This is a genomic window from Uliginosibacterium sp. sgz301328 (assembly GCF_041807905.1).
Classification (GTDB): domain Bacteria; phylum Pseudomonadota; class Gammaproteobacteria; order Burkholderiales; family Rhodocyclaceae; genus JBGVSA01.
The window spans coordinates 1-86368 of sequence record NZ_JBGVSA010000001.1; the positions used below are offsets into that span (position 1 = coordinate 1).

At 65.0% G+C, this 86368-nt stretch carries 70 protein-coding genes and 1 riboswitch; of the genes, 42 read left to right on the top strand and 28 right to left on the bottom strand.

All coding sequences use genetic code 11. From position 1 onward, the window contains the following. The 5 genes from ACDA63_RS00005 to ACDA63_RS00025 all read left to right on the top strand — a co-directional run. A partial coding sequence (locus ACDA63_RS00005) for an NAD(+) synthase (RefSeq protein ID WP_373661098.1) occupies positions 1-1174 on the top strand: 1174 nt, incomplete at its 5' end. Between the two features lie 223 nt (positions 1175-1397). Beyond that, positions 1398-1826 (top strand): organic hydroperoxide resistance protein, encoded by a 429-nt coding sequence (locus tag ACDA63_RS00010; RefSeq protein ID WP_373661099.1) that lies wholly within the window; start codon positions 1398-1400, stop codon positions 1824-1826. A 302-nt stretch (positions 1827-2128) separates the two neighbouring features. After that, positions 2129-2539: an HU family DNA-binding protein gene (locus ACDA63_RS00015; RefSeq protein WP_373661100.1), complete on the top strand. Its 411-nt coding sequence runs from the start codon at positions 2129-2131 to the stop codon at positions 2537-2539. 238 nt (positions 2540-2777) lie between these two features. Next, a complete protein-coding gene (glpD, locus tag ACDA63_RS00020; RefSeq protein WP_373661101.1) occupies positions 2778-4364 on the top strand; it encodes a glycerol-3-phosphate dehydrogenase in 1587 nt (528 codons plus the stop codon). Positions 4365-4575: 211 nt separating this feature from the next. Further along, positions 4576-5901, top strand: a complete 1326-nt coding sequence (locus ACDA63_RS00025) for a methyl-accepting chemotaxis protein (protein ID WP_373661102.1) — start codon at positions 4576-4578, stop codon at positions 5899-5901. A gap of 90 nt (positions 5902-5991) precedes the next feature. On the opposite strand, the gene ACDA63_RS00030 is transcribed toward ACDA63_RS00025, so the two are convergent. Next, positions 5992-6654: an OmpA family protein gene (locus ACDA63_RS00030; protein ID WP_373661103.1), complete on the bottom strand. Its 663-nt coding sequence runs from the start codon at positions 6652-6654 to the stop codon at positions 5992-5994. Between the two features lie 285 nt (positions 6655-6939). Between ACDA63_RS00030 and ACDA63_RS00035 the strand changes: the two genes are divergently transcribed. The 6 genes from ACDA63_RS00035 (at position 6940) to ACDA63_RS00060 (ending at position 13748) form a co-directional block, all read left to right on the top strand. Beyond that, entirely contained in the window at positions 6940-7143 is a 204-nt protein-coding gene (locus tag ACDA63_RS00035; protein WP_373661104.1) for a cold-shock protein, read from the top strand. Between the two features lie 497 nt (positions 7144-7640). Beyond that, positions 7641-10748, top strand: coding sequence for a response regulator (locus ACDA63_RS00040; RefSeq protein WP_373661105.1), 3108 nt, complete (start codon positions 7641-7643; stop codon positions 10746-10748). After that, the gene (locus ACDA63_RS00045; protein ID WP_373661106.1) at positions 10745-11599 is read left to right on the top strand and encodes a protein-glutamate O-methyltransferase CheR; all 855 of its coding nucleotides are present in this window, start codon (positions 10745-10747) and stop codon (positions 11597-11599) included. Before ACDA63_RS00040 ends, ACDA63_RS00045 begins: the two co-directional genes overlap by 4 nt. A gap of 4 nt (positions 11600-11603) precedes the next feature. Beyond that, positions 11604-12218 carry a chemotaxis protein CheB gene (locus ACDA63_RS00050; protein ID WP_373661107.1) on the top strand — a complete coding sequence of 205 codons (615 nt, stop codon included), beginning with the start codon at positions 11604-11606 and terminating at the stop codon, positions 12216-12218. After that, positions 12193-13338 carry a response regulator gene (locus ACDA63_RS00055; RefSeq protein WP_373661108.1) on the top strand — a complete coding sequence of 382 codons (1146 nt, stop codon included), beginning with the start codon at positions 12193-12195 and terminating at the stop codon, positions 13336-13338. The genes ACDA63_RS00050 and ACDA63_RS00055 overlap by 26 nt, the downstream gene beginning before the upstream one ends. Before the next feature lie 143 nt (positions 13339-13481). Beyond that, complete coding sequence (locus tag ACDA63_RS00060; protein ID WP_373661109.1) at positions 13482-13748, top strand: hypothetical protein; 267 nt, start codon at positions 13482-13484, stop codon at positions 13746-13748. A 39-nt stretch (positions 13749-13787) separates the two neighbouring features. Here ACDA63_RS00060 and ACDA63_RS00065 read toward each other — a convergent pair whose 3' ends face one another. The 4 genes from ACDA63_RS00065 to ACDA63_RS00080 form a co-directional block, all read right to left on the bottom strand. Beyond that, positions 13788-14333, bottom strand: coding sequence for a glycosyltransferase family 9 protein (locus ACDA63_RS00065; protein ID WP_373661110.1), 546 nt, complete (start codon positions 14331-14333; stop codon positions 13788-13790). Positions 14334-14419: 86 nt separating this feature from the next. Then, on the bottom strand, positions 14420-14788 hold the full coding sequence (locus tag ACDA63_RS00070) for a response regulator (RefSeq protein ID WP_373661111.1): 369 nt from the start codon (positions 14786-14788) through the stop codon (positions 14420-14422). 11 nt (positions 14789-14799) lie between these two features. Beyond that, positions 14800-17592: a response regulator gene (locus tag ACDA63_RS00075; RefSeq protein ID WP_373661112.1), complete on the bottom strand. Its 2793-nt coding sequence runs from the start codon at positions 17590-17592 to the stop codon at positions 14800-14802. Between the two features lie 205 nt (positions 17593-17797). Continuing rightward, positions 17798-19939: a methyl-accepting chemotaxis protein gene (locus ACDA63_RS00080; protein WP_373661113.1), complete on the bottom strand. Its 2142-nt coding sequence runs from the start codon at positions 19937-19939 to the stop codon at positions 17798-17800. A 249-nt stretch (positions 19940-20188) separates the two neighbouring features. Here ACDA63_RS00080 and ACDA63_RS00085 point away from each other — a divergent pair, with 249 nt between their 5' ends. After that, positions 20189-22675, top strand: coding sequence for a mechanosensitive ion channel domain-containing protein (locus ACDA63_RS00085; RefSeq protein WP_373661114.1), 2487 nt, complete (start codon positions 20189-20191; stop codon positions 22673-22675). Between the two features lie 78 nt (positions 22676-22753). On the opposite strand, the gene ACDA63_RS00090 is transcribed toward ACDA63_RS00085, so the two are convergent. The 5 genes from ACDA63_RS00090 to ppsA form a co-directional block, all read right to left on the bottom strand. Continuing rightward, positions 22754-23197 (bottom strand): NfeD family protein, encoded by a 444-nt coding sequence (locus ACDA63_RS00090; protein ID WP_373661115.1) that lies wholly within the window; start codon positions 23195-23197, stop codon positions 22754-22756. A gap of 88 nt (positions 23198-23285) precedes the next feature. Continuing rightward, the gene (locus ACDA63_RS00095) at positions 23286-23714 is read right to left on the bottom strand and encodes a polymer-forming cytoskeletal protein (RefSeq protein ID WP_373661116.1); all 429 of its coding nucleotides are present in this window, start codon (positions 23712-23714) and stop codon (positions 23286-23288) included. Positions 23715-23757: 43 nt separating this feature from the next. Further along, positions 23758-24120, bottom strand: coding sequence for a hypothetical protein (locus ACDA63_RS00100; RefSeq protein ID WP_373661117.1), 363 nt, complete (start codon positions 24118-24120; stop codon positions 23758-23760). A gap of 3 nt (positions 24121-24123) precedes the next feature. Continuing rightward, on the bottom strand, positions 24124-24981 hold the full coding sequence (locus tag ACDA63_RS00105) for a M23 family metallopeptidase (RefSeq protein ID WP_373661376.1): 858 nt from the start codon (positions 24979-24981) through the stop codon (positions 24124-24126). A gap of 290 nt (positions 24982-25271) precedes the next feature. Next, on the bottom strand, positions 25272-27641 hold the full coding sequence (gene ppsA, locus ACDA63_RS00110) for a phosphoenolpyruvate synthase (RefSeq protein WP_373661118.1): 2370 nt from the start codon (positions 27639-27641) through the stop codon (positions 25272-25274). Positions 27642-27771: 130 nt separating this feature from the next. Between ppsA and ACDA63_RS00115 the strand changes: the two genes are divergently transcribed. The 5 genes from ACDA63_RS00115 (at position 27772) to ACDA63_RS00135 (ending at position 33507) form a co-directional block, all read left to right on the top strand. Further along, complete coding sequence (locus tag ACDA63_RS00115; RefSeq protein WP_373661119.1) at positions 27772-28602, top strand: pyruvate, water dikinase regulatory protein; 831 nt, start codon at positions 27772-27774, stop codon at positions 28600-28602. Positions 28603-28703: 101 nt separating this feature from the next. Further along, positions 28704-31415: a GNAT family N-acetyltransferase gene (locus tag ACDA63_RS00120; RefSeq protein WP_373661120.1), complete on the top strand. Its 2712-nt coding sequence runs from the start codon at positions 28704-28706 to the stop codon at positions 31413-31415. A 21-nt stretch (positions 31416-31436) separates the two neighbouring features. Continuing rightward, positions 31437-32021 (top strand): DNA-3-methyladenine glycosylase I, encoded by a 585-nt coding sequence (locus ACDA63_RS00125; protein ID WP_373661121.1) that lies wholly within the window; start codon positions 31437-31439, stop codon positions 32019-32021. A 24-nt stretch (positions 32022-32045) separates the two neighbouring features. Further along, complete coding sequence (locus ACDA63_RS00130; RefSeq protein ID WP_373661122.1) at positions 32046-32897, top strand: D-hexose-6-phosphate mutarotase; 852 nt, start codon at positions 32046-32048, stop codon at positions 32895-32897. A 115-nt stretch (positions 32898-33012) separates the two neighbouring features. Further along, entirely contained in the window at positions 33013-33507 is a 495-nt protein-coding gene (locus ACDA63_RS00135; RefSeq protein WP_373661123.1) for a DUF421 domain-containing protein, read from the top strand. Positions 33508-33513: 6 nt separating this feature from the next. Here ACDA63_RS00135 and ligD read toward each other — a convergent pair whose 3' ends face one another. Together ligD and ACDA63_RS00145 are read right to left on the bottom strand one after the other, a co-directional pair. Further along, a complete protein-coding gene (ligD, locus tag ACDA63_RS00140; protein WP_373661124.1) occupies positions 33514-35991 on the bottom strand; it encodes a DNA ligase D in 2478 nt (825 codons plus the stop codon). A 15-nt stretch (positions 35992-36006) separates the two neighbouring features. Next, entirely contained in the window at positions 36007-36993 is a 987-nt protein-coding gene (locus ACDA63_RS00145) for a Ku protein (RefSeq protein WP_373661125.1), read from the bottom strand. Between the two features lie 110 nt (positions 36994-37103). On the opposite strand from ACDA63_RS00145, the gene ACDA63_RS00150 reads away from it, so the two are divergent. Then, complete coding sequence (locus ACDA63_RS00150; protein WP_373661126.1) at positions 37104-37562, top strand: hypothetical protein; 459 nt, start codon at positions 37104-37106, stop codon at positions 37560-37562. A 3-nt stretch (positions 37563-37565) separates the two neighbouring features. Next, on the top strand, positions 37566-38492 hold the full coding sequence (locus tag ACDA63_RS00155) for a DUF72 domain-containing protein (protein WP_373661127.1): 927 nt from the start codon (positions 37566-37568) through the stop codon (positions 38490-38492). Here the strand turns inward: ACDA63_RS00155 and ACDA63_RS00160 are convergent. Together ACDA63_RS00160 and ACDA63_RS00165 are read right to left on the bottom strand one after the other, a co-directional pair. Continuing rightward, positions 38483-38932, bottom strand: a complete 450-nt coding sequence (locus ACDA63_RS00160; protein WP_373661128.1) for a hypothetical protein — start codon at positions 38930-38932, stop codon at positions 38483-38485. The two genes, ACDA63_RS00155 and ACDA63_RS00160, sit on opposite strands and share 10 nt — an antisense overlap. 8 nt (positions 38933-38940) lie before the next feature. Beyond that, on the bottom strand, positions 38941-39387 hold the full coding sequence (locus tag ACDA63_RS00165) for a hypothetical protein (protein WP_373661129.1): 447 nt from the start codon (positions 39385-39387) through the stop codon (positions 38941-38943). 92 nt (positions 39388-39479) lie between these two features. Here ACDA63_RS00165 and ACDA63_RS00170 point away from each other — a divergent pair, with 92 nt between their 5' ends. The 3 genes from ACDA63_RS00170 (at position 39480) to ACDA63_RS00180 (ending at position 41512) form a co-directional block, all read left to right on the top strand. Then, positions 39480-40574, top strand: a complete 1095-nt coding sequence (locus ACDA63_RS00170) for a hypothetical protein (protein ID WP_373661130.1) — start codon at positions 39480-39482, stop codon at positions 40572-40574. Positions 40575-40590: 16 nt separating this feature from the next. Continuing rightward, positions 40591-40656: riboswitch (Fluoride riboswitch) on the top strand. A 110-nt stretch (positions 40657-40766) separates the two neighbouring features. After that, positions 40767-41153: a fluoride efflux transporter CrcB gene (gene crcB / locus ACDA63_RS00175; RefSeq protein WP_373661131.1), complete on the top strand. Its 387-nt coding sequence runs from the start codon at positions 40767-40769 to the stop codon at positions 41151-41153. 23 nt (positions 41154-41176) lie between these two features. After that, on the top strand, positions 41177-41512 hold the full coding sequence (locus ACDA63_RS00180) for a DUF190 domain-containing protein (protein ID WP_373661132.1): 336 nt from the start codon (positions 41177-41179) through the stop codon (positions 41510-41512). Here ACDA63_RS00180 and ACDA63_RS00185 read toward each other — a convergent pair. Both ACDA63_RS00185 and ACDA63_RS00190 read right to left on the bottom strand, forming a co-directional pair. Beyond that, positions 41502-41849, bottom strand: a complete 348-nt coding sequence (locus ACDA63_RS00185) for an energy transducer TonB (protein ID WP_373661133.1) — start codon at positions 41847-41849, stop codon at positions 41502-41504. The genes ACDA63_RS00180 and ACDA63_RS00185 overlap by 11 nt on opposite strands. Before the next feature lie 164 nt (positions 41850-42013). Then, complete coding sequence (locus tag ACDA63_RS00190) at positions 42014-42928, bottom strand: LysR family transcriptional regulator (RefSeq protein WP_373661134.1); 915 nt, start codon at positions 42926-42928, stop codon at positions 42014-42016. Positions 42929-43026: 98 nt separating this feature from the next. On the opposite strand from ACDA63_RS00190, the gene ACDA63_RS00195 reads away from it, so the two are divergent. The 4 genes from ACDA63_RS00195 to ACDA63_RS00210 all read left to right on the top strand — a co-directional run bounded on the left by ACDA63_RS00195 (position 43027) and on the right by ACDA63_RS00210 (position 47525). Next, complete coding sequence (locus ACDA63_RS00195; RefSeq protein ID WP_373661135.1) at positions 43027-44028, top strand: NAD-dependent epimerase/dehydratase family protein; 1002 nt, start codon at positions 43027-43029, stop codon at positions 44026-44028. A 76-nt stretch (positions 44029-44104) separates the two neighbouring features. Beyond that, a complete protein-coding gene (locus tag ACDA63_RS00200; RefSeq protein ID WP_373661136.1) occupies positions 44105-45628 on the top strand; it encodes an FAD-dependent oxidoreductase in 1524 nt (507 codons plus the stop codon). A 14-nt stretch (positions 45629-45642) separates the two neighbouring features. Further along, positions 45643-46053 carry a hypothetical protein gene (locus ACDA63_RS00205; RefSeq protein ID WP_373661137.1) on the top strand — a complete coding sequence of 137 codons (411 nt, stop codon included), beginning with the start codon at positions 45643-45645 and terminating at the stop codon, positions 46051-46053. A gap of 20 nt (positions 46054-46073) precedes the next feature. Continuing rightward, on the top strand, positions 46074-47525 hold the full coding sequence (locus ACDA63_RS00210) for an aldehyde dehydrogenase (protein WP_373661138.1): 1452 nt from the start codon (positions 46074-46076) through the stop codon (positions 47523-47525). A gap of 12 nt (positions 47526-47537) precedes the next feature. On the opposite strand, the gene ACDA63_RS00215 is transcribed toward ACDA63_RS00210, so the two are convergent. Both ACDA63_RS00215 and ACDA63_RS00220 read right to left on the bottom strand, forming a co-directional pair. Beyond that, entirely contained in the window at positions 47538-48341 is an 804-nt protein-coding gene (locus tag ACDA63_RS00215) for a class II glutamine amidotransferase (protein WP_373661139.1), read from the bottom strand. A gap of 215 nt (positions 48342-48556) precedes the next feature. Continuing rightward, positions 48557-50137, bottom strand: coding sequence for an ABC transporter substrate-binding protein (locus tag ACDA63_RS00220; protein WP_373661140.1), 1581 nt, complete (start codon positions 50135-50137; stop codon positions 48557-48559). A gap of 206 nt (positions 50138-50343) precedes the next feature. On the opposite strand from ACDA63_RS00220, the gene ACDA63_RS00225 reads away from it, so the two are divergent. Then, entirely contained in the window at positions 50344-51663 is a 1320-nt protein-coding gene (locus ACDA63_RS00225) for a hemolysin family protein (protein WP_373661141.1), read from the top strand. Between the two features lie 47 nt (positions 51664-51710). Here the strand turns inward: ACDA63_RS00225 and ACDA63_RS00230 are convergent, their stop codons facing one another. Further along, a complete protein-coding gene (locus ACDA63_RS00230; protein ID WP_373661142.1) occupies positions 51711-52508 on the bottom strand; it encodes a dienelactone hydrolase family protein in 798 nt (265 codons plus the stop codon). A gap of 105 nt (positions 52509-52613) precedes the next feature. Here ACDA63_RS00230 and ACDA63_RS00235 point away from each other — a divergent pair, with 105 nt between their 5' ends. Then, positions 52614-53345 (top strand): MgtC/SapB family protein, encoded by a 732-nt coding sequence (locus ACDA63_RS00235; protein WP_373661143.1) that lies wholly within the window; start codon positions 52614-52616, stop codon positions 53343-53345. A 67-nt stretch (positions 53346-53412) separates the two neighbouring features. On the opposite strand, the gene ACDA63_RS00240 is transcribed toward ACDA63_RS00235, so the two are convergent. Further along, positions 53413-54048 carry a TetR/AcrR family transcriptional regulator gene (locus tag ACDA63_RS00240; protein ID WP_373661144.1) on the bottom strand — a complete coding sequence of 212 codons (636 nt, stop codon included), beginning with the start codon at positions 54046-54048 and terminating at the stop codon, positions 53413-53415. A 292-nt stretch (positions 54049-54340) separates the two neighbouring features. Here ACDA63_RS00240 and ACDA63_RS00245 point away from each other — a divergent pair, with 292 nt between their 5' ends. The 8 genes from ACDA63_RS00245 to ACDA63_RS00280 all read left to right on the top strand — a co-directional run bounded on the left by ACDA63_RS00245 (position 54341) and on the right by ACDA63_RS00280 (position 63024). Beyond that, positions 54341-54790 (top strand): MaoC family dehydratase, encoded by a 450-nt coding sequence (locus ACDA63_RS00245; protein ID WP_373661145.1) that lies wholly within the window; start codon positions 54341-54343, stop codon positions 54788-54790. A gap of 77 nt (positions 54791-54867) precedes the next feature. Then, the gene (locus tag ACDA63_RS00250; RefSeq protein WP_373661146.1) at positions 54868-55659 is read left to right on the top strand and encodes a 3-ketoacyl-ACP reductase; all 792 of its coding nucleotides are present in this window, start codon (positions 54868-54870) and stop codon (positions 55657-55659) included. 10 nt (positions 55660-55669) lie between these two features. Continuing rightward, positions 55670-56518 (top strand): sugar phosphate isomerase/epimerase family protein, encoded by an 849-nt coding sequence (locus ACDA63_RS00255; protein WP_373661147.1) that lies wholly within the window; start codon positions 55670-55672, stop codon positions 56516-56518. 13 nt (positions 56519-56531) lie between these two features. Further along, on the top strand, positions 56532-57305 hold the full coding sequence (locus ACDA63_RS00260; protein WP_373661148.1) for an enoyl-CoA hydratase/isomerase family protein: 774 nt from the start codon (positions 56532-56534) through the stop codon (positions 57303-57305). Between the two features lie 60 nt (positions 57306-57365). Beyond that, entirely contained in the window at positions 57366-58895 is a 1530-nt protein-coding gene (locus ACDA63_RS00265) for an acyl CoA:acetate/3-ketoacid CoA transferase (RefSeq protein WP_373661149.1), read from the top strand. Positions 58896-58907: 12 nt separating this feature from the next. Further along, entirely contained in the window at positions 58908-60971 is a 2064-nt protein-coding gene (locus tag ACDA63_RS00270) for an FAD-binding protein (protein WP_373661150.1), read from the top strand. Between the two features lie 227 nt (positions 60972-61198). Further along, on the top strand, positions 61199-61690 hold the full coding sequence (locus tag ACDA63_RS00275) for a TRAP transporter small permease (protein WP_373661151.1): 492 nt from the start codon (positions 61199-61201) through the stop codon (positions 61688-61690). 35 nt (positions 61691-61725) lie between these two features. Further along, positions 61726-63024, top strand: coding sequence for a TRAP transporter large permease (locus ACDA63_RS00280; RefSeq protein ID WP_373661152.1), 1299 nt, complete (start codon positions 61726-61728; stop codon positions 63022-63024). Between the two features lie 115 nt (positions 63025-63139). Here the strand turns inward: ACDA63_RS00280 and ACDA63_RS00285 are convergent, their stop codons facing one another. From ACDA63_RS00285 to cysC, 3 genes are all read right to left on the bottom strand, one after another. Then, positions 63140-64111, bottom strand: a complete 972-nt coding sequence (locus tag ACDA63_RS00285; RefSeq protein WP_373661153.1) for a TRAP transporter substrate-binding protein — start codon at positions 64109-64111, stop codon at positions 63140-63142. Positions 64112-64425: 314 nt separating this feature from the next. Further along, the gene (locus tag ACDA63_RS00290) at positions 64426-65253 is read right to left on the bottom strand and encodes an ABC transporter ATP-binding protein (protein WP_373661154.1); all 828 of its coding nucleotides are present in this window, start codon (positions 65251-65253) and stop codon (positions 64426-64428) included. Between the two features lie 77 nt (positions 65254-65330). Continuing rightward, positions 65331-65891 (bottom strand): adenylyl-sulfate kinase, encoded by a 561-nt coding sequence (cysC, locus tag ACDA63_RS00295; RefSeq protein ID WP_373661155.1) that lies wholly within the window; start codon positions 65889-65891, stop codon positions 65331-65333. 273 nt (positions 65892-66164) lie between these two features. Between cysC and ACDA63_RS00300 the strand changes: the two genes are divergently transcribed. The 6 genes from ACDA63_RS00300 to ACDA63_RS00325 all read left to right on the top strand — a co-directional run bounded on the left by ACDA63_RS00300 (position 66165) and on the right by ACDA63_RS00325 (position 81211). Then, a complete protein-coding gene (locus ACDA63_RS00300; protein WP_373661156.1) occupies positions 66165-66998 on the top strand; it encodes a sulfotransferase in 834 nt (277 codons plus the stop codon). An 87-nt stretch (positions 66999-67085) separates the two neighbouring features. Next, the gene (locus ACDA63_RS00305; RefSeq protein ID WP_373661157.1) at positions 67086-75404 is read left to right on the top strand and encodes a DUF4347 domain-containing protein; all 8319 of its coding nucleotides are present in this window, start codon (positions 67086-67088) and stop codon (positions 75402-75404) included. A 39-nt stretch (positions 75405-75443) separates the two neighbouring features. Then, on the top strand, positions 75444-76997 hold the full coding sequence (locus ACDA63_RS00310) for a TolC family protein (RefSeq protein WP_373661158.1): 1554 nt from the start codon (positions 75444-75446) through the stop codon (positions 76995-76997). Beyond that, a complete protein-coding gene (locus ACDA63_RS00315; RefSeq protein WP_373661159.1) occupies positions 76997-77755 on the top strand; it encodes an efflux RND transporter periplasmic adaptor subunit in 759 nt (252 codons plus the stop codon). Before ACDA63_RS00310 ends, ACDA63_RS00315 begins: the two co-directional genes overlap by 1 nt. A 7-nt stretch (positions 77756-77762) precedes the next feature. After that, on the top strand, positions 77763-79109 hold the full coding sequence (locus ACDA63_RS00320; protein ID WP_373661160.1) for an efflux RND transporter periplasmic adaptor subunit: 1347 nt from the start codon (positions 77763-77765) through the stop codon (positions 79107-79109). 2 nt (positions 79110-79111) lie between these two features. Next, the gene (locus ACDA63_RS00325) at positions 79112-81211 is read left to right on the top strand and encodes an HlyD family efflux transporter periplasmic adaptor subunit (protein WP_373661161.1); all 2100 of its coding nucleotides are present in this window, start codon (positions 79112-79114) and stop codon (positions 81209-81211) included. Between the two features lie 52 nt (positions 81212-81263). Here ACDA63_RS00325 and ACDA63_RS00330 read toward each other — a convergent pair whose 3' ends face one another. From ACDA63_RS00330 to ACDA63_RS00350, 5 genes are all read right to left on the bottom strand, one after another. Further along, positions 81264-82436 (bottom strand): O-succinylhomoserine sulfhydrylase, encoded by a 1173-nt coding sequence (locus tag ACDA63_RS00330; RefSeq protein WP_373661162.1) that lies wholly within the window; start codon positions 82434-82436, stop codon positions 81264-81266. A gap of 234 nt (positions 82437-82670) precedes the next feature. Then, positions 82671-84191: an amidophosphoribosyltransferase gene (gene purF, locus ACDA63_RS00335; protein ID WP_373661163.1), complete on the bottom strand. Its 1521-nt coding sequence runs from the start codon at positions 84189-84191 to the stop codon at positions 82671-82673. Positions 84192-84203: 12 nt separating this feature from the next. Further along, positions 84204-84695, bottom strand: coding sequence for a CvpA family protein (locus ACDA63_RS00340; RefSeq protein WP_373661164.1), 492 nt, complete (start codon positions 84693-84695; stop codon positions 84204-84206). A gap of 6 nt (positions 84696-84701) precedes the next feature. Beyond that, positions 84702-85499, bottom strand: coding sequence for an SPOR domain-containing protein (locus ACDA63_RS00345; protein WP_373661165.1), 798 nt, complete (start codon positions 85497-85499; stop codon positions 84702-84704). Positions 85500-85532: 33 nt separating this feature from the next. Next, positions 85533-86368: folylpolyglutamate synthase/dihydrofolate synthase family protein (locus tag ACDA63_RS00350; RefSeq protein ID WP_373661166.1), on the bottom strand; the 836-nt coding region annotated here is incomplete at its 5' end.

Consider the following 86368-nt stretch of genomic DNA (forward strand, 5'->3'; position numbering starts at 1 on the left):
CGACAACCGTCGCGCGCTGGATGTCGACCCGGTCGATTACCGTGTCGTGGAATTCACGCTGGAGCCGCCGCGCGGCGACATCGGGCTGGAACGCGAGATCGACCGCTTCCCCTTCGTGCCGTCGCAGCCGGACCGCCTCGCGCAGGATTGCTACGAGGCATACAACATCCAGGTGTCCGGGCTGGTGCAGCGGCTACGCGCGATCAACGTCAAGCGCATGGTCATCGGCGTGTCGGGCGGGCTGGATTCGACCCACGCCCTGATCGTGGCGGTGCGCGCGGCCGACCGCCTGGGCTGGTCGCGCAAGGACGTGCTGGCGTATACGCTGCCCGGTTTTGCGACAGGCGAACGTTCGCGCGAGAGCGCGCACCGGCTCATGAACGCGCTTGGCGTGTCAGCCCACGAGATCGACATCCGCCCCGCCGCACGGCAGATGCTCGACGACATGGATCACCCGTACTCGCGCGGCGAACCTGTGTACGATCTGCCGTTCGAAAACGTGCAGGCCGGGCTACGCACGGATTACCTCTTCCGGCTGGCGGGCCAGCACGATGCGATCGTCATCGGCACGGGCGACCTGTCGGAGCTGGCGCTCGGCTGGTGCACGTACGGCGTGGGCGACCAGATGGCGCACTACAACGTGAACGCCGGCCTGCCCAAGACGCTGATCCAGCATGTCATCCGCTGGGTGGTGGCATCGGGGCAGTTCGACGACGAAGCCAGCCAGACGCTGCTGAACGTGCTCGACCACGAAATCTCGCCCGAACTCGTGCCGGTGGCCGAAGGCGAGAAACCGCAAAGCACGCAGGCCAGGATCGGGCCGTACGAGTTGCAGGACTTCACCCTCTTCCACGTGTTGCGCCATGGCATGCGCCCTTCCAAGATCGCGTTCCTTGCGATGCATGCATGGGGGGACGTCACGCACGGCGCGTGGCCGCCGGGATTCCCGGACGATGTACGCAACGCGTATTCCCTGGGCGATATCCGGCACTGGATGCAGGTGTTCCTGCGCCGCTTTTTCGGGTTCTCCCAGTACAAGCGTTCTGCCATGCCGAACGGACCGAAGGTGGTGGCCGGCGGTTCGCTGTCGCCGCGCGGCGATTGGCGCGCGCCCTCCGACGGCGATGCAACCGTCTGGCTCGAAGAGCTGGAACGCAACGTTCCGGAATCCTGACCCGAACCGACGAGCGATGCCGCCGATCTGCGTCGGTGGCATCGCATGCCGGGGCCACGCCAAAGGCCCTTCCCTCCCTCCTTCTTGTCGCTTTCCCCGCATACATCCCCGTCCGACGCAGCCCGCCTCATTGGTCGACGGCTTAAATCGCAGGTGTCGCCTACACTGGATTTCGGCCGTGCGAACGGGCCGTCTCAATGCCAATTCATACGAGGGAACGGACATGAAAATAGACAAGGTGCTCTATACCGCACACGCAACCGCCACCGGCGGCCGTGACGGCAGCGTGAAGTCCTCCGACGGGGTGCTCCAGGCGAAGCTCGCCGTGCCGAAAGAGATGGGTGGAGGCGGCGGCGCGGCGACCAATCCCGAACAGCTCTTCGCCGCAGGCTATTCGGCGTGCTTTCTCGGCGCAGTGAAGTTCGTGGCGCGTCAGCAGAAAGTGGCCGTACCCGATAGCGCGTCGATCGACGGCGCCGTAGGCATCGGAGAAATCCCAGGCGGTTTCGGCATCCAGGTCGAACTGACGGTCAACCTGCCGGGCATGGACAGTGGCCAGGCGCGCGCACTGGTGGATGCCGCGCACAAGGTGTGCCCCTATTCCAACGCCACGCGCAACAACGTTGATGTGACGCTCAACGTAAAAGTCTGAGCGCCGCATGCCACCGCTCGTCGCATCCAGATCGCGGCTGGCGGGGCGGATTTTCGTGTTGACCGAGCTCGCCCTATCGTTGCGCGGGGGACGTATCCCCCGTGCGCGAAGTCTGGTGTTGCGCAAACGCATCAGGATTAGTGGCACAAAGCGCCTCAAAGACGCATAAACCGCTTGTCACGCGCACGAGGATCACCGTTAGAATCGGCCCTGCGTGACCACGCTTGGCACGGATGCTCTCCGGCTGCTGATAATCATTCGGAGACAGCTGTTTTTTACTTTTCCTTTCGATCAGGACATTTATGGCAACGGCAAAGAAGGCAGTAAAGGCACCGGTGGCGAAGAAGGCCACCAAGGCGGCTCCGGCGGCGGCCAAGACGACCACCGTGGCGGCAATCAAGCCCGTCAAGGACGGTTTCACCAAGGCTGCGCTGGCAACCCACCTGGCGACCCAGGCCGGCGTCGAGCCGAAGGCTGTGAAGGCCGTGCTTGCCGCGCTGGAAGCCACCATTCTGGGCTCCGTCCACAAGAAGGGCGTTGGCGAATTCACCCTGCCCGGTCTGCTCAAGATCGGCGTGCAGCAGATCCCGGCCAAGAAGAAGCGCTTCGGCAAGGACCCCTTCACGGGTGAAGAGCGCTGGTTCGACGCCAAGCCCGCTTCGGTGCGCATCAAGGCTCGCGCCCTGAAGAAGCTCAAGGACGCTGCGGCGTAAGTCGCAAACGGTGCGCGGCGGCTCGGCTGGCGCGCACCGCTTCTCTTCGGTACATACCCCTCTCCTGCTTCATCCCTGCCCCCTCTGCGGGCGCACTGCGGTTCTCCCCTCTCCCCCCGGTTGGATCGGCTGATCTATCATCGTCGTGTCGCCGTCCGCTCGCGCCACCGGCTCGTTGCGTCGTCCCGGCGTCAATCCCGACTCGCTCCCTGCGCACGCATCGATGGAGGTCTCCGCCTTGAATGCGAAACCTGCGTTTTCTGCCGATGCGGCACCGTCCAGTCGTGCGATATTCGACGTCGCCATCGTCGGCGGCGGCATCAACGGCGCCGGCATCGCGCGCGATCTCTCCGGGCGCGGGCTGTCGGTACTCCTGTGCGAGAAGGACGATCTCGCTCAGCACACGTCGTCCAACTCGTCCAAGCTCATCCACGGCGGCCTGCGCTACCTCGAGTACGGTGAATTCGGACTCGTGCGCAAGGCCTTGCGCGAACGTGAGGTCCTGCTCCGGTGCGCGCCGCACATCATGCGGCCATTGCGCTTCGTGATGCCGCACAATCCGTCGATGCGCCCCGCGTGGCTCATCCGCACCGGGCTGTTTCTCTACGATCATCTCGCCCCCCGTACGGTGCTGGCCGATTCGGCTTCGATCGACCTGCGGCACGATCCCGCGGGCGAGCCCCTGTCGGCGGAGTGCGTGCGCGGTTTCAGCTACTACGACGTGCAGGTCGACGACGCGCGCCTGGTGGTCCTCAATGCGCGCGATGCGGCCGATCACGGTGCGCGCATCCTGGTGCGCACACCGTGCACGCGTGCCGATCGCGGCGCGCACGAATGGTCGCTCCAGTTGCTCATGCCCGACGGCACCCGGGCAACGGTGCAGGCGCGCATGCTGGTCAATGCCTGCGGCCCATGGGCCGACAGTTTCCTTCGCGATTGCGCGCCCGGCGTGGATGTGCGGCGCAAGCTGCGCTTGGTGCGCGGCAGCCATATCGTGGTGCGCCGCGAGTTCGCCTACGACGGCGCATTCATTTTCCAGAACAGCGACCGGCGCATTCTTTTCGTCCTGCCATGGGAAGATGACTTCACCCTCATCGGCACGACAGACATGGAACATCGGCAGTCACCCGATCACGTCGAGCCGACCGACGCCGAAGTGCATTACTTGTGCACGCAGGCCTCACGCTACCTGCGCCAACCAGTGACAGCGGCCGACGTCGTGTGGCGGTTTGCCGGCGTGCGCCCCCTGCTCGACGATCACGCAAGCGACCCCGCTTCGGTGACGCGCGACTACCTGCTCGAAGAAGACCACTCCGCAGCCCCCCTGCTATCGGTATGGGGAGGCAAGCTCACGACCTTCCGCAAGCTGGCCGAGGAGTCCTGCGAGCGCATCGTCCGGCGACTGGGCCGGGGCGGCCCCGCCTGGACCGCGGATGCGCCTTTGCCGGGCGGCGACCTGTCGCAATGGACGAAGCCCAGCGACAACCCGCGCCGTGCGTTCATTGATTTCGTCAGCGCGTTGCAGGCGCATTACCCGGCGCTCGATCCCGCCCTCGTGCGTCGCGCCGCGCGCTGCTACGGTAGCCGCGCCACGCGCTGGCTGGGCGAAGCCATGTCGCCGGGCGACCTCGGCGCGGAGATCGTCCCCGGCCTGCGCGAAGCCGAGTTGCGCTACCTCGTCACGCAGGAGTGGGCGCGTCGCGCCGACGACGTGCTGTGGCGCCGCACGCGGCTCGGGCTACGCCTGCCGCCTCATCAGCGCGCTGAGGCGCGGATGCGCATCGAAGCAGCGATGGACGCGCTGCTCTCCTCCCCGTCGCACTGAACCCACGCCCGTCGTTCCGACGGGCGGGCATGCTGCCCGTTGGTACAGCGCAGACCGCTCCATCCGCGCCGTTACAGCGTCCATGCGCGGCTACGAATGCGGCCATCAGCGCATGCAATATGCATGTCTATCCATGCACTTCAGCCAGACTGGATGGGCTGAACAGATTGCCGCCAACTAAGAAAACGACACAGCTCTCAGAGGGGACCACATGTTCAAGGTACTCAGGCGCGAAGAGGGACGTCGCGCGACTGCGCAGACAGCGCCGGACCAGGCCGCGATGCTCGGCGCGCTGCATCGCTCGACCGCCGTCATCGAATTCGATCCGCAGGGAAACATCCTCGACGCCAATGAAAATTTCCTGCGCGTGACGGGGTATTCGCGCGATGCGCTGCTGGGCAAGCATCACCGCATCCTCTGCGATGAATCCCACGTCGCCAGCGAAGAGTACCGAGCCTTCTGGCATCGCCTTGCCGGCGGCGAATTCATGTGCGGACAATTCCGCCGACTGGGGCTTGGCGGTCGCGTCGTGTGGATGCAGGCGAGCTACAACCCGGTGGTCGATGCGCAGGGCCGCGTGGTGCGCGTCATCAAGTTCGCCCACGACATCACGGCACGCGTCGAGGCCGAACTCGACATGCGGGCGCGACTGAGCGCGCTCGACAAATCGACCGCCGTCATCGAATTCAACCCGGATGGCACGGTGATTTCAGCCAACGAGAATTTCCTTCGCGCCACCGGCTATCGCATCGAAGAGATTCGCGGACAGCATCACCGCATGTTCTGCGAACCTGCCTACGCCGCCAGCGCCGAATACGTCGATTTCTGGCGCGCGCTCAATCGTGGCGACTTCATGACTGGTGAATATCGGCGTGTCGGCAAGGCTGGACGACTGCTCGGCATGGAGGCCAGCTACAACCCCGTCTTCGACGACAACGGCAGCCTGCGCCGCGTGGTGAAATTCGCCAACGACGTGACCGCCCGCATGCTCGAGCGTGAGACAGACGCGGCTAACGCGCAACGGGCCTACCGCATCTCGGAGCAGACCGACGCCGTGTCCGAGCGCGGCAAGGACGTGATCCAGCATGCCTGCGACGAGATGCGCCAGATCGCCGACAAGGTGCACACAGCGTCGGGCCTGATGGAAGAACTGGCGCAGCAGTCATCGCGCATCGGCAATATTGTCGGCACCATTCGCGAGATTGCCGACCAGACCAATCTGCTTGCGCTGAACGCCGCCATCGAAGCCGCACGTGCCGGCGACCAGGGGCGCGGTTTTGCCGTGGTGGCCGACGAGGTCCGCAAGCTCGCCGAGCGCACCGCCTCATCGACGACCGAAATCGCCGCCATGGCGGCGAGCGTGCAGAAGGAAACGCGCACGGTGATCGATGGCATGGAGGCTTGCGTGGACCAGGCGCGCCATGGCGTCGAACTGGCCATGCAGGCGGGCATCGCCATCGTCGACATCAGCCAGGGCGCCAAGGAAGTCGTGCGCGTCGTACGAGAGTTTTCCGCAGTCCGCGAATTGTCCGCCTGAAAGACATTGTCGGAATGCGCGAAAGCCGCCCAAGAAAAAACGGCAGCGCATTGCGCTGCCGTTTTTTTGCGTGCGAAGACTGGAGAGCGGTCAGCCCTGCTGTTCCGCGACGAAGATCTCGATGCGACGGTTCTTGGCGCGACCTGCGGCGGTGCTGTTGTCGGCGACGGGCTCGCGCGAACCACGACCGTCCACCGTGATGCGGCTGGCTGCCACGCCACGATCGGCCAGGTAGTCGCGCGCCGACGTCGCGCGATTGACCGACAACGGGTTGTTGATGGCGTCCGTACCGCTGCTGTCGGTGTGCCCGATGATGCGAACCCGCGTCACCGGGTTGTCGCGCAGCGTCTGCGCAAAGCGATCGAGGATCGGACGCATCTGCGGCTTGATGGCCGCGCTGTTCGAATCGAACGAGATGTCGCTGGGAATTTCCAGCTTGAGTTCATTGTTGGCCGTCTGGGTCACTTCGACGCCGGTGCCGCGCGTGGCCTGTTCCATCTGCTGGCGCTGCTCCTGCATCTTCTTCGACCACACGTTACCGGCAACCGCGCCCCCCGCGCCGCCGATGGCAGCGCCGATGGCCGCCCCCTTGGCCGGTTTGTCGTGATTGATGACGGCACCCAGGACGGCACCGGCGGTCGCGCCGATCGCGGCACCCTTGGCGGTGTCCTGCTGCGTTTCGCTCATGGATGCGCACGCTCCCAGAAAAAGCGAGCACGCCAGCAGGCCGGAAATGATCTTGATTGCTTGCATGTGTGGATTCCTTCAGTTGTCGCGGCAGCCACGGATAGTGCCACCGAGTCGCACGCGGCGATCCAGACAAGATCAAGGTCCCTGCCCGCAGGGGCATGTGTCACCCGGAACAGGTCTTGCATGTTCGGTCCCGCACGCGGGGCATATTGTCTGCGACAGTGGGGATCGAGCGTGTCGGCCAATGTCCGACAGATCACATTGCAACGACATGTTTCCATCGTCACCGTGCAAGGCCGGCGCTGCGACATGCCGGAGCACTCATTCAAGTCAGTCAGGAGAGATAACGTGGCAAAAGGTATTGTGAAGTGGTTCAACGAATCCAAGGGTTTCGGTTTCATTCAGCCTGAAGGCGGCGGCGAAGATCTGTTCGTCCACTACTCCTGCATCCAGGGCTCCGGTTTCCGCACACTCAAGGACGGCCAGGCCGTCGAATTCGAAACGACGCGCGGTCCCAAGGGCCTGCAAGCATCGTCCGTCATTCCCCAGTAGATCAGTCTTTCCCCCGGCGAAGTGCTTTTCCGGCTTCGCATCGCCACGGACCGCCGCTTCATGCGGCGGTCGTCGTTTGTGCCCTCCCATGCCGTCTGCATCGCCGCGCGCATGGAACACTATTTGCAGCAAATGCACGTCCGCAATGCACCGGGGCGTCCTCGCGGCGCATGACGCGCATGTGCGCGTGCCTTCGGACATGCTGATACGTAGAAAGTAGACAGACGGCGTGTAATTTTTACAACGCCACGCAAGGAGACCGTCATGCCAAAGGAATCACCGCCTCGCCCTGTCCAAGAAGACCATACCGCCAAAGGCGATCGCCGCGACGCTCCGCTGCCGCCGGGGCCACCCGATGCCGATGACATCGATTTCCGCCGGCCCGACGAGCATCGCTCGCCAGGCTATTCGGGTCCGCCGGGCGCTGGGCCGAACCCCACGTCGTCGGTCTGACGCGGCAGCACAACCACACCTCCAACGGACAACAACGAGACTGCATGCATTCGAACGCGCGTAACGAACCCGTGATCTATCTGAGCGTCATCCTGTCGGCGCTCTGCATTTTCACTCTTGATGTCATGACGCCGCCCGGTACCACCGAATGGCTCTTTTACATGTTGCCGGTGGCGCTTTGCGCGTTGCAGTCCCGCCCCTTTTTCGTCGTCGCGACGACGGGCGTGAGTTCGGTCCTCCTGTTCATCGGGCTGCTGGTGTATGCCAGGAGCGGCATTCCCGATACCTCGATCCTCAATCGCAGCTACGGCGTCATCAGCCTGTGGGCCATCGCTTTTCTCGTGCGGCAGGTGATCGTCTCGCGCAATCGCGTCGAGCGCATGGCGTGGATCAACGACGGCCAGATGCGGGTGTCGCAAAGCATGCTGGGCGAATTGAGCATTGCCGAAGTCGGCGGCAACGTGCTGCGGGAACTGACGCAGTATCTTGGCGCGGCAGTCGGCGCGGTCTACCACCTGGATAACAACATGCTCGTCCGCAGCGCCACCTACGGCCTGCGCAGCAACGAGGATGCGCCGCCGCGGATCGCGCCGGGCGAAGGCATTGCCGGACAGGCCGCGCGAGACCGCAAGGTGGTGCAGCTCGCAGACCTTCCGCCCGATCATCTGCGTATTGAATCGGCCACGGGCGCCAGCCGCGCCGCGCGCGTGACCGTCGCCCCGCTGACGGCCGATGGCGTGGTCTACGGCGTGGTCGAACTGGGTTTCACTGGCGCGGGAGCGTGCATGGCCGACGAGCGAGAACTGCTCGAACGCATTGCCGACAACGTCGGCGTCGGCCTGCGCTCGGCGGTCTATCGCGTGCGCCTGCTCGAACTGCTTGAAGAAACGCAGCAGCAGAGCGAGGAACTGCAGGCGCAGCAGGAAGAGTTGCGCGTGTCCAACGAAGAGCTCGAGGAGCAAAGCCGCATTCTGCGCGAGTCGCAGACACGACTCGAAGCCCAGCAGGCCGAACTCGAACAGAGCAACCTTCAGCTCGAAGAACAGACGAGCCGGCTGGAAGGACAAAAGCAGGATCTGCTCGCCGCCCAGCGTTCGCTGCGCGACAACGCCGCCGAACTGGAACGCGCCAACCGCTACAAGTCCGAGTTCCTCGCCAACATGTCGCACGAATTGCGCACGCCGCTGAACAGTTCGCTGATCCTCTCCAAACTGCTGGCCGACAACAAGAACGGCGGGCTCACCGAAGAACAGGTGCGACATGCGCGCACGATCCATGCGGCCAACAGCGACCTGCTCAATCTGATCAATGAGATCCTCGATCTGTCGAAGATCGAATCCGGCCATTTGAGCATTGAACCGGAAAGCCACTCGCTGTCGTCCATACTCGAAACGCTGCGCCAGACGTTCGAGCCCGTCGCCCACCAGCGCGGCCTGGCCTTTCACTTCGAAATCGAAACCGACGCGCCTGTGCGGCTCGTGACGGACGCGCAACGCCTGCAGCAGATCCTCAAAAATCTGCTGTCGAACGCATTCAAATTCACCGAGCGCGGCAGCGTGAGCCTCATCGTCGGGCCTGCCTCGCACGGCAAGGTGTCGTTCAGCGTGCGGGACACAGGCGTGGGCATCGCGCCGCATCAGCAGGAAGTCATCTTTGAAGCCTTCCGCCAGGCCGACGGGACCACCAGCCGCAAATATGGCGGCACCGGCCTGGGCCTGTCGATATCGCGAGAGCTGGCCCGCCTGCTGGGCGGCGCCATCACGGTGGAAAGCGCCCAGGGCCAGGGCAGCACTTTTACGCTCACCGTGCCGGTGAATGTGGAAGACGCGCAGGCCGTGGAACAGGCCTCCCAAGCAAGCGACACGGCCAGCGTGCGACCGACGCAGGCGCCGGTCGTGGAGCGCATCGCCGAACAGGCGGCCAGCGCCCCCGCGCCATCGCCCCATATCACCGACGACCGCGACCAGCCCCTGCATCACGAGCGGCTGATCCTGCTCGTCGAAGACGACATGCGTTTTGCCGCCGTGCTGTACGAGCTCGCACATGAACTCGGCTTCGACTGCGTGCACGCGTCGACCGCTGCCGACGCCATCCGGCTCGCGCGAGAGCTCACGCCCAGCGGCATTCTGCTCGACATCGAACTGCCGGATCTGTCGGGCCTGTCGGTCCTCGAACGGCTCAAGCGCGATTCGGCGACGCGCCATATCCCGGTGCACATGGTGTCGGTGTCCGATCACGTGCAGACGGCGCTGGAACTGGGCGCAGTAGGCTACGCGCTCAAGCCTGTGGCGCGCGACGAAATCGAACAGGCCATCCATCGGCTGGAGAATCAATTGCGCAGCCGCATGCGGCGCGTGCTGGTCGTCGAAGACGACGATTCGCTGCGCGCGAACATCGGCCTGCTGCTTGGCGCGGAAGATGTCGAAATCGTGGGCGTGGGCACTGCGGCGGGGGCACTGGAACTACTTTCGGCGTCCACCTTCGATTGCATGGTGATGGACCTGATGCTGCCCGACGCATCCGGCTACACGCTGCTCGAAGCGATGGCCAGCGGCGGCAAGTACGCCTTTCCTCCGGTCATCGTCTACACCGGCCGGGCCCTGACGCGGCAGGACGAAGAGCGCCTGCGCCGCTATTCGCGTTCGATCATCATCAAGGGCGCCAAGTCGCCGGAGCGCCTGCTCGATGAGGTCAGCCTCTTCCTGCACCGCGTGGAGTCGACCCTGCCGCCCGACAAGCAGCGGCTGTTGCGGCAAGCGCGCCAGCGCGACCAAGTGTTCGAGGAGCGCCGATTGCTATTGGTCGAGGATGACATCCGCAACATCTACGCCCTGTCGGCGGTGTTCGAGTCGCTCGGCGCCACGCTGGAAATCTGTCGCAACGGGCGCGAGGCGCTGGAGCGCATCGGAACCGAGGAGCCGGTGGATCTCGTGCTGATGGACATCATGATGCCGGAGATGGATGGCCTCACCGCAATCCGCCACATCCGCGCGATGCCCGACCGACAACGCCTGCCGATCATCGCGCTGACCGCCAAGGCCATGGCGGACGACCGCCAGCACTGCCTGGAGGCCGGCGCCAACGATTACGTCGCCAAGCCGGTCGATATCGACCGACTGGTGTCGCTGTGCCGCGTATGGATGCCCAAATGACCACCGACGCCTTTCTCGACGTGCAGGCCGACAATGGACGGCTCGATGTCGACATCGAGCTGCGCCTGCTGCTCGAAGGGGTGTTCCTCAAGTACCAGCACGATTTTCGCCATTACGCGGTGGCGTCGCTGCGCCGGCGCGTGACGCAGGCGATGGAAATGTTCGGCTGCGCCACGGTGTCGCAATTGCAAGACCGCGTGCTGCACGAGCCGGAAGTGTTCGCGCAGATGCTGCAGTACTTCACCGTGCAACTGTCCGACATGTTCCGCGACCCGGCGTACTTTCGCGCGCTGCGCGAACAGGTCTTGCCGGTGCTGCGCACGTATCCGTCGATCAAGGTGTGGGTGGCCGGCTGCAGCAGCGGTGAAGAGGTCTGGTCGCTGGCCATCATGCTGGCCGAAGAAGGCCTGCTCGATCGCACGCTGATCTACGCCACGGACATCAATCCCAAAGCGCTGCGCATCGCCGAGGGCGGCATCTATTCGGGCGAACGCGTGGCCGGCTTTTCGGCCAACTATCTTGCGGCCGGCGGGGTACGCTCGCTCTCCGACTACTACACCGCCGCCTACGAGAACGTGGTGTTCGACCGCAGCCTGCGCCAGCACATGGTGTTCGCCGACCACAGCCTAGCAACCGACAGTGTGTTCTCGGAGGTGCATCTGGTGTCCTGCCGCAACGTGCTGATCTACTTCAATCGAGCGCTGCAGGACCGTGCCTTGCAGTTGTTCCGCGATTCGCTGGTGCATCGCGGATTCCTAGGGCTGGGCACGCGCGAGACCCTGCGCTTTTCGTGCCTGGCCGACAGTTTTCACGAAATCGCGCCGCCCTTGCGCGTCTACCAACGGGGCTAGCGGCATGTCCAACCGACCCGCCATCGATGCCGTCGTTATCGGCGCCTCCGCAGGCGGCGTGGATGCCATCGGCCAGCTCTTGTCGGCGCTGCCGCAAGACTTCGGACTGCCGATCATGTTCGTGCTGCACCTGCCAGCCGGCCACTCCAGCCTTCTGCCGGAAGTCCTCGGCCACTACTGTCGCCTGCCGGTCTGCGAAGCGCTCGACAAGCAGCCTATTGCGGGCGGGACCGTCTATTGCGCACCAGCGGATTGCCATCTGCTGGTAGAGCCGGATTTCACGCTGTCGCTGTCGATCGACGATCCGGTGAATTTCTCGCGTCCGTCGATCGACCTGCTGTTCGAGTCCGCCGCCTATGCGTATCGTGCCCGTCTGCTGGCCATCGTGCTGACCGGCGCAAGCAGCGACGGCGCGAACGGCCTGGCCACCGTGCGGGCGTGCGGCGGCCGGGCGTGGGTGCAACAACCGGCCCAGGCCGCCCACGCCACCATGCCGAGCGCTGCCATTGCACGTGCCGGTGCCGATGCAATCCTGTCCCTGCCTGCGATGGCGGATGCCTTGCAGGCGATATCAACATACTCACCGAACGACAATGAACGCCAGGCTCACCATGACTGACGACGTGAATATCCTCATCGTCGATGACGTCGAACAGAACCTGCTTGCCATGGAGGCCGTGCTCGCGCGGCCCGGCATCCGGTTGCTGAAGGCTTCGTCCGGCCCCGAGGCGCTGGAGATCCTGCTCGATGCCGACGTCGCCCTGGCGCTGGTCGACGTGCAGATGCCGGGCATGGATGGCTTTGAGCTGGCCGAGCTGATCCGCGGCCGCGAACGCACCCGTGGCATTCCGCTGATGTTCCTGACCGCCGCCTCGCGCGATCCGGCGCGCGTCTTTCGCGGTTACGAGACCGGTGCGGTGGACTTCCTGTTCAAGCCCGTCGAACCGAACATCCTGCGCAACAAGGTCGAAGTCTTCGTCGAGCTGCACATGCAGCGCCGCTTGCTGTCGGAACAGTTGGCCGAACTACGGCACGCACTTCGCCTGAACGAGGTCTTTACCGCCGTGCTCGGGCACGATCTGCGCAATCCGCTGGCGGCCATCCGCTATTCGGCCGAAGCCATCCTGCGCAAGGCCGGAGACGAAAAACTCGTGGCCGCCGCCTCGCGCATCCAGACCTGCAGCGGCCGCATGGCGCGCATGATCGATCAGTTGCTCGACGTGGCGCGACTGCGCGCCAGCGGGCTGGAACTCAAGCGCCGCCGCACCGATCTGCTGGAGGTGGCGATGACGATACGTGACGAGTTCGAACGCGCTGCGCCCGAACGCATCTCGGTCGACGGCCGCGGCGACACGCACGTGGACGTCGATGTCGACCGCATGTCGCAGGTGTTATCGAACCTGATCGGCAACGCGCTCCAGCACGGCGACCCGCAGCAGCCCATCGAGGTCTATCTGGATGGTCGCGCGCCCGACTCGCTGACCATCACGGTGAGCAACGGAGGCGCGATTCCCACCCAGCAGATCGCCAATCTGTTCCAGCCATTCCAGGGACAACAGGGCGTGGATGCGCAGGCGCGTGAAGGCCTGGGGCTCGGCCTGTACATCGTGGACCGCTTCGTCCAGGCCCATGGCGGCGCGGTCACGGCGCTTTCCGAGCAGAACCGCACGCGCCTGACCGTCACCCTGCCCCGACACGCCACCAGCGCCATGCGCGCGAACGTCACGGCGCCGCTGTAGGCAGCGCCGCGCGCACGAACTTTGCGACAGCCATGTAACAGGACTGGAATCTCCCCCCGGCGGGTCTATGCTGCAGTGCGGCATACGATTTGCTGCCATGCATTACACCGTCCGCGGACGGGCATGAACAGGAGGAAAGCGTAATGAGTACTTCGATCAACCCGGACACCTTTGAAGAGATCATTCCCGCGCAGCCGCGCGATCCATATGGCCCGAGCGATAGCGTCGACTCGGCGAGCGACGTGGTGGGCACGCCATTGGAGGGCATCGAGACCGATGCTGAAGGCACGGGCGAGCGCCCGTCGGTGGATGACGATGACCTGGTGCCGAGCAATGTGGGACACGACCTGGAGCCCGATGTGATACTGGTGCCCGGCGCGCCGAAGGAACCGGACGAGGAGGAAAGCTGAACGCTTCGACGGGCGCCGCAGGCGCCCTCGTTGTCTCGACTACAAGCCTGCCTGTGCGGGCGAAGCGCGGCGCTCCGGCGCACGCGGGCCGCTACGGGCAATTTCGCCGGCGACGATGGTGCGCACCATGATGAGCTGGCGTTGTGCCTCGCTGGCGTCTTCGTCGATCGAAGTGTCGCGTACCCAATGCGTGAGCAGGCGCCCCGGCTGATCGGCTCCTCGGCCGAGCCGCAAAGGAATGTCCGCGAGCATGCACATCAGCGCCGCGGGCAAGGCGCTCTCGCCACGCCGTGTAAAGATGACAGCCCCATCGAAGTCGCCCGCATCGATGCGCGCGATCATGCGGCGGTCGGCAATCGCTTCGTTCTCGCTCGCGATCGACAGCCACGGTGCGTCGTACAGGATGACGTGATCGACCTCTTCGATCCGCTGCGCAGGCGTGGCACAGGGCGGAGAAGTCAGCAGCGTGATGCGGCGCGACGGCAGGTCGTGCTTGAGCAACTGCAACGCCGGCTGGCACATCGACAGATCGCCGCGCACATCGAAACGGACGCACAAGATATGTTGGGCATCGAACCAGCTCATGCTTCGCTCCTCCGCGTTTTCTGCGCCCCTTGGGGGCATGGATCGCATAGGGGCAGCAAGCGGCGTTCCCGCCGCCCGGGGCGCACTCAGGCGGGCTTGAGCAAGGAATCGATGGTGTCGATCAGTTCGCGGTAGCGGACCGGCTTGGTGAGATATGCGTCGCATCCGGCGGCGCGGATGCGGGCGGCGTCTTCGGGCATGGCGAAGGCCGTCAGCGCAACGATGCGCAGGTCGCGCGTACCGGGTGCGGCACGCAACTGTCGCGTTGCCGTGAGGCCATCCATGCCCGGCAATTGCACGTCCATCAGGACGAGGTCGGGCTGCTCGCGATTGATCACCTGCAGCCCGGTGACGGCGTCATCGGCCGTCAGCACCTGATGCCCGGCCTTGTCCAGCACGAGGCTTACCAGCTTCATGTTGGTCGGGTTGTCTTCGATGACGAGAATGCGTGCCATGCCTCGATGCCCTATTCGCCTTTTTGCCCGACGCGCAGCGCCCGGTGTACTTCGTTGAGAAAACGCCCGTGATTGAAGTCGGCCTTATACAGGATCGCCTGCACGTCGCCGTTGAGTCGGCGCTTATCTTCGGCGGTGAGCTGCCGGGCGGTCATGATCAGCACCGGAATGTGGCGGGTGCGTTGCTCGGCCTTGAGCGCTTCGACGACCTCGAAGCCATTGGTGCCCGGCATCATGAGATCAAGAATGATGAGATCTGGTTCCTCATGTCGCGCCGCGGCCAGTCCTTCTCGTCCGCCGTAGGCGCGTAGCACCTCGAAGCGGTCCTCTTCTTCCAGTTGCAGCGCCAGGACTTCGACCGCCCTGGGATCGTCGTCGACCACCAGCACGCGTCGTCCGCCGACGACGCCATCGTCCTTGATGCCCAGTCCAAGGGATTCGAGCGTGTCGAGCAGTTCCGTGCGCCCGATCGGCTTCTGGAGAATGCCTGCTGCGCCGAGCGACACACCGCGCTGGTGGTCTGCCGCCACCGACACAATGACCACCGGCACTCCGCCCAACTGCGGATCGGCCTTGAGCTGGCCGAGCAGTTCCCAACCGTCGATGCCCGGCAACAGGATGTCCAGCGTGATGAGCGCGGGCGGCGTGGCGCGCGCGAGGGCCAAGGCGTCTTCCGCCGTTACCGCCACGGTCACTTCAAAGCCCGCGCCTTCGAGCTGATGCCGGATCAGGTCGGCCGCCCGCGCGTTGTCCTCGATCACCAGCACGTTCTTGCCGCTCTGCGCCTTGCGCACGGCTGGTGGCGCAATGATGCGGCTGGCCTCGTCGGCGTCCATCACCGGCAGCCACACGATGAAACGGCTGCCACGGCCGACTTCGCTGCGCACCGCGACTGAGCCGCCATGCAGACGCGCCAGGCGTAATACGAGCGACAGCCCCAGACCCGTGCCGGCGTAGCGCCGCGACAGGTCCGAATCGAGCTGCACGAAAGGCTCGAACAGTTCGTTCAATGCGTCCTGCGCAATGCCAATGCCAGTGTCTTCCACGGCGATTTCGATGTAGCGCTCGCGCAGCGGTTCGGGCAATGGCAATGCGCGGTAGCCCGGTGCCGCGGCCGTGTCGATTTCGTGAGTGTCGCGCAGCCGCGCCTGCAAGGTCACGGAGCCGCCTTCACGGGTGAATTTCACTGCATTCGACAACAGGTTGTAGATCACCTGCTTGACGCGGCGCTCGTCGAGCACGGCATTGCCGACCGATGCGTCTACGTCGGCATTCAGCGTCACGCGGTTGTTGGCGGCGCGTTCGCGCACGATGGTGAGGCTGTTCGACAGCAGCGCACGCAGATCGACCACGGCTGGTTCGATGCTCATGTGACCTGCTTCGATCTTCGACAGATCGAGAATGTCGTCGATCAACGACAACAGATGCCAGCCGCTGTCGTGGATATCGCCGATCAGCCCATGCTGCTCCTCGCTCATCGGGCCCACCACGCCATCGCGCATGATCTCGGAAAAGCCCAGGATGGCGTTGAGCGGCGTACGCAGTTCGTGCGACATGTTGGCGAGGAATTCGCTTTTCATGCGGCTGGCATGTTCCAGCTCTTCGTTCTTGTGGGCGACCTCTTCGTTGCGCAGTTGCAGTTGCGCGGAGAGGATGCGCATCGCCTCGTACTGGCCCGTGTTATGCAGGGCCACGCCCAACTGTCCTGCCGCCCGCACGATGAATTCGACATCGGCCCGATCCAGCGGCGTGCTCGAGGCCAGCGCGATGACGCCTTGCGCACGCTCGCCGTGAACAACCGGCACCATCAGCACGGCGGCAGGGGCGAACTCACCCAGCCCGCTGCTGAACGTGAAGCCTGGCGCCGCCTGCAGCAGCAAGGGCTTGCGGTCGCGCAGCGCCTGCCCGGGAAGACTGTCATTGAGCCCGCAATGCATCGCCAGCGTGGGCGCCGCTCCACGGCTCGCCTCGCAGATCAGCGAACCTTCCCATTCCTCGTAGCGGTAGAACGCCACCGTCGGGTAGCCATGGTTTTCGGCCAGCAGGCGCAGCAGCCCGTCGAGCGTTTCCCTGCGATCCGTGGTGCTGTTGAACAGCGCCAGCGACTCGCTCTGCGTGCGGTCGAAATTCTGCTGTCGGACCAAGGCCTCTTCGATCAACTGGCGGCGACGCAGATCGCCGACGACGCGACCGCTGATCAGCGCCACCATCAACATCAGCCCGGCCACCAGCGCGATGGTCAGCCCATTGGTCATCCGATAGCGGCGTTGGGCTTCTTCGCGTCGCGACTGGAGGAGTTCTTCCTCGCTGGTGCGCATTTCGCGCAGCAGGCTGCTGACCTGCTCGTTGAAGACGACCGCCTTGTCGCCCTGGAAACGGTCGGGGCCGAGCACCGGTCCCGTGGGAGCCTCGACCGCGGTCATGCGCGACTGGTAGCGGTTGAGGAACTCCGCCAGGTGCTGAACACGCGCACCTTGTTCGGGGTTATCGGAGGTCAGCGCGCGCAGGACGATGAGCACCTCGCGGCCGCGGCTGAGTGCGGCATCGCGGCGCAGGCGGAACGTATCGTCGGCGCTGATGAGGTAACCGCGGTGCTCGGCGATGGCTTCTTCAAACGCCAGCGAAACGCTGCGCAGATTGGTCAGCACCTGCTGCGTATGGTCGGTCCACTGATCGCTGGTCCGATAGCGGACGCTGTTGAAGTAGATCGTGGCGCACATGGTCGCCAGCACCACGACAGCAGCGAAACCGCTGATCAGGAGTCGGCGGCGGATGGAGCGGGCAGAAGTACTCGATGTCGGCATGGGTGACGCAGCAAGCAATGCCAGGCAAGGGCGAACCGGCAGATGATAACGCGTGAAGTCTAATCATTCGTAGGAATATTGCCGACGAATACACTCTACAAACGTATTCGCCAGACAGAATATTCCATTAGAACTTCACGCCCAACGAGGCGCCCGTGCTGCGCCCCTTGCTCCGACATGGCGTGACCCTGGCCGTCACCCGTCTTCAGTGGCTGGAAACCTTGAATTGCCCGACCAGTCGATCCAACGTGCGTGCCGCATGACCAGTGAGTTGCGCGCCGCGCGCCGCCTCGTCGATGGCGCAACGCACAGCCTCCGCCGAGCCGGCCACCTCTTCGACGCGACGCCCGTTGTCATGGGCTGCGGCCGATATCTGATCGATGGTGGCAAACAGGCGTTGCAGGATGTGCTGAACGTCCGCGCGGTCGGTCGCCGCGGCGGTGGCGAGTTGCAGGCCCTCTTCCAGTTCTGCCATGCCGGTTTCCATGGTATTCACGGCATCTTCGGCACGACCTTGAACCGTGCCGACCATGGCTTCGATCTCTTTGGTCGACACCGCCGTGCGTTCGGCCAGCTTGCGGACCTCGTCGGCCACCACGGCGAATCCGCGCCCGTCCTCGCCGGCGCGGGCGGCTTCGATGGCGGCATTGAGCGCGAGCAGGTTGGTCTGGCCGGCGATGTCCTTGATGACAGTGACGATGCGGCCGATCTCCTGCGCCGAGACCTCCAGGTCGCGGATGCTGCGCGTGGCCAGGCCCACCGAATTGCGGATGCTGTCGCTGCGTTCGCGGATCAGTTCGAACTGCTGGCGAGCTTCGGCCGTGGCGGCATCGACGGCGCCGCGCATGGCTTCCGCCTCGCTGCCGGCCTGTTCGATCTCGTCGATCTGGCCATGGATGGAATCGAGCGCGCTGTGCATCTGTGCCGACATGTTGCGGGACGCCGTGGCCGACATCGCACTACTCTGCCCCAGCGTCGCGTTGGTGCGGTCGATGTCGTGCGAAGTGCGGATCACCTTGCTGATGATCTGTTCGATGTTGTCGATGAAGCTGTTCACCCACTGCGCCATGATTGTCGTTTCATCACGACGCCCCTCGGCGCGCGGCAAACGCTCGCTCAGGTTGCCGCCGCCCTCCGCGATGCCCTGCAGGACGGCATTGAGCGTCAGCATGCGCCTGGACACGGGGCGCGCACCGAGCTGGCGGAAGACCAGCATGCCGGCCACCAGGAACAACGCCTCGGTGATCGCCGACGACGCGGGATTGAACGAGAACGCCAGTTGCGCCGCCTGCGCAACGCTCCACGCCACGAGGCTGGTGACGATGTAGAGCCGCTGCAACTGGTACGAGATGCCCCGGAAACGATAGACCTCTTCCAGGTCCGCCTCGCACATCATGCCCCACGTGTCCGGCGAGCCCGGCATCTGAAAAGTGACGCCCTTGCCGACGACCGGAATGTGGCGGTAGTCGGAGTAGCCGGGATACGTCACGAACAGGTTCGAGCCACGCGCGATGGTCTCGCGCACGCCCGGGTGCAACTGACCGGTGGCGGGGTCGTTGAAGACCAGCTCGAACTCGGTATGACGCTGGACCTTGACGGTACCGTACGCCGTCCGCACGCCGTCCTTGAGGTTGTCGCCCAGCGAGAAGGTGTTGTCCTCGAAACGCGAGCGCGACAAGGCGGTACCACGCGCGATGGAAGGATCGAAGCGCGACTCGACCATGAACAGGTAGTTGTCGCCCGACTCGTGAAAGATGTGCCCCGCCTCGCGCTGGATGAGATCGCCGATCACGTCGTTGGGGACCCGCGCGCACAGCGTGCCGACTGCGTTGCCGTCGATGACGATGGGTTGATAGAACATCAAGGTCACCGCATCGTGAAAACGCGAAGACGAGCGCCCCAGCCGCGCTGTCACTTCGTCCAGGTATGGGCCATGCAGAAAGCGCGCGCGCAGCCCGGCACGGAACGCCTCGCCCCCGACGCTGGCAGCTCCTTTGCGCGAAGGGGTCGTCGACTCGATGACACGCCCCGCCTTGTCGACGACGAAAATCTCGGAAGCGTCACGCAGGCCCGTCAGCCGATCGGCGAGCGCTCCGGGTGCGACATCGGGCCACGCAGCGGCCACTTCTTCGGTGGTCTGTTCCAGCACTTGCCAGATGTGTTCGGCCCATCCCTGCAGCAGGCGAACACGGGTGTCGGCGAAACCGTCGAATGCGATTTCCAGCCGCGCATAGCGATCGCGGCTAAGGAAGCACGCCCAACGCATGGCGAGCTTGCCGGTCTTGCCAAAGAGCGGCAGCCACCGCAGTTCTTTCGGACTCAGTGCCATTTCTTTGCTACGCAGCATGATTTGCATCCCGTGTCAGATTGGTCTTCTCGGTACGCGTCGCCCATAAGCCACGCCGGGCGGCACGTTTCAGCCACATTACGGGTATACCCGCTGCATACTTTAGGTTTCGGAAGGCTGGCCGTTGCGCTGCATCAATCGCTGAAATTCATGCACCAAAAGGAGGCCGCGCATGCACGTGGACGAAGCATCGACATGAGGCCATCATGACGGCCGGATCGTGTCACGAGACAGGCCTTCCCCACTCCCATGAAGAACCCGTTGCACGCCCTCATCTGCACCCTCCTGGTATTGCTCCTGCATACCGTGGCCGGCCCCGCCAGCGGGGCATCTTCCAGTAGTTCGTCATCCAGCCTCGCAGTGTCGTCGGCGCCCGCCGAAACGACGCTGGCGGCAATCGTCTCGGCGCTGGACGCACCGGACCGCCTTGCCTCGCGGGCAGCGCGCGTGAGCGAGCAGATCGCACCGCTCAAGGAACTCGCCCCCAAGCTCGTGCAACAGGACGTAGAGCTGCGGGCCTTGCTGACCCGCATCGAACGCGCCGATGGATCGACCGCCGGCGCGGGTGAACTGATCGACATGCAGACCGCCATCCTCAACGACGATGTGACGCTGTCCGGCATGATCGAGCGGCTGCGATCAGGCGTCGGCGACATCGAGTCCTTGCTGGCGGACCTCCAGCAAGAACGCGACAAATGGGCGCAGCGATCGCAACTCGCAAAGCAGCTCGAGGCATCTCCGGCCTTGCAGGCACGCATCGATTCGGTGCATGGCACGATCGACGACGACATTCGCGCATTGCGCCCACGGCGCGATGCCTTGCTGGTGCTTCTGGGCAACGCGGTGGAGCTGCGCTCGCGCGTGGAGGAGGTGCGCGCGCGCATTTCGGCGCGTCGCCTGAGCGTGAGCCAGGCGCTGCGCGAGGCGGAAGCCGAACCGATCTGGCGCATCTACGACGCCGAGCGCAGCCACCTGCCGCAAGTGCGTGCCGAATGGAGCGCGCAGGGACGGCAGATCAAGGCATATTTCGAACTCCACGGAACGTTTCTCGCGCTGCTGGCATTGGCGATCTTCGGCCTCACCCTGTGGTTGATGAGGCGCGCCCGTGAGATTTCGCTGCACGACGTGACCACCCTGCCCATCGAAATGGAGCGCTGCCGGCGCGTCATGCATCGACCGTTCTGGGTCGCCCTGCTGGTGACGCTGCTGTATGTGGCGCTGAGTGCGCCGCGCGGACCGATCGCGTTCTACGACCTGCTGTGGCTGTTCGTGCCGCTGCCGGCTGCGGCGCTCACCGTATCGGCACTCGGGCCGGCGGTGCGCACATCCGTGTGGGCGCTGGCGATCGCGCTGCTGGCCTCGCCGTTCCGCTCGTTGCTGGAGTTCGCGCCCGGCATCGATCGTCTGGTCATGGCGGCGCAGGCCATCCTGGTTGGCGCAGCCCTCTGGCATGACTTGCGCAAATTGCCGGGCAACGTCGGCACGCCGCGCAAGCGTCGGGCCCTCAAGACGATTGCATGGCTGGCGCTCGGTGCGCTGGCCGTGTCGCTGTACACGAATATCGTGGGGTTCGTCGGCGTAGCGGCGACATTGCGCACCGGCGTGCTGGGCACCCTGGGATTTGCCGTCACCTATACGGCGGCGTTCTACGCCACGCTGGGGCTCGGGCTCGTCGCGCTGCGCACGCCGGCCGCGCGCGGCTTCCACATCGTGCAGCGACGGCGCGCAACGCTCGAACATGCGCTGTTCCGGATCCAGGCCACCTTGTGCGTGATCGGCGTGCTGGTGGGCACGATGTTCGCATTCGGCCTGTACGACACGGTGCCTGGCGCCGTCAGTGCCCTGATGGCGTTGCGACTGGACGTGGGCGAAGCCAGCATCTCGCTCGGAGCGCTCATTACAGTGGCGCTATGCCTGGTGGGCACATGGGTCCTGATGGGCGTGGTGCGGGTTCTGCTGGAAGACGAGATCATGCCGCGCCTGAACCTGTCGGATGGCGTGCCCTACGCGATCTCGGCACTCACGCGGTACGCGCTGGCCCTGCTCGGTTTCATGTTCGCGCTGGCCGCCGCGGGCATCGACATGACCAAGCTGACGATCGTGGCGGGCGCGGTCGGCGTCGGCGTGGGCTTCGGCCTGCAGGCCATCGTCAATAATTTCGTATCGGGGCTGATCCTGCTGCTGGAGCGGCCGATCCATGTCGGCGACACGGTCGAGACCGACAGCGCCAGCGGCGTGGTGCAGCACATTGGCATTCGCGCCACGACCATCCGGACCTTCCAGGGCGGCGATGTCATCGTGCCCAATGGCAATCTGCTTTCAAAGGACCTGCTCAATTGGACGCTGTCGAATCGTCGGCGCCGGATCGAGGTGGAGATCGGTGCTGGCTACGGCAGCAATCCCGAAGAGGTGAAGCGGCATCTGGTCGAAGCCGCGCGCGCGCACCCGGACATCCTGTCGATTCCGGCGCCGCTGGCCCTGTTCGTCGGATTCGGGGACAACTCGCTCGACTTCCGTCTGCTGGCGTGGGTGAACGACACCGATGTCGCGGGCGGCACCGCCAGCGCCATCCGCGAGAGCATCCTCAAGCGCTTTTCGGACGCCGGCATCGAAATCCCCTTTCCGCAGCGCGACGTGTGGATACGACAACCCCACGCCCCCGGCCCGTCGCTACCTTCAAAGCCGGACACGGGCGCTGAGCAAGGGCCATCGACCGAAGAACCGACGGGCCCGTGAGTCGATCGCGGCCCACCATGAAAAAAGCCCTGCAATCGCAGGGCTTCTGTCTGTCGTTTTCTGCTTGGACTCTCGCATTCAGTGCGCCGGATGCTCCGCACTCTCCACGCGCAGGGTGCTGCCTTCGACCGCTACGACGCGAACACGCGCGCCGGTTGAGATTTCGCGCTCTGCGGCGCAATCCCACACATCCGCGCCCAGAATGGGGCGCTGGAATCGCACCTTGCCCGGATGATAGGGGCGCACGTCATGCACCAGCAGACCCACCTCGCCGAGTGCCGCGTCCGACATGCCGGAAGACGACACCGTGCGTTGCTTGAAGACGCGGAACCACAACACCGTCAACAGTGCCGACAGCACCGCCCACACCGCGATCTGCACGCCGATCGCGGGCGCCAGCACGATGACCAGCAAGCCAACGACAATTGCCGCCACTCCGAACCAGATGATGAAAAACGACGGGACCACCAATTCGGCAGAGATCAGTCCGAAACCGAGCACCAGCCACATCCACCATTGCATTGCTTTCTCCCCTGACCACCATGCGCGCCGCGCACGCACTGGTACGTCAATGGTACCCCGTGCCGCAATATGGCGACCCCGGGATGGATCAGGCGCTGGCAGCGCCCGGCAGCTCGACCACATTGCCGGCCGGCGCTTCCTTGCGAGAACTGTCATTGGCCGAGCACAGGCAGCCGTCAACGACCGCGCCGCAGTCCATCCGCAACTGGCGATAGATAATGTCGCCCGTCACGCGCGCGTTGGGCTGGAGTTCCAGGAAGTGTTCGATTTCGAGGTCGCCCTTGACGGTGCCGTTGATCACCGCGTCATAAGCGGTGACATTGCCCGTGATGCTGCCCTGTTCGCTCAGCACAAGCAGGCTCTGTACGCCGGGCTTGCTGCTGACATTGCCGCGCACGTGACCATCCACGCGCAGGCCATCGACGAAGTTCACATCGCCGCATACCTCGACGGAGCCGGCAATCAGGCTCGACAACTTGGTCAATTCGACGGTGGTGTTCTTCTTGGAACCGAACATGGCGTTTCTCCTGCGTTGATACAAAGATTCTCTGCTGCGCCTGCTACTGGCGCGTTGGCGGCTTGCTCGAACGGGTGAAGCTGGCGTCGGCCTGCACGCGCCCGAGACGTTCATTGAGTTCGGCGATCTGACGAACCAGTTCGGCGTTGGTCGCGGCCTGGTGTTCGGCATCGAGCCGCACGCGTTCGAGTTGTTCCTGCAGCGCCTTATTGGCGGCCTGCAGACGTACGAGTTCGGCCTGCTGGATGGCGCTGGCCGATGGCGTACGCACCAGCGCCCAGGCGCTGGCCGCCAGCAGCAGGGCGAGCACGGCAAGGCCGGCACGCCACCAGTTGTTCATGCGGCCTTCCTGTACCCGAATGCGGTAAGGGGCCTGCGCGAGGCGCTTGGTACGGTGGCGTGCCATCGCTTACAGCGCCGACATGTCGCCGGCCAGCGTCAGGTATTGAGCCGGATCGACGTAGCGTCCCTGATGAAGGATTTCGAAATGCAGGTGGGCACCCGTCGAACGCCCTGTCGACCCCACCTGTGCAATGACCTGGCGCGGCGTTACCGCGTCACCCGTGCGAACGAGCAGCTTGGAGGCGTGGGCATAGCGCGTGGTCAGGCCGTTGCCGTGGTCGATTTCGACCATGTTGCCGAATTCGCTCATGAAGCCCGCAAAGCGCACCGTCCCGCCGCCAGCGGCGTGGATCGGCGTACCGGTCGGCGCGGGGAAATCCAGTCCGGAATGAAATGCGACACGGCCATTGATTGGATCAACGCGATTGCCAAATGGCGAACCCGTTTCGCGATCGTCGACCGGCAACTGGGCGGGCACCGCCAGCAGGGCCACCGTGCGTTCGCGGGCCGCGGCATCGACCAGGGCGAGCATGTCTTCGAGGCAACGCACATCGACCGCGGCCGAGTCGAGGGAAGCGTCGCGCCCTGCCCCGCATTTACGCGCTGGCAGCAGCCTGCCGCCGGCGGCGCCAGACTTCGGCGTCACGCCGACTTCGCCGGCACGCAGGCCGTTCAACTTCTTTTCGATGGAATCCAGCAGGCCGACCTTGCGCACCAGATTCTGCGCGTCGGACTCCAGTCGCAGCAGGCGGCCGGACAAGGTGCCCAATTGCTGCATGGAAAATCTGTCGCGCACCGGATCGGCCTGCGCCACGGCCGCCGGCGGCGTTTCGGCCGTCATGCGGCCGGCCAGCACGCCGGCACCAAAGCCCAGGGCAGCAACGCCAGTGGCGCACACCGCAACGACCGACAACGCCAGACGCATACTCACGGCACGCACGCCGCTGCGCGTCGCAGATCGATTCGATAGCAACAACAAAGCCATAGGACAACTCCGGCCAGGACTTGACCGCCCAACGAGCGGCGGCGGTTTACGAAAACGCTTCGAGTCACGCAGACACCACGGCGATCCGACAGTGCGGATCGCCGTGGCAGGAAAAACAGGACGGGATTTTAGCGCGGGAAGACTGCTGGATTCCCGCACAAAAACGCGCGAAGGTGATCAGGAGAGGATGAGCGGAATACACCTACACGATGATGCTAAATTTCTCAAAATCAGATTCTCCGATGCGCAGCCAATTTGAGCCACGTATCTACAACGGTGTCGGGATTCAGCGAAATCGTCTGGATACCCTCATCCATGAGCCACTCAGCGAAATCCGCGTGGTCTGACGGCCCCTGTCCGCAGATCCCGACATACTTGCCCAGTCGATTCGCAGTCTTGATCGCCATGGAAAGCAACTGCTTGACGGCCGGATCGCGTTCGTCGAAGGCATGTGCCACCAGGCCCGAATCGCGATCCAGACCCAGCGTCAGTTGAGTCAGATCGTTGGAGCCGATCGAGAAGCCATCGAAATGCTGCAGGAACTCTTCCGCCAGCAATGCGTTCGAGGGGATTTCGCACATCATGATGAGCTTGAGTTCGTTCTCGCCGCGCGCCAGACCATGCTCTGCGAGCAGGTCCACGACACCGCGCGCCTCTTCGAGGTTGCGCACGAACGGCACCATCAATTGAACGTTGGTCAGGCCCATGTCGTTACGCACGCGTTTCATGGCGATGCATTCAAGCTCAAAGCAGTCGCGGTAGCTCTGCGCGATGTAACGCGAAGCGCCGCGGAAGCCGATCATGGGGTTTTCTTCTTCGGGTTCGTAGATTTCGCCGCCGAGCAGCTTGCGGTATTCGTTCGACTTGAAGTCCGACAGGCGCACGATCACCGGCTGCGGCCAGAAAGCCGCTGCAATGGTCGCCACGCCTTCGGTCAAGCGGCTGATGAAGAATTCGCGCGGGCTGGCGTAGCCACGCGAACGACGCATGATTTCGGCATTGAGGCTTGCCGGCACCTGACGGTGTTCGAGGATCGCCTTGGGATGGATGCCGATCATGTTGTTGATGACGAACTCCACCCGCGCCAGCCCCACGCCGCCATTCGGAATCTGGGCGAACTCGAAGGCCAGTTCCGGGTTGCCGACGTTCATCATGATCTTGACCGGCAGTTCCGGCAGATTGCCCATGTCGGTGGTCTGGATCTCGAAGTCGAGGCGGCCACGATATACGTGCCCGGTGTCGCCCTCCGCGCACGACACCGTGACCGATTCGCCTTCGGTCAGCACTTCGGTCGCATCACCGCAACCCACCAATGCCGGGATGCCCAGTTCCCGCGCGATGATTGCCGCATGGCAGGTGCGCCCGCCGCGATTGGTCACGATGGCGGCCGCGCGCTTCATGACCGGCTCCCAGTTCGGGTCGGTCATGTCGGTGACGAGCACGTCGCCGTGCTGCACGCGATGCATTTCAGACGCGTGCTGGACGATCCGGACAGGCCCCGCGCCGATCTTCTGGCCGATGGCGCGGCCCGATGCCAGCACCTTGCCGTGTTGCTTGAGGCGGAACTTCTCCATCTGCAGGCTAGAAGCCTGCGACTTCACCGTCTCCGGACGTGCCTGCAGGATGTAGATTTTTCCGTCGTCGCCGTCCTTGCCCCATTCGATATCCATGGGACGGCCATAGTGACGTTCGATGATGTCGGCATAGCGGCCGAGTTCGAGCACTTCGTCATCGGTCAGCGAAAAGCGATGGCGTTCGGCTTCCGGCACGTCCTGCGTGCGCACCGATTTGCCGGCTTCGCGCGTTTCGCTGAACACCATGCGGCTCATCTTCGAGCCGAGGCTGCGGCGGACGATGGCCGGCCGGCCGGCGCGCAGCGTCGGTTTGTGCACGTAGAATTCATCGGGATTGACCGCGCCCTGTACCACCATCTCGCCCAGCCCGTACGAAGCGGTCACCAGGCACACGTCCTTGAAGCCGGATTCGGTATCGATGGTGAACATCACACCCGAGGCGCCCAGGTCCGAACGCACCATGCGCTGCACGCCCGCCGACAAGGCCACCTCGGCATGCGTAAAGCCCTTATGCACGCGATACGCGATGGCGCGGTCGTTGTAGAGCGAGGCGAACACCTCTTTCATGGCGTGCAGAATATTGTCGAAGCCATGGATGTTCAGGAAGGTTTCCTGCTGGCCTGCAAAGGAGGCATCCGGCAGGTCTTCAGCCGTGGCCGAGGAACGCACCGCAAAGGAACCCTCTCCGTCGCGGACGAGCGCTTCGTAGTGCGTGCGGATTTCGTCTTCGAGCGCAGCCGGCAGCGGCGTATCGATGATCCACTGGCGGATTTTCTCGCCGGTGCGGGCCAGCGTGGCGACGTCGTCGACGTCGAGCCGGGAGAGTTCGGCTTCGATGCGTTCGGCCAGGCCCTGATGAGCGAGGAATTGCCGGTACGCGTCGGCGGTGGTGGCAAACCCGCCGGGAACCCGGACGCCTGCATCGGCAAGCTGACTGATCATTTCACCCAGCGAGGCATTCTTGCCGCCGACCTTGTCGACGTCAGTCATGCGCAGCGATTCGAACGGAATGACATATCGGCTCATCGTTTCACCTGTATTGCGCAATCGCAAAAGTGGCCGCATTCTATCCAGCCAGGAATGGTGCACCGCATAAGAGCATTCCCCATCAGGTTACGTCCTATGCAGAAACCCGCCTGGAGGCGATAAACTCATCATGTTGCAAAGCACAAAGCGTACCGTCTTCTTTGTTTCGGACGGTACCGGCATCACTGCCGAAACCCTCGGGCATAGTCTGCTCGCCCAATTTCCCGACTGTCAGTTCCGGCACGTCCGGGCACCTTTTGTCGATTCGCCCGAACGCGCCGCCGATTGCGCGCGGCGCATCGACGAAGCCGCGCAGCGCGACGGGCGCCGTCCGATCGTGTTCAGCACGCTCGTGCAAAGCGATATCGTTGCCATCCTTCGAGCGACGCAAGCGCAGTTCCTGGACCTGTTCGAGAAATTCATCGACCCGCTCGAAACCGAACTCGGTGTGAAATCCACCCACACCGTGGGGCGCTTTCACGGCATCGCGGAGAGCGAGGACTACAAGACGCGCATCGAGGCGATCAACTTCACGCTGGCGCACGACGACGGGGTGACCGACAAGGACCTCGAAGATGCGGACGTCATCCTCGTCGGCGTGTCGCGCTCGGGCAAGACGCCGACCAGCCTCTACCTGGCCATGCAGTTCGGGGTGAAGTCGGCCAACTATCCGCTGATCCCCGAAGACTTTGAACGCAACCGACTGCCCGGCGACCTCCACCGCTATCGCAGCAAGCTGTACGGGCTGACCATCAGCGCCGACCGGCTGGCGCAGATCCGCCAGGAACGCCGCCCGAACAGCCGCTATGCCGACCTGGACAATTGCCGCTACGAAATCGAAGCGGCGCAAAAGCTCATGCGGCGCGAAGGCATTACCTTCATCGACTCCACATCGCGCTCGATCGAAGAGATTTCCGCGAAGATCATGCAAGAAGTGCGCATCGGCCAGAACGGCTTCTAGGCCACTGCCGCCCACCGACGCGCGCCACAATTCGCAACTGGCCGACAATTAAAGCGGCGGACGGCTGCGCCGCGCGGCCGACAAGTGCTTATGATTCGACCATGCAGAGCGAATCGCCCATCCTCCTCGACGAACGGCACTACCTGAGCCACATGTTCGAGCCGCAATCGGTCGCCATCATCGGCGCGACCGAACGCGCGGGCGCCCTGGGCGCGGTGCTGGTCCACAACATGCTGGAGAGCGGCTTTCGTGGCGCGCTCTTTGCCGTCAATCCCAAGTACCGGCGCGTACAGGGCCTGGTCTGCTACCGCCGCATCGGCGACGTGCCGGGGCGCGTGGACCTGGCCGTCATCGCCACCCCTGCCCATACCGTGCCGGACATCGTGGCCGAATGCGGCCGGGCGGGCGTACGGGCAGCGATCGTGCTGTCGGCGGGATTCGGCGAATCGGGCGCGGCCGGCGCACAGCTCGAACAGAAAGTCCTCAAGGCCGCGCGCCTGCATGGCCTGCGGCTGCTCGGTCCGAACAGCCTGGGCCTGGCCCGTCCGCAATCGGGACTCAATGCCACCTTCGCGCTGGTCCCTCCCATCTCAGGCTCCATCGGTTTCATCTCGCAGTCGGGCGCGCTGTGCGCGGCCATCCTCGACTACGCGCGCCCCGCCGAAGTGGGGTTCTCGAACGTGGTGTCGCTGGGCGTGGCGAGCGACCTCGATTTCGGCGAGATCCTTGACTACATGGTGTGGGACTACCGCAGCGAAAGCCTGCTGCTGTACGTCGAGAGCATCCGCGATGCGCGGCGCTTTCTGAGCGGCCTGCGCGCGGCGGCGCGCGCCAAGCCGGTCATGGTGTTCAAGGTTGGACGTCATCCCGTGGGCCTGCGCGCGGCACTCACCCATACCGGTGGCGTCGCGGGTGAAGATGCCGTGTTCGACGCGGCTCTGCGCCGCGCCGGCGTCATCCGGCTCAACAACCTGAGCCAGTTGTATGCGGCCACCAAGGCCTTGTTCCTGCACTTCCGGCCGCGCGGCAACCGGCTGGCGATCATCACCAACGGCGGCGGCCCCGGCGTGATGGCGGCGGACCGCGCCGGCGACCTTGGCATTCCGCTGGCGCAGTTGTCGCCGGATACGCTGGCGCGCCTCAACAAGGTGTTGCCACCGCATTGGTCGCTGTCGAATCCGGTCGACCTCATCGGCGACTCCGACCCGGCGCGCTACGCCGCCGCGCTCGAAGCGCTGCTGCAGGACGATGGCGTCGACGGCGTGCTGTGCCTGCTCACGCCGCAGGCCATGACGCGGCCGACCGAAGTGGCCGAGCGCGTGATCGCGCTGCGCGGCAAGAGCGACAAGCCAATCCTCACCTGCTGGCTCGGCGACGAGCACACGCGCGATGCGCGAGGCCTGTTCCAGTCGGCGGGCATTCCATCGCTGCGCACGCCGGAAACGGCCGTGGAGCTGTTCTCGCACATCACCAACTATTACCTGAACCAGCAACTGCTCACGCAGGCGCCGGCACCGCTGGAAGATGCACGCGAACCGGCCGTGGGCGACGCACGCGCGGTCATCGAACACGCCCTCGGAGAACGCCGCACCACGCTGCTGCGTTCCGAAGCGCTGGCCGTGCTGGAGGCCTTCCACGTGCCGGTCGTCGAAGCACGCGTGGCGCGTTCCGAGAACGACGCCACGTCGATCGCCGATGACCTGGGCTACCCGATCGCGCTGCGGCCGGACGCGACTGTGCCGGACGGCACCGGCGCGGCATCGCTGGTGCGCAGTGAGCTGCCCAACGAGCTTGCCGTGCGCCTGGCGTGGCGCGCCATCCAGGCGAGCCTCGCCCGCAAGGCTCCGGGCACGGCCATACATAGCCTGTCGGTCGAGCGCGTGCTCGACACGCGCAGCAGCCATGAACTGGCCATCCGCGTGTGGCGCGATCCGGTCTTCGGCCCGGTGATCGGTTTTGGCGAACGCAGCCTGAGCCCGCACCACTGGCCCGATCGCGCAGTCGCCCTGCCCCCGCTCAATGCTTTCCTGGCTCGCGATCTGATCCGGCAGACGCACGCCGAGCGCGCGCTCTCGGGGCTCGATCTGCTGCCGGCCGCGGACATCGATTGCATCGAGCAGATACTGCTGCGCGTATCCGAAATGGTGTGCGAGCTGCCATGGGTGCGCTCGCTCGATATCGTGCCGCTGTACGCGGACGAGCGCCGCGCCATCGCGGGCGATGTGCAGATCGAGGTCGGCCACGTCGCCGAGGGTATCGGCCGCTATGCGCATATGGCGATCCACCCCTACCCCAGTACGCTGGAACTGCAATGGACTCTGCGCGACGGGACGCCCGTGCTGATCCGCCCGCTCAAGCCCGAAGACGCCGAACTCGAGCAGACCTTCGTACGCGCGCTGTCGGCGGAGACCAAGTACTTCCGTTTCATGAGCGCGCTGCGCGAACTGCCGCCGTCGCTGCTGGCCAAGCTCACGCAGATCGACTACGACCGCGAGCTGGCGTTGATCGCCATCATCGAACGCGACGGCGAGCCGCTGGAGATCGGCGTATGCCGCTACTCTACCAATCCGGATGGCGAGAGCTGCGAATTTGCCATCGTGGTGGCCGATGCCTTCCAGCACAGCGGCGTCGGCCGCAAGCTCATGGAAACGCTCATCGGCTGCGCGCGCGAGCGCGGGCTCAAGACCATGAAGGGCGTTTTCCTCTCGGACAATGAGCGCATGTTGCGCTTCGTGCGCAACATCGGCTTTGTGATCGTTCCCGACCCTGAAACACCAACGCTGCGCCACGGCACGCTCGACCTGCGCGCCTGAGCCCTTACTACGGAAAACACCATGTCCGATACCCGATGCCGCTGCCAATGGGCCGGCAGCGAGCCGCTGTATGTCGAATACCACGATACCGAATGGGGAGTGCCCGTCACCGACGACGACAAACTCTTTGAGTTCTTGATCCTGGAAGGCGCGCAGGCCGGGCTTTCGTGGATCACCATCCTGCGCCGCCGCGAGAACTATCGCCGCGCGCTGCATGGCTTCGATGCGCGTCGCATCGCTCGCTACACTGACGCCGATCAGAATCGTCTTATGGCAGACGCGGGCATCATTCGGAATCGGCTCAAGGTCGCGTCGGTCGTCGACAACGCCCGCGCATTCCTCGAAGTGCAGGCCGAATTCGGCAGCTTTTCCGATTACATGTGGCGCTTCGTCGATGGCAAACCGATTCGCAACAAATGGAAGAGCATGTCGCAGGTGCCCGCCACCACGCCCGTATCGGACGCCATGTCGAAAGACCTCAAGCGCCGGGGTTTCCGTTTCGTGGGCAGCACCATTTGCTATGCTCACATGCAGGCCGTCGGCATGGTCAACGATCATGTCGTCGAGTGTTTCCGCCATGCCGAGGTCGCGCGGCTGGCTCCGTAACCCTTCCCGCCCACTAGAACAACCATGACCACAGCAATCACCGAGAACATCACCTACCAGGGCCTGCCGGCCGTCCACCTGCGCGCGCCCAATGGCGCCGAGGCCACCATCCTGCTGCATGGCGCGCACGTCGTGTCGTGGAAGACCGCCGATGGGCAGGAACGTCTCTACATGTCTGAGAAGTCGGAGTTCGCCGACGGCAAGCCCGTGCGTGGCGGCGTGCCGATCTGCTTTCCGCAATTCTCGACGCGTGGCCCGCTGCCGGGACACGGCTTTGCCCGCCTCTTCAGTTGGGAAGTCAGCGACGCCCGCACCGGCGACGACTACGCCATGGCCGTGCTGCGCCTGACCGATACGGCCGCCACGCGCGAGATGTGGCCACATGCCTTCATCGCTGAAATGACCGTCAGCGTGGCGGGCGATCGTCTCGACATGGAACTCGAGATCGAAAACCGTGGCGACCAGCCTTTCTCGTTTACCGCCGCATTGCACACCTACCTGCGCATGCGCGAAGTCGAAGAAGCCACGCTCGAAGGGCTGCGCGGCCAACACTACTTCGACAACGTCAGCAAGGAAGACAACAAGCTGGAGACCGGCATCACCGTCGCCATCTCCGAAGAAACCGACCGCGTCTATTACGACACCCGCAACCCGCTGCTGCTGCGCGAGCCGCACCGCTCTCTCGGCATCCACGCCGAGAACATGCCGGAGACCGTCGTGTGGAATCCGTGGGTCGAGCGCTGCGCCAAGATCGCCGACATGCCGGACAACGGTTTCCGCTACATGATCTGCGTCGAAGCGGGCGCCATCCAGAAACCGGTTCAGCTCGATCCGGACGGCACGTGGTGGGGTCGCCAAACGCTGGTGGCCATGTAAGACGGACCGTGCTCCAATAAAAAACCCGCCACCGTGCGGGTTTTTTCATGTGCTGCGGCACAGCGTTTGCTATGACGGCAGTATCGCCGCCGCGGCGGCTTGCCGGATGGCTCCGATGGGTTCGCTCGATCTTGGCAGCATCTTCGACTTCGACGTACCGGTACTCGAGATCATCGTGCGCGGCACGCTCATGTACTGGTTTCTCTTCATCCTTTTCCGCTTTGTCATCCGCCGCGACGTCGGCTCCATCGGCATCGCCGACGTCCTGTTCGTCGTGCTGGTGGCGGATGCGTCGCAGAACGCCATGGCGGGCGAATACACCACGTTGAGCGACGGCGTCGTGCTGGTCCTCACGCTGGCATTCTGGAACGTGATGCTCGACTGGCTGTCCTGGCGCATTCCGTGGTTGGAAAAGCTCATCGAACCGCGCCCGATCCTGCTCATCAAGGACGGCCGCGTCCTGTACCGCGAACTGCGGCGGCAGTTCATTTCGCTCGACGACCTCAAGAGCAAGCTGCGCATGCACGGCATCGAGAACTTCTCCGAGGTGCGACGCGCCTACATGGAAAGCGACGGCGATGTCAGCGTCATCGAGCGGAAAAAGAAATGACCTCGCTCACTTGAAGAGTTTCAACATCGCCACGGAGAGCGTTGCGCGTTGCGCGTCGTAGTCCGCCCAGGGGTCCTCGCGGTCGGCGAGGATCTGCGGGACGTTGACGATGTTGAAGTAGTCCTCGCGCACATCCTGCGCCGCGTCGAGTTCGTCCCACGCCATGGTCATCGACACCGGCGCGCCGGCTCGCGCACGGGCCGAGAACGCCGCGATGGCGGTGGCTTCGCGTCCGTTGCGCAGGTAATCGACAAAGACCTTGCCGCGGCGGCGCGCCTTGGCCATGTTGGCGACGAAGCGTTCCGGCATGACACTTTCCATGTGCTCGGCCACGCCTTTCGCGAATGCCTTGACCTCGTCCCAACTGCGCGCGCCCCGGATCGGCACGACCAGATGCAGGCCCTTGCCGCCGGTCGTCTTGACGAAGCACTTGAGGCCGATCTGTTCGACCAGCGCGCGCGTCAGCGTGGCCGATTCCAGTACCGTTTTCCACGGTAGATCGGGGTCCGGGTCGAGGTCGAAGGTGATGCGGTCCGGCTGTTCGATCTTCGGCTCGCGCGCGCCCCAGGTGTGGAATTCGATCGCACCGAGTTGCACGAGTCCGACCGCGCCGCCGATGCGGTCCACGACGACGAGCTTTTCCTCGGGCTCGCCCTTCTGCGCGATCGATACCTGATGCGTGTGTTCAGGCGCCTCCGGCACGTGCTTCTGGAAGAAGCAGGTTTTCTCGGCCCCCTGCGGGCAACGCACCAGGCTCAGCGGCCGGCCTTTCAGGTGCGGCATGATCCACGCATCGACCGCCGCGTAGTACCGCGCCAGATCGATCTTGCGCAGCGTGGTATCGGCAAAGATGATGCGCTCCGGGTGCGAGATGCGCACGCCCACGACGGGCGCATCCAGATCTTCGGCGTGCACAGCTTTCTCCTTGTGAATGTCGCGGGCTGGCTTGTCGGTGCGCAGCCCCATGAACGACGCCTGTCGCAGGATGCGTTCGTGCGTCCAGCCGGCGAATGCAATCTCCGCGACCAGTTTTGGCTCGACCCAATGCACCGCGGTCGCCCTGCCGATCTGCGAAGGCGGCGTGGCGAACGGACTGCGCTTGCGCGCCAGCGGTTTGAGTTGCTCGCTCAGCCGCTCGAGCGTGCGCACGTCGAACCCGGCGCCGACGCGGCCGGCATACTGGAATTGCCCCCGGTCGTCGTAGAGCCCGACCAGCAAGGCCCCCAGCCCGGTGCGCGAACCTGCCGGCTCCGAGTATCCGCCGATGACGAACTCCTGCCTCGGCCGACATTTGAGCTTGATCCATGCGGGACTTCGGCGTGGCACATAGGGCGCGTCCAGGCGCTTGCCGATGAGCCCCTCCAGGCCCAGTCGGCAGGCCTCGCGATAGGCTGCCACACCGTCGTCCGACACCACCTCGGTAGCGCGCACCGGGCCGTCGGCGGGAAGTTGCCCGAGCAGCGCATCGAGCACTTCACGTCGTGCGGACAGCGGCTCGCTGCGCAGGTCGCGGCCGTCCGCGAAGAGCACGTCGAACACACGGAAGACGACGTCCGACGAGTCGCCCGACAGTGCGTTCTGCAATGCCTGGAAATCCGACAGGCCGTTGTGCCCCGTCACGATGATCTCGCCGTCGAGCCAGCAATCCGGCAGCCCTGCCTGCGCCAACGTGTCGACAATGTGCGGCAGCTTGCCCAGCCAGTCTCGCCCGTTGCGACTGACCAGCCCGACCTTCGCGCGGCGCGCGCCACGCTCCACGCGGGCCAGCATGCGATAGCCGTCGTACTTGATTTCGTAGACCCAGCCATGGTCCACCGGAGGCTCGTCGACCAGCGTGGCGAGTTGCGGACTCATGGTGGCCGGCAGCGGTTGCTTCCTGCCTTTCGCCACAGTCGTTCCGGTCTTGGGCTGGGCGGCGCGATGCCTGCGCTGGGCCACGCGCGCGCGCAGCGGCGCGGCGTCATCCTCGGCGTCGTAGCCGGCACGCGCGTCCGCATCATCGAGCTTGCGCAGAATCCAGCTCTCCTTGCCCGCGTCGCCGCGCTGCGTGCGGATCAGAATCCATTCGCCCGACAGACGCTCGCCGTCGAGCCTGAACTTGAGATGGCCTCGCGACATGGCGCCGTTGACGTCGTCCTCGAGCGGCGTCCAGGTCCCCGCATCCCAGATCGCGACCTTGCCCGCGCCGTATTGGCCGGCGGGGATCGTGCCCTCGAAGCTGCCGTACTGGATCGGATGGTCTTCGACGTGCATGGCCAGCCGCTTGACCTCGGGATCGAGGCTCGGCCCCTTGGGCACGGCCCAGCTCACCAGCACGCCGTCCCATTCCAGGCGAAAGTCGTAATGCAGCCGGCGCGCTTCATGGCGCTGGACGACGAATGACAATCCGCGGGTCTGGCCCGTCGGACGCTGGCCGCGCGGCTCGCGCGTCACGCCGAAGTCGCGCTTCTGCTGGTAACGGGCAAGACGGTCGGTGGATGGCATCGGCACGTTCCCGCGTCAGGCGCTCTTGCGGCGAGTACCCGTCGTCCCGGCGCGGCCGCCGCTACGCGCTGTGGAAGCCTTGGCCGGCGCCTTGGCGGGGGTTTTGGCGGTACTGGCGCTCGCACGGCGCGCACGTGTTGGCGTGCGGGGCTCGGGCGGGGGTTCGGGCCTGGCGCGCGACGACGCGCCCTTTCGCTGCCCGCCCCGCTCATCGAGACTGCGCTTGAGCACTTCGACAAGATCGATGATGTCGGCGCTGGCCCGCTCGCCCTTGTCGGCCGATGGCTGGGCCATGACGTGCGTCTGTCCGCTGTGGATCTTGGCTTCGACCCGTTCGAGAAGATCTTCACGATAGGTGTCGGTGTACTTGCTGGCGTCCCAGGCTTCGGTCATTTCCTCGACCAGCCGCTCGGCCATGTCCAGTTCCCGCTTGCCGATGCCGAGCTTGGTAAGCGAATCCGACGGCAAGGCAAGATCGGCGGTGCTCAGCACCTCTTCGGCAAAGCGCATGGTGTTGAGCACCAGCACATCATCGACCACCAGCAGCGCAGCCAGATGCTGCTTGCTGTGGATCACCGCCTTGGCAAGCCCGGCGCGGCCGGTCCGCTGGAGCGTCTCGCGCAGCAGCGCATATCCCTTATCGCCGCGACGGTCGGGTTCGAGGTAATACGGAGTGTCGAAATACAGTGGTGGAATGGTGGCGGCATCGACGAACGAGAGAATGTCGACCGTCTGGGTGGCTGCGACGTTGGCCGCGCGAAAGTCCTCGTCCGAAAACAGCACGTATTCGCCCTTTTGGTATTCGTAGCCCTTGACGATGTTCTCGCTTTCGATGGGCTTGCCGGTCTTCTTGTTGATGCGCAGGTAACCGACAGGCGCCATGTCGCGGCGATCCAGCCAGTCGAAATCAAGCCGGCTCGCGCGCGAAGCGCCGCGCAATACGACCGGCACGTGCACCAGCCCGAACGAGATGGCGCCTTTCCACACGACACGCGATGCCATGATGGGCCTCCTTGCGGCGAGACCAAGACTTCCAGCAAGCGCCGTTCCCGATCCGTGCACGTTTCTTGCGGCGCAGGATCGAACATGTCGACTATGCTCAGGAGCACACCATGTCCAAGAACATTCGCAAGACGCTGATCAACGCGAAGGCAGCCACCATCGTCCATCGCAACGCGTCGTGGATCGCCGTGCTGGCTCTCTCCGCACCCGCCTGGTCGGCCGACCCGGTGCCGTCGTGGCACCCGGCGGGCGACAACGCCGGGTATGTCTGCGGTGGCATTTCGGCCGAGGGCATGGCGGCGCTGCAAAAGCAAAAGGGCGACTCCAACGCCGAATTTCTCTTCACCGAAGGCCCGGAACGGGCCTGGGTCAGTGGCGTCAGCGTCACCATTCGCGGCAATGGCCTGCAGCAGCCGCTGCAATTCACCAGCGATGGACCGAGCTGCCTGCTGCGCCTGCCCACCGGGGAGTACACCGTGCAGGCGTCCTACAAGGACATGCCGCGTTCGCAGCGCGTGAAGGTCGGGGGCGCAAGCAGCCAGACCGTTTTCAACTGGCCGGCGAAATAAGGCATGGCTGGCCTGGTTCGCGTCGGAATCTCTGGATGGCGCTACGCGCCGTGGCGCGGCGAGTTCTATCCCAAAGGTCTGCCCCAGCGACTGGAACTCGCCTACGCTTCGCGTGCGCTGTCCACGATCGAGCTGAACGGTTCGTTCTATTCGTTGCAGACGCCACAGCGCTACGCCGAATGGCGTGAGGCCACACCCGATGGATTCGTGTTCAGCGTGAAAGCGCCGCGCTTCATCACGCACGTGCGCCGGCTGCGCGACTTCGATGCGCCGCTCGCCAACTTCATGGCCTCCGGCATCTTCAGCCTGCAGGAAAAGCTCGGGCCGATCCTGTGGCAGTTCCCGCCTTCATTCACCTTCGATCCGGAACAACTGGAGCCCTTCCTCGCTGCTCTGCCGCACGACACCGATGCCGCCGGCCGCCTGGCCGAACGCCACGATGCGCACCTGCGCGGACGGGCCCAGACACACAGTCCGCGCAAGTGGGTCATGCGCCATGCCATGGAGATACGGAACTACAGCTTCGTGGACGAACGCTTCGTGAAGCTATTGCGCAAGTACCGGGTGGCGCTGGTCGTGGCCGACACGGCCGGACGCTGGCCTTCATGCCAGGACGTGACGGCCGACTTCATGTACATGCGCCTGCACGGCGACAAGGAACTCTATGCCAGCGGGTACACCGACAAGGCGCTGGATGATTGGGCGCAGCACATCGACGCATGGCGCCACGGCAGGCAACCGCGCAATTCACCGAGGATTTCGCAGGACGCCCCGCCCGCCCGCAATACGCGCGAGGTGTTCTGCTATTTCGACAACGACATCAAGGTAAAGGCACCGTACGACGCGGCGCGCCTGGCCCAACGGCTGGGCGCGGCACAACGCTTGATCGACCACGCGCCGATCCTCGACGAACTGATCCCTCAGGGGTGAAGCGCGATGGGGTCCGGCGCTTGCGGCGGTGGGAAGAGCTTGCGCCATTCGTCTTCGCTCATCAGATCGCGCAGACGAAAACGCAGGCCGACGAAATCGTTCCGTTGCTGGCGGTTTTCGACTTCGACCGCGGTGGCAAGGTCGTCAAACTGCTGACGCGTGCTGTCGTGCCCCGCCAGGAGTTCGAGCCAGCGCTTGGCGTTGTCGGCGTGCTGGTCGCCGATTTTCTTCCGGGCCTTTTCCATATCGTCCAATACGCTGCCGATGTCATTGCGCCGCGCCTCGTCCTGCACGACGTGGATGACGTCCTTGCGCAGATCCGAGATGGCCCTGCCGCCGACGGCGTCGCTCGACATGACGCTGATCGATCCGCCGATCAACAAGGTCGTCACGAAAATGACGATGAGCACCTGACCGCGCTGCTTGCGTTTGTTAAGCATGGAATGACTCACCGTTGCGGAATGCGGACACTGGCCAGCATGGCCCGGCTCTCGTAAGGGAACAGCGCTTTCCACTCGTCGGCCGTCGTGCTGGCGACGAGGGCCAGATGCTGGTCCACAATGCGTTGGCGCAGGTTGGCGCGCGTGCCATCGAACTTGTCGAGGGCGGCATCGAAATCCGCCCTGCTGGCGTCCGGCCTTGCATTCAGGGCTCGCAGCTCTATGCTGGATTGATATACGGCTTGCTCGAGCGCGAGCAGATCGGTCTCCATGGCGACGCTTTGTTGTCGGGCCTGCTCGGCGCGCTCCGGGTCCTTCACAGCCTTGTCGATCGCGTCTCGCAGAGCGGCCATTTCCTTGCGGATGGTGTCGGCCGGCGGCTCGGGATGTGTCGCGCAACCGGCGACGAAGAACGCCACCGCAATCCACGAATACAACGAACGTCGAAACGGCATGAGGCCTCTCCGATGACTGTTGGCATCTTCACTCTAGCATGTGCCTGTCAGTCAAACCGCATAGGCCGCGCAGCGCATCCGGAAGGAGAGGCATGACAGTCCCCGCTCAGGACCACGCAACAAGAATCTCGTCCCATCGCCACACATCATTTCGCGTCTACATCGCAACAGGCAGCATGCTGGTCGCGCTCACCGTGCATGCGGAAGAACCGGACATCGACGCGCGGGCGGGCCAGCCGGCGGAGGTTCGGGAAAGCGAAGTCTTTGCCTACGCCGGACGCGTTCTGCCGCCGATGACGGCACCGACGGCACCGATCACCCGGCCCGCCGCGGACGCCGAAAAGCGCAAGTGGGATCGCGCATTGCCGTTCTTCGCGCAGCGCGTCATCGACCAGGGCTACGACCTGCCCAACCCGTACGACATTGGCGTGTCGCTGTTTTCCGGCGACCAGGAGTACCACCTGTCGGACCTGAAGATCGGCTTCAACGGAGCCAGTCCGCAAACGCTGGACTTTGTGAACTTCACCCGCACCGAGATCCATACCCGCTCGTACCAGGTCCAGGGCGGCGCATGGATTTTTCCGTTCCTCAACGTGTACGGAATCCTTGGTCAGGTACACGGCGAAGGCGACATCGATATCTCCATTCCAGGGCGCGATCTGATGAATTACCTCGGCGTGTCCGGCTGCAACCTTCCCGCACGCCTGCAGCCCGACCTGTGCAGCAAGACGTTGTCCGGTACGGCCAAGCCCAACTACCGGGGCAACAGCTACGGCGTGGGCATGACGGTTGCGGGCGCATGGCACCAGATCTTCTTCGCCCTGCCGATCACCTATGTGCTGACCGACGCCAGCATCTCCGATTCGCCCGCGCGGGCGCTCAACATCGCGCCGCGCGTGGGCTGGTCGCAGCCGCTCAAGGACCTCGGGTCAGTGGTCTATTACGTCGGGGGCACCTACCTGCGCAGCACCTCGAACCTGACCGGGGAGTTCACCTTCAATACGGCGGACACCGTCATCGGCCGCGACACCACGATGAGCTTCGACATCACAGAAAAGCAGGTGCAGAGCTGGAACTACCTCGTCGGCGCGAACTGGAACATCTCCAAGTCGTGGGGCATCGCTGGCGAAATAGGCTTCGGCAACACCCGCAACGACGTGATCATCACCGGCTTCTACCGATTCTGAAGACGCGGTGCTACCATGCCGCCCGGGAGATGGCATTCCTCCCTGAACCGCCCCTTTCGGGGCTGATGATGCCTGCATGGTCTCCCGGTCCGGAGACGGTGCAGGCGCGTGCCCGCACCTCAGGCGGCGTTGCCGCCAGTTCGGCCGGTCATCCATGCGGCAAACTCCTGACCGTGACCGATTGAATATTCCATGACGATTCTGCGTTCTCTCCTCGCCATCTCGCTGGGTGCATCGCTCGGCGCAATCATGCGCTGGATTCTTGGCACTGCCTTCAACAGCCTGTTCCCGACGATCCCGCCCGGCACGTGGCTGGCCAACATGATCGGCGGCTACCTGATCGGCGTATCGATGGCGTTCTTCGCCCTGCACGTCGATCTGGCGCCCGAGTGGCGGCTGCTGGTGATCACCGGCTTTCTCGGCGGGCTGACGACGTTCTCGACCTTTTCGGGTGAAGTGACGACACTGTTGCAGCAGGGACGCATCGCCTGGGCGGGCGCGGCCATTGCGGCGCACGTGTGCGGTTCGCTCATCATGACCATCGCAGGCATCGCCACAGTGTCGTGGCTGCGGCTCTGAAACGTCTGCGCGAGGAGGACATCATGAAAGGCTTCCAGCTCATTTTCTTCACGCAACAGAACCAGCAGCATGGCGGTCTGCCGCTGTGCGAATGGCTCCTGCGCGAAGCCAGGGCGATCGGCGTGCAGGGGGCCACCGTGATGGCGGCAACGGAAGGCTACGGACGCAGCCTCAAGCTGCATGCGGCGCATTTCTTCGAACTGGCGGACCAGCCCGTGCAGGTCACGATGCTCACCAGCGAAGCGCTGGCCAACACCCTCTTCCACCGGCTGCGCGAGGAAGGCCTGAAGATCTTCTATGCGCGCGTGCCGATCGAATTCGGCAGTACTGAAGACTGGGACGAACCGATCAATCCTTGAGGCGGAAATCCACCGGCAGCAGGATGGTATCGACCATCTTGCCGTCCGCCGTGCGCGCGGGCCGGATCTTCCAGTCCTTCACGCCCTCGAGCGCAGCGACATCCAGCGCGGGCCAGCCCGAACTGCGGTCGACCGCGGTGCGCTGGACCTCGCCATCCGGCGTCAGCCATGCCTTCACCACCACCCTTCCTTGCTGGCCGCCCTGCATGGCAGTCGTGGGGTATTCGGGCTTGGGCGTCGACAACAGATGCGCGGCCTGCGGGGTCGGAGGCGCCTTGGTGCTGGTGCTGCCGCACGCAGCCAGGAAGATGAACGGTAACAGGGCAATGAGACGCATGGTCGGCTCACAGAACGGTTGCGGCGAATCATAGGCGCAAAAGACATCGGTCCTGGTTGACGCGCCCCCGTGCGGCAGACAGGCGGCAGCCGATGCGCGCCGGTCGACGGAGCCGTCTTCAACGCAATAATCCATACGTAAACCATTAGAAAAAAACCGGTCTCTCAGTGCGGTTCGACAACGTCATCGGCGCTTGCACCGATGTACTCCACCAAGCCTGCCACCAAGGCATCGAACGCCGTGCGGCAAGCTACGTTCTGCCGCAGATCCGCGTGCATCGTCACCCACGTTTCGAGCCGCATGGAGAATCGCTCCGCCAGCACCCGCACGAGGCCGCCGCGTTGCGCCAACGGCTGCTGGCAGATGCCGATGCCAGCGCCGGCACGGATCAACGCCAGTTGCGCCACGTCGCTGTCGGCCCGCAGCGCAAAGCTCTCGCGCGTCAGGTTGCCAAACGTCCGCGTTGCGGCGCGAATGAATGGCGTCGCGTGATCGAAGCCGATGAGCGCGTGTGCGGTCAGTTCGTCGACGGTGCTCGGCACGCCGTGCCGGGCAACGTAGGCATCGCTGGCATGCAGGCCCAGTTCGATGTCGCCGATGCGGCGGGCGACGAGTTGCTCCTGCTGTGGGCGTGTCATGCGCACGGCGATATCCGCCTCGCGGTGGAGCAGATCCTGCACGCGATTGCTCAATGCCAGTTCGATCATGAGCGCCGGATGTTGCGCCCGCAGTGCGGCAACGATGGGAGGCAGCACCTCAACGCCGACGACCTCGCTGGCGGTGATCCGGACGACCCCGCCAACCGCCTCGTCGGCGGACGCGGCCGCCCGCTCCAGCGCGGCCGCCGTGCTGTCCATCGCCCGCGCATGACGTTCCAGCTCGTGGGCCAGTTGCGTCGCCCGCAGCCCGCTCGGAGAGCGTGTGAACAGCGATCGGTGCAGGACCTGCTCCAGCGCGGCAATATGCCGCCCGACCGTCGGTTGTGTGATGTCCAGCGCGCGGGCAGCGCCAGAGAGCGAACCTTCGTCGAGCACAGCGAGGAAGGATCGATACCATTCCCAGGGGATTTTCGAGGCCATGCATTTTTGTATAACCGATCCGCCATCTTCGTCAATTCCTTATTTGCCGATGCTTCGCCACACTGCATTCACTGCATGTTTTTCCGACGGAGCGTCACATGAACCCCACAAACCGCGCACTGATTCTGGGCGCTACCGGAGGCATCGGTGGCGAAATCGCACGACAACTGCAAGCGACAGGCTGGCGTGTCCGCGCCCTGAGCCGAAACGCGCCCCGACACGCCGACGGCCTGGAGTGGATCAGGGGCGATGCGCTGGACGCTTCTGCGGTCATGCGCGCATCGCACGACTGCGATGTCATCGTCCATGCCGTCAATCCACCGGGCTATCGTCGCTGGGGCGAACTCGTGCTGCCCATGCTCGACAACACCATCGCCGCGGCCCGTCGAGCAGGCGCGCTGATCGTCCTGCCGGGCACGATCTACAACTACGGTCCCGACGCGCTCCCCCTCATCGACGAGGACGCGCCGCAACGCCCGCGCACGCGTAAGGGCGCTATCCGCGTGGCGATGGAAGATCGCCTGCATGCATTTGCCGGCGATGGCGGTCGCGCCCTGATCGTCCGCGCCGGGGACTTCTTCGGCCCGCGCCCCGGCAACAGTTGGTTTTCGCAGGGAATGATCAGCGCCGGACGGCCAGTCCAGCGCATCGCGAATCCGGCCGTCGCAGGGATCGGCCACCAATGGGCCTACCTGCCCGACGTCGCCCGCGTTGTCGCCGCCCTGCTCGGCCGGCGCGATGAGCTGCCCGCCTTCGCACGCTTCCACCTGGCGGGCTACTGGGATACGGACGGCCAGGGAATGGCGCAGGCCATCGCCCGCGTGGTGACGGCCCGGACCGGCACAGCACCGCGCATCGGCGGCTTTCCGTGGTGGGCGCTGGGCCTTGCCGCGCCGTTCAATGCCACCTTTCGCGAGCTGCTGGAAATGCGCTACCTGTGGCGCACGCCGGTCCGCCTGGACAACACACGCCTGGTCGACTTTCTCGGACACGAGCCGCGCACGCCGCTGGACGAGGCGGTCGAAGCGACCCTGCGCGGTATCGGCTGCCTTCCGCCGGCCGCAACGAGACCTCCGACGGCCTCGCTGGTCTCCTGGTGATACACCCACCCGGCCAGTGGAAAGTCCCCGGGACGGGGGCGACAATTGTCATATCCGTTCCGGGCTAGAGGGCATCATGGCCGAGCAAGCTGCGTCACCGCGCGACCTGCGCGCAGGTATTCCCGTCGATGAACTCGAAGACGGGGCCATCGTCGCCGGACAGGTCGACGGCGAAGAGGCAATCCTGGTGCGCAGCGGCACGCGCTTCTTTGCCATCGGCGCACTGTGCAGCCACTACCACGAACATCTGGTCAAGGGACTGGTGGTCGACTGCACCATCCGCTGCCCCCTGCACCATGCGAGCTTCGATCTGGCCACCGGCGAAGCGGTCCGCGCCCCGGCTTTCGATCCGCTGCCGTGCTGGCGCGTGGAGCATGGCGACGGCACGGTATTCGTCGGCGAGCGCATGACGTCGCAGACGCTGCGCGAGAATATCCCTGCGCCCCCGACGTCGGTGGTCATCGTGGGCGGCGGTGCTGCCGGCTTTGCGTGTGCCGACATGCTGCGTCGCGAAGGCTACAAAGGCCCGGTCACCATGGTGTGCGCCGAAGAAACCCTGCCCTGCGATCGCCCCAACCTGTCGAAGGACAATCTCGCCGGTACCGCGCCCGAAGAGTGGATCTACCTGCGCCCGGCACAGGCCTACGCGGACCAGCGCATCGAACTGCTGCGCGGCCTGCGCGTCACCGCGATCGATACCGGGGCGCGCACCGTCGCGCTTTCCGATGGCAACCGATTGCCATATGGCGCGCTGCTGCTTGCCACCGGCGCCGAGCCGGTTCGACTGGAGATTCCCGGCGCCGACCCCGCGCGCGTGCACGTGCTGCGCAGCGTGGCGGACAACCGCGCCATCGTCGCGCAGGTCACGCAGGCGCAGCGTGCGATTGTCGTCGGTGCCAGTTTCATTGGTCTGGAGGTTGCCGCCTCACTGCGCGAGCGTGGCGTCGAGGTCCACGTCGTGGCGCCGGATAGCGTGCCGATGCAGCGCGTGATGGGCGAGGACATCGGTCGTTTCGTACAGGCTCTGCACGAAGCGCACGGCGTGGTCTTTCACCTTGGCACCACCGTTGCCCGCATGGACGGCACCGTCGCCACGCTGGCCAATGGCGACACCATCGATGCGGATCTCATCGTGCTCGGCGTTGGCGTACGCCCGGCGACAGCGCTCGCCGAACAGGCGGGGCTTGCCGTCGAACGCGGCGTGTCGGTCGACGCTCACCTGCAGACCAGCGCGCCCGGCGTCTACGCTGCGGGCGATATCGCGCGCTGGCCCGATCCGCACACAGGCGAGCGCATGCGCGTGGAGCACTGGGTCGTCGCCACGCGACAGGGGCAGGTCGCCGCACGCAATATGCTCGGGCGCCAGGAAGTATTCGACGCGGTGCCTTTCTTCTGGAGCCAGCATTACGACGTCATGATCCACTACGTCGGCCACGCCGAGGGCTGGGATGCGATCGAAGTCGACGGCGTCATCAGCGACGCCAACGCGCAGGTGCGCTACAAGCGCGATGGCCGCACGCTCGCGGTAGCCACCATCGGGCGCGATCTCGATGGACTGAAAGCGGAATTCGAACTGGAGCGCGCGTCTCCGTCCAGCTAGGCGGCGAGATCGTCATGCCCGGCGCCAATGGCGCTGGCAAAAGCCCGCCGCTCAAGGCGCAGGGCGCCATGGTTGGGCGGCAACCGACCGTGAGCATTGCGCTCGACGGTGTTGAACTCTCACGCTTGCCGGGGCATCGTATCGTCGATGCAGCCCTTGCCCTGGTACCCGAAGGACGCGGCCAGTTCGGCGAATTGGCGGTCCGCGACAACCTGATGTTCGGTGCTCGGCCGCGCCACGCATACGCACACGCACATGAATCGAGCAAGGGCTACGCATTGGTATCGCAGCCGGCGATCCTGCCGCCGCTGCTCATGTGCCGCGGGCTGTTCGCCAGGGCGCGCAGAATGCGCGACGATGCGGCCCTCCAGCGCGCCGACCTGGGCGCTGCCGCCCCCAATACGCTGGACGGTGCTGCCGTCTGAATTCAAACAGGAGACTCCACATGCAGGACATTCAACTCATCATCGGCAGCGAGCGCGGTGCCGCGACTGGCGGCGCTACCTTCGAGCGGCGCAATCCGCTGGATCACAGCGTGGCTTCGCGTGCGCCAGCGGCAACCACGGACGACGCACGCCGGGCCGTCGATGCCGCCGCGCAGGCGTTCCCCGCATGGGCAGCGATGGGGCCGAACGAGCGCCGCGCGCTGCTGATGAAGGCGTCCGCCGCGCTCGAAGCACGCGCCGAGGCTTTCACGGCGGCGATGGCGGCCGAGACCGGCGCGTCCGCGATCTGGGCCGGTTTCAACGTGCATCTGGCAGCCGGCATGTTGCTGGAGGCCGCTGCGCTGACCACGCAGATCAACGGTGAGGTGATTCCCTCCGATGTGCCCGGCAGCGTTGCCATGGCGGTGCGTCGCCCGGCCGGCGTGGTGGTCGGCATCGCGCCCTGGAATGCGCCCATCATCCTCGGCGTGCGTGCGCTTGCCACGCCGCTGGCCTGCGGCAACACGGTGGTGTTCAAGGGCTCGGAGCTGTGCCCAGCCACGCACGGCCTGATCATCGAAGCGCTGCTTGAAGCGGGCCTGCCCGCCGGCGTGGTCAATTACGTGACCAATGCGCCGCAGGATGCCGGTGCCGTCGTCGAAGCCATGGTCGCGCATCCAGCGGTGCGGCGCGTGAACTTCACCGGCTCCACGCGCGTGGGCCGCCTGGTGGCACAGACCTGTGCGCGCCATCTCAAACCGGTTTTGCTGGAACTGGGCGGCAAGGCGCCCTTCGTGGTACTGGACGACGCCGACATCGACGCTGCGGTGGCGGCGGCCGCATTCGGCGCGTTCGCCAACTCGGGGCAGATCTGCATGTCGACCGAACGCATCATCGTCGATGAGTCGATTGCCGACACCTTCGTCGCCCGCCTGGCCGACAAGGCCGCCAGCCTGCCGCTGGGCGATCCGCGCAAAGGGCCCGTGGTACTCGGCTCGGTCGTCGATATGACGACGGTGGAGCGCTGCAATGCGCTCATCGATGACGCTCTGGCGCGCGGCGCGGTCCTGGTGTGCGGCGGCCGTGCCAGCGACACGCTCATGCCGGCGACCCTGCTCGACCGCGTCACGCCCGACATGGAAATCTTCCGCGAAGAGACCTTCGCCCCGGTGAAAGCCGTCGTGCGCGTACGCGGCGCGGACGAGGCCGTCGCCTGCGCCAACGACAGCGAGTTCGGCTTGTCTGCAGCAGTGTTCGGGCGCGACGTGGCGCGTGCCTGGCAGGTCGCCTCGCGTATAGAGTCGGGCATCTGCCACGTGAATGGTCCAACCGTGCACGACGAAGCCCAGATGCCTTTCGGCGGGGTGAAATCGTCCGGTTACGGTCGCTTTGGCGGCAAGAATGGCATCGACGCGTTCACCGAGACACGCTGGATCACGCTGCAGACGACGCCCCGTCAGTACCCATTCTGAAAGCGCGCCCGCTCAGATCGCGATGGCGCTGAGCGGCGCACGCACAGTGCCGTCCGACGGGTGTCCGCCGACGAACAGTTTGAGTTCGCCCGGCGCGAATGCATGCCAGACCTCGTCGCTGGTGAGCGGTTGCGTGGCAATCACGCAGATGCGGTCATCCAGATGGTTGTGCTGGTTGAAGTCGATGGAAAGATCGCAATCGACGAGACGCGCCGACGTGAACGGCGACTGGCGCACGACGTAATGCAGATGCGTGGAGCAATGCGCGAAGAGCGCTTCGCCATTGGACAGCATGTAGTTGAACACGCCGTGCGCGGCGACCGTCGCCGAGAATTCCTGCAACGCTTCGTACAGGGCCGGCAAGGCCGGCGGCGTGTCGCCAAAGCGCGCGCGCAGGTGCTGCATGAGAAAGCAGAAGGCGCGCTCGGAGTCGGTATCGCCGACCGGCGTATACAGGCCCGAGAGCTGGGGGCGGAATTCCTTGAGGTCGCCGTTGTGCGCGAAGATCCAATGCCGCCCCCAGAGTTCGCGCTGGAAGGGGTGGCAATTCTGGAGCGACACCACGCCTTGCGTGGCCTTGCGAATGTGGGCGATGACGTTGCGCGATTTGATCGGATAACTGCGGATCATCTCCGCCAGCGGCGAGCGGCAGGACGCCTGCTCGTCGATGAACAGGCGGCAGCCGCGATCCTCGAAAAAGGCGATGCCCCACCCGTCGGCGTGCTCGCCCGTCATCCCGCCCCGCCGGCAGAACCCTTCGAAAGAGAAGGTAATCGCCGCCGGCTTATTGCAGTTCATGCCCAAAAGTTGGCACATCTTATTGCAGCCTGTTCTGGAACCTGTTTCGCGGTGAAACAGCCTCCTAAAGCCAGGAAAGTCGTGTCTCCATATTCGCGTCGGCGCCTGTTCGCCGACCACGGTGCGCGTTTGCGCGTGACCACCCGCACAGGCGCCATTGTCGTCCCGCGCAGGGCGCACCGGGTGGCGCGCCCTGCGTCCGATTCAAAAATTCACTGCTCGTCGGAAAACGCTCACTCCGGCGAGAACTGCTGCGCGAAGGTGAATTCGTCGATGCGTGCCTTGTAGCGCACGCCCTTCTTCATCGCCCACGTGGCGTATTGGTGATGCAACGGAATCAGCGCGTAATCCTTGAGCGCCACGTTCGCCGCCTGGCGTGCGATTTCCGCACGCTTTTTGTCATCCACCGACGCCAGCGACGCCGCGATCAACTGATCGAGCTTGGGGTTGCTGTACTTGCCCCAGTTCCACGTCCCCCAGCCGGTGTCCGGGTTGGGCGTGCCCAGCAGCGAGCGCAGCGCGAAATCCCCCGCCAACGACCCCCATCCCAGCAGCGACATGCTGTATTCGGACGCCCGCGCCTTGCCGAAGTACGTTGCCAGCGGCAGCGTTTCGACCTTGGCCTGGATGCCGATGCGCGTCAGCAACTGCGCGGTGGTCTGCACGATCTGCTCGTCATTGATGTAGCGATTGTTGGGCCCGTGCAGCGTGATGGCGAATCCGTCCGGATAGCCGGCATCCGCCAGCAGCTTTTTGGCGCCCGCCACGTCGTAGGCTTCGACCTTGAGCGAATCGTCATGCCCGAGGATGCCGGGCGCAACGATATTGGAAGCGGGCGTGGCGAGCCCTTCCATGGTGCGCTCGACCAGCGCCTGGCGATTGATGGCCTTGGAGATGGCTTGGCGGACGCGCAGGTCCTTGAGCGGATTTTTCGCCAGCGGCTTGCCGGCCTTGTCGGTCACGTACGGCGAGTTGTCGCGGAACTGGTCCAGGTGCCAGAAGATCGTGCGCCACGACGCACGCTGCTCCAGGTGAATCTTGGCGTTGCCCTTCAGCCGCGCGATGTCGGCGGTCGGAACGTTCTCGATGGCGTCGACGTCGCCCGCCAGCAGTGCAGCGGTACGTGCAGCGTCATTGGTGAGGATGCGGAAGGTCACGTGCTCCCACGCCGGCTTTGGCCCCCAGTAGCTGTCGTTGCGCGCCAGTTCGATGGATTCACCGCGCCTGAAGCTGACGAACTTGAACGGGCCGGTGCCGATCATCGCCTTGCCGCTGTTGAAGTCGTCCGTGCTGGCCTTTTCGGCCGCCTTCTTCGACACGATGAAAATGGTGTTGATGTCCAGCGGCAGCGGTCCGTACGGCGTGGCCGTCTTGAGGCGCACGGTGTAAGGATCGACGATCTGCTTAGAGACGATCTGCTTGGTATAACTCGTGAATGGCCCCGGGCTGTTGGTGAGCGTGGCCGGGCGGTCAAGCGAGAACACTACATCGTCGGCCGTGAAGTTGCTGCCGTCATGGAACTTGACGCCCCGGCGGAGCTTGAATTCCCACGTTGTCGCATCGATCGGCTTCCACGACGTCGCCAGGCCGGGTTCGTAGTGCCCGTCGGCGTCGATGTGCACGAGCGCGTCGAACACATGCTGCGAGAACGCGATGTTGGGCGCGATATTCACGAAATGCGGATCGAGTGACGAAACGTCCGCTCCCAGGCCGATCTTCAGGTCGGCCGCCGTGGCCGTACCCGCTGCTGACAACACCAGACCGCTGAACGCAGCGGCCGCCATGATGCGAATCCCGCGCAACCAGAACGCCATGCAAGCTCCTTATCCAGACAATGAACGCAAGCGGCGAATTTGCCGCATTGCACACAGATGACGGAAATATAGCCTGCGCAGCGCGCAGTCGATAGAACCGGCAAGTCTTTCGTTATGCGCGGCAGCCTGTCACGCGGGCCTTTTGCACGAATACGGTATGATTGCCCGCTCTTGCCCGCTCGACGGGCGCACGCCCTGCCCCATCCATGGAAATCCTGCTGCTGATTGGCCTCATCCTGATCAACGGCCTCTTTGCAATGTCCGAAATCGCGCTCGTCGCAGCGCGGCGCGGGCGTCTCATGAAACTCGCATCCGATGGCGACACGGCGGCAGCCGTGGCACTCAAGATCGGCCAGGACCCGACCGGGTTCCTGTCCACCATCCAGATCGGCATTACCTCCATCGGCATCCTCAACGGTATCGTCGGTGAATCGGTGCTGGCCGAGCCGCTCGCCAACTGGCTGCGCGAACTGGGCATGGCCGACCGGGGGGCGCGCATCCTCGGCACCACGCTGGTGGTGGTCGTGGTGACGTACCTGTCGATCGTGATCGGCGAACTGGTGCCCAAGCGGCTGGGGCAGATCGCGCCCGAGAACATCGCGCGCCTGGTGGCCCGCCCCATGCAGGTCCTCGCGCAGATCACCCGCCCCTTCGTGCTGCTGCTGTCGGGCTCGACGCATGCCTTGCTGCGCATCATGGGCGTTCGGCAGAACACCAACACCGGCGTGACCGAAGAAGAAATCCACGCGCTCATCGAAGAAGGCTCGGAAACCGGCGCCATCGAACATCACCAGCACGAGATGCTGCGCAACGTATTCCGGCTGGATGACCGCCAGCTCGGCTCGTTGATGATCCCGCGCTCCGACATGGTGGTGCTGGACGTCTCCCACCCGGTGGAAGAAAACCTGCGCCTGCTGTCCGAATCGGAACATTCACGCTTCCCGGTCTGCCGCGGCGGCCTGGACAACCTGCTGGGCGTAGTGCATGCCAAGCAGATCCTTGCGCAGACACTGCGTGGCGAGCGGCCCGACCTTTCGCGCAACCTGTCGCCCTGCGTGTTCGTACCCGAGACGCTGACCGGCATGGAATTGCTGGAGAACTTCCGCATCAACAACATCCAGATGGCCTTTGTCATCGATGAGTACGGTGAAATCGAAGGATTGGTCACCCTGCAGGACCTGCTCGAAGCCGTCACCGGCGAGTTCACGCCGCGCGACGTCGACGACGCATGGGCCGTGCAACGCGAAGACGGCTCATGGCTGCTCGACGGCCTGATCCCGGTGCCCGAGCTGAAAGACCGGCTGGAACTGAAGGACGTGCCGGAAGAAGAGCGCAATCGCTACCACACGCTGTCCGGCATGCTGATGTTGCTGCTGGGCCGCGTGCCGCGCACGGGCGACAGCGTGGTGTGGGACGACTGGAAGTTCGAAGTCGTCGACATGGACGCCAAGCGCATCGACAAGGTGCTGGCCATGCGGATCGCACCGCCCGAAGGTACGCACACCCTGTTCGACTCGGACGAATAACTCCGGCCGGACGACACGGCGCCACGCCGGCGCCGTGCTTCTCGCACTCAGCCCACCCAGCGCGCGAACCACTCGCGCAGGCGACGCCACCCGTCCTCGGCGGACACCGCGTGGTAGCTCGGCCGGTAATCCGCGTAGAACGCATGCCCGGCGCCCGGGTAGACGATGATTTCCGACGGACTGCCCCCGGTCACCAACCCTTGCCGCATCTCCGCCACGGTATCGAGCGGAATGGCGGCATCTTCGGCGCCGTAGAGGCCCAACACCGGAATCTGTATGCCGATGGCCACGTCCAGTGGCTGGCGTGTGGTGATGGCATTGATCGGCCCCACCAGTTTTCCGTACCACGCCACGGCCGCCTTCAGGCGCGGCTGGCGGGCCGCGTACAACCACGCAATGCGACCGCCCCAGCAAAAGCCGGTCAGCGCCAGGCGCGATTCGTCGCCGCCGTTGGCGACCGCCCAGTCTAGCGTCGCATCCAGATCGTCGAATACCTGCTCGTCGGGCACACGGGAGACGATCTTTTCGCGCAATTCTTCGGTCGATGAAACGGTGCGCGGGTCGCCCTGCCGTACGTACAGCTCCGGCGCCACCGCCATGTAGCCGATATGGGCCAGGCGGCGCGCCACGTCGCGGATATGTTCGTGGACGCCGAAGATCTCCTGCACCACGATCACCACCGGGTGCGGGCCCGTCCCTTGCGGCATGGCGACGTAGGCCGGCAGGCGATCGCCCTTCGAATCGATGGTCACATCGCGGCACGACAGGCCCGCTTCGTCGGTATGGATCACGGTTGCCTGCGGCGGAGTGGCCGCGGCGAAGCCCTTGTTCTGCTCTGGGGTCATGGGACGCTCTCGATCTTGTTTGAGGTAGCCGCAGCGCGCGGCCGTCCGGCATCATAGCGCCGCGCTCGCACGGCCGGCAAAACGTCCCATGGCCGACGCAATCCGATGAACAGGACTAAGATCGCGCAATCGCACCCGGACACGACCATCATGATTTCGCACACCGAACTGCTGTTGCGCCTCGCGCTCGCCGCGGGCCTGGGCGCGCTCATCGGCATCGACCGCGAACGCCTCGCCTGGGCGGCTGGATTGCGCACGCATATGCTGGTGGCAACCGGCTCCGCGCTTTTCATGCTGGTGTCCGCCTATGGCTTTTCGGATGCCCTGCACCAGGCCGGAGAGGTACGCCTGGACGTGTCCCGCGTCGCCTCGCAGGTCGTCAGCGGCATCGGTTTCCTGGGTGCGGGCACGATCATGCTGCGTCGACAGATCGTGCATGGCCTGACGACCGCCGCGAGCCTGTGGAGCGTGGCGGCGGTCGGGCTGGCGGCGGGCGGAGGCATGTACGTGGCCGCGATCGGCGCCACGGTGCTGATCCTCATCATCCTGGTGCTGATCAAACCGCTGGAAGCCCACATGCGTGGAAATCGTCACGACCAGACGCTGACGGTCAATTACGCACGCGGCAGTCTGACGACGGAACAAGTACAGGCGATGCTCGACGACGCCGGTCTCAAGCAGCGGGGCATGACATTGCGCAGCGATCCGCACGGCGATGAAGAGGAACTGCGCATCACCCTCACCCACTGCGACAACCGCGATGCCGCGCGCGTCGTGGATGCCCTGCGTGCGCGGCCCAATGTGCGCCAGGTGGCGCTGGACGAACATAGCAACTGAGCGCGCGCGGCGAGGCGAGGACGTTGAAACCTCACCTTCCGCGCAACGTTGCCGGGACTAGTACGCGCTATGGCCTGATCCAGCGCGCGATGATGTCCTTCATCACCGCCAGGTGTTCCTTCAGTTCCTTCGGCGAAGTCGTGTTGCAGGCGTAGGTCACCGACAGCGAATGCCGGTTGATGAGGTAGAAGAAGCCGAGCGCCGCAATGCAGATGTTGATGCGCTTGGGCTCGATGTCGGCCCGCACCGTGCCCTCTTCGATGCCTCGACGGACCAGTTCGGCCATGCACTTGTGGTGATGCGTGTTGATGTGGCCGATGTTGGGGGACTGTTTGAGGTGGCGCGCCTCGAGCAGATTCTCGTTGCTCAGCAGCCGGATGAAATCCGGATTCTTCAGGTAGTAGCGCCAGGTGAATTCCACCAGTTCGAGGATCGCCTCGTCGGCCGGCAAATGGTCCAGCGCGAGCCGCGCTTCGTGCACGCGGAAATCGCTGAACACGGCTTCCAGCACCGTCCCGAACAATTCGTCCTTGTTGCCGAAATAGTGGTACAGCATCAGCTTGTTGACGTCAGCCAGTTCGGCGATGGCGTCCACGCGCGCACCGTCGAAACCCTTGGCGGCGAACTCCGTCTGCGCCGCCCGCATGATCTTGGCCTTGGTGACTTCTGCGTCGCGCTTGCGCGGCGGCTTCTTCTCGTCCATCGGTACTCGCTCGAAATCGAATGACGCACGCCATCGAAGGCGGGCAAGACGGGCTCACATACCACGCAACGTTTCGTGGTCCAGGCAGGAAGGCCGGTCCCGGCACGGCACTTTAGAGCGCGCGGCGTCGAACGGCAAGCCGGCTAAGTACCTTCCCCAGCATATTGACACCTATCAACCGAGCGCTGTTTGGCTTTTGACAGGCGGGTGAGCCATGACCTCTAATCAACCAACCGGTTAGTTATTAGACAACGAGACCACCCTGCTTCGATTGACGCAACCCGGAGTCCTTATGCATGCGTTCTATCTCAAACCCGGCGACACGGTGAGTTTTTCCAAGACCGTGAGCGAAAGCGACGTCTATCTCTTTGCCGGCATCACCGGCGACATGCACGCCAACCACGTCAATGAACACGCCATGGCTGCCACGCGCTACGGCAAACGTATCGCCCACGGTGCGCTGCTGGTCGGATACATGTCCAACACCTCCACGCGGATCGTCGAACAGGCCGTCGACCTGGGCCTGAACGAAACGCCCGTCTCGCTGGGCTACGACCGCGTCCGTTTTCTGAAGGCCGTGTGCATCGGCGACACCATCACCGTGCGCTACACCGTGACCGAAGTCGACGTCGACACGCGCCGCAGCCGCGCCCGCATCGTCATCACCAACCAGCACGGCGACGAAGTGACGGCGGCCGAGCACATCCTCAAGTGGGTCGCCGCCGACGGACACCGCCAATGAACAACACACCCCCGACATGGCAATCGCGAGCGGGGGCAGCGTCTCTCACCTCTTTTGTACCGACAAGGATCGAAACAATGACCACACTCTCGAGCAAACCCGTCGCCGTCATCACCGGTTCGGCGCGCGGCATCGGCAAAGGCTGCGCCCTGCGCCTGGCGCAATCCGGCTTCAACGTCCTGATCAACGATCTGCCGACCGATACCGACCGCGCGGCACTCCAGGCAACGGCCGACGAATTGCGCGCGCATGGGGCCGACGTCGCCATCCATGCCTGCGACGTGGCGGACCTGGCCACCCACGAGGCGCTGGTCGCTGCGGCGCTGCACCGCTGGGGCCGCATCGACTGCTGGATCAATAACGCCGGCGTTACCGTCAAGCAGCGCGGCGACATGCTCGATGCCACGCCGGAGAGCTTCGACTTCTGCATCGACGTCAATACCAAGGCGGTGTTCTTCCTGTGCCAGCGCGTGGCGCGCCACATGCTCGAACAAGGCCAGATCGGCGACCAGCATCGCAGCATCGTGAACGTCACCTCGTGCAACGTCGAAGCGCTGGCGATCACCCGCGCCGAGTACTGCATTTCAAAGACAGCATCGAGCATGACCACCAAGCTGTTCGCGCTGCGCCTGGCCGAGCACGACATCGGCGTGTACGAAATCCGCCCCGGCATCATCGAAACCGACATGACCAAACCGGTCAAGGCACGCTATGACAAACTCATCGCGGAAGGCATCGTGCCGATGAAGCGCTGGGGTTATCCGGCGGACATTGCCTCCACGGTCAATGCCATGGCGCAAGGGCAGCTCTGCTACACCGTCGGCCAGGCGGTCACCATTGGCGGCGGCCTGACCCTGCCTCACTTCTAGGAGACAGGCCATGCGCGATCTCGCGACCACGCCTGAGTGCCTGTCCATCAACACGGCCACTTTCGGGCACCGTATCGACATCGATGCCGTCATCGATCTGTGCCAGCAACGCGGCATCGGCGCCATCGCGCCCTGGCGCCGCGACCTGGAAGGCCACAGCGTCGCGCGCGTCGCCGCGCGGTTGCGGACGGCCAACATCGGCGTGAGCGGCTATTGCCGTTCCACCTACTTCACCCATACCGACGAAGCCGGCCGCCGCGCGGCGCTGGAAGACAACATGCGCGCCGTTGATGACGCCGCTGAACTGGGCGCCACCTGCTTCGTGCTCGTCGTCGGCGGAATCCCGGCCGGCAGCCGCGATCTCGCGGGCGCACGCGAGCAGGTCCAGACCGGCGTGGCCGCCCTGCTCGAGCACGCCCGCAAAGCAAAGGTGCCGCTGGCGCTCGAACCTCTGCATCCGATGACGGCCGCCGATCGCTCGTGCCTGTCCACGCTGGGACAGGCGCTGGACTGGTGCGACGAGATCGATCCATGCGGCCAGGGCCTGGGCGTGGCGGTGGACGTCTATCACGTGTGGTGGGACCCGGCGCTGCAGTCGCAGATCGTGCGTGCCATGCAAGGCCGGCGCGTGCTCGGCTACCACGTCTCCGACTGGCTGGTGCCCACCAACGATCTCGTACTCGACCGGGGAATGATGGGCGATGGCGTCATCGACCTCAAACGCATTCGCGGCTGGCTGGAAGACGCCGGCTACGACGGCGCGGTGGAAGTCGAAATCTTCTCCGCCGCCAATTGGTGGAAGCGCCCCGCCACCGACGTGCTCGATACCTGCATCGAGCGCCTGCATACCGTCTGCTGAAAGGAATCCGCGCATGAGCGACGAAATCATCGTCACGCGCCACGCCGCGCACGTCGACATCCTCCTCAACCGTCCGGACAAGGGCAACGCCATCGACATGCCGATGCTGCGTCTTCTCGATGACGCGGCACGCGCGCTTGAACACGACAGGGAAATCCGCGCGGTGGTCCTGCGCGGCGCCGGAGAGCGCTTCTTCTGCACCGGTGGCGACATCGCCGCCTGGGGCGCGCTCACGCCGTGCGACATGGGCCGCGAGTGGATCGGCTACGGCATCGAAGTCTTCAATCGCATCGCAGCCCTGCCGCAACCGGTCATCGCGTTGCTCAACGGCCACACCCTCGGCGGTGGTCTGGAACTGGCCATGGCCGCAGACCTGCGCGTGGCCGTACGCCGCGCCAAGCTCGGCTCGCCGGAGGTCTCACTCGGCATGATCGCGGGCTGGGGCGGCGTGCGGCGACTGGCCGAACTCATCGGGCCTGCGCGCGCAGCGCACGTGACCTTGCTGGGCAAGGCCATCACCGCCGAACAGGCACTGGACTGGGGACTGGTCACCGCGCTCGTCGACGACGCGGCCAGCTTGCAGGCCCAGTGCGACGCTTGGGTCGAAACGCTATGCGGCAACGGGCCCATCGCCATGGCGCTGGTCAAGCATCTGTTGGCCGGCATGCGCGCTGACGCCGCCGACCAGCACGGCTGGGCCGTGGCCCAGGCGGCCGCCAGCGACGACTGCCGCGAAGGCGTGGCCGCATTCCTTGCCAAACGCCCGCCGGTCTACCGCAACCGCTAGGCATTGGGGCACGCCCTCATCCTGGCGCCCGATCACTCAGGACATACGCACACACACACCATGGCACATACCACCTTCATGGCGGCCGAAGCGGCCGCCGCTTTGATTCCCGATGGCGCCACCGTTGCCATCGCCGGCAACGGCGCCGGCATGATTTCGGCCGAAGCGATCTTCGCCGCCATCGAGCGGCGCTTTCTCGAGACCGGCCATCCGCGCGACCTGACCCTGGTGCACTCCCTGGGGCTCGGCGACCGCGCCGAGCGCGGCACCAACCGCTTCGCGCACGAAGGCCTGGTACGCAAGGTCATCGCCGCGCACTTCACGTGGTCGCCGCGCATGCAACAACTGATCCGCGACGAGAAGATCGAGGCCTACTGCCTGCCCGGCGGCGTCATCCAGCACCTGCTGCGCGAGATCGGCGCGGGCCGCCCCGGCCTGTTCACACATTCCGGGCTCGGCACCTTCGTCGATCCGCGCCAGGATGGCGGCCGCTGCAACGCGCGCAGCACCGACACCGTCGTCGAACTGATGCACGTCGACGGCAAGGAGATCCTCCGCTACAAGCCTTTCAAGGTGGATTTCGCCATCATCGGTGCCACCTACGCCGACGCCCGCGGCAATCTCAGCCCCGAAGAAGAAGCCGTCGACCTGGACATCCACAGCATGGCGCTGGCCGCCCACAACAGCGGCGGCCGCGTATTGGCGGTGGTGCGCCAGGTCGTGGAAAACGGCGCGCTGCAGCCGCGCAGCGTGCGCGTGCCCGGCATCATGGTCGACGCGGTGGTGGTCGACGCCGATAAGCAGCAGTTCTATGGCCTGCCCTACGATCCGACCGTCAGCGGCCAGCGCCGCGCGCACCTGGGTGCGCTGCGTGCCGACATTCCGGCGCGACTGGAACGCCGCATCATCGCCCGTCGCGCCGCCATGGAGCTGCGCCCGGGCGCTTCGCTCAACTTCGGATTCGGCATTCCCGGCGGCATCTTCGGCGTCATGGCCGAACAAGGCTGCGCCGACCAGATGTGGACCAGCGTCGAACAGGGCGTGCACAACGGCCGCATGCTCGACGATCATCTTTTCGGTGCTGCCCGCAACGCCGACGTCATCATGCCGTCCATCGAGCAGTTCGACTACTACAGCGGCGGCGGCATCGACGTGGCCTTTCTCGGGATGGGCGAAGCGGACGCCGAGGGCAACGTGAACGTCTCGCACCTGGGCGGCAACCTGATCGGTCCGGGCGGCTTCGTCGAGATCGCCCAGAACGCCAAGAAGGTGGTCTTCTGCGGCACCTTCGACGCACAAGGCAGCAAGCTCGCCCTGGAAGACGGCCGCCTCGTCGTGCAGCAGCGCGGCGCCGTGCAGAAGTTCGTGCAGCACGTCGAACGCATCACATTCAGTGGCGGGTTCGCGCGTGAAAGCGGACAGGAAGTGCTCTACGTCACCGAGCGCGCGGTGTTCCGGCTCACGCCGACCGGCCTGAAGATCATCGAGCTCGCGCCCGGCGTCGACATCGAACGCGACATCCTGCCGGGCATGGCTTTCCGCCCCGAGTGGGACAACCCGGCACCGATGCCGGCCGCGTCATTCCTTTGAGCGAGGCTTGCCATGCCAGATACACAAGCCCTGCTCGACGCATTGACCGACGTCGACATGCCGCCGCCCCCTGCCAGCCCGATGCCACATGGCACGGTCGACATCGGCGGCATGCGCATCCCCCGCTATCGCAGCACCGCCCTGGTGCTTGGCAGCGGTGCCGCCGGACTTCGCGCCGCAGTCGAACTGGCGCGCCGCAAGGTCGACGTGATGGTCACCACACAGACCCTGTACTGGGGGACCTCCGCCTGCTCCGGCTCGGACAAGCAGACCCTGCATACGGCCTCAACCCACGGCCACGGCGACAGCTTCCTCAAGATGGCCGGTGCCCTGAGCGCGGGCGGCGCCATGGACGCGGACACGGCCTACGTCGAAGCAGTCGGGTCCATCGAAGCCATGGCCGGCCTGCAGTACATCGGCCTGCCCTTGCCGCAGGACCGCTTCGGCGCCGTCCTGCGCTACCAGACCGATCACGACGAAGCCGGCCGTGCGACGAGTTGCGGGCCGCGCACCTCTCGCCTGATGGTCAAGGTCCTCGCAGAAGAAGCCATCCGCCTTGGCGTGCCCACCGTCAATCGCGCCACGGCGGTTCGCATCCTCACCAGGGGCGAAGGCGCCGAAAGGCGCTGCTGCGGACTGCTGGCAGTCAATGCCGACAAGCGCGCGCAGGACAATCCCTTCGGCCTCGAACTCTACGAATGCGACTCACTGGTGCTGGCCGCCGGCGGACCGGGTGAATTGTTCCGCGATAGTGTGTACCCGGTCCATTGCTTCGGTTCACTCGGGTTGGCATTGGAAGCCGGCGTGGACACCGTCAACCTCACCGAACATCAGTTCGGCATCGGCACCGGTCGCGACGGTTTTCCCTGGAACCTGTCCGGCACGTACATGCAGGCCATGCCGTACATCTATTCGGAAGACGCACAGGGCAAGGAATACAACTTTCTCGCCGACTATTACCGCAGCACGCAGGAGCTGGCCTCGAACATCTTCCGCAAGGGATACCAGTGGCCGTTCCATGCCAGCCGCATGACCGGATTCGGATCGAGTCTGATCGACCTGGCCGTGTTCATCGAAACGCGCCGGGGCCGAACGGTGTACATGGACTTCAACCGCAACCCGGCCGCGGTGCCGGGCAGCGAACCCTTCTCGCTGGAGCGGCTGGACGACGACGTGGCGGCCTATCTGCGCAACAACGATGCAGCGCTGGCGCAACCCATCGACCGGCTCAAACGGATGAACCCGTTATCCATCGAGTTGTATCTGCGCCTCAAGCACGACCTGCGCGCCGCGCCCCTGCCCTTCAAGGTCAATCACCAGCACATGAACGGCGGCGTGGCCGTCGACATATGGGGCCACAGCAGCCTGCGCGGTTGCTACGCCATCGGCGAGGCGGCCGGCACGCATGGCGTCACGCGTCCCGGCGGTGCTGCGCTCAATGCCGGTCAGGTTTTCGGCATCCGCTGCGCTGCGCACATCCATGCGCAGGCACGGCCGCAAGCGGAAAGCGACCTGCCAATGGCGCAGATCGAAACCGAAATCGACTGGCTGGCTCGCAACCTGGGCAACGCCGACGGGCTGGCGATCGCCGACATCCGCACCGAGGTGCAGGCACGCATGAGCGACAAGGCCGGGTTCATCTGCCAGACGCGCGAAGTCCCCGATGCCTGCGCCCGCGCGGAAGCGCTCAATCGTGCGATCGCCGAATGCGGCATTCGCTTCGATCAAGCGCCGCAGGCTGCAAACGCCGTGCTGTGGCGGCAGATGGCGGTGGCGTCGGAAGCCATCCTGCACGCGCTGCGGCACTACATCGTTCACGGCGGCGGCAGCCGCGGCGCGCGCGCCCTGTGCGCACCCAACGCGCCTCATGCGCCGGAAACCCGTCAGGGTCCGCTGGACGCGTTCCGATTCATTGCCGAACGCCCGCAAGACAGGGCGGTGCAGATCCACGTGCGACGCGTCGGCAGCCGCTTCGACACCAGCGAGCGGCCGCCGCGCACGGCAGACGGCACCACGGGTGTGTACTTCGAGAAAAACTGGATGCCCTTCCTGAAGGGGGACATCTATCGCACCTGACGCCTGGGTGACTCCGCAACCGGCGCGCACTCGCCCGATGCCCCGCTATTGGCTCATGCCGCAACGAGCATTCATCCAGAGCGCCAGAACGATCTCGCCCGGCCGCCGAACGCGGCCAGCCCGATTGGCGGGAGACGTGCTCTCCGCATTTTGCACACCCTCGCTGCCAGGCCGTCGCCTCCGCGATGACTGGCGGCACCACCACTCACATGGAGGTTTGAAAACCCATGCAACGTGTAATGAAGACTGTCAGCACCGTCTTGGCAGGCATCAACATCGTGATGCTGACCATCCTGGTGTGTTGCGTCGTGTGGCAGGTTACGGCGCGCTTCATCCTGAAGAGCCCCAGCGTCGTCACCGATGAACTGGCGCGTCTGCTGTTCATGTCTCTGGGCCTGCTCGGCGGGGCGTACACCGCCGGACAGAACCGGCATCTGGCCATCGATCTGTTGCCGATGATGCTCAAGGGCAACGCAGCGCGTTACCTGGCGATCGTCATCCAGATATGCGTCATCGCCTTCGCGTTGATCATCATGGCCTACGGCGGCGGGCGCCTTGCGCTCGACACGCTGCATTCGGGACAGACATCCCCTGCCCTGGGCTGGCACATGGGCTACATCTACCTGTGCATTCCCATCAGCGGCGTCCTCATCGCGCTCTACGCTGTGGCAGCAATCCTCGAAAAATCCGGCGCACAGGCGCCGACGCAAGCCGCGTGACCAGCGGCCCGCCATAACATATCGGAGACACATCCATGGATTGGTTGCCCATCGTCGTATTGTTTGCATCCTTCTTCGGCATGCTCGCCATTGGCGTGCCGATCGTATATGCCATCGGCCTGTCGACGCTGGCGTCGATCGCCACGCAATTGCCCTTTCTCGCGGCCCTCGCGGTCGTCTCGCAAAAGCTGGCCTCGGGCCTGGACAGCTTCACCTTGCTGGCGATTCCATTCTTCATTCTGTCCGGCAACATCATGAATCACGGCGGTATCGCGCGGCGGTTGATCGGGCTTGCCAAAGTGATCGGCGGCCGCCTGCCGGGCTCGCTTGCCCACTGCAACATCCTCGCCAACATGCTGTTCGGTGCCATATCGGGCTCGGCGGTCGCTTCTGCCGCGGCCATGGGCGGCGTCATGCATCCGCAGCAGACCAAGGAAGGCTACGACCCGGCGTTCGCCACGGCGGTGAATATCTCGTCGGCGCCCACCGGATTGTTGATTCCTCCCAGCAATACGCTGATCGTGTATTCGCTCGTCAGCGGCGGCACCTCGATTGCCGCGCTGTTCCTGGCGGGCTATGTGCCAGGCATCCTGCTGGGGCTGGCTTTGATGGTCGTGGTGACCTTCATCGCGGCCCGCCGCGGCTATCCACGCCCGCCTCGCCCGACATTGGGCGAGATCGGCTGCGCCGTGTGGGAAGCCGGCCCCAGCGTGTTCCTCATCGTCATCATCATGGGGGGCATTCTCGGCGGCGTTTTCACACCGACGGAAGCCTCGGCCGTGGCCGTGGTCTATACCTTGTTGCTGGCACTCGTGCTGTATCGCGAAATCGGCGTGCGGGACTTGCCGGCCATCCTGCTGGAATCCGTGGTCACCACCTCGATCGTGCTATTGCTCATCGGCGCATCGATGGGGATGTCGTGGGCCATGTCGAATGCCGATGTTCCGTTCCTGATCCTCGATCTGCTGCAGTCGATTTCGGACAACCCGATCGTCATCCTGCTCATCATCAACATCCTGCTGCTGATCATCGGCACGTTCATGGACATGACGCCGGCGGTGTTGATCTTCACGCCGATCTTCCTGCCGGTGGTGATGGAGTTCGGCATGGACCCGATCCACTTTGGCATCGTCATGGTGCTCAACATGTGCATCGGCATCTGCACCCCGCCGGTGGGCAGCGTGTTGTTCGTCGGATGCAGCGTCTCCAAGCTGCCGATCAATCGCGTGATCAAGCCCATGCTGCCCTTCTACGCCGTCATGGTGCTGGTGCTAGCATTGGTGACGTATATCCCGCAGATCAGCATGGCGATCCCGCGCGCGCTGGGATATTGATCGCTGCGTTGGGCCGGGCCAGTGCGGGGAGTCCGGTCCGCAGTAGACCCACACACAAAAAAGGGGAAGGGCCTGCGCCCTTCCCCTTTCTTGGACTGCTGTCAGAACGTTTCGCTTACTGACCCGCTCCGCGAATCTGCTGCACCGCCGGAGCCAGGCCGGGGTTCTGTTTTTCAAAGGTGTCGTACATCGGTTGCACCTTTTTCATGAACGGTCCCTTGTCCACCTTGTGCACCTTCACCCCCATCTTGTCGAGCTTGGCGAATTCCTCCTGCTCCTGCTGCGACCACAACGTCTTCATGAATTCCATGGACTCGCGTGCAGCCTTGAGCACGGCTTCCTTGCTGGCCGGCTTGAGACTGTCGAACGCCTGGTTGCTCATCAGCAGCACGTCGGGGACCATGGTGTGTTCATCCAGACTGAAGTGCTTGGCGACCTCGCCATGCCGCATGGTGGTCAGTGCCATCACGCTGTTCTCGGCCATGTCGACCACGCCTTGCTGAAGCGCGGTGTACAACTCGCCATAGTCGAGCGACGTCGGGTTGCCGCCCATCACCTTGATCATCTCGACCGCGCTCGGGCTGGGCTGCACACGCACCTTCATGCCCTTGAGATCGTCCGGCGAGAGCACCGGCTTGTTGCCGTAGAAACTGCGCGCGCCACCGTCGTAGAAGGTCAGGCCGAAATAGCCCTTGGCCTTGGTGGACGCCAGGATCTTCTGACCCACTTCGCCCTGCATGGTCGCGTAATAGGCTGCGCGATCGCGGAACAGGTACGGCAGGCTGAATACCTTGTACGAGTCCTCAAAGGCTTCCATTTCGGCGGCGTTGGTCTTGACCATCTGCACGGCGCCGGAACGCATCAGTTCCATCGTTTCGCGCTGTGTACCGAGCGTGCCGTTCGGGTAGATACGCACCACGACATCCCCCTTCGAGTAGTCCTTGGCTTTCTGCGCAAAGTGCTCCATCGCCTTGTGGACGGGGTGTGCCTTGTCCTGATTGTGACTGAGTTTGAACGTAGCGGCGCTGGCGCCTCCGACCGATGCGGCGAAAAATCCGAGCGCGGCCACCATGACGTGCAGTTTCATAGCTCCTCCTTCATTGGACTTGATTGCGATGTGCGTCGTCACCACGGTGCCGACGACCAACCCATCGCAAACTAGCCAGTTAGTTAGAACGAGAAACCCCATGCCTCGATCGCGGCCCGACTTGCCACACCTCAATCACGTGCGGCCGCGTCACTTTCGCCTGATGGCAGCGGTAATAAACACGACAAAGAAAGTAAAACCAGCCCCGGAATGCGTGCAGGCGGCCCGCTCAGGACGCCAGCAGTCGCTGAAAGATCGTGGGCGCGGCGCGAATCACGAGGGACTGCGCCGCTTCTGCCCACAGCGCCAGTCGCCTACCATGCAAAAACCAGATCGCGCGCCTGGTGCACCGGCTCCTCCACCAGGGCCGCCTCGGGCACCTGGCTGAACTCACGCAGGATGTCCTCCTTGATGCGATCCAGCGCAGCGCTGTAGCGGGTGCGAGGATGCGGCACGTCCACCGGGACGATGCGCTTGATGCGCCCCGGGCGCGGCTCCATGATGACCACCCGGTCTCCGAGGAACACCGCTTCGTCCACGTCGTGCGTGACGAGAATCATCGTGATGCCTTCCGAACGCCAGATGCGCTGCAGTTCCTGCTGAAGGTTGGCGCGCGTGAGTGCGTCGAGCGCGCCGAGCGGCTCGTCCAGCAGCAGGATCTTCGGGCGATTGACCAATCCGCGCGCAATGGCCACGCGCTGCGACATGCCCCCGGAGAGCTGATGCGGGTACGCCTGCGCAAAGGACTCCAGCCCGACGAGCCGGAGGTGTTCGTCGATGGCCCGCTTCTTCTGTGCGCCGCTGAGTGCGGAGTTCTCAAGCGCAACGGCGACGTTCTGCTCCACCGTCAGCCACGGGAACAGACGGTGTTCCTGGAAAACGATGCCGCGCTCCAGGCTGGTGCCGCGAATGCGCTGCCCGTCCACGAGAATGTCGCCCTGGTATTCGTCTTCCAGCCCGATCACCAGCCTCAGCAGCGTCGACTTGCCGCAGCCGCTGGTGCCGACGATGCTGACGAACTCGCCCGGGCGGATGTCGAGATTGATGCCGTCCAGGACCTGCAGCGTCTGGCCCTTGACCTCGTACTGCTTGCGGACATTGCGGAAACTGAGCGTTCCGCGCTGTGTTTCGACTTCGCTCATCGGCTCTCCATGGGATGTCTTGTTCTGGAATGCGATGAGCTTAGGACGCGCACGCCCCCTGCCTAACCAAGAAATCTTCAGGAGCTTTGCAGAGTCTCCGAAATGACGGCGCCGGCGTCATCCAGCATGGACAGCACGCGGCGCGCTGCGCTGTCGACACTTTCGCTCGCCGAGTCATAGCGCAAGCGTGGTGCTTCCGGGATTTCATACGGATCGGATACGCCCGTCATGTGCGCCAGATGCCCCGCCTTCGCCTGCGCGTACAAGCCTTTGGGATCGCGCGCAGCGCAGGTTTCGAGGCTCGCACTCAGGTGGATTTCGTAGAAGCGTTCGCGGCCGATGCCGTTGCGCGCCCGCTCGCGCTGCATGCGCAACGGTGAAACCAGCGCCACCACCACGGTCAGGCCTGAGTTGTTGGCAAGCCGTGCTACCTCGGCCACGCGCCGCACGTTTTCATCACGGTCGGCCTGGCCGAAACCCAGATCGCGGCACAGGCCGCCGCGCACTTCGTCGCCGTCGAGCAGCAACACCGGCTGGCCGCGCAGGTGCATGGCCCGTGCCAAGGCTCGCGCGAGCGTGGTTTTGCCTGAGCCGGGCAAGCCAGTGAGCCATGCCGTGACTGGGGAGAATTCATTCATGAGCGGTACAGCGTCGGGACGTTTGAACACAAAACGTCGCATCGTAACGCGCCATGCACCCCGTTGGTGTCCCTCACTCCACCGTCACGGAAAGCGCAGGCCATGACAGATGAACGGCGTATTTTCATGGACCAGCGGCACATGAAAATCGTCAATCTCTGCCACGATTGGGACATTCGTAGGAAATTAATCAGAATCCGCACGTAGTTGCTGTTTTTGTCGTTACTTCAATGGCATGGCGCTGGAGGCGGACTTTAACGAACAGGTGTTTCGTTGCCTCGACAGTTCCATTTCATCTCCGGCCTGCCCAGGTCCGGCTCTACGCTGCTGTCCGCGCTTCTGCGCCAGAACCCGCGTTTTCACGCCGGCATGACGAGCCCGGTGGGCGCGCTCATGACCGGCATGCTCGGCCAGCTATCGGCCGGTTCCGAGTTCAGCCCGGTGGTCAGCCGCGATCAGCGCCGCCGCCTGCTGCATGGCCTCTTCGACAGCTACTACGCCGACCAGCCCGACAGGGACGTCATCTTCGACACCAACCGGATGTGGTGCAGCCGCATGCCTGCACTGCGCGAACTGTTTCCGCAATCGCGGGTGATCGCCTGTGTGCGCAACGTCGCGTGGGTCATGGACAGCGTCGAACGCCTCTATCGCGCCAACCCGTTCGAACACACCAAGCTCTTCGCCGACGACAGCGAACGCAGCACCGTCTATAGCCGCGTGGAATCGCTGGCGCAGGGCAACCGCATGGTTGGCTTTGCATGGTCGGCGCTGCGCGAGGCGTATTTCGGCGAACACGCCGGCTCCATGCTGGTCATCGACTACGACCTGCTCGCCCACGCGCCCGAGAAAGTGCTGCGGCTGGTGTACGAATTCATTGACGAACCGTGGTTCGGGCACGACTTCGAGAACGTCGAATACGACGCGCCCGAATTCGACCTCGGTCTCGGCGTGGCCGGACTGCACAAGGTGCGTCGCAGCGTCGGCATCGAATCGCGCCGCACGGTACTGCCGCCGGACCTGTTCGAAAAATACGCCGCGCTGTCGTTCTGGAACCAGGACCTGCCATCGGCTGCGCACGTCATACGCAACAGGAACATCGGCACGTGACGCACAGAACGTCGCGGCCACATAACAACAACCCTTGAACAGGCGATGCGCCACGACGCGCATCCACCCAGCAGGAGAGAGAGCATCGTGAAGCGATGGTTTGATCGCGCGCCCCGCCGCGCGCCGGTTTCACAGACACGCCCCACGTCGGCGCGTCCGGCCCTGATGATGGCGCTGGAGCCGCGCATCATGTTCGATGCCGCCGTCGGCGCCACCGTGGCAGAGGTGGCCCGCAGCGCGCCCACGCACGACACGACTTCAGCCGGCACGCACGATGTGTCCTCCGACCACGCGGTCGCCCTGCCCGCCTCGCCTGTCACCGCCGATTCGCCAGCCGGCCCGGCCGTGCTGTTCGTCGATTCGCGCGTCAAGGATGCCGACAGTCTCGTCGCCGGCGCTGCGGCCGGCACGCAGATCGTGTACCTGGACGCCACGCGCGACGGGCTCGCGCAGATCGCCGAATACCTCGATCAACACCAGGGCGCCGGCTCGGTGCAGATCCTCGCGCACGGCGCCAGCGGCGACATGTGGCTGGGCACCACCTACCTGTCGGCCGAGAATGCCGGCGAGCATGCCGACGTATTGGCCCGCATCGGTTCCGACATGCGTGCTGGCGGCGACATTCTCATCTATGCGTGTGAGACCGCCGAAGGCGATCGCGGCGTGTCGTTCGTTTCGTCACTGGCCGATCTCACCGGCCGCGACATCGCGGCGTCGACGAACCGCACGGGCGTCAGCGGCGACTGGACGCTGGAACTGACCACCGGCAGCATCGAAAGCGTGCCGGTGCTGTCCTCATCGACCACGGCCGGATATGCCTACGATCTCGCCACGCTGACCGTCATCAGCAACGCGGACAGTGGCGTGGGCTCCTTGCGCACTGCGATCGCGGCAGCCACGAGCGGCGACACCATCACGTTCAGCAGCGGCATGACCGTCGGCCTGATCAGCGGTGAGCTGATCATCGCAAAGAACCTGACCATCGATGGCGACATCAACAACGATGGCGTCGCCGACGTAACGCTGGACGCCAACTACAGAAGCCGCGTGCTCCAGGTGCAGGCCGGCAGCACCGTGATGCTCGACGGCCTCGTCATCACGCGCGGCCTGGTCTCCGGCAACGGTGGCGACGCTGGCAGCGGCCTGGCCGCCCCCAGTGCTCTTGGCGGCGGTATCTCGAATGCCGGCACGCTCACGCTTCTCAATACCTCGGTCACTGCCAACGCAGCGGCCGGTGGTGGGGGCGGCGGCGGCAACTTTGCCTACGACGGCGGTGGCGGCGGCGGAGGCGGTGCCATCGGTGGCGGGTTCGGGGGCCGAGGAGGGCAATCCGGCGTCTCGCACAACCTCGGCGCCAGCGGCAGTGCCAACCAGGGTGGCCGGGGCGGCGCGGACATATCCTTCCCTGGCATGGGCGGACAGGGGGGGACCGCCGTCGGCGGCGCTGGCGGCGCCTATCTGGGCTATTCCCCTGGCGGTTCAGGCGGCACGGCCACCAACGGCACCATCAGCATCGGCGGCGGCGGCGGTGGCCTGGGCACCGACGCCACGGGCGGCGCTGGCGGCTCGGCGGCCGGCGGCATCTACAACGCCGTTGGCGGCACCATCAATGTGATCGGCAATTCGATCATCAGCAACAATCTCGGCGCGGGAGGCGGTGGAGGCGGCGGCGGTGCCGGCGGTTCGCTGGGCAACCAGAATGGAGGCGCCGGTGGCCGCGGCGTCGGCGCGGTGTGGAACAAGGGTGTCTTCAATATCACTGCGGCCAACAATGCGGCCATGACCGGCAACAGTGCCGGCAGCGGCGCCGGAGGACAGGAGCTTGGGACCGGCTCGCCCGGCTCCAGCCCCGCCGCCGTCAGCGGTATCTATAACGATGGCGGCGCCCTCAACACCGCTTACGTGCCCAATTCCCCGCCCATCCTGAGCGGCCTGCAGGGCGACAGCCTTACCTTCACCGAAGGCGACACGCCCCGGCTGCTCGATGTCGGCAGCAATGCCATCGTTTTCGACAGCGACTCCGCCGACTTCAACGGCGGCCGCGTGACGGTGTCGATCACCGGCAACCGCGTCGCAGCCGAAGACGTACTCGCCATCCGCGACCTGGGCACCGGCCCGGGGCAGATCGGCATCAGCGGCAGCACCATCACCTATGGCGGCGTTGCTATCGGCACATTCACGGGTGGCAGCGGCACCAACGATCTGGTGATCACGTTCAACTCGGCGCAGGCAACGCCCGCCGCTGTCGAAGCGCTGCTGCACAACATCACCTACAACAACGCCAGCGTCGATAACCCGACGGCTTCGCAGCGCACGGTGAGCATCACCGTCAACGATGGCGATAGCGCAACCAGCACGACCAACACCGTAAGCGTCAACGTCGTGGCGGTGAACGACGCGCCGACGCTCTCGCCGGCCAATGCCGTCGCCATCTACACCGAAGGCGGCAGCAGCGCCGTGCTCATGGGCGCGCTGACGATCTCCGACGTGGACAGCACCACGGTCCAGGGCGCCACGGTCACGATCAGCGATGTTCGCGCGGGCGATCTGCTGTCGATCGGCGCACTCAACGGCTTCACGGCATCCTACGACAGCGCCACCGGCGTGCTGACACTGGGCGGCGGAGGTTCGCTGGCCGCGTTGCAGGCTGCGCTGCGCTCGGTCACCTACTCGTCGTCCTCGCACGACCCGACTTTTGGCGGCACGGATACGTCCCGCCAGATCAACTTCACCGTCACCGACAACGGCGGTGCGACGTCGACGGCGGCGACCGCGCAAGTGGCCGTCATCGCCGTCAATGACGCGCCCACGCTGGCTGGCGGCCCCTACGTATGGGCCGGCACCAGCGAGGACCTCACCTCGTCTGCGATCACCGTTTCGAGCCTGCTGGGCGCCACGACGCATGCCGACGTGGATGGTCCGGCCAATGGCATTGCCATCACCGGCAGCACTGGCTCCGGCCTCTGGCAGTACTCCACCGACGGCGTGATCTGGAATACGGTGGGTGCCGTCAGCAACAGCAGTGCATTGCTGTTGTCGACTGGCACTCAGTTGCGCTACGTGCCCAACGGACAGAACGGCGAGACGCCAGTGCTGACCTTCCGCGCCTGGGACCAGAGCGCCGGCACAGCGTCGACAAACAGCACGCGCAACCTCGCCGACACGTCTACAAACGGTGGCTCGACGGCATACTCGACGGGCACCGCGCAGGCCACACTCGCGGTGAGCAGCGTCAATGACGCCCCGGTGCTGACGCCGGGCAGCCCCATGCTCAACGGCCTGACCGACACCGACGTGAATACCGTCGGCCAGGCCGTGTCGAGCTTTGCCGGCAGCAATATCGCCGACGTGGACAGTGGCGCGGTCAGGGGCATTGCCATCACCGGCCTGAATGCCGGCAACGGGACATGGCAGTACAGCGTGGACGGCGGCGCATCCTGGCAGAACGTCGGCGCGGTGTCCGACAGTGCCGCGCTGCTGTTGCGCACGAGCGATCGCGTCCGCTTCGTGCCGGACGGCATCCATGGCACGAACGCCACGCTCACCTATCACGCGTGGGACCAGACTGGCGCCACGGCAGGCCAGCAAGGCACCAAGGTGGATGCTTCCGCCACGGGCGGCTCGACGCCTTTCTCCACGGCCAGCGACACCGCGAGCGTCACCGTCACGGCCATCGACGACGCACCGACGCTCACCACCAGCAACGGAGTTTCCGCCTTCGTCGAAGGCAACAACGCAGTCTCGACGCCTGTCGTCATCGATAGCGGCCTTACCGTGTCCGATCCCGATTCGCCGCGGCTCTACGGCGCCACGGTCCGCATCAGCGGGAACTTCATGGGTGCGCAGGATGTGCTGGGGTTCAGCAACGACCCGGCGACCATGGGCGACATCGTTGCCAGTTACGACAGTAGCAGCGGCCTGATGACGCTGACCTCGGCCACCGGCGCGACGGCTGCGCAATGGCAGGCTGCACTGCGTGCCGTCACCTACAGCAACAGTTCGGACACGCCGTCCGCCCTGAACCGCACCATCACGTTCCAGATCAGCGATGGCAACAGCAGCAGCACGGCCGCCACCCGCGTCGTCACCGTGAGCCCCACCAACGACACACCGACCGTCGCAATGCCGGCAACGCTCGCCGCAACGGAAGACACGGCCACCGCCATCACAGGGATCAGCTTCTCCGATGCCGACTCGGGCAGCGCCAGCGTCATCGTCACCCTGTCCGTCGGCAGCGGCACCCTGTCGGCCACGAGCGGGGGCGGCGTTACCGTCGGAGGTGCCGCCGGCGCGCTGACCCTCACCGGCTCGATCAGCAATATCAACGCGTTCATCGCCGGCGCCAAGGTGCAATTCCTTGGCGCTGCCAACAGTACCGGCAACGTCGCCCTTACCGCCTCCATCAACGACGGGGGCAACACGGGTGGGGCGCCCCAGGTTGGCAGCGGAACGACAACCATCGCCATCGCAGCGGTCAACGACGCGCCCTACATCACTGCGCCGGCCTCCATCAGCGTCGCGGAAGATGTATCGCAATCGCTCACCGGCATCAGTTTCGGCGACGTCGACGCCGGCTCAAGCCTGGTCAGCGTTCAATTCAGCGTGGCACCGGGCAACGGCACGCTCAGTGCGCTGAGCATGGCGGGCGTCACCGTGGCGGGTTCGGGCACCGATTCGCTGAGCCTCAGCGGTACGCTCTCGGACATCAACGCCTTCGTCGCGACCGGTGCGGTGAGTTACGTCAGTGCGGCCAACGCCAACGGCAATGTCACGCTGAGTGTGCTCGTCGATGACAACGGCAACGTCGGCTCGGGGGGCAACAAGATCGCGAGCACGACGGTCACGCTGGCTGTCGCGGCGGTCAACGATGCCCCCGTCAATACGGTGCCGGGAACCCGGTCGGTCAACCTCAACGAGCCGCTGGTATTCAGCGGCAGCACACAAATTTCGATCAGCGACGTCGACGCGGGCAGCGGCACGATGCAAGTGACGCTGACCGTCGGCCATGGTTTGCTCAGCCTGTCAGGCACCTCGGGGCTGGTCTTCGAGGTCGGCAGCGGTGCCGGCGACGCGGCCATGACGTTCTCCGGCACGATGGCCGACATCAATGCCGCGCTCGCCGGTCTGAAATACACGCCCGCGGCGGGGTATCTCGGCACCGACGCGCTGCAGATCGTGACGAACGACCTGGGCAACGCCGGTGCGGGCGGCGCCAGGACCGATACGGACGTCGTCATGATCCAGGTCGTCGACCCGGCCCCGGTGGTGACATCCGTCAGCAGCATCGCGCCGGACGGCACGTACAAGATCGGAGACACCATCACGGTGACGGTCTCGTTCGACAGCGTAGTGAATGTGGACGCATCCGGCGGCCGGCCGACCCTGCTACTGGAAACCGGCCTCATCGACCGCGAGGCCACGTATGTGAGCGGCAGCGGCAGCAACACGCTCACCTTTGCCTACACCGTGCGTGCCGGCGACGTTGCGAGCGACCTGAACTACACCGGCACGACGGCGCTGGCGCTCAATGGCGCGTCGATCCGCAGCGTCGACAACTACAACGCGAACCTGAGTCTGCCGGCGCTCGGCGACACGCACTCGCTCGCTGCGAACCGCGACATCGTCGTCGATGGCATTGCGCCGACAGTCACGTCAGTCGTCGTCCCCGTCAGCGGCACCTACGTGGCGGGCCAGGCGCTCGACTTCACCGTCAACTTCAGCGAGATCGTCACCGTCGGCGGCGGCACGCCGCGCATTGCCGTGGCGCTCGATACGGGTGGCACGGTGTATGCCGATTACGTCGGCGGATCGGGTACTTCGGCACTGTCGTTCCGCCTGACGGTGTCCGCCGGGCAGATGGACACGAACGGCATCTCGATCGGAGCGCTGAGTCTGAATGGCGCCGCACTGCTGGACGCCGCCGGCAACAGCGCGACGCTCACGCTCAACAGCGTGGGCAGCACGGCTGGCGTACTTGTCGATGCCATCGTGCCCACGGTTACATCCGTGACGGTGCCGGCCCCTGGTGAGTACAACGCCGGCGACGTGCTTTCTTTCGTGGTCAATACGTCCGAGACAGTCTTCGTATCCGCCGCCGGAGGCACGCCTCGCCTGGCGCTCGACGTGGGTGGAACGCTGGTCTATGCCGATTACGTGTCCGGCTCGGGCACCGGCGCCTTGGTGTTCCAGTACACGGTGGTCGGCGGCCACAACGACACCGACGGCATCAGCGTGAGCGGGCTGCAACTGAACGGCGCCACCATCCGCGATGCGGCTGGCAACAATGCCGCCAGTGCCCTGGCCGGCGTGGGCAATACGTCGGGCGTCATCGTCGACACCATCGCGCCGGTCGTCACGGCGCTTGACCGGATCGACACCGCCGTGACGAACGCTGACACGCTGCATTACCAGCTCGTCCTGTCGGAAGACGTGACCGGCGTCGACGTCGGCGACTTCCAGATTGTCTCCACTGGCACGGCCGCCGCGTTCATCTCGGCGATCTCACAAGTGGACGGCCACACGTATGTCGTCACCCTCGCCGGCGTAAGTGGCACCGGCACGCTCGGCCTGATGCTCAACGGCGTCGGCGCCGGCATCGTGGACAAGGCCGGCAACCCGCTATCTGGCGGATTTACCGGCGCCGTCTATACCGTCGATCGCGACGCGCCGGTCGTGCAGTCGGTCGGCACGCCCGCTGCCGGCACGTACGTCGCCGGCCAGGAGCTCGACTTCACCGTGCAGCTCTCGGAAACCGTCATCGTCGACAACGGCACGCCACGCATCGCCGTGACGCTGGATACGGGTGGCGTGGTCTACGCGGACTACGTGGGCGGGTCGGGCAGCGCTGTCCTCACTTTCCGCCTGGTCGTCACCAACGGCCAGATGGATGCAAACGGCATCGCGCTCGGCAGCAGCATCGACCTGAACGGTGCCCGCATCCGCGATAGTGTCGGTAACGCGATACAGCCGGCGCTGCGCGGCATCGGCGACACGAGCGTCGTACACATCGACGCCGTCGTGCCGCAAGTCACCGCCATTGCCCGTACCGACGCGGGCCCGGGCAACGCCGAGACGGTTCACTACACGGTGAGCTTTTCCGAAGACGTGAACGGCGTGGACGCGTCCGATTTCGTTCTGCGTCGCGAAGGCACGGCCGGCGGCAACATTGCAGGCATCACGCAGATCGACGCGCATACCTACATCGTCACCATTTCGGGCATCACCGGCGAAGGAACCCTGCAACTCGAACTCGCCAACAGCGGTACCAATATCCGCGACATGGCCGGCAACGCAATCGTCGGCGGGCTATCCGGTGCGGCGTTCTCGGTCGACCGCGTGGCGCCGACCGTGCAGATCGCCATCGAAGGCGCTCCCGGCAACGCCAGTCGCGACAGCGCGTATCTGGTCACCTTCTCGGAAGACGTGACAGGCGTGGCCGCAGACAGCTTCACGCTGCTCACTACCGGGAGTGCCAGCGCCACGGTCTCCGGCGTGCGTGCCATCGACGCCCGGACCTACGTCGTGACGGTGAGCGACATCCGCGGCACCGGCAGCATCGCGCTGCAGGTCAGCGGCGGACGTGGCATTGCCGATCTCGGCGGCAACACGCTGGCCGCACCGGCGGCAAGCGCCGCGCGCGCCATCGACACGCAAGCGTTCGCGCCGCCGCCGACGGTGGCCGCCTCACCACTGCCGCCGCTCGTCGTCACTCCGCCGCAATCGCCGAACACGCCCTTGATCGTCACCACGGCGACGGATGCAACACCCACGTCGACGATCTCGGCGGACGCCACGGGCGCGCCCACCATCAGCGGCATGCTGGCAGGCAGCAACACCATGCTCGACGCGCTGGTCGGCGACGAGACGCGTGCGCAGCCGATCGCCGGTTCACGGCCGGCCGGTGACGGCGGCGCGCCACGCGGCGACACCTTGCAGTCGATGCCTGATCTCGGCGTGCAGCGAGTACCGGCCGGCGAGCCGGTCGACATTGCCGTGCCACGCAACGCGTTCAGCATCGGCGATGCGAACGCAGTGGTGACGGTGAGCGCGCTGCTTGCCGACGGGCGGCCCCTGCCCGGCTGGCTGCGCTTCGACCCGGTCACGGGCACGCTGACCGGTCGCCCGCCGGCGGGCTGGAAGCAACCGCTGGCCGTCGAGATTTCAGCGCGCGATGGAAAAGGCAATCGCGCGAGCACGGTCATCCGCATCGAGTTCGATGCCAGCCAGCCCGCTCAGCGCGCATCGGCATCGGCGCTAGAGCGTGCACTGGTGCAGTTCGCCCCCACGCCGGCCGCCGGCCGCGCCAGCCTGGACGTGCAATTCGCCGGCCACGGCCAGCGCGCATTCGACCGCGACGCGCAGGAACTGCTCGCTGCGCTCAAGCAGCTCGAACAACAACACGCATAACGCTCGACCCGACATTCAACGCCAACAGACGATACAGAGATGCAACTTGCCCTTTCACACAACGGAGCCGCCATCAAGGCCCGCCGCGCGCCAAAACTGGCGCTCAAACCGCTGGCTGTATTGACGGTGGCCATCGCGCTGACCGGCTGCGCCATTTCGCCGACGCCGATCACGCTCGATGAGCGCCAGACCGATGTACGCGCCGAGCGCGCGGACCTGTTCAAGAACCAGGAGCCGGTCGCCGGCCCGATCGCGCTGGACGAGGCGATGGCGCGCGCGGTCAAGTACAACCTCGACTTCCGCCTCAAGCAGATGGAAGAAGCGCTGGCCCAGCGCCAGCTGGATCTGGCCAATTTCGACCTGCTGCCCAAGCTCACCGCAGCGGCCGGGTATTCGAATCGCAGCAACCAGAACGCATCGTCGTCGTACAGCGTGATCACCGGACAACAGTCGCTGGAGCCGTCGGTGTCGTCGGACGATGAAGGCAGCACCGCCAGCCTGACGCTGTCGTGGAACATCCTCGACTTTGGCGTGAGCTACTTCCAGGCCAAGCAGCAGGCCGACCGCGCGCTGGTCGCGCAGGAACGTCGCCGCAAGACGATCCACCTCGTCATGCAGCAGGTGCGTCAGGCCTACTGGCAGGCCGCCGGCGCGCAGGCGCTCGAAGGCAAGATCGGCCCGGTGCTGGAACAGGCCCGCGCCGCGCTGGCCGATTCGCGCAAGATCGAAGCGGAAAAGCTGCAGTCGCCGCTGGAAACGCTCAACTACCAGCGCCAGTTGCTGGACATCATCCGCCAGCTCGAAGCGATCAACGATGAACTCTCGCAGGCCAAGCCGAAGCTCGCGTCGCTGATGAACCTGGAGCCAGGCAAGGCTTATCAGCTTGCGATGCCGAGCGAGCTCGGCACGCCGGCGATTTCGATGCCGCTGGACAAGATGGAAGAGACCGCGCTGCTCAATCGGCCCGAGCTGATGGAGGCGCGTTACAACGAGCGCATCAGCCTGAACGAAACGCGCAAAGCCATCGCGCGCCTGCTGCCGGGCATCCAGTTCGATATCGGTGACAACTACGACTCGAACAGCTTCCTCGTGAATAACGAGTGGCGTAGCGCCGGCGTGCGCGTGTCGTGGAACCTGCTCGGCGTGTTCAACGCCCGCAGCGTGCTGCAGGCGGCCGACGCGCAAAGCGAGATCGCGCGCAACCAGAAGCTCGCCATGTCGATGGCGGTGCTGACGCAGACGCAGGTGGCCTATCGCGACTACCTCGGCCGCAAGCGCCAGTTTGAACTGTCCAGCGATCTGGACGGCGTGGAGCGCCGCATCCTCGACCACACCCGTAACGCTGCGCGCAACGACGCGCAAGGCAGGCTCGCCGAGATCCGCGCCGCCGCCAGCAGTCTGATGTCGGAACTGCGCCGCTACCAGAGCTACGGCGCGCTACAGGGCGCCTATGGGCAAGTGCTCGCCACGCTGGGCCTCGATCCGCTGCCCAAGGGCGTGCCCAATTACGATCTATCGACCCTGACGCAGGCTATCCAGTCGATGGAATCGCGTTGGGACGACACGGTGAGCAAGGATGGAAAGGCCGGGTGATGTTGCACGCAGCACGCATCGCAGGGCTCGCCGCCCTGCTCGCGCTGGCCGCCGGCGCACAGGCGGCCACACCCGACACCACGCTCACCGACAAGGACGGGCGAGTACGCACGCAGCTTTCCGCGCGCAATGATGTGGTCATTTCCAGCGAACTGTCGGCCAAGATCGCCTCCCTGCCGCTGCGCGAAGGGGATGCCTTTCGCGCCGGGCAGACGCTGGTGAGCTTCGACTGCACTTTGTTCCAGGCACAGCTCGCCAAGGCGCGCGCCACGAACGAAGCCGCCCAGCAGACGCTGGCCGTCAACAAGCGGCTGGCGGAACTCAATTCTGTCGGCAGGCTGGAAGTCGACCAGGCCGAAGCCAAGGTGAAGGAGAGCGGCGCGGAAGTCGCCTACATGCAGGCCACGGTGTCGAAATGCCAGATTCCCGCACCGTTTGCCGGACGCGTAGTCAAGCGCGTCGCCACGGCTCAGCAATACGTGACGCCGGGCACGCAGCTCATCGCCATCATCGATTCCGGTGAACTCGAAGTGCAGATGATCGTGCCTTCGCGCTGGCTCGCATCGGTCAAGAACGGCACGCGCTTTTCGGTGCAGGTGGATGAGTTGGGCAAGAGCTTTCCGGCACGTGTGGTGCGCACGGGTGCGCGCATCGATCCGGTCAGTCAGTCGATCCAGATCACCGGCGTGATGGAAGCCCCCGCCGGCACGCTGCTGCCAGGCATGAGCGGCTGGGCCGTGTTCGCCGGTACGAAGTGATCGCATCGTGACTGCCGCCCTCCCCCCGCCCGTAGCCGTGCCACGCGAATTGCTGGCCTTGGTGCAGCTCGCCCGCCGCGCACGCGAAGCTGACAACGTCGACGCGCTCGCTTTCACGATGTTGAATGAATCGCGTCAGATGCTCGTCTATCGCCAGTCGGCCCTGTGGCTTGGCGTTCGCCATGGGCGCGTGGCCTGCGTGTCGGGCGTGCCGCAGGCCGATCCGAACGCGCCTTACGTGCAATGGCTGCAACGCGCCCTGCCGGCATTGGCGACGCAATCGAGCGACAACCCCCGCCGCGTGCAGTCCATGGATCTGCCGGACGACGTCGGCGCCGAATGGTCGGACTGGCTGCCCGCGCATGGGCTATGGGTGCCGTTGCGGCAACGTGACGATGCACTGGGCGGACTGCTGTTCGCATCGGACGAGCCCTGGCCTGATGGCGCGCTGACGCTGGCGGCCGAAGTGGGACACGCGTACAGCCATGCGCTCGATGCCTTCGCGCCGCGACGTGCCTGGCGCACCCGCTTGGCCGACGCGCTGCGCCCGACCAAACGGCGCGTGGCAGTCGCGGTGGCAATGCTGATCGTCGCACTGTTCCCAGTGCGGCAGACCGTGCTGGCACCTGCCGAGGTCGTGCCGCTGGAACCATTCCTGGTACGCGCTCCGCAAGACGGCGTGGTGGATCGGATTCTCGTCAGACCCAACCAGCAGGTGGCCGCCGGCACGCCGCTGGTGACGCTCGACACCACGGCATTGCAGGCCCGTTACGCCGTGGCGCGCAAGGCGTATGACGCCGCCGCCGAGGAGTATCGACAGTCGGCGCAGGCGGCGGTCACCGACGACAAGAGCCGGCTCGACATGGCTCAGCGTCGCGGCCAGATGGAACAGAAACAGGTCGAACTCGACTACACCGCACAGCAGTTGGGGCGCGTGCAGATCAAGGCCGAACGCGCGGGCGTGGCGGTGTTCAGCGATGTCAATGATTGGCAAGGCAAGGCCGTGGCGATTGGCGAACGCATCATGACGCTGGCCGATCCGCACAAGGTTGAGCTGTCGATCGAATTGCCGGCGGGCGAGCGCTTCGATGTCGAGCCGGGCGCGTTCGCCACGCTCTACCCGAACGCCAGTCCGCTGTCGTCGTATGACGCCCGCATCACGCAGGTTGCCTACAGTGCCGAAGCCACGCGCGAGGGCGTGGTGGCATATCGACTCAAGGCGGTATTCGACGGCGGCACGCTGCCGCGCGTGGGCCTTACCGGCAATGCACGCGTATCCGGCGCGCGAGTCCCCTTGATCTACTACGCGTTGCGGCGCCCGCTGACCACCGCGCGCCAATGGCTGGGCTGGTGAATATGCAGTTGCCTGCCCTGCGCCAGGAACTGGCGCTACACCCTGGTCCGCGCGCGGCGGATGGTACGCCGACGTGGACCTTGCATGATCCGAGCGACAACCGTTTTTTCCAGATCGGCTGGGCGGCGTTCGAGATGTTGTCGCGCTGGTCGCTGGGCACGGGCGAGAGACTGCTCGCCGCCATCGCGCGCGAGACCACGCTGAGCGTCGATCAGGCCGCGCTGGAAGACTTGCTGCGCTTTCTGCTGCATCACCATTTGGTCGCCGCACACTTTGCACCGGATACCGCGCGACTCGAAAAAGCCGCGCAGGCCACCAGGCTTTCAAAGGCGATGTGGCTGCTCAAGCATTACCTGTTCATCCGCGTGCCGCTGGTGCGGCCGATGCCTTTCCTGCGCGCCGTCTCGCCGTACATCCAGTGGATCTACACGCCGCTGTTCTGGTGGGCGGTGGTCCTGTGCGCCGCGGGCGGCCTGCTGCTGGCCGCACAGCAGTGGGACCAGTTCGTCCATACATTCGCCGCGTACGCTGATTGGCGCGGTCTGGTCGGCATCGGCGTTGCCTTGTCGGCGGCCAAGCTGCTGCACGAATTGGGGCACGCCTTCACCGCATATCGCCACGGATGTCGCGTCGCCCACATGGGAGTGGCCTTCCTTGTCATGTGGCCAGTGCTCTACACCGACACCAACGAAGCATGGAAGCTCGCCTCGCGTCGGCAGCGATTGCAGATCGGCATCGCGGGCATGGCGGCCGAGATCGCACTGGCTGCGGCGGCAACGCTGCTATGGAGCTTTCTGCCCGACGGGCCCGTGCGCGGCGGCGTGTTCCTGCTGGCGACGAGTACGTGGCTGCTGACACTGGCCATCAATCTGTCGCCGTTCATGCGCTTCGATGGCTACTTTCTGCTGTCGGACTGGCTCGACATGCCCAACCTGCACAGTCGCGCATTCGCTCTGGGGCGCTGGCGCATGCGCGAATGGCTGTTCGGGCTGGGCGATCCGCCACCGGAGGGCTTCGCGCCGCGCCGCGCGCGTTTTCTCATCACCTTTGCATACGGGACATGGCTATACCGGCTGACACTGTTCCTGTCGATCGCTTTTCTCGTCTATCACGTGTTCTTCAAGACGCTGGGTATCTTCTTGCTGGCGATCGAACTGGGCTGGTTCATTGCGCTGCCTGTCTGGCGTGAGCTGACCACGTGGTGGCAACTGCGCGATCGCATGCAGTGGCACGGCCGCACGTTGCGCGCGGCAGCCCTGTTCGGCGCCGTGCTGCTGGTGCTCGTCGTGCCCTGGCGCGGCAGCGTGCGCGCGCCGGCCATCGTGGAAGCGAGTCACGCGCAGAAGCTGTATGCACCGGTGCCCGCACAGGTCGCCGAGGTCGCAGTGCGCGAAGGCGAGCGCGTGCACGCCGGGCAGATTCTGGCGCGACTGACTTCGCCGGAACTGGACTACGAACTATCGGGCGCAGCAGCGCGCGAAAAGCAACTGCGCTGGCAAGTCGAGCAGCAGGCTTTCGACAGCCGCTTGCTGGAAGCTGGAGAAGCGCTGCGCACACGTTGGCAGGCGGCACAGGAAGAAGTCGCCGGCCTGAAGGAAGTCGCGCGCCAACTCGAATTGCGCGCACCGTTCGACGGTGTCGTGGCGGCGCGCAGCGACGCATTGCTCCGCGGCCAATGGCTGGCACGCGGCGAGGCCGTGTTGCAGGTGGTCAGCGAGCAAGGCTCGCGCGTACAGGCGTACGTGGCCGAAGAAGATCTGCCACGGATCGACGATCACGCACGGGCGCGTTTTGTGGCCGATGCGCCGGGCACGCCTGCGATCGATTGCCGTGTGATGGAAGTCGACAGAGTGAACCTCGCGCAGATCGATGCGCCACAGCTCGCCAGCGTATTCGGTGGACCGATCCCGTCGGTGCGCCAGGGGCAGATCATCGCCCCTTTGCGCGCGGTGTTCCGGGTGCGGATGGATGACTGCGTCGGCGCATCGCGAGTGCATCAGGAACGTGCAGGCGCGGTGAGCATCGACGCGGCTGCACGGAGTTTCGCCGCCAGTTGGCTGCGCCAACTGGGCGCCATCTTGAGGCGCGAAGGTTCGCTGTAGGAATGCGCGCGGTACGCCGTCGCCCGGATGAGGCGACGGCGCGATGCACTGATCAAACGAGACTCAGGCCGCGGGCCAGGTCTGCCTTGATGTCTTCGACCGACTCCAGGCCGATCGCCATGCGCAGCAGACCGTCGCGAATGCCGGCGGCATCGCGCGATTCCTGCGAGATGCGACCGTGCGTGGTGGTGGCCGGATGCGTGATGGTGGTCTTGGTGTCACCGAGGTTGGCGGTGATCGACACCATGCGCGCGTTGTCGACCACCTTCCATGCGCCCTCGCGGCCGCCCTTCACTTCGAACGCCACGACCGCCCCACCCGTCTTCTGCTGACGCTGTGCCAATGCATATTGCGGATGCGACGGCAGGCCCGGGTAGTAGACGCGCTCCACCGCCGGTTGCGCCTCGAGCCATTGCGCCAGTGTCAGCGCGTTGGCCGACTGTGCTTGCATGCGGATGCGCAGCGTCTCCAGCCCCTTGAGGATCACCCACGCGTTGAACGGCGAGATCGACGGGCCCGCGGTGCGCAGGAACTTGAAGACCTCTTCCATCGTATCGTGCTTGCCCAGCACCGCGCCGCCGAGCACGCGGCCCTGTCCGTCGAGGTACTTGGTGGCGGAATGGATGACGATGTCTGCGCCGTGTTCGAGCGGGCGTTGCAGCACCGGCGAACAGAAGCAGTTGTCGACGGCCAGCAATGCGCCCGCTCCGTGGGCGATGTCGGCGACGGCAGCGATGTCGACCAGTTCGGTCAGCGGGTTGGACGGCGTTTCGACGAAGAACAGCCGCGTCGCCGGCTTGACTGCGGCGCGGTAGGCAGCCAGATCGGTCGCGGGTACGAAGGTGGTTTCGATGCCGAACTTGGCGAGGATGTTGCCGAACAGTTGCTGCGTCGAACCGAACAGGCCGCGCGAGGCGATCACATGGTCGCCAGCCTTGAGCAAGGCCATGGCCATCGACAGGATGGCCGACATGCCGGACGAGGTCGCCACGCAGCGCTCCGCGCCTTCCAGCGCCGCCAGGCGCGTTTGCAGCGCCGTCACGGTGGGATTGGTGAAGCGCGAATACACGTTGCCTTCCGCTTCGCCCGAGAAGCGCGCAGCCGCTTCGGCAGCGCTGCCGAAGACGTAGCTGGAAGTCAGGTACAGCGCTTCGGAATGCTCGCCAAACTGGCTGCGCTCGATGCCCGCGCGTACGGCGAGCGTATCGAGATCGAATTCATCCATCGTGTTTGCCTTTCTGGTGGAGCCCATTTCATGAAGCACCGCGCAATACCGTCGGCCGCGGAGATTCACAAAATGGGCTCATAAAAAAACCCGTCCACAGCGCGAGCGATGAACGGGTTTCGTGCATCGCTTTAGCTGTATTTGTCACGCGCCCGCAAGCTGAAGCTCAAATCGGCGCACACTCGGAATAGCTCCGAGTTGAAAGTCAGAAATTACTCTCTCCCGCTTCGCCCGTCAAACGTCGGACTCGACGAGATTGAGGTCGAGCTGGCCGCCTTCCCCATCGTCGCTCGTCGCGGCGTGGCGTCCGTCTTCCATGTACGACAGGTATTCGGCGGTGATGTCGCCCGTTACGTAGCGGCCGTCGAAGCAGGAGGTCTCGAAATCGCCCACCTCGGGGTTGAGCGATCCGACGGCGCGCTTGAGGTCTTCGAGGTCCTGGTAGATGAGCGCGTCGGCACCGATTTCCTTGCCGACCTCTTCTTCGGTACGGAAAGCTGCGATCAGTTCGCGCCGGCTCGGCATGTCGATGCCGTAGACGTTGGCGAAACGCACCGGAGGTGCCGCAGAGGCCATGAACACCTGAGCGGCGCCTGCGTCGCGCGCCATGGAAATGATCTCGCGGCTGGTGGTGCCACGCACGATGGAGTCATCGACCAGCAGCACGTTCTTGCCGGCGAATTCCTGGTACATGGCGTTGAGCTTCTGGCGCACTGACTTCGAGCGCACGGCCTGCCCCGGCATGATGAAGGTGCGGCCGATGTAGCGATTCTTCACGAAGCCTTCGCGATACGGCACGTCGAGGATCGCCGCCAGTTCCATCGCAGCGGGGCGCGACGAATCGGGAATGGGGATCACCACGTCGATCTTGAGGTGGCCGTATTCACGCTTGATGCGCTCGGCCAGGTAGACGCCCATCTTGATGCGGCTCTCGTACACCGAGATGCCGTCGATCAGCGAGTCGGGACGCGCGAGATAGACGTATTCGAACATGCACGGCGCGAACGGGCGACGTTCCGCGCATTGGCGGCTCACCAGATTGCCCTGCGTGTCGATGAGAATGGCTTCGCCCGGCGCCACGTCGCGCACGACCTTGAAGCCCAGCACATCGATGGCGACCGATTCGGACGCGACCATGTATTCGACGCCATCCGGCGTTTCGTTCTTGCCGATCACCAGCGGGCGGATGCCGAACGGATCGCGGAACGCCAGCAGACCGTAGCCGGCAATCATCACCACCGCGGCATAGGCACCCTTGGCGCGCTTATGCGTGCCGGCGACGGCGCGGAAGATGGTGTCCTCATCCAGGCGGAAGGAGCCCTGCGACGACTCCTGAAGCTCGTGCGCGAGCACGTTGAGCAGCACTTCGGAATCGGAGTTGGTGTTCATGTGACGCAGATCGGCGAGGTACATCTCGCGCTTGAGTGCGTCGGAGTTGGTCAGGTTGCCGTTGTGGGCCAGCATCAGGCCGAACGGCGAATTGACGTAGAACGGCTGCGCTTCGGCCGCGTTGTAGGCCGAGCCGGCGGTGGGATAGCGGCAATGGCCGATCCCCCAGTTGCCAAGGAGGTTGCGCATGTTGCGCGTGCGGAACACGTCCCGCACCAGGCCCGAGCCCTTGTGCATGTGGAAACGGCCGCCTTCCGTCGTTGCAATGCCTGCCGCATCCTGGCCGCGATGTTGCAGGACCTGCAGCCCGTCGTAGAGCAACTGGCCGACGGGCGTGGTCGCCATCACGCCGATAATTCCGCACATACCTTCACCTGTTCATCGATACTTGATTCGCACGGCCAACTCGTGGGGCATCCACGGTTTTGCCGCAATGACAGCGGTCTCGAAAGCCGGGGCGAGCGTCGAATCGCGCCACCACGGCTCCTTGGGCCACTGTGTCAGCCCCGCTGCCGCCACCACCAATATGGCGACGAAAACGGCGCGTACAACACCGAAGCATGCGCCCAACATGCGGTCGATCGGCGACATGCCAATCACAGCCAGCAGTTCACGCAGCAGAAAACGTATCACTCCAAGCACGAGCAGCGTCAGGATGAACACGGCCAGGAAAGAAGCGGCCCAGGCCATCCATGGTGTCTCCACCCAGTGCGCCATCGTCGGGGCGAGCAGCGGCGCGCCGTAGCGGGCGACGGCGAACGCCACCACCCAACCGACAAGCGCAAAGATTTCGCTGATTAGACCTCGCCAGAGGCCAACGATCACACTCAGGGCGAGCAGACACAAAAAAACATAGTCGAAGAGCGTCATTCACGCCTACTTCGCTGTCACTACGCCGCTCAGGCCCGCCTGCTTGAGTTTGCCTTGGGCGGAATCGGCTGCCGCGCGGGTCGCAAAGGGACCCACCCGGACACGCGTGCTCTCGCCCGCTTTTTCGGTGCTCACCGCGAACCCCGCAGCCTTGGCGCGCGATTGCACGCTCTTGGCGTTGTCGGCATCGCGATAGACGCCCAGTTGAACAAAGAAATGCGCCGCGCTGGAGGCGGCTGCGTTGGTCGGCGCGACGCCGCCCTCGAGAATGGCGCGAGCGCGATCGGCGTCGCCAGTGTGCGTGCCCGGGCGCGACTCGGCCTGCGCCGAGGATTTGCTCGCCGATGCACGGCTCGAAGAAGCCTTGCTCGAAGCTGCCTGGGATTGCTGTGCCACGGCATTCGGCACCGGACGGCCCGAAGGCGACACCAGCGGGCCGGATGCGTCCGCATAGCGTGGCGTATTGGTCGGTACCGGCGTCACAGAGGCGATGGATGAGCGCGAACTCGATGCGGCCGCAACGGGCGCTGGCGGCACTGCGGCCGGGGCTGATTCATCGCTGTCGATTTCTTCCGGCGCGTCTGCCGTTGGAGCCGGCGGCGGAGAACCGGTGATCAGGCGGGAGGCGTAGTTGCCGCCCTCCTGGCTCGGAATGCGGATCTGCAGATCGTTGCCCGTCGGCTTGGGACTGCTTTCCATGACCATCGGCAGGATGATCGCAGCCGCCAGCGCCAGTGCGACGGCGCCGACCAGACGCCGACGGGCGCGCTTTTTGAGGTCGAGCTGGGCGTCACTGTCCGCCATACTTACGCCCACAAATCAATGACATGAACACGCTCAAGGTTTCGTTGCGATCACGCGCAGCACGTCGGCCACGGTGAGGAAGGAACCAAAGACAATGATTCTATCACCCTCGCCCGCTTGCGCCTGCGCCGAAGCAAACGCCGAATGCGGATCGGCAAATTGCTCGGTCGCCACGGCGTTGCCAATGTCCGCCAGATGTGCCGCCAGATCGGCGGCCTTGGCGCCGCGCGGGCCTGGCAGATCGCACAGGAACCAGCGGTCGACGCGCGGCAGCACGGCGCGCAACGTACCCGCGATGTCCTTGTCGGAGAGCATTCCGCACACCACGAAGGTATTTTGATAGAACCCCATGTTCATGAGGTTTTCCGCCAGTACCGCGGCCGCCTGCGGGTTGTGCGCCACGTCCAGCACGATGCTCGGACGGCCCGGCAGTATCTGGAAGCGCGCCGGCAGCTCCACCAGCATCAGTCCCTGCCGCACCGCCTGCATCGGCACCGGCAGCTTGTCGTGCAAGGCTTCCAGCGCGGCCAGCACGCTCGATGCGTTGAGCAGTTGGTTGGCGCCGCGCAACGCCGGATACGCCAGGCTGCTGCGCTTTTGCTCCCGCCCCCAGAACTGCCATTGATTCTTGTCGCCAGAAAAACCGAAGTCCTGGCCGGAAACGCGCAGGTCCGCACCGATGTTGCGAGCGTGCCCTACCAGCGTTTGTGGCGGCATCGGGTCGCCGCAAATGGCGGGCTTGCCCGGACGGTAGATGCCGGCCTTTTCGAAACCGATGGCCTCGCGCGTATCGCCCAGGTAGTCCATGTGATCCATGGCCACGCCGGTGACGACCGAGCAATCGGGCTCGATGACGTTGACGGCATCGA

Bases quoted from the DNA above. Each gene is read 5' to 3' on its own strand.
- purF (WP_373661163.1), bottom strand. From the start codon at position 84,191: ATGTGCGGAATTATCGGCGTGATGGCGACCACGCCCGTCGGCCAGTTG.
- ACDA63_RS00125 (WP_373661121.1), top strand. From the start codon at position 31,437: ATGTCCGATACCCGATGCCGCTGCCAATGGGCCGGCAGCGAGCCGCTG.
- ACDA63_RS00080 (WP_373661113.1), bottom strand. From the start codon at position 19,939: ATGCTGCGTAGCAAAGAAATGGCACTGAGTCCGAAAGAACTGCGGTGG.
- ppsA (WP_373661118.1), bottom strand. From the start codon at position 27,641: ATGAGCCGATATGTCATTCCGTTCGAATCGCTGCGCATGACTGACGTC.
- ACDA63_RS00070 (WP_373661111.1), bottom strand. From the start codon at position 14,788: ATGGCACGCATTCTCGTCATCGAAGACAACCCGACCAACATGAAGCTG.
- ACDA63_RS00195 (WP_373661135.1), top strand. From the start codon at position 43,027: ATGAACCCCACAAACCGCGCACTGATTCTGGGCGCTACCGGAGGCATC.
- ACDA63_RS00015 (WP_373661100.1), top strand. From the start codon at position 2,129: ATGGCAACGGCAAAGAAGGCAGTAAAGGCACCGGTGGCGAAGAAGGCC.
- ACDA63_RS00115 (WP_373661119.1), top strand. From the start codon at position 27,772: ATGTTGCAAAGCACAAAGCGTACCGTCTTCTTTGTTTCGGACGGTACC.
- ACDA63_RS00055 (WP_373661108.1), top strand. From the start codon at position 12,193: ATGAACGCCAGGCTCACCATGACTGACGACGTGAATATCCTCATCGTC.
- ACDA63_RS00240 (WP_373661144.1), bottom strand. From the start codon at position 54,048: ATGGACGAGAAGAAGCCGCCGCGCAAGCGCGACGCAGAAGTCACCAAG.
- ACDA63_RS00265 (WP_373661149.1), top strand. From the start codon at position 57,366: ATGGCACATACCACCTTCATGGCGGCCGAAGCGGCCGCCGCTTTGATT.
- ACDA63_RS00280 (WP_373661152.1), top strand. From the start codon at position 61,726: ATGGATTGGTTGCCCATCGTCGTATTGTTTGCATCCTTCTTCGGCATG.
- ACDA63_RS00190 (WP_373661134.1), bottom strand. From the start codon at position 42,928: ATGGCCTCGAAAATCCCCTGGGAATGGTATCGATCCTTCCTCGCTGTG.
- ACDA63_RS00165 (WP_373661129.1), bottom strand. From the start codon at position 39,387: ATGCCGTTTCGACGTTCGTTGTATTCGTGGATTGCGGTGGCGTTCTTC.
- cysC (WP_373661155.1), bottom strand. From the start codon at position 65,891: ATGAATGAATTCTCCCCAGTCACGGCATGGCTCACTGGCTTGCCCGGC.
- ACDA63_RS00045 (WP_373661106.1), top strand. From the start codon at position 10,745: ATGACCACCGACGCCTTTCTCGACGTGCAGGCCGACAATGGACGGCTC.
- ACDA63_RS00100 (WP_373661117.1), bottom strand. From the start codon at position 24,120: ATGGCACGCCACCGTACCAAGCGCCTCGCGCAGGCCCCTTACCGCATT.
- ACDA63_RS00330 (WP_373661162.1), bottom strand. From the start codon at position 82,436: ATGGATGAATTCGATCTCGATACGCTCGCCGTACGCGCGGGCATCGAG.
- ACDA63_RS00235 (WP_373661143.1), top strand. From the start codon at position 52,614: ATGAACAGGACTAAGATCGCGCAATCGCACCCGGACACGACCATCATG.
- ACDA63_RS00155 (WP_373661127.1), top strand. From the start codon at position 37,566: ATGGCTGGCCTGGTTCGCGTCGGAATCTCTGGATGGCGCTACGCGCCG.
- ACDA63_RS00340 (WP_373661164.1), bottom strand. From the start codon at position 84,695: ATGACGCTCTTCGACTATGTTTTTTTGTGTCTGCTCGCCCTGAGTGTG.
- ACDA63_RS00260 (WP_373661148.1), top strand. From the start codon at position 56,532: ATGAGCGACGAAATCATCGTCACGCGCCACGCCGCGCACGTCGACATC.
- ACDA63_RS00160 (WP_373661128.1), bottom strand. From the start codon at position 38,932: ATGCTTAACAAACGCAAGCAGCGCGGTCAGGTGCTCATCGTCATTTTC.
- ACDA63_RS00025 (WP_373661102.1), top strand. From the start codon at position 4,576: ATGTTCAAGGTACTCAGGCGCGAAGAGGGACGTCGCGCGACTGCGCAG.
- ACDA63_RS00040 (WP_373661105.1), top strand. From the start codon at position 7,641: ATGCATTCGAACGCGCGTAACGAACCCGTGATCTATCTGAGCGTCATC.
- ACDA63_RS00130 (WP_373661122.1), top strand. From the start codon at position 32,046: ATGACCACAGCAATCACCGAGAACATCACCTACCAGGGCCTGCCGGCC.
- ACDA63_RS00270 (WP_373661150.1), top strand. From the start codon at position 58,908: ATGCCAGATACACAAGCCCTGCTCGACGCATTGACCGACGTCGACATG.
- ACDA63_RS00120 (WP_373661120.1), top strand. From the start codon at position 28,704: ATGCAGAGCGAATCGCCCATCCTCCTCGACGAACGGCACTACCTGAGC.
- ACDA63_RS00185 (WP_373661133.1), bottom strand. From the start codon at position 41,849: ATGCGTCTCATTGCCCTGTTACCGTTCATCTTCCTGGCTGCGTGCGGC.
- ACDA63_RS00210 (WP_373661138.1), top strand. From the start codon at position 46,074: ATGCAGGACATTCAACTCATCATCGGCAGCGAGCGCGGTGCCGCGACT.
- ligD (WP_373661124.1), bottom strand. From the start codon at position 35,991: ATGCCATCCACCGACCGTCTTGCCCGTTACCAGCAGAAGCGCGACTTC.
- ACDA63_RS00075 (WP_373661112.1), bottom strand. From the start codon at position 17,592: ATGCCGACATCGAGTACTTCTGCCCGCTCCATCCGCCGCCGACTCCTG.
- ACDA63_RS00150 (WP_373661126.1), top strand. From the start codon at position 37,104: ATGTCCAAGAACATTCGCAAGACGCTGATCAACGCGAAGGCAGCCACC.
- ACDA63_RS00255 (WP_373661147.1), top strand. From the start codon at position 55,670: ATGCGCGATCTCGCGACCACGCCTGAGTGCCTGTCCATCAACACGGCC.
- ACDA63_RS00290 (WP_373661154.1), bottom strand. From the start codon at position 65,253: ATGAGCGAAGTCGAAACACAGCGCGGAACGCTCAGTTTCCGCAATGTC.
- ACDA63_RS00200 (WP_373661136.1), top strand. From the start codon at position 44,105: ATGGCCGAGCAAGCTGCGTCACCGCGCGACCTGCGCGCAGGTATTCCC.
- ACDA63_RS00315 (WP_373661159.1), top strand. From the start codon at position 76,997: ATGTTGCACGCAGCACGCATCGCAGGGCTCGCCGCCCTGCTCGCGCTG.
- ACDA63_RS00105 (WP_373661376.1), bottom strand. From the start codon at position 24,981: ATGCGTCTGGCGTTGTCGGTCGTTGCGGTGTGCGCCACTGGCGTTGCT.
- ACDA63_RS00090 (WP_373661115.1), bottom strand. From the start codon at position 23,197: ATGCAATGGTGGATGTGGCTGGTGCTCGGTTTCGGACTGATCTCTGCC.
- ACDA63_RS00245 (WP_373661145.1), top strand. From the start codon at position 54,341: ATGCATGCGTTCTATCTCAAACCCGGCGACACGGTGAGTTTTTCCAAG.
- ACDA63_RS00095 (WP_373661116.1), bottom strand. From the start codon at position 23,714: ATGTTCGGTTCCAAGAAGAACACCACCGTCGAATTGACCAAGTTGTCG.
- ACDA63_RS00230 (WP_373661142.1), bottom strand. From the start codon at position 52,508: ATGACCCCAGAGCAGAACAAGGGCTTCGCCGCGGCCACTCCGCCGCAG.
- ACDA63_RS00010 (WP_373661099.1), top strand. From the start codon at position 1,398: ATGAAAATAGACAAGGTGCTCTATACCGCACACGCAACCGCCACCGGC.
- ACDA63_RS00145 (WP_373661125.1), bottom strand. From the start codon at position 36,993: ATGGCATCGCGTGTCGTGTGGAAAGGCGCCATCTCGTTCGGGCTGGTG.
- ACDA63_RS00085 (WP_373661114.1), top strand. From the start codon at position 20,189: ATGAAGAACCCGTTGCACGCCCTCATCTGCACCCTCCTGGTATTGCTC.
- ACDA63_RS00205 (WP_373661137.1), top strand. From the start codon at position 45,643: ATGCCCGGCGCCAATGGCGCTGGCAAAAGCCCGCCGCTCAAGGCGCAG.
- ACDA63_RS00225 (WP_373661141.1), top strand. From the start codon at position 50,344: ATGGAAATCCTGCTGCTGATTGGCCTCATCCTGATCAACGGCCTCTTT.
- ACDA63_RS00345 (WP_373661165.1), bottom strand. From the start codon at position 85,499: ATGGCGGACAGTGACGCCCAGCTCGACCTCAAAAAGCGCGCCCGTCGG.
- ACDA63_RS00285 (WP_373661153.1), bottom strand. From the start codon at position 64,111: ATGAAACTGCACGTCATGGTGGCCGCGCTCGGATTTTTCGCCGCATCG.
- ACDA63_RS00180 (WP_373661132.1), top strand. From the start codon at position 41,177: ATGAAAGGCTTCCAGCTCATTTTCTTCACGCAACAGAACCAGCAGCAT.
- ACDA63_RS00065 (WP_373661110.1), bottom strand. From the start codon at position 14,333: ATGAGCTGGTTCGATGCCCAACATATCTTGTGCGTCCGTTTCGATGTG.
- ACDA63_RS00250 (WP_373661146.1), top strand. From the start codon at position 54,868: ATGACCACACTCTCGAGCAAACCCGTCGCCGTCATCACCGGTTCGGCG.
- ACDA63_RS00135 (WP_373661123.1), top strand. From the start codon at position 33,013: ATGGGTTCGCTCGATCTTGGCAGCATCTTCGACTTCGACGTACCGGTA.
- ACDA63_RS00030 (WP_373661103.1), bottom strand. From the start codon at position 6,654: ATGCAAGCAATCAAGATCATTTCCGGCCTGCTGGCGTGCTCGCTTTTT.
- ACDA63_RS00220 (WP_373661140.1), bottom strand. From the start codon at position 50,137: ATGGCGTTCTGGTTGCGCGGGATTCGCATCATGGCGGCCGCTGCGTTC.
- ACDA63_RS00215 (WP_373661139.1), bottom strand. From the start codon at position 48,341: ATGTGCCAACTTTTGGGCATGAACTGCAATAAGCCGGCGGCGATTACC.
- ACDA63_RS00310 (WP_373661158.1), top strand. From the start codon at position 75,444: ATGCAACTTGCCCTTTCACACAACGGAGCCGCCATCAAGGCCCGCCGC.
- ACDA63_RS00325 (WP_373661161.1), top strand. From the start codon at position 79,112: ATGCAGTTGCCTGCCCTGCGCCAGGAACTGGCGCTACACCCTGGTCCG.
- ACDA63_RS00060 (WP_373661109.1), top strand. From the start codon at position 13,482: ATGAGTACTTCGATCAACCCGGACACCTTTGAAGAGATCATTCCCGCG.
- crcB (WP_373661131.1), top strand. From the start codon at position 40,767: ATGACGATTCTGCGTTCTCTCCTCGCCATCTCGCTGGGTGCATCGCTC.
- ACDA63_RS00275 (WP_373661151.1), top strand. From the start codon at position 61,199: ATGCAACGTGTAATGAAGACTGTCAGCACCGTCTTGGCAGGCATCAAC.
- ACDA63_RS00170 (WP_373661130.1), top strand. From the start codon at position 39,480: ATGACAGTCCCCGCTCAGGACCACGCAACAAGAATCTCGTCCCATCGC.
- ACDA63_RS00050 (WP_373661107.1), top strand. From the start codon at position 11,604: ATGTCCAACCGACCCGCCATCGATGCCGTCGTTATCGGCGCCTCCGCA.